This is a genomic window from Salinibacterium sp. 10G20-15 (assembly GCF_057365065.1).
In genome coordinates, this window is the sequence record NZ_CP195118.1 from 2514269 (window position 1) to 2627035 (window position 112767).

Sequence of the window (112767 nt, forward strand, 5' to 3'; positions counted from 1 at the left end):
TTGAGGCCCGCAAGGAGGCCGCCGGCCGACTGTACAACGTGAGCGAATTCGCCGCCGAAGTTGCCTCTGCCGCGGTCGAGCCCGTGCCGGAAAACAACACCCGCTACGTCGGCGACGTTTCAGACTTTCTCACCAAGTAACGGTCCCGGGATCCACGTGCACCGCTCAGAAACAGTTCGTGCTGTTCGAACGCGCTGTGGCCGGCTGCCGAGCGACGCTCTCCAGCCCGGGTCTGCTATTCGGAGGGTTTCCAATCAGCCTCAAGCTGATCTGCCCACCCGCTGAACGCCGGATCACCAGTGAGGCGCGAGAGCGTGTTGAGCTGCCAAGAGTGGATGACATGGTATTTCTCGTTCTGCCAGCGTTCGCGAGCACAGAAGTTCTCTTGCACGCAGTAGTACGAAATGTCTCCGGAGTTGCGGATCTGAGGCATGATGCTCAGCACCGTGGTTGCGCCACCGTCGACGTACTCCGCGACTTCAGGATCTTGAGTGAAACGCCAGTAATCATAAAGCCCGAAGATCGCGAATACTTGACCGTTCAGAACCATAAGGGGAGCCTGATCCCCAGCGTACTCTTCGAACCACAGGTGGTCGTCGTCAATGAACGTCGACCACGGTTGTGTCGCTGAAGGTTGCTGCTGGAAGCTCACCCACGTGTGATGCGCAGCAGCGGCCCAGCGCTCGTCTCCAGTGGCCTGAGCCAGTCGCGTGAACAAGCTCAAAGCTTGACCCTGTGCCATTCCAGACCACCACGGTGCCGTAAGGGTTCTGTCGTCGTAGGTCCAATCAAAGGAATACGGATACCACCAACCCTCTGCACGTTCCGTTCGCATGGTGAGCAGCTGTTCCGCCTGGCGCACAGCGCGGTCGAGCCATAGCTTCTCGCCCGTATGTTCGTACTCAATGAGCGCGGATAATCCATACTGCGCGTAGACGACGGGGTGATCCACTCGAACACTATTGGAGTTGCGTTCGTAGTACACAGCTAGTCCGGTGTCATCAAGCTCACGAGAGGCGACATCCGCTGGTGGCCGGTCACTGTATGGTTCAGCGACTTCTGAATTCAGAGTCCAACCCGATGTCTCCCAACTCCATTCCGCGCTGTGAGGCACTTCAGGCGACGAGGTCAGTGTCGGACGTGGTGTCGACGTGCACGCGGACATCGTAGCGAGTGCGAGGAATAGCAGGAGAGCACCGCGGACAATTCCGGGTCGACGACTGTGTTGCACTTGGCGAGCCTACTGCTTTCTTTATGCATCGCACAGTGAACAAAGAGCAAACATCACCTTTACACTGGTGGGATGACTCGCCCTGTGCCGAAGTACTCTGTCGCCGACCTCGAATATCTCAATACCGTCGACTGCGTTCGATTAACCAACGATGACGCGGTCGCGTTGGGTCTGATCGCCATTCAGCTCATTAGGGAGTGGGACCTCAATCTTGCAGTCGAAATCGCACTCGGTTTAGACGTGGTGTTCAAGGCAAAGCTCAAGGACACAAACGTCGAGAACGACCCCTGGCTTGCGGGCAAGGCTGCTGCCGCCATACGGTTCGAAGAGCCGTCGATGCTGATCAAACTCCGCCATCTTGCGGCTGGAGCACCGTTTGAGGATCGCACCGACGTGGATCACGACCACGTGAAAGCCCATGGTGGGTCCATACCCTTGCGAGTGGGCGGCAAGGTCGTCGGCACGCTCACCATGTCGGGGGAGCCGGACGCGCTCGATCATGAGGCAGCCGCGGAAGCCCTCGCTCGCTTTCTCGATAGCCGCAAAGGGTCTTTCTAGACAGCAGAAATTGACATATTCTCCAATTGTGGGTGTATTCTGGAGATTGCAGCCGCCGCGCACTGCTTCACTACCAACGCGAGCGAACACGACACCCAGACAGGGGAGAGGCATGGGTAGACCACCGACAGGGCCCGTCATCGCCGCGGCCACGATCAGCCTCGTCACTCTCGCAGGGTGCACTTCGGCAGCGATCAACAACGCGGCAAGCGACTCGACAGAGCAGGTAGCCGAGGTCAGCACGAGCGTCGGCGATAGCAGCAGTGAAGCTTACGTTATGTCAGAAAAACTGACGGTGTTCGAGTTCGACGTTCAGGATGAGAAAGTATTGGCTCACACCTCGTCCCTGAGCGAATCAATCGACACGTCTGCATTCACGCCGAAAACTGGCCGAGTCGCCATTTATTCAGACTGCATCGGACCGGGACGACTCACGATTGCACTCGGCGACGGCACTGAAACGTCGCGTGAGTGCCGCACGAGTGCCGAGGATCCCGTTCACAGAGACGACCTGGCGGTCGACGCATCGGGACGCTATTCAGTTTCCATTTCGACGACCAACGATCAGCCGTGGGCTGTGACAGTGACCGAGTTGCCGCCAGGGTAGCCAGCGGCGCTATTGAGGTCACCAGTCGCCATCAACCCCTCTCGGCGCCATGGTTGGTATCCGATAATGCACATTATGTCAGCTTGTAAATGAAATGGTCCCTCACCACAGATAATCCCGTAGTAATCACTGGAGGCTACGAATAATGGACTTCGTTATCGCCGTCGTTCTTGTCGGCATTTTTCTCTACATACTCCACGGCGTCATCCGCAGTGCCGTTCGTGATGGCATCCTGATGGCTGACAAAGAACGCGAGTCTGCCACGGCGCCTCACTCTGAATAATCCTCAGAGGCGTTAGTCAGAGCAGGCGGCCGATTCGACCGCCCACTCCCCTGCATCGTTATGAGAGCTCGAGCCTCAACGGCTTCCGGCGCTTTCAGGCAAGGCGCCGCTCAGTTACGACGCACCGACTGAGTAAGCAGGTCCTCATCGGGCGTTAGTCCGCGCTGGCGAAGAACGAGGAGCGCCACCCCCGCGATCACGAGCATGAGGGCCAGCTGCAGCGGTAGCGCGTTCGACGACCCCGTGAACGCGAGTGAGCCCTCCCCCGATGCCGCGATCGTGAGGGTGGTCCAGCCGATAAGCGAGCCGTCAGCCGCGGTAACCACCAGTCGGTGCACCCCCGGCGTGATGGTCGTGGGAATCGTCGCTGTCACAGCGCCAGCAGCAGACACCGTCGGAGAACCAAGCAACGTGGGCGTGGAGTAGATCCACGTGTTCACGACGTCTCCGGCCAATGCAGCACCAACGACGATCGTGATCGTGTCACCCGGCCGTGCGCTGGCGGGACCGGATACCGCACCGCGATTCGAGTCGAGCAGGTCAGCCGCGGGAATCGCAACCGGAGCGCTAGGGCCAGTCGCGTCAGTGGGGTCAGTGGGGTCGGTCGGGTCGGTCGGGTCCGTCGTTATCGTGCAGTCGATGGCGCCCGCCCGCAGCGCGAAACCGTCAGTGTTCGAGTCATCCGACCAGTACACGGGCTTCGAACCCGCCGCACACTCAGACTGCGCTGTCACCGCGAAGCCCTCGTTGTTGATGTTCGGCATGCCGCTCGGGCGCTCGAAAACGGTTGCGACCTCGAATGAGCCGTCAGCCGCGCCATCCTGAGCGATTTCGAGAAGGGCGCTGCGTCCGTTGCAGGTGTCATCGCAGACTGCCCAGAGCCCGCCGAGAGCAGGGTCAAACTCGAGTTCCATGACACTCGAGAAGCCGCTTTTGATAGTCGCGACGCGCTGGAATGCCCCGGAGTTCTGGTCGAGCGCATAGGCGTAAATTGTGCCGTTGGCTTCTAGCCCGACGAAGAAGAGCCCGTCGCCGTGACCGCTATACGTGCTGGGGTCGTAGAGGGCGTTAGTGCTCTCGTCGACGAACCCTTCCGCGACGAGGTAGCTGTCAGGAATCCACGCGATTCCTTCGAGTCCGGCGTTCGCAGCAACTACAGGTAGATCAGAAGTGAGGTTCCATTCGTGGCTGGCCGTCAATTCGGATGCTGCGCCAGAAACGTCATAGCGAAGAATCGTCGGGCGACTCACCCCGCCATTCGCGTTGTCGCGCTCACTCGCGATGAAGACTCCCCCGGAGGCGCCAGCTTCGGTCAGCGCAACTCCTTCGGCATCGACATCACCGGTTCCATCGGAGTAGTGCAGCAACTTGCCCGCGGTCCACGAGTCGCTCATGGCAGGCACCCAGTTCGCTCCGTCGAAGACCAGTTTGTAGAGTGCCCCGGGGCCGTTCTTGGCCGCCCAGAGAACGTCGCCCGAATCAGCAGCCTCAAAAGCAAGACCGCTCAGGTTGTCGCTGAACGCATCCTTTTCATTCACGGTCGACACTGACGTTGCCCCTGGCCAGGGCGCTGTTTCGAGCTCGCCGACACAGCTGTTGGCCGCGCCCTTAGTGGAAGATTTCGACGTCTCGAACTCGCCGGTTCCGTCGGGGCAGCGTGCATACGTTGTTGCGGCGTGCGAGGTCCAGCTGTGACCGTCGAGAAGCGTCACGCCGTCAGCCTCGAAGAGTCTTGCCGAGTCTCCCCCGCCGAGCCCAAAGTCAGGCTCGACAACGAGGTAGTCGCCCGCAGCGATAGTCGTGCCCGCAGCGAGCGTGAAGGCGTGGCTGTCGTCGTTGTCCTTGAGAATGAAGCCCGAAACATCCACGGAATCAGCGCCGTTGTTTTTCAGCTCGACCCAGTCCTTCGATTCACCACTGGATTCGATTTCGTTGATGCGGATGGGCGCGCTGCAATCGTTGACTGACCCCTTAGTGGAGCTCGTGGTGTCGACAAACTCTGAACCACACACCCCGAGGGTCGTTGGCGAGTGGCCGCTCCAGCTGCGGGAATCGATCGTAGTGAAACCGTCGGCGGCGAAGACGCGAACCGAGTCGGCTGTTCCGAGACCAAAGCTCAGGGCGGGCTGATCGAAGACAAAGTAGCCACCAGCGGCGAGCACCGTGTCAGCAGGGATTCGCGCAACGTGGCTGTCGTCGTTGTCTTGAATGACCCAGTTGGAAATGTCCACTGCACTACTGCCGCCGTTGAACAGTTCGATCCAGTCGGTGGCATCGCCATTCGACTCGATCTCGTTGATCCGCACATCCGGAATGACGGCCGCAACACAATCGTTCGCGGCGCCCTTGGTCGCAGTATTGGTCGTCGCGAAGTCGCCGATCCCGTCGGGGCAGCGACCGTAGCTTGTAGTGGCGTGCGCTTCCCACGAGTAGCCATCAATCAGGGTGGTACCGTCCGTGTCGAAGATGCGAGCGGAATCTCCCCCGCCTAGGCCGAAGGACGGCTCGACGGCAAGAAACGCACCGGGTTCGATCGTGGTCCCGTCAGCGATCGCGTCGGTGCGACTGTCGTTGTCGTCTTTGAGAACGAGGCCCGAGACATCCACGGTGAAGGCACTGATGTTGGTGAGTTCGATCCAGTCGTTTGCGTCGCCGTTTGATTCGATCTCGTTGATGCGCACGGCCGCCGCGGGGGTGATCTCGCACGCGTTCGCAGCACCCTTCGTTGACGCCACCGTGTCGCGGAACTCCCCTATGCCATCGGCACAGCGGCCGTAAGTGACGGCCGCGTGACCGTCCCAAGCGACAGCATCGATAGCCGTGACGCCGTCGGCCGCGAAAAGTCGGGCGGTGTCTGCTTTCCCGAGCCCGAAACCTTCCAGATTGGCGTCGTCGTTGACATCGATAACGAGATACTCGCCCGCAGCAATCGTTGAGCCGGCCGGCAAGGCAAGGTCGCGATCGTCTTTGTCGTCCTTCACGATCCAGCCCGACACATCCACAGTCTCGGTTCCTGTGTTCACGAGCTCCACCCAGTCGAATTCATCGCCGTTCGACTCGACCTCGTTGATACGAACCGGGGATACTTCAGCGGCACCCGCAGGAACTGACGAGACGGTCGCTGCGGTTGCGAACAACGGCACCGCTAACGCGAGGGAAGTGAGGATGGCGGCAAGGGACCGTCTGCGCATGGGAAATGCCCTTTCGAGGCTGCGAGGAGAGCGCCGGTTCGGGAGAGCTGGCGTGCGCAGTCTTGGGGAGGCATATGAACCAGCGGTGAACGCAAATCGACCGGATAGTGCGAACCGCGTAACGCCGGCGACCCCGCGCCTGCGCCGACGCACGAGCTCTGAGCATCGTTCTCGGTCGCTCGATGCGTCTGTGGATATAGTGTAGAAAACTCAGATACGTTACACTTTCCAGATGGAAAGTGATTCCGCGGACTCCCCCACCGCCCCACATCCCGCCCCACAAACCACGCGGGCTGAAGCCTCTCGGCAGCTCCAGCAGTATCAGGATGTGCGCGATTCGGTGAAGCAGCGGGGCCCGTCCCGCGGCTTTGCGTGGTTCAGCATCTGGAGCGCTCTCATGGGAGCCAGCTATGTTGGCGTGTTTCTTCTCGCGTTTTCCGGGAGCATTGGCACAGCCGGCGACAGCGACCCCGATAAGTTCTCGCAGACATCGCTACTCATCGTGCCAATACTGGCGTTCACCACGATGACCACGGGCACTCGAGAACGGTTCGGGATCCAAAGAGCGCTGCCACGAGCAGTGTGGATCCCGTTGGTCCTCGCGTTTATTGCAATGGCCGTTCTGTCAGGGCTGTCCGTGTTTGACGTACCCTACTCGCGTTCGCTCATCCCTCTGGTCGCCCTCGCCGTTTTCGTTCCTCTGGCCGCACCCGCCATAGCTCAACTGATCCAAGTGCCGCGTTCACGCAACCCGGCGCGCCGCAGTTCCGAGCCGCTCAGTGCACCCGTTCGGTGGAACACGGGGATCATGGGAGCGGTAGCAGGCCTACTCATCTCCTTCGGCACTATTCCGATCGTCTCGTCGCTGCTGATGATCGCTGCGCTCGCGGCCATCGCGTTCACATACGTGCTGGACGAATCCGCATGGACTCTGCCCCGAGTCGGTTTCGAATGGGGCTGGATGCAGTGGACTGCGTTCGGCACCACCACGAGCACGCTCTTCGCTTTCGCCGTTCTGGCTCCGCTGGCAAAGTCACCATCATTCGCGGCATCAGTAGCCGCTGGCGTCGCTGTATTTCTCATCATGCTCGTGGCTTCGGCGTTACCCGCACCCAGAGACACCCGTTCATGAAACAGCATCCACGTCACCAGCTCGATGATGCGTTTCTCACGCCGATACGGCTGTCCCTCATGGCCGCTCTCGGCGCCAGAAATGAGATCGATTTTGCGACGCTCAAACAACTCCTCGAGGCCGAAGACTCTGCACTTAGCAAGGCGATCAGCTATCTTGCGGATGCTGGCTACGCAAAAGTTATCAAAGGAACGGTCGGCAATCGTGCGCGCACGTGGGTGACCTCGACGGCATCCGGGTATCGCGCGTATCAGCAGCACCTGCTGGCGCTTAAGGCAATCATCGATCAGGGATAAGCACATGAAGTGCGCCCAATTAGGCTCCGTGGACCGGCAACCTCACTGCTCGGCCCAGCGCGCCCGCGGCTCGGAGGGCTTTCACAATCTTTGTCTAATAGTTTTAGTGAGCACATCTGTTCCCTGCCCAAGCACCCGATGACAGGACCACCTGAATGCCACCCCGCGACTCGCAATCCTCCGCCAACTCATCCGCCGGCAAAGATCTCACGGTGAAACAGCAGCGCGATGCGCGCCGGGCGGAAAAAGTCGCCGCGATGAAGAAAAAACACGCTGCGGAGAAACGCCACCGGATGATCGGGATCGTCCTTGGCATTGTTGCCGCGGTCGGGGCGCTGGCGCTCGTCATCGTGTTGGTCGTGACGAACGGAACCCCGCGCACGAGTCCCGAGGCAATTGAAATCGAGGGACTTCAGAATTATCCGAACATCACCGCCGGCCATGTCACCGGGGCGGTTGAATACGAACAGAGTCCCCCTGTCGGCGGTGAGCACGCCGCGGTCTGGCTGAATTGCGGCGTCTACACGGAGCCTGTTCCCAACGAAAATGCCGTGCACGCTCTTGAGCATGGAGCCGTCTGGGTTACGTACAACCCTGAGCTAGTGTCCGGCGACGAACTCGAAGAGTTGCAAGGCTCCGTGCCGTCGACGTACTCGGTACTGTCGCCGGTTGTTGATCTTCAAGCTCCCGTCATCATCTCCGCTTGGGGAAACCAGGTTGAACTTGATGGAGTGGACGATCCGCGGATGCAGGACTTCGTCGATAAGTTCTGGCAGGGCGGCGATGCACCAGAGATCGGCGCTTCGTGCTCCGGAGGTATCGACGGCGGCGGACGCATCGCATGACCGACGGCGACAGCGGTTCGCCACGCCACTCTTGGCTCCGTGTAAGCGCCATGGCGATCGCAGCGATTCTGCTGGTTGGAGTTGGTGTCCTCGTCGGGCAAAAGTTGCTACCGGCTGAATCCTCGGATCCCTTGACGACGAGTGCGGAAGCCGGCTTCGCGCGCGATATGCAGACGCACCATCTGCAGGCTGTCGACATGTCGATGATCATTCTGGAAAAGAGTGAGAATCAAGCCATACGCACCTTGGCCTATGACATCGCCACGGCGCAGGGCCAGCAAGCGGGACAAATGTTCGCGTGGCTCATCATGTGGAATTTGCCACAAGCGTCTAGCGAACCCCCAATGACCTGGATGATGGATGACGACGAACACGACTCGCACGGCACTTCGGATTCCGACTCCTCGACGGCGATGACAATGCCTGGGCTGGCTACCTACGATCAGATGGAAGCGCTCAGAGCGAGCACCACCGATGCTGACGCCATGTTTCTTGAGCTCATGATTGCCCACCATGCGGGCGGTCTTGATATGGCCGAAGGCCTTCTCGAGCGCTCCGCTAACGATGTCGTGACGTCGCTGGCCGAGGGAATGGTGGAGGTGCAAATGAGTGAGATTACCTACATGAACGAATTGCTCGAAGGTCTAAAGGAATAGAGCTCAGACTCCACGGCGACGAAACAGCACCCACGCGATCGCGAGGCTGCCGGCCGCCCACAGAATCAGCACTGCCATCTGCGCGCCGGGTGGAGGCTGCACAATGTTGCCAAACTGAAACCACGGGTGGAAGAAATTCGGGCCCAGCGTCTCTGCCGCTTCGCGCCCCGACGGAAATACTCGGCCAACGTTAGTGAGCCACACAAGCGGGGTGTCGACGGTGACGCGTTCCATTTGGCTCGTCAGGGTCGGCACGACGACGAAGATCGCCGCCAAGGCAAATAGTGCGGCGGACGGTGAACGAGCGATCACGCCCACACCGCTTCCGAGTGCCGCGACTAGCCCGAACGCGATCGTTCCTTTGGCAATCGATATCCACACGACGCTCGCGGTGAACATCGCGGGGATTCCTTGGTCCTGCTGAATGGGCGTTGCGACTATTGCGGCCAGCAGTAATCCGATTGCCCCTGCTGCCATCGCCGCGGCGACAGCAACCCCTGTTTTCGCAGTGAGCACCCATCCGCGCAGCGGAACCGCCGTGAGCGCCGGGCGGATGTTACCCGTAGCAAAATCTGAGGTGGCGATCGTGGCCCCCAGTGCTGCGATCAAGAACTGGCTCAAAGCTAACCCACCAGTTATTGCGGTCATTTGCTCGTCAAAGGTTTGCGAAGCTAAATCCCACGCAGTAATTGGCGCCACCAGAATGTCAGCAGCATTTCTGGTGCCAGCCCAGCGCCACGCCATGAAAACCATTGAACCCGCGCTCAACGCCAGCAGCCACCGCGATGACGGCAGAGTAAGCGCCTTCAGACCTTCGGATCGAACTACTCCCATGAAATTCAATCCACGGGCAGAGCTCTCTACTCCCATCGCCCGCCGCGAGACTCGTGACTGACGACCAATGCGCGAGACTTCCAGATGCACTGACCGTCGTACGAAATTTGCAACTGCGGCTGCTAGGAGGAGCACTGATCCGGAGGCGAGCACCGCGAATCCCGTCGACGGCTCCAGCGCCGACGCAGGAGTCCCTTCCAATACGAATGGCTCTGCCGGTGCTCGCGTAGTGAGCGCTTGGAGTGCGCTGGCCGGGAGCAACTCGACGAACCGCGGCACCCAATTCCCCCCGAGATAGAAAAGTGCGCTCGGCATCAACAAGATAATCCCGACAAAGACGATTGATGCAGAAACCACTGATCGCGCGAGCGCGCCAAACGCAAGGCCCAGCACCGCGAAGCATGCAGCGCCCGCGACGACGCTGAGCAACAACTCGGCCGAACGATCGAGGCTGGGCAGGGTGTAACCGCGCGACGTCAGCGTGATGGACGACATCCAACCAGCGACAGCCGTCCCCGCCGCCACGGTAAGCGCGGAGAGACCTATGGCCGGCAACGTCTTCGCCAAGAGGAGCGATACGCGCGAGGGCACGGCAGCCAACGACGCCGCCAAAGAATCGTCTGTGTACTCCGACGTTATGGCGATGAGACCCAGAGTCGCGGATAACACCGCCAGCGGTAACGCACTCACCGATATCGATTCGAACAGCGTTGAGGTGCCATCGGCGTCCAGATCGGTTCCCACAACCAGCGGCACGAAGAGCACGCGAACTGTCGCCAGCGCAACCGGGAGAAGGAACATCAGCACCACGATGAGACGCGGCGCGCGAAGAGACCAGAGCTTGAGTAACTCCGAACGAACAACACCCCAGGCTTGAGTGAGCCCCTTAGTCTCGACTCCGCGTGCAACAGCGGAACTCACTTCTCCGATCCCTGCCGGTATTCGATACTCGAATCGGTGAGCTGGCGATATGTTTCTTCGAGCGATTCCACGTGAGTGCGAAGCTCGGTAAGCGGAATGTTCAACCGAGCCGCCAGCAGCCCGACGTCTTCAGCAGTCGAACCCACGATGACCAACGTGTCGTGCTCCTCGGCAACGCTTGCGCCAGATACAACGAGCGGCTCGATCAGGTCGCGCGCGCGGAGGCTGCGCACCACCACGCGTTCAGCGCCCTGAAGGCGGGCGATGTCCGACAATGGAGAATCCGCGAGCACCTTCCCGCGCCCGACAATCACGACGTGGTCAGCGGTGCGTGCAACCTCGTTAATCAGATGGGACGAAAGCAGCACCGTGCGCCCCTCCGCCGCGAAGTCGCGCACTAACTCCCGAAACCACATCACGCCATCAGGATCTAGACCGTTGACGGGCTCATCAAACACAAAAACGTCGGGATCGCCCAGCATGGAGGCTGCGATTCCGAGGCGTTGCCGCATCCCTAACGAATAGCCTCCCACTCGACGAGAGGCCACACCGCTGAGCCCCACCTCTTCGAGAACGAACTCAACGCGATCGTTCGAAATCCCATGAGTGAGCGCTAGCGCCTTCAGGTGGTCGAAGCCGGTGCGGCCCGGATGCGCGTTTCGGGCATCCAACAGAGCCCCCACACGAAACAGCGGGTTTTTGATGCGCCGGTAGGGTTTGCCTCCCACGAGGGCCTCCCCCGAATCGGCAGTCTCGAGGCCGAGCAGGATGCGCATCGTCGTTGTCTTGCCCGAGCCGTTTGGCCCGAGGAAGCCAGTTACCCGTCCAGGCAGAGCCGTAAAGCTAAGGTCATCGACCGCTGGCGTGTCGCCGAAACGCTTCGAAAGGCTGCGGAACTCGATCAAATTTTCTCCTATGACACATTCAGTGACCCCGCTCAAGCGTAAGCGGCGAACCCAGCAACGCGAGCCTCATTCAACTACCCGAACTGAACCCACACAGTAGTTTGTGCGCCGCACCGTGCGTGAGAGTTCAGGATGTTCCCGCCGCCATTTACGTAAACCCAGCTTCCATAGTCCGTCCATGCGGGGAAGGGCCAAATTGCATTACAGCGGACGTTAACACGCACGTCACCCACACCGCTGCACGACGCGGTCGCAAGGGTGCCGCTAGTGCCAATGTTGGTACAACTGACTGCTGCATTAGCGGGTGCCACGATAAGAAGTGGACTGAGAAGCGCGAGACCAACCGCAGCGATGAGTCCCTTTGAACGTAGTTGTGAAGATTTCATAATAATTCCTCTCATTTCCGTTATTGGAAGAATACTCACACATTCAAAACGAGTTGTCTAACCTAACTTCCACAAACCTTTAGGGACTCTCGCAATAATGGTCACTAGCGTCCGCGATTTCGCAGAGCCGCGGCATCCGCACCACCAGGGAGGCACCCACCATGGCCAGCACGAGCAACCCCGACTCCCCCAACGCCCACATGGCGGATAGCCACGACCTCATACGGGTGCGCGGCGCTCGCGAGAACAACCTCACCGACGTGAGCGTCGACATTCCGAAGCGCCGGCTCACGGTCTTCACAGGTGTCTCGGGCTCAGGCAAGAGTTCCCTGGTCTTTGGCACCATCGCCGCCGAGTCGCAGCGGATGATCAACGAGACCTACAGTGCGTTCCTTCAGGGCTTCATGCCTTCGCTCGCTCGCCCCGACGTCGACGTGCTCGAGGGCCTCACGACTGCGATCATCGTCGACCAAGAACGCATGGGTTCCAACGCCCGCTCGACAGTCGGCACCGCCACCGATGCCAATGCCATGCTGCGTATCGTGTTTAGCCGTCTAGGTGACCCGCATGTGGGATCACCGCAAGCCTTCTCCTTCAACGTGGCCTCTATCTCCGGCGCCGGTGCGGTCACCTTTGAAAAGGCCGGCGTAACGACCAAGGAGCGTCGCGAGTTCAGCATCACCGGCGGCATGTGCCCCACGTGCGAAGGTCGTGGCACCGTCAACGACATCGATCTCACGCAGCTCTACGACGACAGCAAATCGCTCGCCGAGGGCGCGCTGACCATCCCCAACTACACCGCCGATGGCTGGATGGTGCGCATCTTTACCGAATCAGGCTTCCTCGACCCCAATAAGCCCATCAAGAAGTACACCAAGACTGAGCTGCATGACTTTCTCTACAAAGAGCCAGTCAAGGTCAAAATTCAGTCGATCAACATGACCTACGAGGGGTTGATCCCCAAGATCCAGAAGTCGATGCTGTCGAAAGACCGCGAGGCGATGCAGCCCCATATCCGCGCCTTTGTCGATCGGGCCGTCACGTTCACGGCCTGCGCCGATTGCGGAGGCACTCGACTCAACGAGGGTGCCCGAGCATCCAAAGTCGCGGGAATCAATATTGCGGATGCCTGCGCCATGCAGATCAGTGACCTCGCCGCGTGGGTGCGCGGGCTGAAAGAACCATCCGTCGCCCCGCTGCTCGAAGCACTTCAGCAAACCCTCGACTCGTTTGTCGAGATCGGGCTCGGCTACCTCTCGCTCGATCGCCCGGCCGGCACACTCTCCGGCGGTGAAGCGCAGCGCACCAAGATGATCCGTCACCTGAGTTCGTCTCTCACCGACATCACGTACGTTTTTGATGAGCCAACCATCGGCCTCCACCCGCACGATATCCAGCGGATGAACGAGCTGCTGTTCCGGCTGCGCGATAAGGGAAACACCGTTCTCGTGGTTGAGCACAAGCCCGAAACGATCTCGATTGCCGACCACATTGTCGACCTCGGGCCAGGGGCCGGAACTGACGGCGGTCAGATTTGCTTCGAGGGCAGTTTCGACGAGCTGCGCCAGAGCGACACGGTCACCGGCCACCACATTGACGACCGCGTCTCGACCAAAGACACCGTGCGCTCCCCCAGTGGTGTCATGGAAATTCGCGGCGCCGACACCCACAACCTCAAGAACGTCGACGTTGATATCCCGCTGGGCACTCTCGTGGTGGTGACGGGGGTCGCTGGTTCCGGCAAGAGCTCCCTCATTCACGGCTCGGTCGTCCCGCGTGAGGGCGTCGTGTCGGTGGATCAAGCCGCTATCAAAGGCTCACGGCGCAGCAATCCCGCCACCTACACCGGATTGCTCGAGCCCATTCGCAAGGCATTCGCCAAAGCCAACGGCGTCAAGCCCGCTCTGTTCAGCGCGAACTCCGAAGGCGCCTGCCCCAATTGCAACGGCGCCGGCGTGATTTACACCGACCTCGGCGTCATGGCCACCGTCTCCACGCCCTGCGAGGTCTGCGAGGGCAAACGCTTCATGGCCTCGGTCTTGGAATACACGCTTGGAGGAAAGGACATCAGCGAGGTTCTCGGCATGTCTGTTGCCGAGGCCGAAGCGTTCTTCGGCGAAGGCGAGGCACGCACTCCCGCGGCCCACGCCATCCTCGACCGGCTCGTTGATGTCGGGCTGGGCTACCTGCGTCTCGGCCAACCGCTCCCCACGCTCTCCGGCGGAGAACGGCAACGCCTCAAGCTTGCCACCCAGATGGCTGACAAGGGCGACGTTTATGTGTTGGATGAACCGACCACGGGTCTGCACTTGGCCGATGTTGAGCGCCTCCTCGGCCTACTCGATCGGCTCGTCGATTCGGGAAAATCCGTGATTGTCGTCGAGCACCATCAGGCAGTCATGGCCCATGCAGACTGGATCATCGATCTCGGTCCCGGTGCTGGAAACGACGGCGGCTCGATCGTCTTCGAAGGTACGCCAGCTGATCTCGTCGCGGCTAAGTCGACGCTCACGGGCTCGCATCTTGCGCAGTACATTGCGGCGGCGCGGTAGACCACCACAACCCCGTTCGAGCGCCCCGCACAACCACCCCGTAGGGTTGCACCAACCACTAGCGCGCTGGAGCACTCATGACTTTCTTCGAATCAATCACCACAGTCTTTCGCAAGTACGCAGATTTCACCGGTGTCGCAAGCCGCCCCGAGTACTGGTGGTTCGCGCTGTTCTCGTTCATCACGACGTCGATTGCTGCCTCGCTTGACCCCTCGGCGAGCAGCGAAATGGGCAACTTTGGATTCTCTGTCGGTCTGAGTAGTGCGTGGTCGCTCGCCCTGCTTGTTCCGCAGCTTGCCGTCGCAGTGCGTAGGTTGCGCGATACCGGCCGCCATTGGACCAACCTCTTCTGGATTCTCGTTCCGATCGCCGGTGTCATCGTTCTCATCGTGTTCCTGACCCAGCCGAGCATCCACCAGCAGCCGACCACTCCCCCTCAGCCCACAGCGACTCCATAAGGGTTTCATAGGAACCACCGCCACCATGGCTCTCATCACGATCAGGAGAGACCATGAAACGACGATTTTCCACGGTGGCTGCGACAAGCGTGCTGCTTCTTGCCCTTGCAGGCTGTACCGCAGCAGAGACCACGGATGCTGAAACCAGCACCCCCACGGTCGAGGCGACAGAAAGCGCTACGACCGCGACCACGGCATCTTTTGCCGCATCCAACGGAGACTGCGACGCTATGGCCGCAACGCTGCGTGACGTTGAAAGCGCGAACCCCGATCTTGTCGACCCCGAGTTATCAGCAGTGTGCGATGGCGACACCCTGACGATCACCAGCAACAGCATCCCTGACTACCTCTACATCGCCACGACGCCTGGTTCGCCCAAGGTTTCCGAGGTCACGATGACTATCCCCGTCGACCCCACCGTGGCGGATGAACCCACTGATGTTCCCCTACTCGGCGCTCTCGGAATCGCCGTGAACGGCGTCCCCATCTATGGCCCCACGGAAGGCACGGGCGGTGACGTGAAGTCGCTCGCGGGTGCGCTCTCGGAGTGCGGCAGCCACAGCGGCCCCACCGACTTCCATCTGCACTGGTTCGGTTACGCCGACGGCGTCGACTGCCTCTATGACGCGGATGAGATCGAAACCGGTGAGTCGCTCGTGATCGGCTGGGCCGCGGATGGCTACCCGATCATGTCTGGAGTCGTGTGCTCCGACGACGAATGCAGCGAAACAGTCCAGCTCACGAGTAGCTGGCAGCTCACCGACGAATCGCTCTTTGCCACGGACACCTGGGCTGCCCACAGCTACGTCGAAGGCTCGGGAGACCTCGACGAATGCAACGGCCGCGTCGATAGCGACGGCCAATACCGCTACTACTCCACGACCACATTCCCCTACTTCGTCGGTTGCTACTACGGCGATGTCGCAGACGACGCCCTCGGCGGCAACAATGCTGCCAATCCCGGCGGCGGCGCTGGCGGCATGCCCGGAGCAGGGGGCTAACGATGCGCCGCACAACACGCACCGATGACGGTGCCCCCAACACCGCTCGCCGCAGCTTCCTCGCTTTCGGGGCGCTTGCGGTGGCGGGCACGGCGCTCGCCGCGTGCACCGCCACAGACTCGGATGCCGCAGGCGAGAGCACAGAAACTCCCAACGACGCCGACATCGGTTTCTTCTCTGACATGGCCCTGCACCACGAGCAGGCTCTCGCCATGTGCCAGCGAGTAATCGGACGAGACAACGGAGATTCCGTGCAGTCGCTGGCCGCTGACATCCTGCAGAACCAGTCGTTCGAACGCGGGGTCATGCACACGTGGCTCACGGTCTGGGGCGAAAGTACCGCCCCGCCCGAAACCGTCATGGGGTGGATGGGCATGGAAATGCCCGCAGCCGAGATGATGGGCCTCGCCACTGACGAACAGATGAGTTCTCTCGCCACGGCCACGGGTATCGCCCAGGGACGGCTATTTCTCACCCTCATGCGCGCTCACCACGTGGGCGGCGTCCACATGGCCGAGATGGCGACTGAGAATGCGGCAATCGCAAACGTGCGCACCACGGCAGAACGGATGGCCACGATCCAGAACTATGAAATAGGGATCATCGACCAACTTGTGGCGACCACCTATGCGTAGCGAAGTGGCCGCGAGTAGCTAATCTGGGTAGATGAACGCGTGCCCGTGCCAATCGTCCGAGACCTACGACGAGTGTTGCGGCCGCTTCCATCGCGGTGAGGCACTCGCTCCCACGGCTGAACGCCTCATGCGCTCGCGGTACAGCGCCTACTCTGTCGGCGACACCGCCTATCTGCTGAAGACGTGGCATCCGTCTACCCGTCCCGCAGCGCTCGAACTTGATGCCGATGTGCGCTGGTTTCGACTCGACATTGTCTCGCGCACCGGTGGCAGCATGTTCGATACCACCGGCACCGTCGAGTTTCGCGCGCACTATCGGCACGATGGCGGAGCCGACCAGCAGCACGAGAACAGCAACTTTGTGCGCGAAAATGGCGCCTGGCTTTACGTTGACGCTATCTAATGAGTGAGAACCAAGGAGAACCGGTGAACTACATACTCTCGATCGATCAGGGCACCACCAGCACGCGCGCGATCATTTTTGATCACGACGGCAAACCGGTCACTTCGGGCCAGCTGGAGCACGATCAAATCTTCCCCAAGGCGGGCTGGGTCGAACACGACGCCACCCAAATTTGGAACAACACGCGCGAGGTCATCGGTCAAGCGCTCTCCAAGGCCAACATCACCCGCCACAGCATCGCCGCGGTCGGCATCACCAACCAGCGCGAAACGGCCATCATCTGGGACCGCGCCACCGGCAAGCCCGTCTACAACGCCATCGTCTGGCAAGACACCCGCACTCAGGCCATCATCGATCGCATCGCCGATGGCGACACCGACAAGTTCAAGACGATCACCGGACTGCCCCTGGCGACGTATTTCTCGGCGTCCAAAATTGTGTGGATGCTCGACAACGTCGACGGAGTTCGCGAGCGTGCCGAGGCGGGCGAGCTCGCCTTCGGAACCCCCGACACGTGGGTGCTATGGAACCTCACCGGCGGCCCCGACGGCGGAGTACACGCGACCGACGTCACCAACGCGAGTCGCACGCTGCTGATGGATCTCGAGTCGCGCACATGGAGCGAAGATATTCTCTCTGAACTGGGCATTCCGGCTTCGCTGATGCCCGACATCCGCAGCTCATCTGAGGTGTACGGCACCGTTTCGACCTCGAGTCTGCTGCGCGAAGTTCCCGTCGCGGGCATTCTGGGCGACCAGCAGGCAGCAACTTTTGGGCAGGCTGCCTTCGAAGCCGGCGAATCGAAGAATACCTATGGCACCGGAAACTTCCTCATCACGAACACCGGCACCGACATCGTGCACTCCGACAACGGACTCATCACGACGCTCGCCTACCAACTCGGTGACGACGCACCCCGTTACGCGATCGAGGGCTCGATTGCTGTAACCGGCTCACTCATCCAGTGGCTGCGTGACAACCTCGGCATCATCTCTCGTTCCGAAGAAGTCGAAACCCTGGCCGCGTCAGTCGACGACAATGGCGGCGTGTACTTCGTGCCGGCGTTCTCTGGTCTCTTTGCGCCTCACTGGCGTCCGGATGCCCGGGGAGCCATTCTCGGCCTCACTCGTTTTGCCAACAAGGGTCACATTGCTCGCGCCGCGCTCGAAGCCACCGCGTTCCAAACCAGCGACGTGATTGAAGCAGCCAATGCGGATGCCGACGTCGCGATGACAGAACTGCGCGTGGACGGCGGCATGGTCGCCAACTCCGCGCTCATGCAATTTCAGGCGGACATCCTCAACATGCCGGTCGTTCGCCCTGAAGTCGCCGAGACCACGGCACTCGGTGCTGCGTACGCAGCCGGCCTCGCCGTCGACTACTGGAGCGGGCTCGATGAGCTGCGCGATCGCTGGAATGAAGGCGAACGCTGGGAGCCTCAGATGGATGCAGCCGAGCGTGAGCGCCTCATCCGCAACTGGCAAAAGGCCATCACTAAGACGCTCGACTGGGTCAACGAAGACACCGACTAGGCAGCTGTCGGGCTTCTCCCGGGCCTCGCAGACGACGCGAGCCTGCGATTCTCGCTCGCCTAGCGATTAGTCGCGGCGACCCAGTCGTCGAGTTTGGCGCTGGCGCGACCAGAGTCGACAATGTCTTCCACACGATCGAGCTGTTCGCGCAGCCGCTGCACGAGCGGGCGCCGGCTCTGATCGGCATCCTTCGCCAGCTCGAATGAGGCGAGTCCAGCGGCTGCGTTGAGCAAGACAACGTCGCGCGCCGGCGACTTCTCCCCCGCCAGAATCGAGCGAATTACCTGAGCGTTGTACTCCGGGTCCTTACCCAAGAGTGCTTCGATCGGCGCGCGCGGGATGCCGAGCTCAAGCGGATCGAGGTCGTGCTCGGTCACAGAACCGCGGGACACTTCCCACACGTGGCTGTGTCCGGTCGTCGTCAGTTTGTCGATTCCATCGTCGCCGCGGTAGACGAGCGCAGTAGCGCCGCGCGTCTGGAACACGCCCACGAGCAGGCTCACTCGCTCACGGCTACCGACTCCGACGGCCGAGGCCTGCGGGCGAGCGGGATTGCAGAGCGGACCAAGAATGTTGAACAGAGTGGGGATGCCCATCTCACGTCGGGTTGGCCCCGCATGGGCAAAGCCGGGGTGGAATAGAGCGGCGTAGACGAACGTGATGCCCACTTCATCCAGCACGTCAGCAACGCGTTCCGCAGTGAGATCGAGCTTGAGCCCCAAAGCACTCAGAACATCGGATGCTCCGCTCTTGCTACTCGCACCACGATTGCCGTGCTTAATAACGGGCACGTCCCCCGCTGCCGCGATCACCGAGGCGGCGGAAGAAATGTTCAACACCGCGCCGTAGGGGTCACCTCCGGTGCCCACGATATCCAATGCCATGGGATCTACGGGAAGCGGCACCGCACTAGCCAGCGCAGCATCGCGGAATCCGACGATCTCGTCGACCGTTTCACCCTTGATGCGAAGCGCGATCAACATGGCGGCCAACTGAGCGGATGTCGCTTCACCGACCATCACGGAATTCATTGCCCAAGAGGCTTGGCTGATCGACAAATCCTTGCCGGACACGAGCGTTGAAAGGATTTCTGGCCAAGTTGGGGATGCAGACATGGGCTAAATCCTACCGATCCTGAGCCGACAGGCCGGAGATTGAAAAACGTACGTCGAGTTATCAGCCATAATAGATACGTGACCACAGCTGCCCTCAACCGCTCTCTTGGAGCCCAGTCTGTCCAGCGACCGAACACTGTTGCGGTCGGTACCATCGTTTGGCTTGGTAGCGAGGTGATGTTCTTCGCCGGCCTCTTCGCTATTTACTTCACGCTGAAGTCGACGTCCCCCGGATTGTGGGCGGAACAGACCGAGAAGCTCAATGTGCCATTCGCGACGACCATCACGATCATTCTGGTGCTCTCGTCCGTGACCTGCCAGTTCGGTGTCTTTGCCGCTGAACGTATGCAAGTGAGCCGCACAGGGTCACTATTCGACATGCGTAAGTGGGGCATGACCGAGTGGTTCTTCATGACTTATGCCATGGGAGCTGTGTTCGTCACCGGTCAGGTCTGGGAATACGCGACGCTCGTTTCCGAGCACGTCAGCCTGTCGAGCGATTCCTACGGCTCGGCTTTCTACATCACCACCGGGTTCCACGGACTCCACGTAGCTGGCGGCCTCATCGCCTTCCTGCTCGTGCTCGGTCGCGGCTTTGCCGTGAAGAAGTTCGGACACAAAGAGGCAACAACCGCCATCGTTGTTTCCTACTACTGGCACTTTGTCGACGTAGTGTGGATCGGCCTCTTCCTCATCATCTACGTGCTCAAATAAGAAACGGAATAGACGTAATGGCCTCAAAGGCAGCTCGCGCGTCAGGCGGATCTCGATCCGCTGGGCGACGCCATCCCCTTGCGACTGTAGCCCTCCTGCTCGTCGGCCTCTTGGGAACGGGCGGTGCATATGCGCTGTTCACCTCCAGTGCAACGGCAGAGACCAGCGCATCCGCTGAAGCTCTCGTAGAAGAAGGCGGAAAGCTCTTCGCCGCCAACTGTGCAACCTGTCACGGTCTCGACCTTCAGGGAACGACTCAGGGTCCCACCCTTATCGGTGTTGGTGCGGCAGCAACCGACTTCCAGGTCGGAACCGGTCGCATGCCCATGGCAATTACCGGCCCGCAGGCTGAAGTTAAGCCGGTTCAGTTCACGGAAGAGCAGATTCAAGCTCTCTCTGTCTTTGTCGCAGCACAAAGTCCCGGCCCCGCAATCCCCGCTGACATGTACCTCACCGGTAAAGACGACGTTTCTAACGGCGCCGAGCTTTTCCGCATCAACTGCGCAATGTGCCACAACGTTGCTGGTGCGGGTGGAGCGCTGACCGAGGGCAAGTATGCTCCGCACCTTTCCGGTGTCACGTCGAAGCACGTTTACGAGGCTATGCTCACTGGTCCGCAGAACATGCCTGTGTTCAACGACGCCAACCTCTCTCCGGAGGAAAAGGCAGACATCATCACGTACCTCAAGTACCTCGATGAGACACCTTCCGTTGGCGGATTCACGCTCGGATCACTCGGACCCGTCTCTGAGGGTCTGTTCATCTGGATCTTCGGCCTTGGCGCGATCGTGGCAATCACGGTCTGGCTCACGGCTAAGTCAAACTAGTTAGCGACCGCTTCACAGCGGACGGTTGAAGGGATAAGAATGGCAGACGACCACGGCGACACCGCCGGCAGCACGGCTGCGGGTAAGGACGTCGAGCAGCACGGCGCTCCTGCACACAGTGCAGGCACCGCCGTCGTCGCAAGCAACGAGGTACCCAACCCTGGGTTTCTCCCGCATCGCCCCCGTGTAACGGATCTCGATCCCAAGGTCGACAAGCAACAAGAGCGTCGAGTATCGATGCTGTTTGTGCTGTCGATTGTGGGTAGCGTGCTCGCAGTAGTCGCGTACTTCGCGTTCCCCATCGAGCCTGGAAACATGCAGTCGGTACGCAATAACACGCTCTTCCTTGGCTTGGGAATTACCCTCGGGTTGCTGGGAATCGGTGTCGGTGCCGTCCACTGGTCGAAGGCTCTCATGCAGGGCCACGACCTCGTAGAGCAGCGCCACAGCACCCGCGGCAGCGAAGAGACTCGCGCCAAGGCAATTGAAGTGTTCACGCTGGGCAATAAGGACTCCGGCTTCGGTCGTCGCACGCTATTGCGCAACACCCTCATCGGTGCTCTCGTGGTGACGCCTCTTCCTGCCGTCGTTCTCTTCCGCGACCTGGCCCCTGCCGACGATCCTGTAGGGCTGCTCAAGCACACCTTCTGGGAGAAGGGCATGCGCTTGACCCGCGACCCCAGCGGAACCCCGATCAAGGCCTCTGATCTCACGATCGGTTCTGCCTTCCAAGTTATTCCTGAAGGACTCAACGATTCTGAGCACCGCATCGAAGAGAAAGCTAAAGCAGCCGTTCTCCTCGTTCGCCTCAAGCCTGAGGACCTGCAGGTATCTGAGGGCCGCGAAGACTGGAACTATGACGGCATTGTCGCCTACTCCAAGATCTGCACCCACGTCGGATGCCCCGTAGCGCTGTACGAGCAGCAAACGCACCACCTGCTGTGCCCGTGCCACCAATCACAGTTCGACATCAAGCGCGAAGCAGCCGTAATTTTCGGCCCTGCGAAGCGTCCACTTCCGCAATTGCCGATCACGGTCGACTCAGAGGGCTACCTCATCGCTAAGAGCGACTTTGAAGAGCCCGTCGGTCCAAGCTTCTGGGAGCGCCAGCTATGACAACCACCTCCACCCAGGACGCACAGCCCAAGACGCGCGGACAGCGTTTCACCGGAGCTGCAGCGAATTACATCGACGAGCGCACCAGTATCTCTGGACTCGTTAAAGAGGTAGGTCGCAAGATCTTCCCCGACCACTGGTCGTTCATGCTCGGTGAAGTAGCGCTCTATAGCTTCGTCGTCATCCTGCTCTCGGGAACATTCTTGACGTTCTTCTTCGAGGCGTCGATGGTTGAAGTTCACTACGAGGGTTCCTACGCACCACTCAAGGGCATCGAGATGTCGGCGGCTATGGCCTCCACGCTCGATATCTCGTTTGACATCCGCGGTGGACTGCTCATGCGCCAGATTCACCACTGGGCAGCGTTGCTGTTCGTGGCCGCAATCGGTCTGCACATGCTCCGCGTGTACTTCACAGGAGCTTTCCGCAAGCCGCGTGAGATCAACTGGTTCATCGGGTTCGTTCTCTTCATTCTCGCCATGGCTGAGGGCTTCACCGGTTACTCGCTCCCCGATGACCTGCTTTCCGGCAACGGTCTGCGCATCATCGACGGAATGGTCAAGGGAATCCCCGTCATCGGAACATGGATCTCGTATCTCCTGTTCGGTGGAGAGTTCCCCGGCATCGACATCGTGAGCCGCCTCTACATCCTGCACATCATGCTGCTGCCGGCGCTCATCATCGCCGCTATCGGTGTTCACATGCTGCTGCTCGTGATCAACAAGCACACGCAGTTTGCTGGGCCCGGTCGCACCAACGACAACGTCGTGGGCTCCCCCGTCATGCCTGGCTTCGCTGCCAAGGCCGGTGGATTCTTCTTCATCATCTTCGGTGTCATCACGCTGATCGCGTCGACATTCTCCATCAACCCAGTGTGGAACTACGGACCATACGACCCCTCCCCCGTTTCTGCGGGTACTCAGCCTGACTGGTACATCGGATTCGCCGACGGCGCGCTCCGACTCGTGCCGCCAGGGTGGGAGACCGAGTGGTTCGGCTTCACGTGGTCCTTCAACATCATCGCTCCACTGGTGATCTTGGGTCTCTTCATCGCGATCGTTGCCTTCTACCCCTTCATTGAGGCGTGGATCACCGGCGACAAGCGTGAACACCACATTGCTGACCGCCCACGTAACGCTCCGACCCGTACCGCTATCGGTGCAGCCGGCGTCACGTTCTACGCAGTCCTGTGGGCCGCCGCAAGCTCCGACTTGATAGCAACGCACTTCAAGCTATCGATCGAGGGCGTTATTCACACTTGCCAGGCTCTGCTCATCTTCGGACCGATCATCGCGTACTTCATCACGAAGCGCGTCTGCCTCGGCCTGCAGAAGAAAGACCGCGAGATTGCTCTGCACGGCTATGAATCGGGCCGCATCGTGCGCCTGCCCCACGGTGAGTACATCGAAGTTCACGAACAGCTCTCAGAATACGAGCGCTGGAAGCTCGTGAGCTACACGGACTACAAGCCGCTCATGATTCGCCCCAACGATCAGGGTCGCATCACCTTCGGCCAGCGTCTGCGCGCCTCCGCTTCGCGTTGGTTCTTCGAAGACCGCATCGCTCCCGTCTCGCAACAGGAGCTCGAGCAGTCCAAGGACGAGCACCACTAAGGCTGCTCCCCCGTTCTATAACCCGTGTGGGCCTCACCGAATTTGTTCCGGTGAGGCCCACACGGCGTTAAGGGGATGATCTAGAGCCAAGCTAGCGGCTGCGCCAAACCCAGGTCGCCCTACGCCGAACCTACGGTCACAGCACCGTGGGGCGCCTCTCAACCCGAATCCGCGGTCTTGCGGACCACACGGCGGTTAATATTGCGATCCCGAAGACTACGAGGCCCCGGGCGGCCGCTTTCGCCGACCGCCCTATCGCCCTATCGCCCTCAAGACGCCAACAAGACAACACCGTGAACCCTCATTTGCACGACGCGCAAATTTGTCGTCTGCACGATAACAAACGCTGCGCGACGAACAACCCCCGGCTCAACCACCTTCGCGCACACAAGAGCGTCGACTGGTCTGCCCAGCTGGTTCCGGGTGATCCCGGCTGCCCGGCTATCCCAGCTCCCGGGTACACCAGGCTTCCGAAGCTTCCCTGAATAGCGCAGGCTTCCCGGGATAGCGCGGGCTTCCTAAACTTTCCCCGCAGCGCAGGCTACCCGGGCTGCGCAGGCCGCAGAGCCAGTCTCGCCTGCAGCTGCTAGTGCGTGGAGAGCATCGAACGAGGGCCAAACGGCGCCGACCCTCAGTCCGAGTTCGTGGTCGCACTGAGAACGGGCGTGAGCGTTATGCACTAGGAACACCGCGACTCGTGCCGGAGCGTCTGAAGAGTCTCGCGCAGGTGGCTAGCCCAGAGAACCTCGCGGAGGTTCCCAAGGACTGCTGACGTTGCTCAGCAACTCGGATTGGTCACGCGTCGGGACGCTCACGTCACGGGTGATGCACGACCTTATGGCGTGCAGATCTCCCGGGGAGATAGCAGAGGCGCAAACGGAGACTTCGGTCGCACACGGCCCAGAGACGGGACTCAGTCACAAAGCACGCAGCACGACCCGTGAAGATCAGAGTGGTTAGTCGAAAACGCGCTTCAAAAAGTCGGCGGTCGACATGTAGCCGATACGTTCGAAGAAATCGGCGGACCCGCGACTCGGAACGGTAAGCTGACGTACCCCGAGATCAAGGCAGGCCGCTTCTACGGCTTCGACGAGCTGAGTACCAATTCCATTGCTTTGCACGCTGCTGTCGACAACTAACTCTTGCAGCTGACCCGAGCAACCATTCGTGTGCAGCAAGTGCGCGATTGTTGCGAAGGCGTAGCCGACAACTACCCCTGTGGGCCGCTCAGCAACGAGCATAAGTGTTGTCGCACGATCATCGACCGCCTGGCTGAAGGCAGAATCGAACGCCGCGCGATCCGGAGCGTATTCAGTACCCAGCTGCTTGAGCAACTCGAACACCAAAGCCGCGTCCTGAACAGTCGCGGGCCGGATCTGCACCGCTTTAGTGGGAGAAGTATCCGCGGTAGTACTCATACGTCCACCCTACGAGGCTAACGACGAGAATACCTCCGCCGATGAAAGCAATCCAAGGACCAATCGCTACCCCCAAGAATACGAGCGAAGCCGCTCCTGCGAGCACAATGGGCCACCAACTCCAGGGGCTGAAGTGTCCCTGCTCGGCGTCACCGTCTTCGATATTAGCGTCCAGACGGTCTTCAGCGAGTTCAGCGCCCTGCGCCTTATGCACCTTACCGAGGTAGTAGGCAATCAAGGCCCAGAGCATACCGCTCAAAAGCAGCGCAATGGTACCCACCCACTCGATCTGCTGGTGAGCAGCGTCAAGGAGCGACCATGCCGTGTACAGGCCAGCCAGAATGAAGAAGAAGACCGTGAGAATCCAGTAAAGCTTGACGTTTGCATTCATCGGTTACTTCACCTTTTCATCTGCGAGGTCGTAGACCGGAGCTTCCGGAGCATCCTTGCCTGGACCGATTCCAACCGGGATTCCCGCTTCGGGGTGGTTCAAGTCAAATGCTGGGGACTCTGAACGAATGCGAGGAATAGACGTGAAGTTGTGGCGAGGCGGCGGGCAGCTCGTTGCCCACTCGAGCGAACGTCCGTAGCCCCACGGGTCATTGACCGTGACCTTGGGCGCCTTGCGGGCCGTCACGTAGACGTTGTAGAGGAACGGGATCATCGAGATCGCGAGAACAAAGGCACCGATCGTCGAAACCTGGTTCATCCACGTCACGCCATCTTCTTCGAGATAGGTGCGGTAACGACGCGGCAACGCGACGACGCCAGCCCAGTGCTGGATGAGGAACGTCATGTGGAAGCCGATAAACAGCAACCAGAAGTGGATCTTTCCCAGCTTCTCGTTGAGCATCTTGCCGGTCCACTTGGGCCACCAGAAGTAGAACCCACTGAACATTGCAAATACAACGGTTCCGAAGACTACGTAGTGGAAGTGCGCTACGACGAAGTACGTGTCAGACACGTGGAAGTCGAGCGGCGGGCTAGCAAGGATGACGCCCGTGAGACCACCGAAGGTGAAGGTGACGAGGAAGCCGATAGCCCACAGCATGGGAGTCTCGAAGGTGATCGAACCGCGCCACATGGTGCCGATCCAGTTGAAGATCTTCACTCCCGTTGGCACTGCGATGAGCATTGTCATGAGAGAGAAGAACGGGAGAAGTACAGAACCGGTGACGTACATGTGGTGAGCCCACACCGTGACCGAGAGCGCAGCAATGGCGATTGTCGCGTAGATAAGGGTGCTGTAACCAAAGATCGGCTTGCGGCTGAAGACCGGGAATACTTCAGAGACGATTCCGAAGAACGGAAGCGCGATGATGTACACCTCGGGGTGACCGAAGAACCAGAAGAGATGCTGCCAGAGCAGAACGCCGCCGTTCGCCGGGTCATAGATGTGAGCATCAAACACTCGGTCGGCGCCTAGTCCAAACAACGCAGCGGCGAGCACGGGGAACGCCATGAGCACCAGCAGCGACGTCACGAGAGTGTTCCACGTGAAGATCGGCATACGGAACATGGTCATACCCGGAGCACGCATCGTGATAATCGTGGTGATGAAGTTGACGGCACCAAGGATGGTTCCGAATCCACTCATCGCGAGGCCGAAGACCCAGAGGTTTCCACCAATTCCAGGAGAGAACGTGGTGCTCGACAGTGGTGCGTACGCGAACCAACCGAAGGATGCCGCACCCTGAGGGGTGAGGAATCCGGCGACGGCGATCAGCGAACCGAAGCTGTACAGCCAGTAGGCAAAAGCATTGAGTCGCGGGAAGGCGACGTCGGGAGCTCCGATCTGAAGCGGCATCAGCACGTTCGCGAAGCCAGCAAACAGTGGCGTTGCAAACATCAACAGCATGATCGTGCCGTGCATCGTGAACAACTGGTTGTACTGCTCACCAGTTGCCACGATCGAGAGGCCCGGCTCAAAGAGCTGAGCACGGATAACCAGCGCCATCACACCGCCAAGAAGGAAGTAGAAGAATGACGTGATCAGGTACATGTACCCAATAGTTTTGTGGTCCGTCGAGGTGATCCAGTTCACCACGACGTTGCCCTTACGTTCGACGCTCATGAGCCCTATTCCTCGTCGCTGCTGCCGTTGCCGGGCAAGTTCTGGTTGACGTTGTATTCGAGTCCGATTTGACCCTCGAAGCCGGCGTCGCGCTGGCCCTCGATGTAGTCGTCGTACTCAGCCTGAGAGACAACCTTGACCGTGAAGAGCATGAGCGAGTGATACTCGCCGCACAGCTCGGCACACTTGCCCTGGTACGTGCCTTCCTTAGTGGGGATGAAGTACATGTAATTGCTCTTACCGGGAATCATGTCCTTCTTGTAAAGGAAGTCCACCACCCAGAACGAGTGAATGACATCACGAGACTCAATTTTGATCTCGACCTTCTTGTCAACCGGAAGTACCAGCTCAGGAAGGTTGTCGACGTCTACGGTGCCGTCGGGGTTAAAGTCCGCCTGAACGCCGGCGCTGTAGACGTTGTCGTTAACGTAGTTGAAGTCCCAAGCCCAACGCTTACCGATGACCTCGATAGTGACATCTGGATTTACGTCTACCTGCTCGATGGCCGCCTGGTCACGCGCGGTGAACGCGAAGAATCCGATGACGAGAATAAGCGGCACGATCGTGTAGAACACTTCGATCGGCAAGTTATAGCGAAGCTGAACGGGGAGCCCGGTCTGTCCTCGGCGCCGGCGGTAAACAACCGCGGCCCAGATGATGAGGCCCCACGTGATGACACCCACCACAAGCAAGACGATCCACGAGGTGACCCACAGTCCGATGATGCGGCTTGTGTGATTGGTGGTTTCGGGATCTCCCGGGAGCCAGCCCTGCAACTGCTCTTGAGTACAGCCGGTCAGCACCAGCATCGTAACCAGAGCGAGTGGGATCGCTGCCCATCGAATTCGGCGGTTAGAGCGCACCTGTGACCTCTCGAAGAACACGGACTAATACCTTTCCAGTCTATATGCAGCGGGAGGGGGTATTGATTACCGCCTCGCCCCACACAAGCGAAAAGGTGCACCAAACCGGCGCACCTTCTCGCAAAATTGCTATGAAATTAGTGGAAACTGTCGCCACAGGCGCAGCTGCCTTCGGCATTGGGGTTATCGATTGTGAACCCCTGCTTTTCAATGGTGTCTTCGAAATCGATGCTGGCACCTTCGAGGTACGGCACGCTCATTTTGTCGACAACAACCTCGACGCCGTCGCCGAAGTCGCGGCTGACGTCTCCATCGAGGAAGCGCTCGTCGAAGTAGAGCTGATAGATGAGCCCTGAGCATCCGCCCGGCTGAACGGCCAAGCGAAGACGCAAGTCATCGCGGCCCTCTTGCGACATGAGGCTACGAACCTTGTTCGAGGCAGCCTCAGTCAGTGCAACACCGTGGGTGTCAGTTTCAACAGCGGAATCAGTCATGGGGTAATTCTACGCCCGCCGTTCCAACTTTGCGAGCAGCAACGCCTCCGTGAGGATGGCGCGCTTGAAAACCCCGAGGTGGAGCGACTCGTTCGGGCTGTGAGCGCGCGACTCGGGGTCTTCAACCCCGGTGACGAGAATCTGCGCCTCAGGAAAAACTTCGACGAGGTCCGAAATGAACGGGATTGACCCGCCGATCCCCGTCTCGAGAGGTTCGTTGCCCCAAGCCTCGTGCATTGCCGACTTGACGATTTCGACCGCCCACCCGCTCGTGTCAACCAAGAATGGGCTGCCCTTGTCGACATCCGAGATCTCGAGGTGGGCGCCAAAGGGTGCCTTCGATTCAAGATGGTCACGGAGCGCTACGAATGCCTCCTCGGGGTCTTGCCCGGGCGCGATTCGGGCGCTCACCTTGACGGTCACGCTCGGCGTAAGCGTGTTGGATGCGTTCATCACGGTGGGCGCGTCAATGCCTGTCACTGTGACCGAGGGTTTGTCCCACAGCCTGCTTAACACGGTTCCATCGCCAATTGACGAAACGCCATCGAGAAGTCCCGCTTCGTGGCGCAGCTTCTCTTCGCTGTACTCGGGGGTGAGCGACTCGCGACTGGTGAGCCCCTCCACTGCGACCGCGCCGTCTTCGTCATGAAGCGTCGCAAGCAGCTTGATCGCCGCGAGCATCGCATCCGGGACCGCTCCCCCAAACATGCCAGAGTGCGAGGCGTGCGCCAGAGTGGATACTGTGAGCTTAAACGTCACGTTACCGCGCAGTCCAACTGTCAGCGACGGGGTAGCGATATCCCAGTTGTCCGAGTCGGCAACGACGATAACATCGGCCGCAAGCTTCTCGCGGTTCTCCGTGATGAAGTTCGCGAACGAGCGAGAGCCAAACTCTTCTTCGCCTTCGAAGAACGCTACGAGACCGAGATCAAAGTTCTCTCCGACCGTTTCCACGAAAGCTCGGATCGCGGCAACGTGGGCCATAATTCCGGCTTTGTCGTCAGCCGCACCGCGGCCGTACAGTCGGTCACCGCGCACGGTGGGCTCGAAGGGAGGCGAATCCCAGTCTTCATCGTGGCCAGGAGGCTGGACATCATGGTGGGCGTAGAGCAAGATCGTTGGCTTGCCGTTTCTGGCCTTGCGCGTTGCCAAAACCGCGGGATGCCCCAGCGTGTCACCTTCGATCGGTGCTCGAGCAAGCTCGACAGTCTCGAAAACGCCAATGCCCTCGATCAATGCTTTGGCCGCCTCTGCGCTGCGCGAGACTTGGTCGGTGTCGAAGCCATCCCACGACACAGATGGAATACGAACGAGAGCCCCGAGCTCAGCCACGGTGGCCGGCAATGCCGCTTCCACCGCCTCAGTGAGGGGTGCGAGCGAAGGATCAGGGGTCGTCGACACTGACGTCGGCTGCGGCGTGTGAGTCATACGAGTAATCTTAGATCGACACCAACGCAAGGAACCCTGTGGCAAAAGCATCTTCGACTGAAAACACTCCCCACTCCGAGAACTCTGACGCCCACGACGTCGCGGTCTCGGGCAAAGGACGCCCTACACCGACTCGCAAAGAGCGTGAGGCTGCCAACGTGCGTCCTCTCGTTTCTAACGACCGCAAGGAGGCGCGTCGCACTGCGCGCGCGCAGCTGCAGGCTGAACGCGAACGCGCACGCATCGGTATGGCAAATGGCGAGGAGAAGTATCTCCCGCTTCGCGATCGCGGGCCGCAGAAGCGGTTCGTGCGCGACTACGTCGACGCCCGCTTCAACGTCGGCGAACTATTGGTACCGATGATGTTCGCCGTCATCATTATGACCTTCTTTCCGCAGCCAGAAGTGCAAGTCATCGGCCTCATGGCGTTGTGGGGCTTCTTCCTTGTCGCCACTCTCGATGCAGTACTGCTCGGCCTCCGACTGCGCAAAAAGGTCAGTGAGAAGTTCGGTGAGTCTCGCGCCGAGCGGGTTCGCTGGTATGCAGCGATGCGTTCGCTCCAGTTGCGGATCATGCGTTTGCCTAAGCCACAAGTGAAGCGCGGTGAGTTTCCCAGCTAGGTCGGAATTCGGTCGAGACGACCACCCAAATGGACGAATTCTCGCGCCCTCAATTGTGCGGTGTTGCAGACTTCTTACGGTAACGCCAACATTCTCACGGCACCGCAGACTTCCTACCGCGCAGCTTTCTTACGGAGTTTCTGCGGTCGCGCGGCAGCCTCCGGCTGCGCGGCTAGCGCTCTAACTTGCTCAGCAATGTGGGGAGCTGCGCGTTGATGGTACGCGCCCACAACGGGCCCCGGTAGATGAAACCGGTGTAGCCCTGGACTAGCGTGGCACCCTCGCGGAGGCGCTCAACGACGTCTTCCGCAGTTTCTACCCCACCAACCGAGATCACGCAAAATTCAGCAGGCACTGCCTCCCGGATAGTTCGGAGGAGTTCGAGTGAACGAGCAGACACTGGTTTACCCGACACTCCCCCGGCTCCGGCTGCCTCAACCGTTGCAGCCGGTGTGAGAAGTCCATCCCGAGAGAGAGTGGTGTTTGTCGCAATGATGCCGTCCAGTTCCTCGACGGCAAGGCGAGCAATTGCGCGTGCCTCATCATCCGTCACATCAGGGGCGATCTTGACCAAGACGGGGGTGTCACCGGCCGCGGACTTCACAGCAGCAAGCAAGGGTTTCAGTTTGTCAATTTCCTGCAGCCCACGAAGCCCCGGGGTGTTCGGCGAACTGACATTAACCACGAGGTAATCAGCGAGAGGAGCAAGCGCGCGAGCGCTCGTAAGGTAGTCAGCGACCGCATCCTCGACAGCGACCACTCGTGACTTGCCGATGTTAACGCCGATGATCGGACGATCGGTTCTACGACGAGCACGATCGATAACCTGGGCGGCGCGAATTGCGCCGGCGTTGTTAAATCCCATGCGATTGATCACTCCGCGATCCGCTATGAGACGGAACAGGCGCGGTTTGGGGTTTCCTGGCTGCGGCAACGCCGTGATCGTACCAACTTCCACGTGACTGAAGCCCAATTGCCCCAGCCCGCTAATGCCGGCGCCAGATTTATCAAATCCCGCAGCGACGCCGAAAGGCGAATCGAAAGTAAGCCCCAGAGTATGCACCCGAAGCGATGGATCGACCGGACGCTTCAGTAACTTGCCAACGCCGAGCGCAGGCAAAGCACGAATCACCGCAAAAGCAAGCGAATGCGCCAACTCGGGGTCGAGTCGTTTGAGAACAGTGCGGAAGAAGAAGTCGTACATGGCTAGCATTGCTCTCAGCGGTAGAAGGTGGCGAATATCGAGTATGGGTCTAGCGACTAGCTCGCGGTACCGTGGTCCAAACGAAGCTGGTTAATGGCCTCATCAAAGTCATCGAGCGAGTCAAATGCCTGGTAGACGCTAGCAAAACGGAGGTACGCGACCTCGTCGAGCTCGCGCAGTGGTGACAGAATAGCGAGTCCAATTTCGTTGGCGTCGATTTGGGCAGTGCCCGTCGCGCGAATCGCTTCTTCAACTTTTTGCGCCAGCACCGCCAAATCAGTGTCGGTGACGGGGCGCCCTTGGCACGCCTTGCGAACACCACTTACGATCTTCTCGCGGCTAAAAGATTCAACAACGCCATTGCGCTTAATGACGTTGAGCGATGCGGTCTCGGTGGTCGAAAAACGGCGCCCGCACTCGGGGCACTGTCGACGACGACGAATCGAGAGTCCGTCGTCACTGGTTCGTGAGTCGACAACCCTGCTGTCAGGATGCCGGCAAAAGGGGCAATACATAGTTCCTCAAGAGTACCCGCTTAGCGGTCCTCGAATCGCTTACTCACAGCGGCGCCATGCGCGGGAAGGTCCTCTGCGGTACTCAAGGCGACGATGTGAGGCTCCAAAGCGCGCAATGCGTCGTGGTTGTATCGGATCACCTGCTGTGGACGCAGGAACGTGTAAGAGCCCAGACCCGAAGAGAATCGGGATTGGCCACCGGTGGGCAGCACATGATTCGAACCGGCGAGGTAATCGCCCAGGCTAACGGGAGACTGGTCGCCGAGGAAGATTGCGCCGGCGTTATCGATCATGTCAAGCACGGAGCCAGACTCTTCGGCTTGGATCTCGAGGTGCTCAGGTCCATAGGCGTTGCTGAGCGCCGCCGCGGCGGCCATGTCGTTGACCAGCACGATCGCAGACTGTTGGCCGTCGAGAGCCACCGTCGCTCGTTGCGAGTGCGGCGTCGCAGCCAGCTGCTCAGTCAGGTGAGTTCGCACGGCATCTGCTAGTTCTTCTGAGTCGGTGACGAGCACCGCCGCCGCGAGCTCATCGTGTTCGGCTTGACTCAGCAAGTCCGCTGCAACGAGGCGCGGATCTGCGGTGCGGTCCGCAATGATCAAAATCTCTGTGGGGCCTGCTTCTGAATCGATCCCTACAACACCACGTACAGCGCGCTTCGCTGCGGCGACGTAGACGTTTCCCGGTCCGGTGATGATGTCGACCGGATCAAGGCCGAGATCCTGAACTCCATAAGCAAAAGCTCCGATGGCTCCAGCACCACCCATTGCGTATACCTCATCGACGCCGAGAAGACCTGCTGCGCCCAAAATCGTGGGATGCACCGCTCCACCGAAATTGCGTTGCGGCGGGGATGCCAAAGCCACCGATGAGACGCCGGCAACCTGGGCGGGGACGACGTTCATGATCACGCTCGAGGGATAGACGGCTTTTCCGCCAGGCACATAGAGCCCCACACGGTTAACAGGCTGCCAGCGCTGAACGATCTCAGCGCCTTGCTCGAGTTGCGTCATCACGGGCGGCGGAACTTGGGCTTTACTCGCTGTTTGGACGCGCTCAATCGCCAGTTCGAGCGCTTCACGCACAGCAGGGTTCAACGCACGAGTTGCTCGGGTGATCTCGTCCGCGTGAATGCGAACGCGCTCAGGAAGCACTCCGTCGAGTCGCTCTGCTTGATTCAAAAGAGCCTGTTCTCCACGCTCACGCACCTCGTCGATGAGCTGGATAGCAGCGGCGGAGGCCACCGACACGTCCGTCTGGGCACGCGGGATGACACGAGAAAGTTCCGCACGGCTCAACGCGGCGGACCGGAGATCAATAATATTCAGCGACATGGCTTGACCATGCTAGTTCGTTCTCCGCTTGGAATTCTCCTTGGCCGATTAGGGTTGGGGTGAGCATATGAATAATTCAGACATAGCAACCGGAATCGACGCGTTCAAGGCCGCCTTCAGACGCCACGCCGCAGGTGTCGCGGCGATCACCTCACTGGCGCCGGACGGGAGACCGGTGGGATTCACAGCAACCTCTCTCGCGTCACTCGCCGCTGTGCCGCCGCTCGCGACCTTCAACATGGCTCAGATTTCGAGCTCGTGGCCTGCTATTACCGTTGGCAATCAGATCGCGATTCATATGCTGGGTCCAAAGAGTCGACACTTGGCTGAGACCATGGCTGCTGACCACGATCTCCGATTCGTTGGAGGCCATTGGAGTGCCGCTGAGAATGGTCTCCCCCTCCTCAGCGGAGCCACCGCGGTGATGATCGGACACATTATCGACGTGCATCCAGTCCATAACAATGCCGTTGTCGTTGTCGAAATAGATCACGGAACTCTCGGTCCAGAGGACGAAGCGCTGCTTTACCACGAGCGCACGTACATGCGCCCGATTTCGCTTGAGCACAACTCTTCCAGCGCCTGAACTACGAACCACCCTGCGCCCGCGTTAGCGGGTTCCACTCAATCGCAGGTCCGCTAAGACACTCGAACTGGCCAGCGAAACTTGCCACTAGCCGAGCGATCCCGGCCCTAACAAGGTTTTGACCTCACCGTAAAGATCAGCGGAAACCTTGACGCGATAGGGCAGTTCGAATACCCGCGCAACGTCCCCCCTGACGAGGCGTAACCGCACCTCGACATCTCCCGCGTGCCGGATGAGAACTTCCCCCAAGCCCGACACCACATCGGTCGTTGCACGCTGCTCCTTTACGGTCAGCACGATAGGACCGGACCCCAAGCTGGGCCCAAGATCAGGCGAGAACATACTCACCGCATGAAGATTCATGCCGTCATCGCGGGCACTCGCACGACCACGTACAACCACGATCGAGTCGTTGACCAGTCCAGGCGCAAACTCCTGATACGTCTTGCCCAAGAACATGACGTCAATTTCGCCGGCAAAGTCCTCTACCGTGACGATGCCGTACTGGTTCCCGCTATTTCGGGCAACGCGATGCTGCACACTCGTTACGAGTCCAGCGATCGAAACGTGGTCACCATCGGCAACGGCATCCCCGGAAAGAACCTCGGTAATTGTAAAGTCTTGGTGCTTCGCGAGCTGCAGCTCGAGGCCCGACAGCGGGTGATCAGAGACATAGAGTCCCAACATCTCGCGTTCAAACGCAAGTTTGTCGCGTTTAGACCATTCGGGCCGATCGGGCACGCCCTCGTCATCCTCGTCGAAGTCGAATATTCCCCCGAAGAGGTCGACCTGACCGTTGGCTTCGTTGCGTTTGAGGCTGACCGCCGAGTCGCACGCACCCTCGTGAATTTCGAGGAGGCCACGCCTCGTAGCCCCAAGCGAGTCGAACGCTCCGGATTTGATCAAGGACTCCACGGTGCGCTTGTTGGCTACTTGAATCGAGACTTTTCGCAGGAAATCGTGGAAGGACTCAAACCGGCCCTTTTCGGTGCGCGCCCGCACGATCTGTTCCACGACGGCAGCACCGACGTTACGCACAGCGCCGAGGCCGAAACGGATGTCTCCCGCAACGGCCGTAAAGTTGACGGTCGACTCGTTGACGTCTGGCGCAAGCACCTTGATGCCCATTCGCCGACACTCACTCAAGTACATTCCGAGCTTGTCTTTCGAGTCACCGACACTGGTGAGGAGCGCAGCCATGTACTCAGCCGGGTAGTTGGCCTTGAGGTAGGCAGTCCAATAGCTCAACACTCCATAGCCGGCGCTGTGAGCCTTGTTAAAGGCGTAGTCGGCGAACGGCATGAGGGTTTCCCACAGAACCTTGACGGCCTCTTTGCTATAGCCGTTATTGAGCATGCCGGTTTCGAAGCCGATGAATTGCTTGTCGAGCTCTTCCTTCTTCTTCTTGCCCATTGCGCGACGAAGAACATCAGCTTGACCAAGGCTGAAGCCAGCCACCTTTTGAGCCACTGACATAACTTGTTCTTGGTACACAATGAGGCCGAACGTGGTACCGAGGATGTCGCGCAGAGGTTCCTCAAGCTCGGCGTGAATAGCATCAATGCCTTCGAGCCCATTCTTGCGAAGCGCGTACTTCGTGTGCGAGTTCATTCCCATCGGCCCTGGGCGATACAGGGCGATAACGGCGGAAATGTCCTCGAAGTTGGTGGGCTTCAGTTGCTTGAGCAAAGCGCGCATCGGGCCACCGTCAAGCTGGAAAACGCCGAGGGTGTCACCTCGCGCCAACAATTCGTAAGTCTTGGGGTCCGCATCGAGATCGAGGTCCTCGATGATGAGCGGCGAACCAGTGTTGGCTTCGATCATCCTCAGGGCGTCTTCAATTACCGTGAGATTTCGAAGCCCCAGGAAGTCCATCTTGATCAGCCCAAGGCTCTCTAGCGGGGGTTGATCAAATTGGGTAATGATGGCGCCATCGTCCTCACGACGCATAATCGGGAGAACATCGAGCAGCGGCTCCGCAGACAGAACGACACCGGCAGCGTGCACGCCCCACTGACGCTTCAATCCTTCGAGACCCACGGCGGTCTCGAACACCTTCGCAGCCTCATGATCGGTATCAACGATCCCCCGGATGTCGGCGGCTTCTTTGTACCGCGCCGCATCCTTGTTTCGCACGTCACCGAGCGAAATATCTTTACCCATGATGGCCGGAGGCATCGCCTTGGTGAGCTTCTCACCTACCGAATACGGCATCCCCAGAACTCGGGCGGAGTCTTTCAGTGCTTGCTTCGCCTTAATCGTTCCGTATGTCACGATCTGAGCCACTCGGTCGTCACCATACTTATCGGTAACGTAGCGGATTACCTCACCGCGTCGGCGATCGTCGAAGTCGACATCCACATCGGGCATCGATACTCGCTCGGGATTGAGAAATCGCTCAAAGATCAGGCCGTGCGCAAGCGGGTCAAGCTCGGTAATGCCGACGGCGTACGATGCCATCGACCCCGCGGCGGAACCACGGCCCGGCCCCACGCGGATACCTTGCGACTTAGCCCACTGAATGAAGTCGGCGACTACGAGAAAGTAGCCGGGAAAGCCCATCTGTTGAATAACGTCAACTTCATACTTGGCTTGGGCCAAGTGAGCGTCGGAAGGCGCGTTGTTGAAACGCTTGTTCATCCCTCGGGCTACTTCTTTTTCGAACCAGGTCGCTTCGGTTTCACCCTCCGGCACCGGAAACCGCGGCATGAGGTCGCGGCCTTCGAAGTTGATCTCGCTGCGTTCGGCGATCAGCAGCGTGTTATCGCACGCTTCGGGATGCTCCCGAAACAGCGAACGCATCTCGGCTGCCGACTTGAGATAGAACTCATTCGAGTCGAACTTGAAACGGTTGGGGTCGTCAAGTGTTGAGGCCGACTGAACGCACAACAAGGCGGCGTGCGCCGTGGCATCGTGCGCATGCGTGTAATGCAAGTCGTTTGTCGCCAGCAACGGCATATCGAGTTCTTTCGCGAGCCGAATGAGATCGACCATGGTGCGTCGCTCGATGTCGATACCGTGATCCATAACTTCGGCAAAGAAATTCTCCTTGCCGAAAATATCTTGAAACTCCGCCGCCGCCTCACGGGCTTCGTCATAGAGTCCGAGACGGAGTTTGGTCTGGACCTCGCCACCGACGCATCCGGTCGTCGCGATAACACCCTTTGAGTACTGACTCAGCAGCTCACGGTCCATTCTGGGCTTGAAATAAAAGCCCTCGATGGAAGCTAGTGACGAAAGGCGAAAGAGGTTATGCATTCCCTCGTTGTTTTGGGCAAGCAACGTCATGTGGGTATACGCGCCGCTGCCTCCGACGTCGTCCCGTGCTTGGTCGCTGCGGCCCCAACGTACGCGAGTTTTGTCCCCGCGCGGGGTTCCCGGCGTTATATAAGCTTCCGTGCCGATGATCGGCTTGATGCCCTTAGCCGTGGCCTGTTTCCAGAAGTCATACGCGCCGAACATGTTGCCATGGTCAGTAATCGCAATAGCAGGCATCCCCTGCTCTACAGCCGCATCTAACAGCGGCCCGACACGCGCCGCGCCATCGAGCATCGAGTACTCGCTGTGAACGTGCAAATGCACAAACGAATCGTTATTAGCAGCCACAGACACTCCGAATTCTTTCGAAATCTAGCCTAAGCCAGCACCCGAGAGGGACTCTAATTGACGCGCCCTAGTCGGCGCGAAGCACCTCAAGTGCTGACTGAAGGTCGGCCGGGTACGCAGACTCAAACGAGACATGTTCTCCGGTGGCCGGATGCACGAAGCCAAGCTGATGAGCGTGCAACCATTGCCGTGTCAACCCCAACCGAGCCGTGATGGTGGGATCTGCGCCATACATCGTGTCGCCAACACACGGATGCCGCTGAGCCGCCATGTGCACGCGAATCTGGTGGGTGCGCCCAGTCTCAAGATGCACCTCAACGAGGGCCGCGGACGGGAACGCTTCGATCGTTTCGTAATGAGTGATGGAGTCTTTGCCTCCCGCGACCACTGCAAACTTCCAACTCGATCCCGGATGACGACCGATAGGGGCGTCGATGGTGCCAGCAAGCGGATCGGGATGCCCCTGCACGATAGAGTGATAAATCTTCTCCACCTCTCGATCGTGAAAAGCCCGCTTGAGCGCCGTGTAAGCAAGCTCCGACTTTGCAACCACCATAAGACCGCTTGTTCCCGCATCGAGGCGGTGCACAATACCTGCGCGTTCAGCGGCGCCCGACGTCGAAATGCGGTAACCAGCACCAGCTAGGGCCCCGAGAACGGTCACGCCGTCCCACCCTACGGAGGGATGCGCTGCGACACCCGCAGGCTTATCAACGACAACAATATGTTCATCGTCGTAGATGATTCCTAGAGCATCGAGCACTACCGGCACGATCTGCGGCTCAGTTTTCGAAACCCACGTTACTTCGAGCCAGGAGCCCGCAAGGAGTCGATCAGACTTACCGACAGCCACGCCATCTACGAGGACTCCCCCACTGGCCGCAAGTTCGGCCGCGAAGGTGCGAGAGAATCCCAGAAGTTTGGCGAGTGCAGCGTCAACTCTGTGGCCCGCGAGACCTTCGGGTACCGGCAAGCTTCGAGTTTCCACTGGTGCTCCTTGAGAGAAGAGATGAACGATCGGTTTTCGCGCCGCCTCCGAGCACTGCCGAAGAGGGTGAAAACACAGCAAAGGCCGCCAGCGGCGGTGGAGCCTAAGCTCGTACCGACCGACTGACGGCCACTGCCGAAAAACTAGCTACCGGAGAAACCTGAAAAGCTGGCCGGCGGCTGCTGCGCGGACTGGGGCGCTGCAAAGTCCTCAGGAGTAAGGTGGCCCGACTGCTGAGAGGCTGGGGCCTGACCTTGCTGAGCTGATTCCTGAAGCGAAGGGCCACCAGCGGTGACAAGACTCGACGAGTCCAACTCGTGCAGTTGGTCTTCAATGTAGCTCTTGAGCTTCTCGCGGTATTCACGCTCGAAGTTACGTAGCGATTCGATACGCCCTTCAAGCGCTTCGCGCTGCTGCTCAAGAACGCCGAGCTGCTCGCGCTGCTGAGCTTCGGCCTGAGCCGCGATGTCTGCCGCGTTTGACTTGCTTTCGGCGACGATCTCAGCCGCGGAAGCGCGACCTTCAGCGACGATTTCCGCAGCAGATGCCTGACCTTCAGCGATTAGAGCGTCGCGCTTCTGAACTCCCTCGCGAACGTGCTCTTCGTGCAGACGGCGGGCAAGCTGGAGCAGGTTGTTCGTGCTGCTGGCATCATCGAGAACCGACGAGACAGGCTCGGGCGCGGGGGCCGCGGGTGCCGGCGCGCTCTCAATAGCGGCCGGAGCCGGTGCAGCAATCGCAGCGGGCGCGGGAGCCGCAGCAGCCGCGCTGCTAGCGGACTGCTGGAGCTCGGTTGCGCGCGCTTCAGCTGCAGTCAAACGCTGACGAAGCTCGTCGTTCTCTTGGTTAAGTCGGCGCAACTCAACAACGACCTCGTCGAGAAAATCATCGACATCATCTTGGTCGTATCCCTCGCGGAACTTCGTCGATTCAAACCGCTTGTTGACCACGTCTTCTGGAGTCAAAGCCATTGCCGCCACCTCTAAAACTTTCTTTCAACGTATACACAACGTTCAACGTTCACGTCAGATGCTACTGACGAAACCTGACTAGTTGCCGCATGCTCTCCGACAAGAGTACATCGCTAGCCGCTGGTTCTAAAAGCCCCGCAATATGGAGGTGAGGATAATGCACACCAGCATGACGAGCATCCACGAGAGATCGAGAGCACCGTTTCCGATTCTCACCATGGGCACAACTTTGCGAACAGCCTTAATTGGAGGATCAGTGATTGTGAAAACAAACTCCGAAAGTACAAGGCCAACCCCGGTCGGTCGCCAACCTCGCGCGAAGACCACGACAAGATCAAGAATAAACCGAGCCCACATCGTAAACATGAACAGGGTAATGGCGTAATACGCCACTAGGGCGAGAACAGAAACGGGATTCACCCCTCTAGGTTAGCGTCCAGCGAGGGGCGCGCCGTGCGTCGGGCTACTGCCCGAAAAAGGATGCGTCGACGTCTGACTCGACTTCAGCCTGCTCGCCGCTGACCGCGACGTGGGCGGGAGAAAGCAGGAAAACTTTGCTCGTCACACGCTCGATCTTGCCGTACAGCCCCAAAGAGAGCCCGCTCGCGAAGTCAACCAGGCGACGCGCATCCGGCTCACTCATCTGCGACAGATTGATGATGACGGGGATTCCCTCACGGAAGTTCTCTGCAATCAACTGGGCGTCTTTGTACTGGCGCGGGTGCACCGTCAAAATCTCGTTCATCTCTGCCTCCGCAGTGCTGGGTGCAGCCCGACGCAACGGCGTAACCGGCGCGCGGTTAGAGCTCGCTGGAGCCGGTGCTGCGGCGACAGGGGCGACAGGGGCCGCTGGCGTAGTCGCTTCCTGCTCGTACTCGTAGTCCTCGTCGGCGAGGCCGAGGTAAACCATTGTCTTGCGCAGTGGGTTGGCCATAATAATCCTCCGAATGGTGAAGCTTCTGCTTCGAGATTAACCATGGTCAGGTCGATTTCCCGTGATTGCCGTTCCAATACGTAGGTGTGTCGCACCTTCTGCGATCGCTTCGACGAAGTCGCCGGACATGCCCATCGAAAGCGCTGAGGCGTCCGGATGCTGGCGCTGCACGCGTTCGGAGAGAGACCGCAGCTCGGCAAAGGCAGGCCGCGGGTCTTCCCCTAAGGGCGCAACGCCCATGATCCCCCGCAAGCGGAGCCCCGGCGCCGCTGCAACGCGGTCGGCGAACGCATCTAGCTCGGTCGCGACGACCCCACCGCGACCGCGGTCATCTGTGAGATTAACCTGCACAAAGGCATCAATGAGTGTTTCGGCCTCGTCGGTCGCCAGCGCGGTAATGAGCGAATCACGATCGACAGAATGAACCGAGTGACAATAAGCACGAACGTGCCGTGCTTTCTTGCTCTGGAGCTGGCCAACAAAATTCCATCGAAGCTCAAGATCAGCGAGTTCGGCTGCTTTCGCTTGGGCTTCTTGGTGTCTGTTTTCGCCAACGTCACGCACGCCAAGGTCGTAAAGCTCGCGCACAAGGCTCGCCGGATGGAACTTAGTGATCACGATGCGCGTGATTGAAGACAGATCGCGGGATGCCGCGCGTGCCGCATCCGCGATCTTCTCGTCGACCGCTGCAAGTCGTTCACCCAACGGAGTGAGGTCGACCATGATTACTACTTCAGAAAGTCGGGAACGTCGAGATCGTTGTCGTTCTCATCGTCGTCGTCAAAGCTACGGTCTATTGGCGTTGCCGGAATGACACTGGGCTGAGACTTCCAGTCAGAATCCTTCGCCGCTGCAGAATCGTCCGCAGCGATGTGTTCGGCTGGCGGCTCCGGCACGACATAGTTCGTGCGACGACCCTCGAGAGGCTTCGGGGAAGGTTCTCCCCCGTCAAACCCGGCGGCGATAACCGTTACGCGCACTTCGTCACCGAGAGTGTCGTCAATAACGGCACCGAAGATGATGTTGGCTTCACGGTGGACGGCCTCTTGAACGAGACGCGCGGCATCGTTGATCTCAAAGATACCGAGGTTCGATCCGCCTTGAATGGAGAGCAGCACACCGTGCGCTCCATCGATGCTGGCTTCGAGCAACGGGGAGGCAACAGCCAACTCAGCCGCTTTTATGGCCCGGTCGGCCCCGCGTGATGAGCCAATGCCCATCAGCGCAGAACCAGCACCCTGCATAACCGACTTGACGTCGGCGAAGTCGAGGTTGATCAGACCCGGGGTCGTGATCAGGTCGGTGATGCCCTGAACGCCGGCGAGAAGCACCTGGTCAGCGGTCGAGAAAGCCTCGAGCATGCTGATGCCGCGGTCGCTGATCTCGAGAAGGCGATCGTTGGGAACGACGATGAGGGTGTCGACCTCGTTCTTGAGAGTCTCGACACCAATTTCGGCCTGAGATGAACGGCGCTTGCCCTCGAAACCGAAGGGCTTCGTAACGACACCGATTGTCAGTGCACCGATCGACTTAGCGATACGGGCGACCACGGGGGCGCCACCGGTACCGGTTCCGCCACCCTCTCCGGCCGTAACGAAGACCATGTCAGCACCCGCAAGCGCTTCTTCGATCTCTTCGGCGTGATCTTCAGCGGCACGACGGCCAACCTCGGGGTCGGCGCCGGCTCCAAGTCCGCGGGTGAGTTCGCGACCGACGTCAAGTTTCACGTCGGCATCGCTCATAAGCAGCGCTTGGGCGTCGGTATTGATCGCAATAAACTCGACGCCTCGCAGGCCGAGCTCGATCATTCGGTTGACGGCGTTCACGCCGCCGCCACCGATGCCGACTACCTTGATGACTGCGAGGTAGTTCTGGTTTGATGTCACTTTCGGCCTCCACTGGAAACTATCAACCTCGACTTGAGGTTTAAAGTTATGCTCAGTATGTATTTCTTTCGTTGAGAGTATGCGGATAGCACCCCACACGGATGCACCGTGAACCGCGTGTCGGAAAGTGTTCAGCGAAATCGGGGCACAGCAGCATTCTCGACGGTGCGCCGCGCGTTAGTGGGGACGGAAAATTCCGTTACTGGGAGCGGAGACATCGAACTCTCCGGCCTCATCAGGATCCCGCTGCGAGATGAGAGCTTCGAGCAGCGCAGCCTTACGTGCTGAGTCGCTAGCGCTACCCCACACCACGCGCTGCCCCACCCCAGAAAGCACGAACGACACATCGTCCTTCGTCGTCGCTGACACACTCTCTACGCGGGCTCGCAGGTCGTCGGGCAAAGCGAGCAACACTTCGGTGGCAGCGCTGAAGGCGGGACTCGAAACATCCGCTCCCCCAATATCGATGAGCGGAACACCAGCAATGCGCTCAGCCGACTCTTGAATGGTGATCCCGGCGGGATCAACCAGCGTAAACACGCCATCGATTGTGACAGAACCAATGGGCTCACGTTCGACGATGTGAACCAGAAGAGTATCTGGGGGCACGATTTCGGTCACGTAACTGCGGATCAAGGGAAATACCGACAATTCGGTATTGATCGCGCCGAAGTCGAGCAGCGCGAGCGGCGTGCCCTCTTGAGTCTCGACCGCTGCTTGGATTTCAGCAGGATCAATACGGTTCGTGCCGTCAACGATCACGGTGCGCAGAGCCAAAATCGGTGAGAAAACAGCGACCGCGATAAGCCCGAGGAGAACAGCGACAAGAGCTGCAATCGAGAGCAGCGTGTATTTGCGAGTGCGAGCTCGACGAGTGAATCGACGCAGCTCAGCCTTCTCCGCACGCCGTCGATCGCGCGCGGCACGACGAAGCTGTCGTTTGGCGACCACATCAGGGCTTGGTTCTGCGCGGCTGAGCCGAAGACGGCTGGGCTGCCGTGGAGTGCTCGGTGCTTTTTTCCCGGCGCTCGGAGCGCTCGCCTCGCGCGCGGCACTCGGCGCTGGAGCGCGCGTGGCGGTGGAAGAACTGACCTTCGGCGCACGCGACAGCCGCGATTTCTTCGAGGAAACCGCACTGTCACCACCGGTTGCGCCAGAATCGGCAGCACCGCGCTTACGACGTGGTTTTGCCGATGCGGGGTCGGGCTGTTGTGCAGCCTTATCGAATCCCTCAGGCCTCTTCACTCGACACCTGATCTGCCCCGGGCGCGGCGTGCCCAGTCCCGCCGGAACGGCGATCGATGGCGGAGATGAGCTGCGGAATGATGCGATACACATCGCCACAGCTCAACGTCATCACGATGTCGCCCTCTCGAGCGATCTCGGCGACGCGCTGCGCGGCCAATTCCCAATCAGGAACAAAATCAACGCGCGTCGAGTCAACAAAGCGCGATGACACGAGCTCACCAGTGACTCCCGGAATCGGGTCTTCGCGCGCCCCAAAAACATCGAGCACTACCGTGTGATCGGCAAGACGCTCATACACTTCAGCAAACTCGGATGCCATATCGCGCGTGCGACTGAACAAGTGCGGCTGGTGAACGGCGATCAATCGCCCCTCGCCGACAACGCTGCGAGCCCCACTCAGCGCGGCCTCCACCTCGGTGGGGTGGTGGGCGTAGTCGTCGTACACGCTGACGCCATCGACCACCGCGTGCAGCTCAAAGCGGCGCTGAGTACCCGCGAACGTGGAAACCGCATCGATAGCAGCGCCCAGCTCGTGGCCAAGCCCGATCAGCACGGCAATGGCGCCCGTGGCGTTTATGGCGTTGTGGCGGCCAGGAACGGCGAGTTGAACTCGCTCTTCGCGACCGTCGACAACGATCGTGAAGGCCACCGGCCCTCGAGACGTAATCGAGTGAAGGCGAACCATGGCATCCGCCGCTTCGCCGAACGTGACGACGTTGTGGTGTTCAAGGCGCTGAGTTACGCGCACCGCTCCAGCATCATCACTCGATACCACCACCGCTTCAGCCGCCTTGGCAGCGAACTCAACGAATGCGTCATCGAATGCGTCGTGCGAGCCATAGTGGTCAAGGTGATCGGCATCCACATTCGTAATGAGGGCGATCGCTGTGGAATACAGCAAAAACGAACCATCCGACTCGTCCGCCTCGACGACAAAGAGGTCGTCGGTACCCGAGCCGGAACTCGTGCCTAGTCCCTGGATAATGCCGCCGTTGACGAAACTCGGCGATGCGCCAAGTTCACGGAGCGCAGTGATGATCATTCCCGTGGATGTCGTCTTGCCGTGTGCCCCCGCAACAGCAATCAGTCGGTCGTTTCCGACCAACCACGCTAAAGCTTGGGAACGGTGCAGTACCGGGATGCCACGCTCAACCGCAGCGACGTACTCAGGGTTATCGGGCCAGAGCGCCCCCGTGTAGACGAGAGCCTCAGCATCACCGAGGTGTGCGGCGTCGTGCCCGATAGCAATTCTGGCGCCGGCGGCGCGCAGCGACTCGACGTTGGCGTTCGCAGCGCGGTCTGAGCCTGTCACCGTAATTCCGGCATCCAAGAACATACGGGCGATGCCGCTCATTCCCGAGCCGCCCACCCCGACGAAGTGCGCCGAGCGCAAGGGTCCGGGCAGCGGCATAGACAAATCGGGGAAGATCATGATGTCAATGGTAGATCGCGCGAGAGGGCCAGATCGACGAGCTCGAGCATCCGGTCGGTTCCGTCAAGAGAACCCACTGTGGATGCGCGGGCTGCCATGTCAGCGATGAGCGCCCGTTTACGCAGCATGGGCACGAGCTCGGAGCTCACCCACTGGGGAACAAACTGGCTGTCCGCTACAAGAATGGCGGCGCCAGCATCCACGGCGGTGCGAGCGTTGTACTTCTGCTCGCCGTTGCCGACCGGGTAAGGAACATAGATTGCCGGGATGCCGAGGCCAGTGAGCTCCGCCACCGTCGATGTTCCTGCGCGCGCGATTGCTAGGTCAGCAGCCGCGAGAGCCAGTTCCATTCGGTCGCAATATTTGACGACCACATACCCGGAGAGTTGAGGGTCCTCCACGGCATCGCGGTACTCCCCCGTGATGTGCAGCACTTGCCAGCCGGCGCCGAGAATGCGAGTGATTGACGACGCAATCGTGTCGTTGATTCGCTTGGCGCCAGAGGAGCCGCCCGTCACGAGCAGCGTCGGCTTCTGGGGGTCGAGCCCGAAGAACGAATCAGCTTCAGTGCGGGCGGCAAAACGATCGAGCGTCTCAATTTCTACGCGCAGCGGCATACCGACAACGACACCCCCGCGAATAGGTGTGCGGTCGAAAGCAGTACCAACGAACGGAGTGAAAAAAGATCCCAAGCGGTTGGCTATACCGGGACGGCTATTTGCCTCGTGGATTACGAGCGGAATCTTGGCCTTGCGCGCCCCCAGATAGGCGGGCGCAGCGACGTAGCCGCCAAAGCCAACGACAACATCCACCTGGCGTTCGGTGATGATTTCGACCACGTCGTCGATCGCTGCGCGAAGGCGAGCAGGAAACTTCAGTGCTGCACGATTGGGACGACGAGGAAACGGAAGCTTCGCGATCGTGAGCAGTTCGAAACCGCGTTCGGGCACCAAACGCGCCTCAAGTCCCTCTTCGGTGCCCAAGACCAGCACTTCAGCTTCGGGCTCACGCACACGAATGCGTTCAGCGACTGCGAGCAAGGGATTGACGTGGCCGGCTGTGCCGCCACCCGCCAGTAAATACGTGGTCATCGACGTCCTCGAGCTCGATTTGCGGCCAACATGCGTGAACGATCCGCGGGCGACTGTACAGGAGCTTCCTGCACCGCGGCAGTCCCCTTGCCTGCAGGCTTTGGCTTGCCAGAGGTTGCGGCCGGGCGTGGCGTCGAAGCCCCCGGCTTGTTGCCAGCGCGGGCGAAAGAGAGCACGACACCGATGGCGAGCAGCGTGGCGATGAGCGCCGATCCGCCTGTCGAAATTAGTGGTAGCGGTACTCCCAGAACGGGGAGAACACCGAGCACTACAGCGATGTTGACGAAGGCTTGACCAACAACCCACACCATCACGCCGGCTGTGGTGATGCGTACGAAACTATCGTTGGTCGAACGAATGATGCGCACGAACGCGACAGCCAAAGTGACAAACAAAAGCAGGACAACGACGGCACCGATGAGGCCAAGTTCTTCCCCGATAATGGCGAAGACGTAGTCGCTGTCGGCATGAGGCAGCCAGCCTCGCTTGGCAACCGAGTTGCCGAGACCACGCCCAAAGATGCCGCCACCCGCGAGGGCCCAATAAGCATGCTCGATTTGCCAACAGGTGGACTGATAGTCGAGCTCAGTGCATCCGTTGAGCCACACCCCAATGCGAGAAGTACGAGAGCCACTGGTGGTCGCGAACATTATCGCACTCAACACGACGACGACGACGCCCCCCGCGAGGTAGCGCAGCTTTACCCCCGCAAAGAAAAAGCAGGAGAAGATGATGAGCAGCATGATGGATGCTGTTCCCAGGTCGTTTCCGAACAGCACGAACAAGATAGCGGCGCCAGCCACCGGCCCGACCGGAAACAGGACCTGTCTCCAATCGGCGAGCTGATCTTGCTTTGTGGAGAGCACCCATGCCACCCACACGATGATGGCGACCTTCACGAACTCTGATGGCTGCGCGCTGAACGACCCGATCTGAATCCAGTTCTGGTTTCCGCCATAGCCCCAACCGATACCGGGAACGAAGACGAGAAGCTGCAGTACTCCGCCGAGGATGAGTCCGGGAAGAGCCCAGCGCTTCCAAAAGCGCACCGGGGCGCGCGAGGCAACGAGCATGAGCGGGATTCCGATGAGGGCGAATGCTGTCTGGCGCAAGAAGCTGCCGAAGAATCCTTGGTCGGCAGCGTACGACTCCACCGAGGACGACGAGAGCACCATGACGAGGCCGAAAATGACCAAGAACAACGTGGTGCCAAAGAGCAAGAAGAAATCACTCGACTGCGCCGAGAAGATCTTCCTGACGGGTACGCGAGCGGCGACCGGCTCATCGGAGGGTTCAGTTGACGCCGGCGGTTTCCCGGCGGGAGCCTGTCGAGGCTGAGGGGCTGAGCTAGTCGACCGCGGGGGCCGTTGTGGTCGCTGAGGAGGCGCCATCGTCGTTTCCTCCTACTCGTTCGAGCACTGCTGCTGCGAACTTTTCTCCGCGGTCCGAATAATTAGTGAACTGATCCATGGATGCCGCTGCCGGTGCCAATAAGACGGTGTCGCCCTCACTAGCGATCCCGTGCGCTAGCTCGACAGCGCGCGGCATCACGTGTTTAGTGTCAGTCGCTTCGACCTCGAAGACCGGAATCTGCGGCGCGTGTCGCTCGAATGCCGCCCGGATTGTCAGCCTGTCGTTACCAATTACGATCGCTGCTTTAAGCCGCGGCGCGTGCTTGGCCACGAGTGGCGCAACATCGACGCCTTTCAGCAGACCGCCCACAATCCACACCACAGGGTCTGCGGCAGACAACGAAGCGCTGGCGGCGTGCGAGTTGGTCGCTTTGGAATCGTTAATCCACGTCACTCCCCGGCTCACGACTACGACCTGGTTACGGTGAGCATCAATCTCGAAGCTCGCAACTCCAGCGCGCAGCGCCTCCACGCTGACTCCGGCCGCGCGCACGAGCGCGCTGGCCGCCAGGATGTTTGCCACCATGTGAGGGGCAGCGAGATGACGTTGCTTCAGTTCGTCGAGTGTGAAAAGTTCGAGCGCGGCGTTGTGACGGTCGTCTCCGAACGCGCGGTCAGCCAGAATGTCGCTCACGATTCCGAAGTCACTGGGCCCCGGAGTGTCGAGCCCAAAGCCAATCGCTCGGCATCCCTCAATGACATCGGCGTCTTCGACCATCGCCCGGGTCTCGGCAACCGCTCGGTTATAGACCGCCGCGACCTTGGTGTTGGCATAGACGGTCGCTTTGGCGTGCGCGTAGGCGTCGCGCGAGCCATGCCAGTCGAGGTGGTCGTCCGCAAAATTGAGGCACACGCTAGCCAGAGGCGAGATTGCGCCGACGCCGTCACGCGGCATCCCGTGCAATTGAAAGCTCGAGAGTTCCACCACGAGAAAGTCGAAGCCGTCGGGATAGCGGATGGCATCGAGAACGGGAATGCCGATGTTGCCGACCGCTCCCGCACGAAAACCGGCGGTTGTCAGGATGTGAGCGGTCAACTGCGCCGTAGTGGTCTTGCCGTTGGTTCCCGTGATCGCGATCCATTCGGCGGGAGTGCCCGTTTTGTCACGCAAGCGCCACGCGAGTTCGATCTCGGTCCACAGCGCAACATTATTCTCGCGGCACCAGGTCAGCAGAGCGTGGTCGAGAGGGTAGCCCGGTGAAACGATGACGACATCGGGGGTATGCGCTGCTAGCGCGGCGACTTGAGCCTCTGAACTACCGCCGAGCGCGAGCGTGGCACCAATGACCTGCGCCATTTCAATGCGGTTCTCGGATGCGGCATCCGCGATCACCAGTACGTCAGCTTTCAGCTCGGTGAGGGTGTCTGCCACAGAGAAGCCTGTGGCGCCCAGCCCGAGTACGGCAACGCGGAGCTCGCTCCACGCTGCGTTCCAACTGGTGAATGAAGTGAGGTCACGCACAGTTACTGGTTGATCCATTCAAGGTAGAAGGTTCCGACACCGGCGGCGACAAAGAGCGCCGCAATCAGCCAGAAGCGCACCACCACGGTGACTTCCGCCCAGCCCTTGAGCTCGAAGTGATGATGCAGCGGACTCATCAGGAAGATTCGTTTTCCGCCGGTGATCTTGAAGTAAGCCCGTTGCAGAATCACGGAACCGGTAACGATAAGGAAGAGGCCGCCGATGAGCACGAGGAGAAGTTCGGTGCGGCTCATGATGGCAAGAGCAGCAAGTGCACCGCCGAGACCGAGCGAGCCGGTGTCTCCCATGAAGACCTGAGCTGGCGACGTGTTCCACCAGAGGAAACCGATAAGCGCTCCGGCAATAGCGGCAGCGATGATCGCGAGGTCTAGCGGGTCACGCACTTCGTAGCACTTGTAAAGCACTTCGCGATCGATGCTGGGGTTGCTGCACGACTGATTGTTCTGCCAAAACCCGATCACGATGTAGGAGGCGATTGCGAAAATTGCTGACCCCGTCGCAAGACCGTCGAGCCCATCAGCGACGTTGACGCCGTTCGAGGTGCTCACGATGATGAGCGTCACCCAAATAGCGAACAGGATGGCGCCGGCGACAACGCCGAACGTCGCAAGGTCAAGCCACGGGATGTCGCGGATGCCCGAAATCATCGATGACGCCGGCGTCAAGCCACCCGGGTCCGGAAAGTTCAACGCAAGAGCGGCAAAACCCGCGGCCACGATGACCTGGCCGGCCACTTTCGACCAGCCACCCAGTCCGAGGCTGCGCTGCTTGCGGGTCTTCATGAAGTCATCGATGAAGCCGATAAGGCCGAGGCCCACCATGAGATAGATCACCAAAAGCCCCGACAGCGTCACTGGCTCGCTCGCGACCCAATGACCGACGAAGTAACCAATCGTCGCGCCCAAAATAAAGACGATTCCGCCCATTGTGGGCGTTCCACGTTTGGTGTGGTGACTCTCGGGGCCGTCGTCACGGATGAACTGGCCCCACTTCAAACGGACGAAGAGCCTGATGAACATCGGCGTGAGTAGAAGGGTAAAGACGAGAGAGAATCCCGCCGCAATGAGCAGAGCGATCATGCGGTCACCTCAGCAATCCGGTCACCGAGGTGCCGTAGGCCAGCAGAGTTCGACGATTTCACCAACACCACATCGCCCTCTCGCAGTTCTTCACGCAGCACAGCGTATGCCTCTTCGACACTATCGACGAGTACCGACTCTCCATCCCACGAACCTTCGAGACCTGCAGCGTTATGGATGTGACGGGCTGCGTGGCCCACGACGATCAGCTTCTGCACGTTCAACCGAACGATCAGGCGACCGATGCGGTCGTGCTCTTCGTTGGCATAGTCGCCCAGCTCAGCGATCTCTCCGAGAACAGCGACAGAACGATTGTGCGGCCCGACAACCTGAACAAGAGTCTTGAGCGCAGCCGCCATCGAGTCGGGGCTCGCGTTATAGGCGTCGTTAATGACCGTTACACCGCCCGGAGCTTGCAGAAGCTCCATACGCCAGCGCTCCGCGCGGTCAATCGACTCCAACGCGGCGACCGAATCGGTCGGCGAAATTCCCAAAGCGCGGGCCGCGGTGATCGCCGCTAGGGCATTGGTGACGTGATGCTCGCCCAAAATGCGCAACTGGACCGGCAGCACCGTATCGTCAACGTGCAGGTCAAAGGCGGTGCCCTTCGCGGTTGTTTGAATGTCGTCAGCCCAGACCTCAGCCGAGGAGTCGAGCCCGAAGAACGCCACCTTCGCCTCCGTCTGCTGCGCCATAGCCTTGACGCGACCGTCGTCGCTGTTCAATACGGCTGTCGCGGTAGCAGGGAGGCTAGAGACCATCTCGGACTTGGCACGGGCCGTGGCCGCGGCATCCCCAAACTTGCCGATGTGGGCGAGGCCAACCATGAGAACAATGCCGACATCGGGCATGACTACCGATTGCAAGCGAGCGATGTCGCCAATGCCGTCGGCACCCATTTCGACGACCAAGTACCGTGAGGACTCAGTCACTCGAAGCATCGTGATGGGTGCACCAACGTCATTATTGAACGAGCCCTGAGGCGCGACGGTCTCGCCACTGCGTTCAAGAATCGTGCGCAACATGTTCTTCGTTGTCGTTTTGCCGTTCGAACCGGTCACCGCGACGACTCGAAGGTCACCCTTGCTGCGCACTGAGGCGACAACAGAACGCGCCAGTGCCTGAAGAGCAGCGACACCGTCTCTCACAATAATCTGAGGCACCTCGAGGTCGAGTAGTCGCTCAGCGATCACGAGCGCTGCGCCGTTTTGCACGGCCTTAGCCGCGAAGAGGTGACCATCGGTCGTCTCACCGCGAAGCGCGAAAAAAATCGATCCTTCAGTGTTGAGCCGTGAATCTGTTTGGACGCTGCCGGCGGCTAGTCGCCGCTGACCGTCGCTACCGTCGCTCAGCTTTCCGCCGACGGCGGTGGCAATCTCGGCAAGACTCAGTTCAATCACGTGGGATGCTCCAAGGTTGATAAACGCGGGGAACTCACCAACGCAATGGCAGATCTGGTCCCGGCGTGCTTGAGGGGGTGACACGGTAGGTGGTGAGCGTTTGGGCCATAATGTCGCGGAACGTCGAGGCGATGGCGCCGGAATATATGCTATCCGGGATCCCAGCGGTCGCGATCACGATGTACTCAGGATCGTCTGCTGGGGCGAGGCCCGCATACGAAATGACGACGCTTTTGCCATATCCTCCGCTCTCCGCCACTTGCGCCGTTCCACTTTTCACCGCAACGCGGTAGCCAGGGATCGCCAAATTGGGGGCCGAGCCACTCGAGCTGTACACCATCTCCATCATCTGCAGAGTCTGATCGGCCGCCGTCTCGGAGATTACCCGCGATCCCTCGGTCGACGGCGTATCGGTCACCGTGCCATCGGGCCACGTGCAGCTTTCGACGAGAACAGGAGGCAGACGCACTCCCCCATTGCCGAGCGCCTGATACGCACTCGCCATCTGGATGGATGTCGTGCTCAGACCCTGACCGAATTGAACAGCATAGTTGGTGCGGGCGTCCCAGTCCGCAGCATCGTAGAGCGTTCCGCTCGATTCACCATTGAAGCCAATTCCTGTCGATTGGCCAAGGCCGAACTTCTCGAGGTAATCATGACGTGTCGCGGCGTCGAGAAGATCGGTGTATTGCGCGATCGCTGTGTTTGATGATTCGACGAGGGCGCCTGCAAGCGTGAGCCGCTGATCTTCGTGGTAGAACGAGTCACTGATGGTGCCGCCGCCGTTGGTAAGTTCCAGAGCATAGGGTGACACAACTTCAGAGCGCTGATTGGCTACCCCTGCATCGATGAGGGATGCTGCCGTCAGCGCTTTCACCGTAGACCCGGGCTCATACGGAGTGCTGAACGCTCGAGAGCCGAGCGCACCACGGTCGGCGAGGTCAACGTTGTTGGGATCCACCGTCGGCCAGTCGCTCACGGCGAGCAAATGGGCATCGCTGACTCGCATCACTACGCCCGTCGCCCACGTCGCACCGAGAGACTCGGCAGTCTGCGCCATACGTTGTTGCACATAGAACTGCAGGTCGCGATCAATCGAAAGTGAGAGAGTGCCACCGTCTTGAGGCTCTAGTGATTCAACTGCGCTCCCCGGAAGAGCAACTCCGTCTTCGCCTCGCGCGTAGCTTGCTTCCACGTCCGTGCCAGCGAGGCATTCGTTTTCGGTGAGCTCGACTCCTGCCTGAGGACCGTCAGTTCCAATGAAGCCGACCAGATTGCCGGCAATTTCGCCGTTGGGATAGCTGCGTTCGGGGTTGAGTTCGTAATAGAGCCACGATATGCCGAGGTCATCTACCGCTTGATACTGCTCCAGCGTGATGCTTTTGGCGAGATACTCGAAGTCAGACTCGGGATTTTCCAGAATCATGGTGAGCATCTCGTTGGGATCGCCTCCAATGATGTCGGTGATCCTTGTGAGGTCCTCAAGCACCACCACCGTCGCGTTTTCGCGCAACAGGGTTACGCGCGGAGAGATGACAATGTCGAAGCGCTCGACACTGTCGGCAAGCACGGCGCCGCGCGTGTCGACGATGTCGCCGCGGGTGCCATGCGTCACTCGAGTGAGGGTGCGTTTTGTGTCTGCTTCAGCATTGAGGGCTTCGGCCTGAACAACTTGGAGATCGATTAGTCGCACCAGGAAGATAGCGGTCAACGCCGCAACGGTGAGAATGACAAGCGATACTCTCGCGCGAGTAGAGCGTGGTTTCATCGGTCCTCCCCCAGAGAGTCGCTCTCCATCATCGCGTGACCGGGGCAGGAATCGCGTTATTGGCGGGCTCTGGCGCGGCGCCCTCTGCTGCGGCTGCTGCCGTGCCCGACGTCGCGACACCTGCGGCCGCTTCCGCAGGCTTTGCTGCAGCCTCTGCAGCCGCGGATGCTTCGGCACTCACCAAAGGCACGTCTGAGAGCAAGGTGTTCCCCACCAGGCCACAACTGCCACCGCAACCAGTCGGATCCGCGCTCCCCGGCAAGCGGAAAACGGAACCATCAGTGATATCGAGCGAGTATGGCGTTGCGTTAGGAACCATTCCGAGTCCCGCGGCCTGAGCGGCCAAGTTTTGCGACGAAGACTGCAACGACAACGACTCAAGCAAGCTCTGCTCGGTGCGGATGAGAACTTTCTGCTCGTACTGCAAAGAGTCGATCTGGTACGCACCCTGCGTTACGACAATGCTCAGCAACAGCTGAGCGGCGAGGATCACAAAGAAGCTGGCAACCGTGACGACGGCGTAGAGCATTTTCGGGCGTGCTTTTCGCTGAGCCTTCGTCGTTGTAACAATCTCGATGTGCGAGGGGCGCCCCGACGGGCGGTGCAGCGGTTGTGGCTGGGCATAAGCGAGGTTGGTGCTCATGAGGTGACTCGCATTCGTTCAATAGCTCGCAGTCGTACGGGCTTTGCTCTCGGGTTGAGGTCTTGCTCTTCTGGGCTGGCTTGTTCGGAGCCACGGACCAGGAGTTTCAGTTCTGCTTTGTGCTCAGGAAGCTCGACGGGCAATCCCGCTGGCGCCGTTGAGCGTGAGCGACGCTGCAATTCGCGCTTCACGATCCGGTCTTCTAGCGACTGATAAGCCAAGACGACCATTCGACCGTTCAGGGCCAAAGAACTGACCGCAGCGGGGATAGCGCGCTCCAGAACCGAAAGCTCTTGATTGACCTCGATACGGAGGGCTTGAAAGACTCGCTTAGCCGGGTGGCCGGCACGCTGTGCAGCGGCAGGAGTAGCCGCGATGATCAACTCGACTAACTGGGCAGACGTTGTCAGCGGCTGCTGTTCACGGAACTGAACGATCTTGCTCGCGAATCGAGGAGCGAGCTTCTCGTCCCCATACGCATAGAAGATGCGGCGCAATTCAAGTTCGCTGTAGGTCGCAAGGATGTGCTCGGCCGTTACCGGCGTCGAGGCATCCATTCGCATGTCTAACGGAGCGTCTTGAGAATACGAGAAGCCCCGCTCAACGCGATCGAGTTGGAGGGATGAGACGCCGAGGTCGAAGAAGATGCCTTCGACTGACGCGATTCCCAACGAATCGAGTGCCTGCGGAATCTCGTCGTAGACAGCATGAACAAAGTGCGTGCGGCCAGCGAAAGGCTCAAGCCTGCGTCGAGCGATAGCAAGAGCATCCTCATCTCTGTCGACTCCCACGAGCGTGAGGTCGGGGAATCGCTGGAGGAATGCCTCCGCGTGACCGGCCATGCCGAGGGTCCCGTCAACAAGAACTGCTCCGGGAGCCTTCAGCGCCGGCGCGAGCAGCTCAATCGAGCGCTCAAGGAGTACTGGGGTGTGGATGGTGTTGTCAGCCATGGCGTAAGGGCCTAGTTCTTGGATGCTGATCCCCATCCGATTCGACCTGATATCGGGGAAGAAAATCAGGGCGTTCGGCTGGGAGTCAGCGTCGAAGAGCTAGAAGAGTCCCGGAATCACCTCCTCGGTGGTGTTGGCGAAGTCGGCCTCGGTGGCCTCGTAGTAGTTGTTCCAGGCTTCGGAGTCCCAGATCTCAGCGCGATTACCCGCACCAATAACCGTTAGGTCGCGCCCCAGCCCGGCGTACTCGCGAAGCGAGGCAGGGATGGTGACGCGGTGTTGCTTGTCCGGCGTCTCTTGGTTTGCTCCGGAAAGAAACAGACGCAAGAAGTCGCGACCCTGCTTGCTCGTGACGGGAGCTTTGCGGATCGCTTCGTGCATCACTTCGAATTCGCGCTGACTAAAGACGTACAGGCACCGTTCCTGGCCACGAGTGACTACAACACCGGAGGCGAGTTCTTCACGAAACTTCGCCGGCAGGATAATGCGGCCCTTGTCATCGAGCTTGGGGGCGTAGGTGCCTAGAAACACGGCGCCCTCCCCTCAATCTCCGGCCCGGATTCTGGTTGCCTCCACTTTACTCCACTTTCAACCACATATCTAAGGTTTTCGATGAAATCACGTGAAAGTTATCCACAGAAGCCAGTAAATAAAAGGATTCTGCGGGTGGAGGGAAATGGAGCAGTTTTCCACGTTGGGGAGTGATTAGCCCTGTTCAGGGCACAAAAAAGGACCAGCCCGAAGGCTGGTCCTTGAAAGTGGAGTAAGTGGGAGTGTTAGCTGCGGCCGTCCTGGCGACGATCCCAACGCTCATTTATGGTGTCCATGAAAGAGCCCCCGCGCTTAGGCGAGCGGCCCGCTGAATTTCTCGAGCCCGGCGAATCGGCCGATACGTGCGCGGAAGAGTCGGTGCCAGCTGCGCGAGGAGGCGATACGAAGAGCAACACGCCTGCGAACATCACGACAAACCCGAGTACCCCCACGAGGGGCTGCTGGATGATGACGCCAGTAAGGAGCGCGATGATTCCTGCGACTCCCACAAGAACGCCAATAACCATCATTCGATAGTTGGGCTTACCTTTTCGGGGGCTGACTGCGCTGACGAAATCAGCATCGTTTTGATAGAGGCTGCGCTCCATCTCATCGAGGGCCCGCTGCTCTTGCTCTGAAAGCGGCATTCCGTTCCCCTCTCTCTGGGATTTACGGCTAGGTCTCCATAGTACGCCCCGATTCACTAGGTAGGCTAGACGAGTGCCTGAGAGTAACCAGTTAGTTGACCTTGTCCAACTGAAAATCGACGAGTTTTTGAATGAGAAGCGCAACGAACTCGAAAACATCGCCCCCGAGCTGGCGGCTCTCACCGATGTCGGCAGTTCTCTCCTTGCGGGAGGCAAGCGATTTCGAGCACTCTTCTGCTATTGGGGTTGGCAATCCGTGGCGGGATTAGCCTCATCCGACGCTCCCTTCGCGAGCGACTCGGAAAGCAAGGACCTCACTGGAGTACTACTTTCGGCTTCAGCTTTGGAACTTTTTCACGCCGCAGCGCTGGTTCACGACGACATCATGGATCGCTCCGACACTCGTCGCGGTTTCCCCTCGGCTCACCGCCGTTTTGAAACCATGCACCGTGACGGCGGGTGGCGAGGAAATGCCGAAGCGTACGGCGAAGCATCCGCGCTTCTTCTCGGGGACCTTCTGTTGGGCTGGAGCGACGAGCTGCTCGGCCGCGGCCTTGCTACGCTCCCCCGACCGTCAGCTCTTGCGGCACGCAAAGAGTTCATGACGATGCGCACCGAGGTGATGGCAGGGCAGTTCCTCGACATTCATGACGAGAGCGCGTGGGCGAGTTACCCCGAGTCTGAAGCGCTGGAACGAGCTCAGCGCGTGTTGATCTATAAGTCAGCGAAGTACAGCGTCGAGGCACCTCTTGCGCTTGGTGCAAGCCTTGGCGCCGGCAGTGACGAGCAGCTCGCTTCACTTCGCGCCTTCGGCTTACCGCTAGGAATTGCATTTCAACTGCGAGACGACGTACTCGGGGTCTTCGGCGACCCCGAGGTGACGGGGAAGCCTGCGGGTGATGATCTTCGCGAAGGAAAGCGCACAGCGATCATCGCAATTGCCCGCCAAAAACTGTCCCCCAGCGCAAACTCCATTCTTGACGAACTGCTTGGCGACCCTGAATTAGACGACGAGCAAGTCAGCATGATTCGCTCGACGCTTCAAGAATCCGGAGCAGTAGACCAGGTAGAGAAGGTTATTTCCCGAAATCTTGAGCGAGCGTGCGAAGCCATTGAAACCGCCAATCTCGCTCCGACTGCGCGTGCCCGTTTACTCGAACTCGCCACAGCCGCGACTACGCGCACCTTCTAAGCACGACCTCGCAAGTCGCACTCCGATGCGACTAAGGACGCACCGGCGCGTGTAAGAACGCCGCGATGCATCAACGGACGCTTCTGGGGGCAGCACGGTTGAAAACCGAGCGCTTGGGCGACTAAAAGCCGAGCGCTTGGGCGACGCGGCGCACTTCTGCTTTGCGCCCAGCCCGAAGTGCCTCAATAGGCGCAACCCCTAAGCTCGGCTCGCTGGAAAGCAACCAATTCATTGCTTCATCCGCAGAAAAACCTGCGTCGAACAGCACAATAACCGTTCCCTTTAGTTCACGCAGCGGCGCACGATCAACAATGAAGACGTCGGGAACTTGCCACACGCCATCGATCTTGCTGGCCAGAAGAGAGCCCTCTTCAATAAGGCGGCGCACCTGGCTCACCTTGAGCCCGAGGAGCTCCGTCAAGTCCGGAACAGTAAGCCAATTAGTGGTGGGTGATTCGTTCACCCCTTAAGACTGCCACGTTCGTGCACGAAAACCTGACAGTTCGCACGGCATCCGCAGAATATTCACGAGTGAACTTAGATAACACCAGTCACATCAATCACTCCTGCCACAATGGTTGACACTAGATCGCTTCTGTGACAACTTTGGAGCGGTGATCTCAGCGATCACGTACACCTTCTCGGGGCCGGGAGCAGGAAGAACGACATGACACACTTCACAATTGATGACACCGACAACGTCGCATCGAGCGTTTTCGCCGGACTAGTTCCCGCGAACTCCGTTCACGCCGACGTTCGCACGCGACGCTCAACGCAACAGCGGGCTCGCGCGAACCGCAGTGTTATGAATACCGTGCCAGTGTTGCTCGTGGGGTCTTTGGCCGCTGCAACTTTCAACCTGACGGGGCCCGTCGAGCCAGTCAATGCCAAGACCCCCGATGACCCCCGACTGTCTGCGGAACGCGCCAGCAAGCCCACGACGATCACCGCAAGCACCGTGAGCGAGGTGTCGGCGACCGTTATCGGCCCGGCGCCTGCTTCCTACCGTGTCGTCGAAGGTGACACCGTAAGCGATATCGCCTCGCGCTACGGACTCTCTACTGCTTCCGTGCTTGCGCTCAACGGACTCAGCTGGTCGTCGATGATCTTCCCTGGCCAAGAGCTCAAGCTCACCAAAGAGCACGTCGAGACACTCCCCAGCGTGAATCACGCCAAGACCACCAATGGTCAGTACACGATCGTTGCCGGTGACACCGTCAGTGGTATCGCGGGCAAGTTCGGCGTCTCCACGATCTCCGTGATGTCCGCGAACGGTTTGGGTTGGTCAAGCATCATCTACCCCGGTCAAACCCTCATCATTCCGGGAAATTTGAGCTCGCCCGTGCAGGAAACTGAAGAATACGACTTCACGCTCCACGATGACGGCGTCAGCGAAGCTCTCTCCGAGTCAACCACCGGCGACGCCACCGCGGAGGGTGATGCGCCTGCGGCAGATGAAGCTCCGGCCGACGAGGAAGTTGAAGCACCCGCAGCGGTCGCGGAGCCCGCGCCAGCGCCCGCCCCAGAGCCTGTTCCTGTTTCAGGCATTACCTACCTCGTCGTCTCGGGAGACACGGTCTCCGATATCGCATCTCGGGTCGGCGTGTCCACCCACGCGCTTCTCGAAGCTAACGGCCTGACGGCGTCGAGCATGATCTACATCGGTGACAAACTTACGATTCCGTCATCCGACGCCGTTCCTGCCAGCAGCGGTGACAGCGTCACCTTACTGACCGCCGAAATGCGAGCGAACGCCCAAGTAATCATTCAGGTCGGCCGGGACCTCGGCGTGTCTGATTACGGCATCACGATCGCCCTGGCAACGGCAATGCAGGAGTCGAGCCTTCGTAACCTCAATTGGGGAGACCGCGACTCTGTCGGTCTCTTCCAACAACGGCCGAGCTCCGGTTGGGGAACCGTGAGCGAGCTAACAACGCCCGCGCATGCCGCGCGATTGTTCTACGGCGGACCAACTAATCCCAACTCGGGAATCACTAACGGGCTGTTGGATATTTCTGGCTGGCAGGACATGACGGTAACTCGTGCGGCGCAGGCTGTGCAGATTTCCGCTCACCCAGACGCCTATGCAAAGTGGGAGACTTCCGCCCGATCATGGTTGCAGCAACTCGGCTAAGCGCGCGAATAGCCGTGTCTAGCGGCACTCTCGAAGCTCAAAACTTTAGACTCTCAGAGTGAATGCGAACTCTAGTGATCCGATGATCGGCCGCCTGCTCGACGGCCGCTATCAGATTCGTTCGCGGATCGCGCGTGGCGGCATGGCCACTGTCTACCTTGCAACGGACGTACGCCTCGAGCGCAAAGTTGCCATCAAGGTGATGCATGGCCACCTAGCTGACGATAGCAAGTTCAAGGAGCGCTTCGTTCAGGAGGCGCGATCGTCCGCACGCCTTGCCCATCCCAACGTTGTCAATGTCTTCGACCAGGGTCAAGATAGCGACATGGCCTACTTGGTCATGGAGTACCTGCCGGGCATTACGCTGCGCGATCTCTTGCAAGAGCACCGAATCCTCACCACCGAACAAACTCTTGACATCATGGAGGCAGTGCTCGCCGGTCTCGCCGCCGCACACAAAGCAGGGATCGTCCACCGCGACCTCAAGCCTGAAAATGTTCTGCTTGCTGATGACGGTCGAATTAAGATCGGAGACTTCGGTTTAGCGCGTGCTGCTAGCGCCAACACTGCCACAGGTGCCGCGCTCCTCGGCACCATTGCCTATCTCTCCCCCGAACTTGTCACGCGCGGACTTGCCGACACTCGCAGCGACATCTACGCCGTTGGCATCATGATGTACGAAATGCTGGTCGGTGAGCAGCCCTTTAAGGGCGATCAGCCCATGCAAATCGCCTACCAACATGCCAACGAAGTGGTGCCCAGCCCTAGCGCCGCCAACCACCTCGTTCCGGCTGAACTTGACGACCTCGTACTCTGGGCCACCGCTCGCGAGCCGGATGATCGTCCTAAAGATGCACGTGCCTTGCTAGACCAGCTCTACCAGACGCATAGCTCGCTCATGACAGCGCTCCCACCTACGGCATCCACAGCGGTGCAACGCACAATGGTACTTCCAAGCGCCCCGGCCGCCGAGCCTCACAACTCCACTGCAGACACGCAGGTGTTTGGAGCAGAGCTCCAGCAAGTCGCGTCGCCCGCGCCCACCCCAGTGTCAGAGAACACAACGACCCTCTCGACTCGCGCGACCAAACGCAAAGCCCGCGGCTGGTGGCTTGTTCTCCTGATAGTGCTACTAGTTGGCGGAGCAGCGGGTACCGGGTGGTACTTCGGTTCTGGGCCGGGTTCACAAGTGACGATCCCCGAGAGCATCGTGAGTGCGACGCCAGAGGAAGCGCAAGCCATACTCCAGGAGCTCGGACTAGTTGTGAGCGACGAACTCGGGGAAGTTTACGACCCTGTAGTCCCGGTCGACCTTGTCGCCGACACGACGCCTAAGGTCGGTACTGCTGTTCCCAATGGCTCTACAATTCAGTTATTGATCTCTCAGGGGCCACGCCCCATCGCCGTGCCAGACTTCCCGGGAATGACGGAAGAGGACGCTCGCACGGCAATTAGCGACGCACCCTTCACCCTTGTAGAGCCCACCATCAAACAGTTCGACGCGGAGATCGCGGCCGGCCTCGTTATAGATGCACTGGGCGCAGACGGCTCCTCCATCGTCGACGCCGATACCTACGGCGAACTCCAAGACGTCAGTCTCATTGTGTCTGCAGGGCCGCTACCCGACGTGAGCTGTTCCACGGTCGACGAAGCGACCCAGACCCTCGCTGAGTTAGGTCTCAATGCTCAGCTCGGCATCGAAGTCTTCAGCGATTGTGAAGAAGGCAGCGTTGTCGCCATCGATTCTGAAAAGAACGCTGACGGAGTTGCACGCACGTTCCGCGAAGGCGACACCGTTACGCTCATCACGTCGCGCGGACCTGACCTCGTACAGGTTCCCGATGTATCGGGGGAAACAATCAGCGATGCGGTCTCAGAGCTCGAATCTCTCGACTTTGTCGTCAACGTGCAAACTGACCTTCCTCCAGGCTTCTGGGGCTCGGGTTTCGCAATTGTGACGGGTACGGACCCTGATGCCGGAGAAGCAATCAAGCGGGGCTCAGAAGTGACGGTTTACGGACCCCAGCTTTAACTCGTGGGTCTCGCCGCCTGCACGATTCGCGAAAACGCCCGCCACCTGCGCACTCTTCAGTGCGTCTCGGCGACGGGCGTTTGTCGTTGTTAGAAGGCGCGAAGCTCTTCCGCCACCAAGAACGCGAGTTCGAGGGACTGCATGTGGTTGAGTCGAGGGTCGCAGAGCGACTCGTACCGTGTGGCGAGAGTAGCTTCGTCGATTTGCTCCGAACCACCCAAGCACTCCGTGACGTCGTCACCGGTGAGCTCGATGTGGATACCGCCAGGGTAGGTTCCTGCAGCGCGGTGCGCCTCGAAAAACCCTTTGACCTCATCCACAACGTCGTCGAAACGACGCGTCTTGTAGCCCGTGGGCGTGGTGAGACCATTGCCGTGCATCGGGTCAGTGACCCACAGCGGCGTGGCATCCATACCCTTGATGGCCTCAAGCAGGGGTGGAAGCGCTTCGCGCACCTTACCCGCCCCCATACGAGTGATAAAGGTCAGTCGGCCAGGCTCGCGCTCGGGATCGAGCTTGTCGATGAGTTGCTTCATCGTTTCAGGCGTCGTGGTCGGGCCTAACTTCACGCCAATTGGATTACGCAGTCGCGAGAAGTAATCGATGTGAGCGCCGTCGAGATCGCGGGTGCGCTCACCGATCCACAAGAAGTGGGCACTCGTGTTGTACGGGGTGCCGGTGCGCGAGTCGATGCGCGTCATGGGGCGCTCGTAGTCCATGAGCAAGCCTTCGTGGCTTGCGTAAAACTCGGTGCGCTTAAGCTCGTCGAAGTCGGCGCCCGCTGCCTCCATGAAACGCACGGCCTTGTCGATTTCTTTGGCGAGGCTCTCGTACTGGCGGTTCGCGGGGTTAGCCGCGAAACCTTTGTTCCACGAGTGAACTTGGCGCAGGTCAGCAAAGCCTCCTTGCGTGAAGGCACGAATGAGGTTCAACGTCGAGGCAGCCGTGTGATAGCCCTCGACGAGACGAGCAGGGTCCGCAGTGCGCGACTCTGGTGTGAAGTCATAACCGTTGACGATGTCGCCACGGTAGGCGGGGAGCGTCACGTCGCCCCGCGTTTCTGTATCGCTCGACCGCGGTTTGGCGAACTGGCCAGCCATGCGTCCCATCTTGACGATGGGCTTCGAGGCGCCATAGGTGAGAACGACGGCCATCTGCAAGATCGTCTTGACGCGGTCACTGATCTGCTGCGCGGTAGCGCCGGCGAATGTTTCCGCGCAGTCACCGCCCTGCAGCAAGAAAGCGTCGCCTTGAGCAGCGCGCGCAAGGCGTGTGCGGAGACGATCTACTTCGCCCGCGAACACAAGAGGAGGCAGTGAAGCAATCTTGCTGGATGCATCACCAACGGCGTCGGCATCCGGCCACTGAGGCTGCTGCTTGATAGGGAGAGTGCGCCAGTTGTCTAGACCGGCAATCACGGCGGGATCAGCGAGCACGACTGGTTCTGACGGGTCGACCACGAGGAGTTTCCTTCATACATTTACTACGAGAATGACTGGGTTTGTGACCCACTAAGAGCCTACGGCACCGCACGGCACTGAATGTCACCGTTACGCGGCTGCTGAGACCCACTTGCACGCTTTCTGGGCGGCGAAGAAGCTAGCGACGAGCTGCGCCGCGATCCTTGACGGATGTGGCATACACATCCACATACTCTTGCCCGCTGATGCGGTTGAGTTCATACATGATCTCGTCGGTGATCGAGCGAAGAATAAACCGATCGCCCTCCATGCCTTCAAAACGGCTGAAGTCGAGCGGTTCGCCAAAAACGATGCCGATTCGGCCCATGCGAGGGATCTTAGTGCCGATGGGCATGACTTTTTCGGTGTCGATCATCGCAACAGGAACGACCGGTACATGCCCTTCAAGAATCATGCGCGCCACGCCCGTGCGGCCGCGATACATCTTTCCGTCGGGGCTACGGGTGCCCTCGGGATAGATACCAAGCACCTCTCCGCGAGCGAGAACAGCAAGCCCGGTGTTGAGGGAAGCCTCGGATGCTTTGCCGCCGGAGCGGTCGATCGGGAGCATGCCCGTGCCGTTGAAGAATGCACGCGACAGGAACCCCTTGAATCCTTTGCCGGTGAAGTAGTCGCTCTTAGCGAGGAAGAAAATGCGACGGTCCATCACGAGCGGCAAGAAGACCGAGTCGATGAACGACAGGTGATTACTAGCCAGGATTACTCCGCCTTTACGCGGAATATTCTCCAAACCGGATACCCACGGACGGAAGACAGTCTTCAAAATGGGACCGGCAACCAGATTCTTCATAAACCAATAGAACATGGCACCTCTTTTCCTCGTCGCGGGAATCACCACTCTACCGTCCGTCGCCACTCACCCCACAAACGGGTGCAATTATTCTCATGCTCCAATTCGCACGTGGTTTGTGCCTGCAGACTAGCTAGAGTGGAGTAGACCACCTACCCGGTGCCAAAGGAGTTGCCGTGAAACAGTTTGATGTACCAGCCCTAGTTGAGGCTGACCCGGAAGCAAACGCTACCGATCTCTTGATGGATCGCGTTGCGGCCACACCGAACAATGCGTTGTTCTCGCTCCCTACAGCCAATGGTGGCTGGAGCGACGTCACCTCGACGGAGTTCCTCGCCCAAGTCAAGGCTCTCGCAAAGGGCTTTGTTGCCGCGGGGATTGAGCCTGGCGACAAGATCGGCTTGATGTGCAAAACCCGTTACGAGTGGACTCTGATCGACTTCGCAACGTGGTTTGCGGGAGCCGTGCTCGTGCCAATCTACGAAACAAGTTCGCCCAGCCAGATCCATTGGAACATTACGGATTCTGGCGCGACAGCGATGATCACCGAGACTCCCGATCACTTCGCTCGTCTCGACGAGATTCGCGCTGATGTTCCCGCCGTCACCAATGTGTGGCAGATCGACCTTGGAGACCTCGACAAGCTCGCACAGTCGGGTTCAGAGGTCAGCGACGAAGAGATCGAACGACGTCGCAACATCGCTAAAGGATCTGATCTTGCCACCCTGATCTACACGTCAGGAACCACAGGAAAGCCCAAGGGCTGCGTCATTACGCACTCGAACTTCGTCGAGTTGTGCCGCAACTCGCAGAAGGCTATCCCCGAGGTCGTCAATCCCGATTCGAGCACGCTGCTGTTCATCACGACGGCACATATTTTTGCTCGCTTCATTTCGATCCTCTGTATCCATGGCGGAGTGAAGGTCGGCCACCAGCCAGACACGAAGCTCCTCCTTCCGTCGATGGCATCGTTCAAGCCAACGTTCCTTTTGGCAGTTCCTCGCGTATTCGAGAAGGTCTACAACTCGTCAGAGCAGAAGGCTGAAGCGGGCGGCAAGGGCAAGATTTTCCGCAAGGCAGCAGACGTTGCGATCGCACACTCCAAAGCGATGGATGCCGGCCACGTGCCATTGAGCCTCAAGATTCAGTTTGCGGTGTTCGATCGCCTCGTACTCTCGAAGATTCGCACAGCTCTAGGTGGCCGCGTCAAGTACGCGGTTTCGGGCTCGGCACCCCTCGGGCTCCGCTTGGGGCACTTCTACCGAAGCCTTGGACTCACGATTCTGGAGGGCTACGGTCTCACCGAGACCACAGCCCCTATCTCGGTCAACAAGCCGTCGAACTTCAAAATCGGCAAGGTCGGTCCGCCACTTCCCGGAGTATCGGTCCGCATCGCTGAGGACGGCGAGATTCAAGCCAAGGGCGTTTGTGTATTCGACGGATACTGGAACAATCAAGCCGCGACAGACGAAGTGTTCGAAGACGGCTGGTTCAAGACCGGCGACATCGGACAAATCGATGAAGACGGCTACCTCGAGATCACCGGCCGCAAGAAGGAAATCATCGTGACCGCCGGAGGCAAGAACGTTGCGCCGGCCGCTCTCGAAGACCCAATTCGCGCTAACCCGATCATCGGACAAGTTGTCGTCGTTGGAGAACAGCGCCCCTTCATCTCGGCTCTCGTAACCCTCGATGAGGAAATGCTCCCGACCTGGCTTGGCAACAACGGTCTCGACGCCACGTGGACTGTCGAGCAGGCAGCAGCCCATCCGGCAGTCCTCGCTGAGGTTCAGAAGGCGATCGATGTTGGTAACTCTCGAGTTTCCCGCGCCGAATCGATTCGCAAGTTCCACATTCTGGACGCCGACCTGACTGAGGCTAGTGGTCACCTGACCCCGAAGCTCAGCATCAAACGAAACGTTATCTTGGCTGACTTTGCCGACGTCATCGACGGGCTCTACTCGAACTCGCCGGCGACGGAGGGAATTTCTCTCAAGTAGCTGACTACGCAGAAAACCCCCGTCGCGCCTGCGTGACGGGGGTTTTCTTGTGAATGCATTCGGTGGCGATCAACGCCGCGACACCGGTGACTGTGCGAACCACGTGACCGTCAGCGCCGAACAGCGGCTAGTACCAAGGCGCCTTACGGATTTCGCGCATCGCTTCGCGTTTGGTCTCAGCCTCGAGACCCTCGATGTAAAGGTGTCCGTCGAGGTGATCCGTCTCGTGCTGCAGTGCTTGAGCCATCAGGCCCTCACCACTGAGCTCTACAGGTTGCCCCTCGAGGTTCACTCCTGTAACCCGTGCGAACGGGTAACGCCGGCGCAAAAAGTAGAAGCCGGGCACCGAAAGACAGCCTTCGTCGACGAGCTCTGGCTCCCCCGAAACTTCCGCAAGCACTGGATTGATGATGTAGCCGATGTCTCCATCGATGTTGTAGCTAAATGCTCGAAGGCCAACCCCGATTTGATTGGCAGCAAGCCCCGCTCGACCCGGCAGCTTCACCGTTTCGATGAGGTCCTCTACGAGCGCCGCGGCGCGCGGGTCTCCGATTGTGATCGGATCGCACGCCGAGCGAAGAACAGGGTCGCCAAAAAGACGGATCTCACGAACAGCCATGGTGTCAGTTAACCCGAACCGCAGGAAGACCGTCCATGACGACGGCGGCGAGCTCGGTAGCCGCGGCCTTTGTCAGCTTGTTGAGGTCCCGGTAGTGCACGACCGAGCCAGTGGCCAAGCTGGGATCGTACGGAACGCGTACGATCTCGCGAACGCGCGACTTGAAGTGCGCCTCAATTTCCTCGAGCTTAACCAAATTGGTGCCCTGCGTCGCGGTGTTGATCGCAACGACGGCATTTTTGACGAGGTCTTCATGACCGTTGGATTCGAGCCAGGTTAACGTCTCAGAGGCGAGGCGAGCCTCGTCGACGCTGCCACCAGAAACAATGACGATAGAATCAGCGCGCTGCAATGTTGCGCGCATGACCGAGTGCACAATTCCTGTTCCGCAGTCAGTGATCGCAACCGAGTAGAACCGCTCAGCCATGTCGGCAACGACGTTGTAGTCATCTTCGTCGAACGCTTCGGAGACATGTGGGTCGGTGTCGGACGCCAAGACATCGAGACGTGTCTCGTCTCGAGAGACGACCGTCTGGAACTCACTGAAGGTGTGCAGCGATTCAGCGCGCATCACGACGTCGCGCACCGTGGCACGCGTCTGCTTGTCGATTCGCTCTGCAAGAGTGCCGCGGTCGGGGTTAGCGTCGATAGCGATGATGCGGTCTTCGCGGGTGTCGGCCAGCGCCATCCCCAGCAGTGCAGTGATGGTGGTCTTGCCCACTCCACCCTTACGGGTTAGAACCGGAACGAATCGTGTGCCGCCCACAAACGTCTTAGTAACTCGAGCTTCGAGCGCTTTGCGCTCACGTACACGGTAGGAGTCCCCCAGATTGACCAGATGGAACGTCGCAGCGTAGACAAGTTCTTGAAAGAACCCTTCGGGAGCAGGTCGACGAGTTTTCTTGCCCTGATTGATCAAGCGCTCCGCCGTGAGCATCGTCGCCGTCTCGGGCGTCGTACGCACTTCTGTGCGCTGACGGCCACGACGAGTCGTCGGGCGGTCTGCCGGAGGAAGCTCCGGAATCACAGCAGCCTCGGGTACCGACTCCGGTGGAATTGTCACAACGGACTCCGGCGCGAACGCGACGGTAGTCGTTGCCATCGCTGCAGGGTCAACGTGATGGGCCGTAACCGCAACATCATCGATAGCCACTGCGGCCTCATGCTCAGGTGTCTCGCGAACGGCGACAGGCAGCGACAGTGTGAAGGTCACGCTGTCAGAGCTCGGCACCTGCTCAACCGTCGAGTCTTTCGTGTCGTGATCGGTCGACGAATCTTGCTCGTCGACGGACGACTGCACATCAGGTTCATTGCGCTTTGTAGTCACGTGTCGATCCCCTCCAGAAAGCAAACACACTACTTTACCGCGTTAACGGGCGAGACGTGACCGCTGCTTGCACATCGGTCACGTCTCTACCCTACAAAATACTGTGCGTTAGCTGGGCTCGATCTCCACAAGCAGGTCGCCCGCATCCACCTGTTGCGTCTTCGGAATCGCCAAACGCTTGACCGTCCCGGCGACAGAAGCGGTGATCGCAGCCTCCATTTTCATGGCCTCGATCGAGGCAACAGCCTGACCCGCTTCGACCGTGGCGCCCTCGTCAACCTGCAGTGTGACAACGCCCGAGAACGGAGCGGCAACATGGCCAGGCTTCGACGTATCGGCCTTTTCGGCAGCAGTCGAATCAACCTGAATGCTCTTATCGCGAATGAAGACCGGGCGAAGCTGACCGTTCAACGTCGCCATCACCGTGCGAATACCCTTGTCGTCGGCCTCACCAATGGCTTCAAGACCGACGAACAGCTGAACGCCCTTCTCGATCTCGACCACATGCTCGTGACCCTGCTGGATCCCGTAGAGGTAGTCAGTGCTGTCAAGCTGCGAAAGGTCGCCGTAGGTTTCGCGAGCCGTCTCAAAGATCTGAGTCGGGCCAGCGAACAACAGGCGGTTGAGAGCCGAACGGCGATCCTGTGGTTCACCATCGAGCGCAGCTCGATCCTCAGCGCTGATCTCCTCGACACCCATCTTGACGTTGCGCCCCTTGAGCACTTTCGTGCGGAACGGTTCGGGCCAGCCACCGGGAAGCTCTCCCAGTTCGCCCGCCATGAAGCCGATAACGGAATCCGGAATGTCGTACTTGTCGGGGTTCTCCTCGAAGTCAGCAGGATCAGCGTTCGCGGCAGCCAAAGCCAACGCCAAGTCACCAACGACCTTAGATGATGGGGTCACCTTCGGCGGACGCCCGAGCATCGTGTTGGCGGCAGCATAGAGATCTTCGATCGTTTCAAACTGATCGGCGAGGCCGAGCGCAATCGCCTGCTGACGCAGGTTGGAAAGCTGACCACCGGGAATCTCGTGATGGTACACGCGCCCTGTGGGGCCGGGAAGTCCCGACTCGAACGGAGCGTAGGCGTGGCGCACGGCCTCCCAGTACGGCTCGAGATCCGAGACCGCGTCGAGCGAGATTCCGGTATCCCGTTCGGTGTGCGCGAGCGCGGCAACCAAAGCCGACATCGAGGGCTGGCTGGTTGTCCCCGCCATCGGAGCGCTGGCAACATCCACCGCATCCGCACCGGCACGCGACGCAGCCAAGAGCGTGGCTAGCTGGCCACCAGCCGTGTCGTGAGTGTGAACATGGACCGGAGCGTCGAAACGCTCGCGGAGGGCCGTCACGAGCGTCTCAGCGGCTTCTGCGCGCAAGAGGCCGGCCATGTCCTTGATCGCGAGCACGTGAGCGCCGCTCTCCATAATCTGGTCCGCGAGCTTGAGGTAGTAGTCGAGCGTGTAGAGATCTTCGTGGGGGTCGAGAAGATCTCCCGTGTAGCAGAGCGCAACTTCGGCAACAGCAGTTCCCGTGTTGAGGACTGCATCGATCGCCGGACGCATCTGCGAAACGTCGTTGAGCGCATCGAAAATACGGAAGATATCGACACCGGTGTCGGCGGCTTCGCGAACGAAGGCATCCGTCACCTCAGTGGGATACGGCGTGTAGCCCACGGTGTTGCGGCCGCGCAGCAGCATCTGGATCGCGACGTTGGGCAGAGCCTCACGCATCGACGCCAGTCGCTCCCATGGGTCTTCGGCCAAGAAGCGGAGCGCAACGTCGTACGTTGCACCGCCCCAGGCCTCGACAGACAGCAGTTCCGGCGTCAGACGCGCAACGTGCGGCATCACTGCTACCAAGTCACGAGTACGCACGCGAGTCGCTAAGAGCGACTGGTGGGCATCCCGGAACGTGGTTTCGGTGACGGCAAGCGACTTCTGCTCGCGCAGAGCGGAAGCAAAACCGGCTGGGCCGAGCTCGAGTAGCCGTTGACGCGAACCAGCTGGAGCATCAACAGTGAGATCAACCTCAGGCAGCTTCAGCTGCGGCTTGATGATTCCGGCGCCATCGCCGTTGGGCTGGTTGACGGTGACATCAGCGAGCCACGTCAGGATCTTGGTTCCGCGGTCCTTCGAACGGTGCGAGTTGACGAGCCACGGACGCTCATCGATGAACGATGTGCTGACATCCCCGGCAATGAACTCGGCGTCATCGAGAACTCCCTGCAAGAAAGGGATGTTGGTGGTGACGCCACGCAGACGAAACTCGGCGAGTCCGCGACGAGCGCGGCGCACAGCGGACTCGAAGTCGCGACCGCGGCACGTCATTTTCACGAGCATAGAGTCGAAGTGTGGCGAGATCTGAGCACCGGCGGAAACCGTTCCGCCATCGAGACGGACGCCAGCGCCACCGGGCGAACGATACGTCGTGATCTTGCCCGTATCCGGTCGGAACCCGCTGGCAGGGTCCTCGGTTGTGATGCGGCACTGGAGCGCAGCACCCCGTAGTTTGAGTTCGTCTTGACGAAGGCCGAGTTCTTCCAAGGACTGACCGTACGCAATCCGCATTTGCGACTGCACGAGGTCGACGTCTGTTACTTCTTCTGTAACGGTGTGCTCTACCTGGATGCGGGGGTTCATCTCGATGAAAACGTGCTCACCTTTGCGCTCCCCCGCCGTGTCGAGCAAAAACTCAACGGTTCCCGCATTGACGTAATCGATCGACTTTGCAAAGGCGATCGCATCGCGGTACATCGCTTGTCGAATGTCTTCATCGAGGTTGGGCGCCGGAGCGATCTCAACAACCTTCTGGTGACGGCGCTGAACCGAGCAGTCCCGTTCGAAGAGGTGGATCGTACCGCCGTGCGAATCCGCAAGGATCTGCACCTCGATATGACGCGGGCGAACTACCGCTTGCTCGATGAACATTGTCGGGTCACCGAAGGCGCTGTCAGCCTCGCGCATCGCCTCTTCGAGAGCCCCGCGCAGGTCTTCCTTCTTGTCTACCCGGCGCATACCGCGGCCACCACCGCCGGCGACGGCCTTAGCGAAAACGGGGAACCCAATTTCGTCGGCGCCCGCAAGAAGTGCCTCGAGGTCCGTGCTGGCCGGCGTCGACTTCAGAACCGGAACTCCGGCCGCAATAGCGTGGTCTTTGGCGGTGACCTTGTTGCCGGCCATCTCCAGCACCTTGGTGGGCGGGCCGATGAACGTGATTCCGGCATCCGCCGCTGCACGAGCGAGGTCAGGATTCTCCGAGAGGAAGCCGTAGCCGGGGTAAATCGCGTCTGCGCCCGACTCCTTCGCTACTCGAATGATCTCCGCCACATCGAGGTAGGCGCGAACAGGATGCCCCTCCTCACCGATCTGATAAGCCTCATCGGCTTTCAGACGATGAACCGAGTTACGGTCCTCGTAGGGAAAAACGGCCACGGTTCTTGCTCCGAGCTCGACAGCCGCGCGCATTGCGCGGATAGCGATTTCACCTCGGTTGGCAACGAGAATCTTCTTGAACATTCGGTCCTTCCTGACAAAAACCAAGCCTAGAGTGATTGAACTCTGGCAGTTTCCTCAAGGGTGCGCAAAAGTTGGCGGAGTTTTAGGTTTCTTAACTGTAGTGAAGGTATCGTCGTTACTCGTGCACGTACTTAGCGTTAGCTCCCTCAAGGGGGGCGTGGGAAAGACGACCGTTACGCTTGGGCTCGCTTCGGCGGCCTTCGCTCGCGGTCTTCGAACTCTCGTCGTCGACCTTGATCCCCAATCCGATGTGTCGACCGGAATGGACATTGATGTCGCCGGTCACCTCAACGTCGCTGACGTTCTCGCGTCTCCCAAGGAAAAGATTGTGCGCGCCGCGATCGCCCCGAGTGGCTGGACTAAAGGGCGTCCGGGGAAAGTCGATGTCCTTATCGGTTCGCCGTCGGCCATCAACTTCGATGGCCCGCACCCCAGCATCCGCGATATTTGGAAGCTTGAAGAGGCCCTCGCCAACGTTGAAGCGGACTACGACCTCGTTCTAATTGACTGCGCGCCGTCGCTCAACGCCCTCACGCGCACCGCTTGGGCAGCGAGCGATCGTGTGTCGATTGTTACAGAACCCGGACTATTTTCCGTCGCTGCGGCCGACCGCGCCCTTCGCGCCATCGAAGAGATTCGTCGGGGCCTCTCCCCACGCCTTCAGCCGCTCGGCATCATTGTGAACCGCTTGCGCTCCCAATCGCTCGAGCACCAGTTCCGCATCAAGGAACTGCGGGACATGTTCGGCCCCCTCGTACTCTCACCGCAGCTGCCCGAACGCACGTCCCTGCAACAAGCTCAAGGCGCCGCAAAGCCCCTACACGTGTGGCCGGGTGAAAGTGCTCAGGAAATGGCGCGTTACTTCGACCAAATTCTCGACCGCGTGATGCGGGCGGCGCGCATGGGCGAATACAACAGCGGCCACTAACAGTGTTCGCGGGTTACGCCTTTAGGTCAAAAGGCGAACCTGAGAAGGCCACAGAAAAGGACCGTCCCGTGATGGCGCGGTACAGCCGTACGGCACTTTCGCGAAGCTGGCACGACCCGAGGTCCGGCCCCGACCGGGCCGCCGGAATGAGCGCCGCTTAGGATGCGCGGGATGCGCGGCGTTTCGCCAGCTCATCCATGGGGTCTTCACCCTTGACCGTATCGAGATCGATCAGGCTGGTCTCGACCTCGCGGAGGACCTTGCCGACGGCGATGCCGAACACACCCTGGCCGCGGCTCACAAGATCGATGACCTCATCGTTCGAGGTGCAGAGGTAAACTCCAGCGCCATCGCTCATGAGTGTGGTCTGTGCAAGATCGTGAATGCCCGATTCGCGCAGTTGGTTGACCGCAATACGAATCTGTTGCAGCGAGATTCCAGTGTCGAGCAATCGCTTGACGAGTTTGAGCACGAGAATGTCGCGGAAGCCGTACAGCCGCTGCGAACCCGAACCGGCAGCGCCACGAATGGTGGGTTCAACGAGTTGAGTACGGGCCCAGTAGTCGAGTTGACGATAGCTGATACCGGCAGCACGTGCGGCGACTGCACCACGGTAGCCCGACGTGTCATCAAGGTCAGGCATTCCGTCGGTAAAGAGGAGGCCAAGGTCGTAGCGTGATTCTTCGCTACGGTTCACTTCACTCATGGCTTTGCCCCTTTAGTTCTGTTTGATCAGCACGAAAACAACGAACCTTCATGTTGAAGTTGACGCTTAATGTTTCGTGTTACCCCACGGTAGTCACGCCCACCGCCTCGATCAACGACATTCGCAAAAACTCGGCGGCGTGTCGGAATCAGTTGGAGAAAACTGGGCCAACCTCACTGAACGGTCATCGGCGCGGGCCGAAAAACGGTCAACAGATCGACCGTACTACGAATCGAGTCTGCTCAGGGCAGATCGAATGAGACTGCTGCGAACAATCTCCAACTGGCCCGCAATCTCGCGCGCCATTTCAGCCGCACGGGCACGGCTTGAAGCATCCTTGCGTCGAGCAACCGGCATCAAAGCGCTCTCGATGAGCCCCAGCTCGCGCTCTGCAGCCGCACGGAACCCCCGAAGGTGCCGCGGCTCGATACCGCTGCGCTGAAGCTCTACAAGAGACTTAAGCACGGCGAGAGAATCTTCACCAAAGACATCGGAGGCGACAATGAGCGACGATGAGATTGCGTCACCCAACAGCATGGGGCTCGCGCCCGCCTCGCGGATCAGTTCATCGCGCGTGAGCTTGCGCTCCGCCGAGAGCATGGAAGCCGCAGCAACAGCACCGCCCGGAAGCTCAGGGGTGCGCCCCGCATCCATCTCTTCCAAGTAGCCACGGATGACCTTGAGCGGAAGATAGTGATCGCGCTGCATTGTGAGCACGAAACGCAACCGCTCCATGTCGGCAGGCGAGAATTTGCGATACCCCGATGCGGTGCGAGCCGGAGCAACAAGCTTTCGTTCCTCGAGAAAGCGCAGCTTCGACGGAGTTAGATCGGGAAATTCAGGACTGAGCTTGGCTAGAACTTGGCCAATACTCAGCAGCGTGGGAGCTGGAGCAGACCGCGCCTGGCGCGCAACGCCAGCCACTAACTGCCAGCCGCCGACGAGAGATCACGACGCGACGCGTAAAAAGTGAGCTTGTACTTACCAATTTGCACCTCGGCCTGATCACGGAGCGTGGCGGACGTGGCGATGCGGTCGCCAGCGAGGTAGGTGCCATTGAGCGATCCGAGGTCCTTGACTTCAAAGGTCGTGCCGTCGCGCAAAAACTCGACGTGACGACGCGACACGGTAACGTCATCGAGAAAAATATCGGCCTCAGGATGACGGCCAACCGTAGTGAGGTTCGCATCTAGCAAAAACCGTGCGCCCACGTTGGGGCCGCGGCGAACGATCAGCAACGCTGACCCTGACGGCAGTGCGGAGATTGCAGCCTGCTCGTCTGCCGACACATCAGCTGCCATCGCAGCGACTTGTGCTGCGAACTCGTGACTGTACGTTGCCGTGGTGTCGATGCGCTCGACAATAGGCTGCGCGGACGTCTCGTTTGCCGACTGCACGTCGGCACCGTGACCATTATTCATTGACTCAACCATCGCAAACCTCCCTGACTAACAAGCGTATCGGATTGGAGCACTCCTCAGACCCTCGGAAGGCGAGAAATTCGAATGGATTGTGCAACATAAATGAATCCTGCCCACCAATAAAGGAACGCGCCCCAGAGGGCAAAGGCCCACCCCACAGGATCGGTGACACTCGCGATTACTGGAAATGCCTGCCCCAGCATGAGAACCGGGAGCGCATAGAAGAGAGCCGCAGTGGCAACCTTGCCTAAGTGGTGAACAGGAAGGGGCCCAAAACCGTAGTTGGCAGAAATAATCCCCAGAATCGCCAGCATCACTTCTCGTGCCACGATCACGAAAAACAGCCACCACGGAATCACATCACGAGCTGCGAGACCAATGAGTGCAGCAAAGATGAACAAGCGATCGGCGGCGGGATCGAGTAACTGCCCCAATCGTGACATTTGGTTAAAGCGCCGGGCAATAAAACCATCGAGATAATCGCTCACGCTCGAGAAAACCAGCACGAGGAGCGCCAACGCATCCTGAGCCGACACTATGAAGTAAAGAAATACCGGCACGAGCCCGAGCCTGACGAAGCTCAAGACATTGGGTACAGTCCACACACGATTACTGATCTCGGGTGAACTACTTCTGGCCACAGTCCGAGTCTAGCGAGCATCCGCATCCAAAATGCCGAGAATGCAGCGCTGCCTCGCAGGGGCTCACGAGTATCCTCAAGAACATGTCATGCATCCGGTTCAACACTCCTGCCCAACGGGCACAGATGCGAGCAATGGCCCCCTCGATGCTTAGCGCCGAGGAAGCTGCCGCGCTCCACCCCGCGCCCGAAGTTACTGACAGCAAGATTGCACGCCTGCGTCTTCTCGCGGCCGACCCCAATCCCAAAATTCGCGAGAGCGCTGCCAGCAGCCACCACACCCCGGTTGACGTATTCGAAGCTCTCGCTCGCGACAGCGATGCCGGCGTTCGCGCCTGTGTCGCCCGCAACGAACACGCGCCGTGCGATGTGCTGCGGATGCTCGTGGATGACCCCTCCGAGGTTGTGCGCGGCTTTCTCGCGATCAACTTCTTTGTGCCCGAGGATGCGATGAATACTCTCGCGGCAGATGACAGCGCCACAGTGCAGCGCCTCGTTCAGTGGAAAACTGAACTCGCAACGGTCTAATGGCCGCGGGAGCTGTTCGCGTCGACAGTTGGCTGTGGGCAGTACGCGTCTACAAAACTCGCTCGCAAGCAACGGCAGCCTGCCGTGCTGGCCATGTGAAGATCAGTGGCACAAGCGTGAAGGCTGCCCAACCGGTTCGCATCGGCGACCAAGTGCGCATTCGTATCGCTGGCTTCGATCGCATCCTGGTGGTCAAGCAGACCATCGTGAAGAGAGTGTCGGCGGTGACCGCCGCCGAAAGCTACATCGACGAGACTCCCCCGCCGCCCTCTCGCGAGGAACGGGCTTTCGCTCCTCTGCGCGACCGCGGTGCCGGGCGTCCGACCAAGCGCGAGCGTCGGGAGATCGACAAGCTGCGCGGCAGAGATCGCGACGAAGACTGGATGCCCGAACTCTAGTTGTGCCTAGGCTCGCGTCAACCTTCGAGCGAGCCCGATTCGGCAGGAACCTCGTCGAGCACCTGCGCCCGGGCCTGTGAGCGCCGCGATATGAGCCAGACCACACTCGCGACAGCCGCGGAGAGCGCGACTGCTGCACCCAAGAAGAGGGCGTTATCGATGCTCGCCCCGGTCGTTGCCGCCCAGGACTCAGCGCGGTATTGGAAGGTGATCGGGATGAGTCCCCCCAACGATGCAGTGCCGTCACTCACCAGCAAAAGGATGCCGATTCCGATAGTCAGCGCGCCCGACACGATCATCGTCCACGAGTGTGACCACCCACGGATAGTGAGCGTCCGTGGCCGCAGCCAGCGACGCCCCCGCGCACCAAGCCGCTTCCACACAACAGCAAGAACGAGCAATGGCACCGTCAGCCCGAGCGCATAAAGCGTGAGCATGATGGCACCGTAGACCGCGTTTCCACTGAGCGCCGCGACGGCGAGTACAGAGCCGAGGATCGGGCCCGCGCAGACGCCAGCGACGGCATACACCATGCCAAGTGCGAAGACCGAGACGGCAGAGGTGCGGTCGGTTGCAGCATCCGCACTCTCCGTTCTGGTCAGGCCGGGAACCGGAATGGCGAACAGCTGTACCGCACCCGCGGCGATGACAAGAACGGCAGCCCCGACAATCAGCGCGCCGCGGTTCTCGTTCACGAGAGAGCCCAGCGTTGCCGAAAAAACTCCCAGCGGAATGAGCGTCGTGATGAGGCCGCCAAAGAAAAGCGCCGTCCGCGCAACTAGAGCCGAAGCAGAACCAAAAGCGTAGGCAAAGAACGCCGGCAACAGCATGACCGAACACGGACTCAAGAGAGCAAAGAGCCCGCCGATGAAGGCCCCGGCGTAACCGATATCCACTGTTACTGGGCTGCCAGTCTCAACTGCTCGTCGATGACATCCTGGAACACCTGAAGCGGCTGGGCGCCGGCAATGGCGACATCATTGATCACGATGGACGGGACACTCGTTACACCGATTTGTTGAGCCTCCTGCGCGTTGATTTGCACCCGCTGCACTAGTGCGGGGTTCGCAAGGTCTGCCTCGAACTGCGCCATATCGGGCACACCGATGTCACGCGCGTAATCGAGAATCTTGTCGCGATCGATCTCGAGGTGCCCCGTCTCGGGCGCCGACGCGTAGACCGCCGTGTTGTATTCCCAGAACAGCCCCTGCTCACCGGCGGCGTGCGCAGCGACCGCGGCCAGCACAGACGTCTCGCCGAAGATGGGATTGTCGCGCCACTCGATGCGAAGCTGCCCCGATTCGACATACTCAGTAATCAGTTCGGGGAGAGTTTCGCGGGACAGCACACCACAGAACGGGCAACGGTAATCCGCATACTCGACAAGAACCACCGGAGCATCGACCGCTCCGAGAGCAGTCGGATCATCTGCAATCCGTCGCGCAAGTTCAACTGTGGGCTGCGCATCATCGGCATTCGTGGCCGAAGGAAGCGTTTGGGTCAGTGACGAGTCGGAGTTCGACTGCGCGCCTGCCACAAAGGCAACCACGAGAAGCCCGAGCACTACAACCCCGCCCAACAACAGCGGAAGCTGTCGACGAGGCCTGATCTGGCGACCTTGCGATGGGCGCTTCGATGATGTCGGGCGAGTTGTGTTCATGCTGACGATCTCCTTGGGACACTCAACTGCCCATATCCGTGACTCCAGAAGAGTCACCATCCACCCTACCTACTCGGGTGAATCGTCACCGCCACCGTGATCCCACCCTGATCATCGCACCGGTGCGTCGCTGCTCACTGCGGCTTCGACGCGCCACCGTGAAGCCATAGAACAGCGGACTCGTCACGGTGAGAGCCAGTCGAGTATTTGGCCAGCTTTCACAGCGTCACTATCGAAACCCTTCTCTTGAGCAATCGCGATGAGCTCACGAGGAGTGAGTCCCGCCTTCTTCTCAACAGTGTCGAGATACGCCTGGAAGGACATAGGTCAGTTGCTTGTTTCGTTCTCGCCCAAGATTGAGGCGATCTGGCCGACAGCGAGTCGCATTCCCTCTTCCATGCCCATTTCGAGCATCTCCTCGAGCTGCTCGAGCGACTCGTATTGCGAGAAGATTGTGAGTCGGGTTCCGTCGGCGGTGGGTTCGAACGTCAGCCGGGCCGTCGTTACTCCGAGATCCGCCGTAGGCTCGCCCTGATCATCCGCGAAGCCATCTTCGATAAAGAGCTCCGTTGGGGCCGAGATCGAGACGAATCTCCACCAGCCGTGGAGACGTTCGCCATCCGGCCCTTGCATGTAATAGTGCGCGCGTCCCTCTGGCTCGAACTCGAAACGAACGAAGGTAGCGGGCCACTCGGGCGGTCCCCACCAGCGCTCCAGTTGCCGGGGGTCGCTGACGAGCTGCCACGCTCGCTCGGCCGACGCGGTGAACTCCGCCGTCGTGGTCATCGAGAGTGCTTCGGCGTCGGTGTGTGTCGAGATGTTCATTTGGGTCTCCCATCCTGGTGGATCATCGTCGTTACTCTTCGTTGAGCACGGCTTCCATGCGCAGCACTCGCTGCGTCCAGACGTTCTCTACACGAGCGAGCAACTCTTGGGCACGCTGAATGGTCTGAAGATTGCCGCGAACGATTTGCTCGCGCCCGTGACGCTCTTTCGTCACCAAGCCTGCGGTATGCAGGATCGCGACGTGTTTCTGCACCGCCGCGAAACTCATCTCGTACTTGCGCGCGAGCTGCGAGACAGAAACTCCCTCGCTGAAAACGCGCGTAACAATGTCGCGGCGCGTGGCATCCGCCAGCGCTCGAAACATCGCGTCGACTTGAGAGTCGGACAACTCATCTACAACCATTTGGTTGTAGATTACTGACGTTGGCGTAAACGCGCAAGAGCCACACGGGCAGAGCGTTCCGTCCCCTAAAGCTTTCTCAGCGTGAGGATTTGTTCCGCTCGCCCAAATGGCCCTTGGCTGTCATGCAGCACCGTTGAGGTGAGACCAACACCGTCGGCGCCAAAACTCACCGCATTCTCGAGACCGAGCCACTCGCCAACAGGAACGCGATAAAGGTGGATTTGAAGGTCAACATTGGGGAAGGCATAGCCACCCTCCCCCGGCTTGACGCGCGTGGCGATTCCATTGCTCGTATCGACGAGGCCCATGAGCCGCACGAAGTCAGAGATGGGCTCGGAGGCGAGCAGCGGAACGGGAGTGCGCAGCCAGACTCGCCCGCGGCCTGCTTCGTGCTGGGGTAGCGCTCGTGCCTCGATAGAGCGGATGTAGCCACCGGGCCACTGCGTCAGGTTGACGGGCGCGCCCGCGCTCTCTGGGCCGAGCATCCGTTCGTCAACGATGCCCGCAATCTCCGCAGTGTCCGAAGTGTGCAAACGCCAGGCCGTCGCGCGCACAGCGACACGGCCGCCAGCGCTCAACTCTGCCTGGACAAGCTCGATCGTGCGGCCCGGTCTCAACATCGAGACGTGGATGTCGAACTCGCCATCCGGGATTAGCCCCAAAATTTCGTAGCTGATGCGCGCAATGCGTAGCTCTGGCCGCGCCTCGAAGCCCTCCAAGGCATGCGCCAAAATGCCGGCGACGGGAGCCATGTGCTGCTCGTGCGGATTCCAAGCGCCCTGAGCGTGAATGGTCGATTCGAAGCGAGTGTCGCCGTGCCTGAGGTAATACGAGGAGGGGGTTGAAGTCACCGCCCCAGCCTAATCAGCAGTGACCACCCGCCCCAAGGGTTCAGACTGAGGATGCTGCGTGCTCTCACAACTCCATACACATCAGCGCACGAGATGTGAGCGCTAGTGCGAACGAAGCTTGTCGATGAGCTCGCTCTTAGTCAATGCCGAATAGCCGTGAAGGTCTAGCTCCTTGGCGCGCTGTCTGAGCTCTTTTACCGTCCAGTCGTCGTACGAGCCCGACTCTCCACCCCGTCGCCCGATCTCGGAGCGACCCTGATTCGCTGCCGCGTTCGAGATGCGCGCGGCTTTCTCTTTCGACGCGCCGTCCTCACGAAGTTCTTCGTAGAGCTCGGGGTCCTTGAGGCTTGAATTCTGGCGAGAGGGCATGAGCGAACTCCTCAATCTGGTCGGCCTTGACGCTACGGGTATAGCGCCACCACCAGCCTAAGCAGAGGCGTGAAAGTTGCGACGAACTGTCTGGAACCCTCAAGGAGCCACGGAGGAAGCGTTCAGAAAAGCGTTAGAACAGCATCGGTTGAGGCATTGCTCGCGCTGCCAATTGCGGCGGCATCTCCTCCGCGATCAACGAAGGTGCCACCGAACCTGATCGTGAGCGCACCCCGGCATGGACCCGCGGCTGGGCCCGAGAGCCGACGATTCCGGTGGCAGGATCGAGAACGGTGCGCTGTAACCCATGACGCCGAATAATCGGCTGCAATTTAGCAGCAAGCCACTTGCGGTAGTCCTTGGGCGCGTAGTTTCCCGCCGAGTACATCGAACGATACTTACCCACAAGCTCCGGGTGCGCAGCCTCGAGCCACTCGAAGTACCACTCTTTAGTTCCCGGCTTGAGGTGCAGAGCCGAATACGTGATCGATGTACCGCCGGCCGCTTTGACCTGCTCCACGGCCCGCTCGAGATGATCGCGGGTATCCGTCAAAAACGGGAGAATCGGCATCAGGAACACGGCACAATCAAGACCAGCGTTGCGTGCCGCGGTTACCGTGGCCAACCGCGCCTTGGCAGTCGGGGTTCCGGGCTCGACCGACTGCTGAAGGTCATCGTCGTAGATAGCAATCGACATGCCAAGATCTACCGGTACATGTTCACTCGCCTCCACCAGAAGCGGCAGATCTCGGCGCAGCAACGTTCCCTTAGTGAGGATGGATAGCGGCGTGCCGGAACCAGCCAGCGCAGCGATAATGCCTGGCATGAGCCGATAGCGACCCTCAGCACGCTGGTAAGGGTCAGTATTGGTGCCCAACGCCACAGGGCTCCTCCCCCAACTGGGTTTACTGAGTTCCTTTGCGAGCACCTCAGCCACATTGACCTTGACGATGATCTGAGTATCGAAGTCTTTGCCCGCATCGAGATCGAGGAATTCGTGCGTGGGGCGAGCAAAGCAATAGGTGCACTGGTGGAGGCATCCGCGCATGGGATTGATCGTCCAGCCGAATGGCATATCACTGGCAGTGGGAACCTTATTGAGCGCGCTCTTGGCGAGAACCTCGTAGAAGGTGACGCCGTCGAACTCGGGGGTTCGCACCGTTCGCACAAGATTGTTGAGCTTCGCAAGGCCGGGCAGAGCATCAGGTGCCTCGTTGCTTACTTGCTGCCCACTCCATCGCATGATGTTATTCGAACATATGTTCGAATAGACCGCAAGCCGACGCGCGAGTGGCGTTAGGCCGCTGCGACCTCGTGGGCGAACTGGGCAATTTCTCGCACCTGGGCGGAGTCTCGAGTGAGCTTTGCCGCCGTGAGGGCACCGTCATAGAGCACGATGAGACGCGACACGAGCGCATCAGTTACATCCGCACCGACGATCTCTTTCACGTGCGCCCGAAGCACGCGCCGATAGCGGGCGATCGCGGCCTGCACATCGGGCATATCGGGGCATTCGATCGCGGCGTTCGTGAAAGGGCAACCATAGAAAGTGCCGCCATCGACTTGGTCAGCCACTGCCAAGAACAGTCGCTCGATGCGGACCGCTGGCGGGGCATCCGCGTCATCGAGCTCAGTCACTCGATCGAGCCACGCGTCGGCCTCCTCATCCAAGTACGCCGCGATCAACGCCTCCTTGCTCGGAAAGTGGTGATACATGCTGCCCTTTGCCACCCCAGCCTGAGCGATCACCGTGTCGATTCCCGTGGCATTGATTCCGTGCGCGTAGAAGAGATCTGCCGCGGTGGCGAGGAGTTTCATGCGCGAGGTGACGCGGATCTGCGGAGTTTCTGGAACCATATTGCAATTCTAGACGAACCCGTCTATATTTTCTAGACGGATCCGTCTAGAAACGCTGGATGGCCGACACAAGGAGTTTTTTTATGTCAGATCTCAAGATCGCCGTAGTCATCCTCGAAACCCTCGAGAACAACAACGCTCGCGTTTACCGTGGCCTCAAGACCGCCCTCGAGTTCAAGGCCGCGGGCGACGACGTCATCGTCATGTTCGACGGCTCGGGCGTGGAGACGCTCGCCAAGATCGCTGATGCTGGCCACCCGATGAACGGCCTCGTCACCGCCCTCGGCGACACCATCATCGGTGCCTGCGAATACTGCTCAAAGGCTCACAATGTATTCGAGGCTATCCGCGACGGTGGGTTCCCGCTGCTCTCCGACAATGGCGGCGAAGCCAGCGTTCGCAAGCTCGTTGTCGACGGCTACCAGATCATGAACTTCTAACAGCGTCACCCCCGGATAGCGGCAATGGCCCGGGCCCTCACCGCGGTGAGCGCTCGGGCCCTGCTCGTTTTCCGATACGGCGGCTGCGACCGAGACAGCGCGCCAGCGCTGCTATCGTCGTGGGAGTGTTTTCTAAAGTGACTGTTCCCACAACCCTGCAGACCCGCGACGGCGAAATGACTCTTCGCTACTCCGAACTCGGAGACATCGACACCATCCTGCAACTGCTCGCTGACGACCCCGTCAGCGCCCTACGCGGAGACACCGCTCGCCCCGAAGACCGCCCGGCCTACGAAAAGGCCTTTCACGCAATCGCCACGACTCCCGCAAACGCGCTGCTCGTTGTTGTCGCGCCATCGGGCGACGTCGTCGCAACAATGCAGCTCACCGCCATCCCCGGAATGGCACGTCGGGGATCGCACCGCCTCCAAGTCGAAGCCGTGCGCGTTGCGGCGAGCCAGCGTTCGAGCGGAATCGGCGGCGCCATGATGCGCTGGGTTATCGACACCGCGGCGCCCACGCTCGGCGCGTCCCTCATCCAACTCACCTCAGACGAGGCACGCACCGACGCGCACCGTTTCTACACCAAGCTGGGCTTCGAAGCCTCACACATCGGTTTCAAATACTCGGTCGAGCTCTAATCCACTCAGGGCGCTGCAACTGGGTATCGCCGATAGCTCGCGCCAGCGTGTTCAGCAGGCAAGCGATCGCCCCGGCCATGCAACTTCTGACGCAGCGTTCCCTCTACATACTCTTCGGGGTATGAACCACGAGCCCGCAACACCGGGATGACATGTTCGACTACGTCTTCGAAGGTGCCCGGCGTGATCGCGTAGGCGAGATTGAAGCCGTCGACGTCGGTCTCCGCCACCCACGACTCCAGTTCATCCGCAATTTCCTCGCCTGAGCCGATGATGAACGGGCCAAGGCCCCCAATGGCTCCCAAGCGTGCGATATCGCGCACTTTCCATTCGCTGCCGTCGCTGTTCGCCTTCTGAAAATTCGCCACCGTCGACTGGATGGCGTTGCTCTCTACGTTGCCGATCGGCTCGTCCAGGTCGTACTGCGAGAGGTCAATTCCCATCCATCCCGACATAAAGACGAGTGCCCCTTCCTCACTCGCGTAGCTGAGATAGTCGGCATATTTGGCGTGAGCCTTTTCAGAGGTCTCGTCGGTGATGATGGTCAGCAGCGTATAAATACGCGCCGAGTAGCGGTCGCGGCCTGCTTCTTCGAGAGCATCTCGGATGCGACTCACTGTTTCCTTGAGACCCGCTTTGGTCGAGGCGGCGACGAAAATTGCCTCGGCGTTGCCCGCGGCGAACTGGATCCCTCGTGGCGAGGCCCCGGCTTGATAGATCACCGGCGTGCGCTGCACCGAAGGCTCCGCCAGATGGATGCCGGGCACCGAGAAGTGCTTGCCGCTGTGTTCGATGTCGTGAACCTTGCTGGGGTCGGTGAAGACGCCCGATTCTCGGTCGCGGATCACCGCGTCATCTTCCCACGAGCCCTCCCACAACTTGTAGAGCACCTCGAGATACTCGTCGGCATGGTCGTAGCGGTCGTCGTGCTCGAGCTGATCGTCGTTCCCCATGTTGCGTGCCGCCGATGGCAAGTACCCCGTCACGACGTTCCAGCCGATGCGGCCCTTCGTGAGGTGGTCAAGCGTCGACATCCGTCGGGCGAAGGGATACGGATGCTCGTACGCGGTTCCCGCCGTAATGCCGAACCCCAAGTTATCGGTGACATGCGCCATCGCCGACACGAGCAACAGCGGATCATTCACGGGAACCTGAGCACCGTGGCGAATCGCGGCCTCGTTCGAGCCGGCGTACACGTCGTAGGTGCCAAGGACATCCGCAATAAAGATGCCGTCGAACGTTCCTTTTTCGAGCAGCTGAGCAAGTTCGGTCCAGTAGTCGAGGTCTTTGTAGCGCCACGATTGGTCACCGGGGTGGCGCCACATTCCCGAAGACTGGTGAGCGACGCAGTTCATATCAAAGGCATTGAAACGGATTTGTCTAGGCATGCCTTCATCGTGCGCCCGGACTCGATATTGCGCACCTGGCAGCGAAACAAAGGCGCAATAGTCAGACACATATCGACATATTCTCGCTTCGCGGCACGAGGGAGTGCACGCTAGTCCGCATCCCCCGAACCATTGGATGGACGAATGCACACGACAGCCGCCACCGCTCCCTTCACGGCAGAGCGTCCCCACCGCACCGATGACGATGCCCTGCCCGCTAACGGGCTGAGCGCAGCCGAATTCGCGGCGACGTTTCGCCGGTATCCGGGTGGCGTGGCGGTGGTGACCGCTGACTCTGCTCTCGGCCCTGTCGCTCTTACGGTCACGTCGATCGTGTCGGTGAGCGCGGATCCCCCGCTACTTGCGTTCTCGATTGGACATCAGGCATCCACCGCGACGGGGATTCGAAACGCAGACTCCTACGTCGTGCACTTTCTCGGCAGCGAACAATTGCCGATTGCCCAACTGTGCGCGACCAGTGGCGTCGACCGCTTCGCCGACCGTTCGCTGTGGTCGCGCCTGCCGAGCGGAGAGCCGTACTTTCCGAGCGCCCCCGTGCGCATCGTCGGCCAACGCATCGATCAACTCGACACGGCGTCAGCGTCGCTGATTCTGGTTCTCGCGCAGCAGTCTCATGCAGGAACCGAGACGGATGCTGGCCCACCGCTGGTTTACCACGACCGCGGCTGGCACGAGTTGAGCCCTCAGTCGCAGCTCGGGCGCCGCTAGCTACAAACTCGGGTTTGGGGAAGGCTCGGCGGCCTCGTCGTCATCCCAGCTCTCAACGAGCGTGATGCGACCGCGGGATTCCTTGACTGCGAGTACCAGCGCGATGATGGCGGTCGCAATGCCCACGACCCCCAAGGGGTTCGCGATTCCGATGGCGATCCCGAGGGCCGGCTCGTTCGGCCCGCTGACGATCGTTTGCAACCCTTCCGGGGTGTTATCGGGAATGGTGAGCCCCAACAAGAAAGCGCACAGCCCGGAGGAGATCAGCATCGCGTGGGTGATGGGGCGTGTAGCGAAGCCGCGCACGTCGCTGCGGCGCATTGCAAGCCCGACAAGCACCAACAGAACCGCAAAAACGACACCAAGTGTCGCCGCGTAAATGATCGTGAGATCACCGCCGAGACCAAAGAAATGACGGCCGAATGAGACCCAGCCCGCCACGGCAATGCCGAATACAACAACCGCGACACCAGTGCGGCCAGAGCCTGGCTCTCCGGGAGTCTCTCGAACTCGAACAGCGCTATACGTCACGGGCATTCCTTTACTCTGGCGGCGTCTCCTCAATCGTAGTGAGCATTCTGCGACACCTCCTCCCACGCCTGCGTCGGGGGCTGTGCCTGCGTCTGAGTCTGAGTCTGTGTCTGTTTCTGAGGTGACCGTTGTGAGCGCGTCACTACCCCACAACCGGGGATTGTTGTGAGAGACCCTCACAATGAGACTGGGTATAACTTTTCCCGAGGAGACCACATTGGCCATGCCAAACGACGGCCGAGTGGCCGTCTACATCGATTTCGACAACATCGTCATCTCGCGCTACAACCAAAGACACGGCAATGGGCAGTTTCAGAAGGACAAAGCTCGTTTCCATAACTCGAGTCGTTCATCAACGAGCGCGCTCAGCGTCAAACTTCACGAAGCGCAGGTGGATGTCGAAGCGATTCTCGACTACGCCTCATCGTTCGGAACAGTGGCTTTCAGTCGCGCCTACGCCGACTGGTCGGTGCCGGTGAACGCGTCCTATCAAAAGCAGGTCATCAACCGGGCGGTGGAGCTCGTTCAGCTCTTCCCGCTGACCGCGCAGATGAAGAACGGTGCGGACATCCGCCTGTCGGTGGACGCCATGGAGGACATGTTCAGGCTGCCGGATATCACTCACGTCGTCATCGTGGCCGGCGACTCGGACTATGTGGCACTCGCTCAGCGAGCCAAAACACTGGGGCGCTTCGTTGTGGGGGTGGGAGTTGCCGGCGGCACGAGTGACGCGCTCACGTCATCGTGCGATAAGTTCGCGGACTACGACTCACTGCCTGGCGTCGAGTTTGGAACGCCCCCAGCACCCCCGCAGCTAGGCACGGCGCCCAAAAACACAACCGTCACCGCAACGAAGACCGCTAAACCGGCCGCGGCGAAGGCCGTCAAGTCGGCCGCTGCGCAGAAAAGCCCTACGGGCCCTCAGCCGACAAAGACGACGGCTGTTGCCGCGAAAAGCGCTGGGACTCAACAACCGGCGGCGACCTCGAAGGCACCGTCGACGTCACCGGGTGGTGCAGCGGCGAGCGGAATGCGGCCATTCAAGATGCTCGTGCGGGCGATGCTGCTGGTGCAACAGAAGGAAGATTCAGAGTGGCTCAACAGTTCGGGCGTCAAGAATCAGATGCTTCGAATCGACCCTTCGTTCAACGAAGCATCATTGAAGTTCAAAACATTCAGCGAATTTGTTGCGTCGCATCATTCCCACGTTGAGGTTCGAGAGCGCAACGGTGTGCGTGAATTGCGCTTACGGGCCAACGCGACTCTTCCCAAGTAGTCGCGAAACTTCGCTACGACAGCGCAATCACGAGCGAACAGGCTGCCAGCACGAGAGTCACGGGCACCATCACTGTGCGCTCGATTGGACTGCGCGAAATGGCGTTCATCAGAATTCCGAGCGTGAAGTAGCCGAAGAGCACCCATGCTCCGACGATTCCGAAGGCACCTGCGCCGAGCGCCGGAGCCAGGCCCGAGCGGTCAACGAGAATGAGCACAAAGAAGGCGTAGAGCGCTACCGAAATAACACTCCCAATACGCAGCGACGTGGGCAACACTCGGTGCTGCCCGCCCCAGACCAGATTGCCGTACGGCAGCCCCGCAGCGACCGCCACCTGGAGCAGAGCGAGCGCAGCAAGAACAAACACGGCCACCGCAAGCGCAATCGCAACTAGTGCCATGTCATCCCATTCCCGCGCCATGGTTGGCTACGCGAGTGAGTGTAGCCATCAACAGCACTCCCGACTAGGGCGGGCTCAGGAAAATCCAAAGCGATCGGTGGCTAGGCGAGCAGTTGTTCGGCCAGTAGCTCAAGTGCGCGCACCCGCACGGGTGACGTGTTCGCGGCGTCCTCGGTGTGTGCCGAGAGGCCGGGCACGACCATGACTTCGTCCACTCCAAAGCGAGTTGCGAGCGAGCGAATGCGGTTTGCTGCAGCAACTGGCTCGTCGATCACCCAGCGCTCGGCCATGTCATCCACCATCTGCTGCTGGGGCGCAGCGAGTTCGGTAGCCGCTGCTTCTTCGATCGTGGCCAGTGGACCCAGCGGCATACCGCTGAGCAAGCGAGCCATTTGTTGCAATTGGGGCAGGGCTGCGGCGCGGGCGGACGCTGCCGCTTCAGCCACCGCAACGTTCAAAGTGAGGAACGTCTTGGGCGCCTTCAGCTGCTCTGACGGCACAAAGTTGTCGCGGTAGAGCCCTAGGATGCGGGCGGTTCCTTCGCCCGAGAAGTGGTGAGCGAAGACATACGGCATGCCCTGTGATGCGGCTAAGCGTGCCGAGTAGTCACTCGAGCCCAACAACCAGAGGTCAGCGACGGAGGCCGCATTCGGCGTCGCCGTGAGTTCGTAAGTGCGGCCCTGCTGCAGTTGAAGCGTGGCGCCCTCGGGGTTCATGAGGCTGCGGATGTCGGCCACGTTGCGCGGGAACGCATCGACATCGCTGGTCGTGCCCGTCATCCGCAAGTACGAGGTGATCACGGGGTCGCTGCCGGGAGCGCGACCGATGCCCAAGTCAATGCGACCGGGGAATGCAGCCTCGAGGATCGCGAATTGTTCAGCCACCACGAGAGGCGCGTGATTCGGTAGCATCACTCCCCCAGAACCGAGGCGAATGTTCTTGGTCTGCGCCGCCAAAATACCAATCAGAACGGCCGGGTTCGTCGATGCGACAGCCTTCATGTTGTGATGCTCGGCCACCCAGTAGCGCGAAAAACCCAGATCATCAGCGCGCTGAGCGAGCGCGGTGGTTGCTGCAAGGGCGTCAGCAGAAGTCTGGTTGCTGCGAACGGGAATGAGATCAAGAACGGAAAGGCGAAGTGGTGTAGTCATCACTGCTATTCAACGCCCCTGAGTCGTGGATATTCCTGAAAGCGCCGCATCCCGTCGCCGTGCACTGGCCCACCCGCGCGGTGGGACGTTCGCACTCAATAGACTGGGGCAATGCCCGCTGCCGAACCATCGCCCTCCGCCGCACACGACCCCACCGAGTCGAGCAAGGCGAGCGAGGCGAGCGAGACAACTGCTTTCGCTCCCGCGGCATCACGCTCTCGCACCCGCCGCGTAGTCCGCAACGTCTTTGTTTCATCCGCTGCCGTTATCGTTCTGGCAGTCGTTGGAATGCTCGTGTGGGCCAACGTCGGTGTGATGCAGGCCGAGCCGGACGCGCTCAAGAGCGTGCGCTCCAACCCCGCCGTGCACATCACCGAGAACTCGAACTCGTTCATCCTCACCCCCACCGGGGACGCCACCGGCGAAGGCCTGGTCTTCATCCCGGGCGCCAAAGTGAGCGCGGATGCCTACCTCTACAAGCTGTCGGGAGCGGTCGCCGAATCTGGGCTCACCGTGGTCGTGACCAAACCCATCCTGAATCTTGCGTTTTTCGATCAACGCTCGCTCGACACGTTCACGAGCGCTGTGCCGGATGTCGATTCCTGGTTCGTTGGCGGCCACTCGCTCGGCGGCGTGCGCGCCTGCCAATACGCGGAACAGCCCGACGTGAACGGCCTCGTACTCTTCGGCAGCTACTGCGCCAACGATCTCTCGGAGGTCGACACTCGTGTTCTCAGTCTCAGCGGCAGCAACGATCTCCTCAGCACTCCGGAGAAGATCATGAATGCCGCGCACCTATTGCCGACGTCGACCACGTTCTTTCCGATTGACGGTGCCAATCACGCGAGCTTCGGCGACTACGGGGTTCAGGCGGGAGACGGTGAAGCCACCCTCAACACCTCTGTTGTGCGCGATGTGATCGCCGCCGAGATCAACAGTTTCGTGCGCAATGGCTAACACCGGCGACGCCACGGGAGCGGCAAACTGGGGTCTCGTATTGATCCCCATTTTGGCTGTCCTAGCGCCACTGCTCGCGCGGGCGCTCTCCCCCGTCGTGCGCATTTCAATCGTCGTATTCGAGCTCATCCTCGGCATCCTGATCGGGCCGAGCGTTCTGGGCTGGGCCGGTGAATCCGAATTCGTCGAGCAGCTTTCGGACTTCGGTTTGGCGATGTTGTTCTTTATGGCCGGAAACGAGATTCGGCTGAGCGCCATTCGCGGCCGTAACGGGCGGCGAGCATCCCTCGGCTGGCTCGTGGGCTTGCTGGCCGGCGTCGCGATCGGCTTTCTTATCGAACCCGGCCTCGGCGCTGTCGTCATCGGCATCGCTCTCTGCTCAACTGCGCTCGGCGCGATTATGCCGATCTTGCGTGATGCTGGTGAACTCCCCACTCGCTTTGGCGGCTCCGCAATCGCCCTCGGCGCTGTCGGTGAGTTCGGCCCGCTGATCGCGATCTCGATCTTCCTCGGGGCGAGCTCTCTCGGCGCCTCCACAGTCGTGCTGGGCATCTTCATCCTGATTGCGATGACGCTACTGTTCCTTGCAGCCCGCATCGAACACAACTCGCTCCACCGCCTCGTCACCGCAACGCTGCACACGTCAGGCCAGTTCGCGATCCGCCTAGTCATCTTTATCGTTGCAGCGCTCGTGGTGTTGAGCATCGTCCTTGACCTCGACATGCTGCTCGGCGCTTTCGTCGCCGGACTGCTGTGGCAGATCATGATGCGCCAAGCTCCCGAGCGAGACCGGGCGATGGTCGACTCCAAGCTGGATGCGATCGCCTTCGGATTCCTCGTGCCCATCTTCTACATCAACACGGGAGTGTCCTTCGAGCTCAGTGCACTCACCTCCGACTGGAGTGTGGCCGCACTCGTGCCTGTCTTTCTGGTGCTCCTGCTCGTTGTGCGCGGCGTACCGTCGATGTTCGCCGCCCCGAAAGGGTCGAGCAAACGGGAACGTGCCGCACTCGGCCTTCTCGGGGCAACCGGATTGCCCATCATCGTGGCCGTAACAGCAATCGGCGTCGATAGTGACTACATCAGTTCAGGGATCGCTGCCGCCCTCGTCGGCGCCGGCCTGCTATCGGTGCTGATCTACCCGGTTATCGCGATGGCTCTGCGCGGCGATGCTGCCGAGCTGAAGCGGCACGCCGACGACACCGCCGACGATCTCCCTCACGAACCGCACATTGCCGAAGAGGCGTAGTGGGCGCTAACTACGCCAAGATCGGGATCGCGCCCGTGGCCGCATAACCGGCCGACTGGGGCAAAGGCTCACCCAACACATCCGACGGTGTGTGCGCACCGTCCGCTGCCTCGGCGGCAGTCTCGTGGTGCATCGAAATGATCGGGATCGACTCAGTGAGCGCCACCAACCCGTCGCTGATCGTGACGAGCGGATCGGCATCCGTGCTCGAGAAGATGGGGAACGAACGCCCCTCATCCGGCAGTCGACGGCCACGACGAATCACAACGATGGTTGCTGCAGCAAGAGGAATCGCGATCACGCTCGGAGCCGCCACCCACAGCGACGCGCTCAGAACGCCATAAGCACCCCACACGGTGTAGCCCATGACCAAGAGCCACTGCGTGGTCTCCGAGATTCCGGCAAGGCGAACCGCATCGTTACGGCTCTGCCAGGTGATGCGGGCCTGCGGCATCCACATGAGAAAAGAGAAAGCAGTGCCCACGAATCCAAGCGCGTTAACAGCGAAGTCGGTGATGTTCATCCCGTTTGATCTGATCTTTCTGACGGTCCAGGGAAGAACTCCCGAATGGACACGATTGCTAGGCATCACCACGATGTCTCGGTAATCATAAGCACAAAAACGTGCGGGTGCTAGTACCCCTTGGGCGCTGTAACGCCGGAGCACGAAGCTCAGCACGTTACCCTCAGTACATGGGTTTCAGAAGCACACGTCGCGAGGGCGCGCTAGCTTCATGGAACGACGAACGCGGCTTCGGATTCATCGATGTTGACGATGCCGCTGACTCAGCAGCTGCTGGCTCAGACGCCGCGAACTCCGCGGCCGCCAACGGCCAGAGTGAACGTGTTTTTGCGCACATCTCAGCATTTCCGCCGCGCGAGACGCGCCCGGCGCCCGGCGAGCGGGTCAGTTTCGCCATCGAACGCACGCGAGAAGGCAAAGTTCGCGCGCGCAACATCCGCTATCTTTCAGCCTCGGGCCGCCCGCTTCGTGTGAAGCGACGCAAACCCGGCACCATGAGCTACGTGGTCTTGGTAACCTTCGTGATTGCCATCAGCACCGTGACGGCGATTGGTGCCCTACCGTGGATCTTCGCCGCGCTGTATCTGGTGATGAGCATCATCACTTACGGCTCGTACGCGAGCGATAAGAAGGCTGCGCAAACACGACAGTGGCGAGTGTCAGAGGGTGCCCTTCTCGGACTCGGGCTCTTCGGCGGCTGGCCCGGAGCGATCTTGGCCCAGCAACGGCTGCGCCACAAAACGCAGAAGCAGATGTTCCGCCAGGCATTCTGGGGCACCGTCGTGCTCAACATACTGGTCTTCGCCATTCTGACTACCGCTTTGCGGGAACCGGTTGTGGAGCTCATTCGCCTCATTCTCGAGGCAACTGCTCTCTAGCCCTGCCGGGTTCGCCGCCCAGGTTCTAGGGTGGTTGCATGGAGACTTCGACCGAGTTCCACACTGTCCGCCGCTCTCGCACAGCGCCCGCGATCGTAGCGCTGCTTGCTGTTTCCGTTGCGGTCTCGGGATGCACGGCAGCGGCATCCAATGGTCTCGAGGTCGTTACGGGCGACTCGCCGGCCTCTGATGTAATTGCGCTCAGCGCGGGCAGCAGTGACGTAGAAGTTGCACGCGCAGTTGCTGCTGCGGTTGAGCAACTTCCTGAGCTGGCCGAGGGGGCGATGAATGAGTCGGGCACCCCGGGCATGGCAATCGGCGTCGTGCACAACGGCGACATGATCTTTGCTGAGGGGTTCGGGCTTCGCGAAGTCGGCACGAGCGACCGAGTGGATGCCGACACCGTCTTTCAGATTGCCTCTGTTTCGACGTCGCTCTCTGCCACAGTCGTGGCTCGCGCTATCACGCAAGGCGCCGTGGACTGGGACACCCCGGTGCGCACGCTGCTGCCCGACTTCTCTCTGGCAGAGTCGTACGTCACCGAGAACGCCACCATTGCGGACTACTTCAGCCACCGAACGGGGCTCGCCACCGGCGCCGGCGACGACCTCGAAGATGTGGGTTACGAGCGCGATTACATCCTCGATCACCTGCGTTATCAACCACTCGACGACTTTCGCAGCAGCTATCACTACTCCAATTACGGCATCACTGTGGGAGCCGAGGCCACAGCGGCGGCGCTCGGCCTGCGGTGGGAAGACGCCGTGCGGGAGCTCGTCTACGAGCCGCTCGACATGTCATCCTCGAGTTCTAGCTATGCGGAGTTCGTAGCGCAGCCCAACCGAGCAACGCTCCACACGCTTGTTGACGGCGAGTTTCAACCGCTCTTCGAGCGAAACCCTGACCCGCAGTCCCCCGCCGGCGGCGTCTCATCCACCGTTGGAGACCTGTCGAAGTGGATGACGATGGTGCTCTCCGACGGCGAATACGCCAGCCAACAGTTCGTCACCCCCGAATCGCTGACGCCTGCCATCACAGCGCAAAGCATTAGCGCGCGGGCTTCCGCCCCCGACCAGCGCAGCGGGAGTTATGGCTTCGGCTTCAATGTGGGGAGCCAAGCGAACGGTCGCACGACGGTGAGCCACTCGGGGGGTTTCGTTCTGGGTGCTGGAACCAACTACCAACTCGTACCGAGTCTCGATCTTGGAATTGTGACGCTGACCAACGCTGGCCCGATCGGCACTGCCGAAGCGCTTAACGCACAGTTCCTCGATCTGGTGCAGTACGGGGAGATCACTCGAGAGTGGATTGGCGACTACCGCGGTGCCCTCTCGGGCCTCAGGGCTCCGGCGGGCGATCTTGTTGACACTATTGCTCCCGGCACCGCGGGAGCATCCGTCTACCTCAGCGACTATACGGGCACCTATCGCAACAGCTACTTTGGCGACCTTGTCGTAACCGAAGTGGATGGCGCTCTGCAGGCAGCGCTTGGCCCCCGTGGCGGCTATCTGCTCGAGCTCGAACCGTGGGATTCCGACACCTTTGCGTTCGTTCCCACCGGTGAGAATGCGCCTGCTGGTTCGCTCTCGTCGGCCACTTTTGATCGCTCGGGCGGAGCAGTTGCCGGGGTCACTCTCGAGTTCTTCGACGCGCAGGGCCTTGGAACGTGGCGCCGCTAGTGTGCGATCGGATACCCCATGGGGTATAATTTTCAGATACCCCCTAGGGTATCCCGCTAATCCGCGATCAAAGGACCATTTATGTGTCGAGCCGTCACCTGCACCGTGTGCAACAAAACTACGTGGGCCGGATGTGGTGACCACATTCAGTCGGTGAAAAGCAGCGTTCCCGCGTCACAGTGGTGCAATGGAAAGCACTCGCAGGCAGACATCGCCGCCGCCAAAGCGAGCCAGGGTGGCTTCTTCGCCCGCCTATTCGGGCGTTGACCATGAAGCGTTCCTTCCTCGGCTCCCTCGGTGAGGCAGCAGCATCCACTCAGATCGAGGTTGTTCAGTAGCGCACCGCCACGAATTCGGCGCCGGGCATCCAGCCCATCGATAGCTGCGTCGGCTCCGAACCATTGAGGTGAACACGACACCCGCCACGAGCACGCAGTACAACGCCGAGAATCGGTTCGACCGCGCCACCGCCGGCATGACGCGCGTTGTGGTTCCGACGGATCTCGGTGATGTCGTCGCGCATGTTGATCCGAACGCCGCCGCGCTGTCGGACTCCGCAACTCTCCTTCTGCACGGCGCAGCGGGATCCTGGACGACCTGGCTCCCCCTTATTCGTGCATCGCACGCGACCGGTCGGCCGCTGACAAACGTGGTCGCCCTCGACTTACCGGGCTGGGGCGAGAGTGGCAGCATTGCCGCCAACGCCACAGTCGAAGACCTCGCGGATGCCGTAGCCCACGTAGCCAGAACGCTCGGCTACGCACAGTGGAGCATTTTCGGCCACTCGCTCGGCGGGCACCTCGCGCTCACCATTGCCGCCAGGCACCCGGAGCGCACCGTGAGCGTGACCGCCATCTCAGCTACGGGACCCGGCGCACTTTCGGTGCTGCGTCATCCACTTCGCCACTTCGGCGTCTTGCCTTTGCTGGGAGGGATGCTCGGAGCGATGCGCTTTCTGAGCGCGCTCGGGTCGGCAGGCACTGCGCTCGTTCGAACGATTCACCGCCTTCGACTGCTCGGTCCACTGAGCTCTCCCCTGTTCGCACACCGCGGCACGCTCGATAGCTCAGTGATCGATTCGCTGGCGTCAGAGGTTCGACCCACTGCATTCGTTCGCGCGGCAGTGGCTGCAGCACGATACGACGAAACGCAGTGGGCGAGCATCCAATGCCCCGTTACTCTCGTGCGCGGTGATCGCGACGTGTTCGTGAGTTCCGCGGATGATGACTGGTTCGCGTCGGTGCTCCCGCACGCGTCGCAGCAAGTTGCCTCAAATTCTGGACACTTCGCCCACATCGAATCGTTCGAGGCACCGCACTCGAACACCGACGGAACCCACCTCGCCGCCTAGCAACCCACCCCGTGCGCGGAACCACACTCTGGCAGCTCACACGCCGACAGCGCCCTAAAAGCGCCGCGCCAGCACGACCGAGTCTTCGATGGTGAAGGGATCAGCATCCGGTCGCGTGATCGTTCGCGGCCTCAGTTCCTTCAGCACGACTGTCCACTCAGCGGGATCGAGGTGGAGCTTTTCTAGTTCCTCATCCGGAGTGGGAAAGTCGGCCTCGAAGGAAGTCGGCCGAGCCTGATCGTGATCGTGAGCGTGAGCGTGGTCTTCGCCACCACTGCCAGAGAAGGGGGATGTGGCGTGAGCCGTGACCAACAAATGACCGCCAGGAGCAACCTTGCGTGTAGCCGCGCGGAGAATCTCTGCGCGGGCGAGACGCACCGGCGACTGTAAGAAGCTCGCGGTTACTAGGTCGAAACAGTCTTCTGGCTCGAACTCCGACAAGTCCGCGACGACAAAGCGAAGTTGGTCGCTGGAAAGCTTCGCCGCGTTAGCTGCGACTTGCGCACGCTCGAGGGCAGTCCGTGAGATGTCCACTCCTGTGGTCTTCCACCCCCGTCTGGCAAGCCACAGCGCGTCTCCGCCCTCTCCGCACCCTAAGTCGATTGCGGTGCGCTGACCAAGGGCGCCGTCAGGGGTTTCGGCAGCTAAACGTTGCTCGATTGACGCAACCACGTCAGCGAGAACCGCGTTGGCATGACCAGACCACACCTGAGCCTTCTGGGCATACCGTTGTTCCCAGAAATCAGTTGGCGTCAGTGTTTGTTCTGCCCGATCGAAGTCTTCCACCACGAGCATTCCGTTGACGGCGGCCCCTGCCATCGCTCCCGCCCCGATTGACATCGGAACGGTCAGCATCGGGTTCACCACGTTGCCCGCAGCCCAGATGCGATCGTGGCTCGTCTTGCCGGCGGCATCGACGGCGACCATCGAAACGCCCGCAATCTCAGCGCGCGCGAGCTGCAAATCGGTCAGGAACGAATCGTGGGGCCGCGGCGTTCCTGCGGTGAACAGGGCATCGATGGACGTCACGAGGCCGTCGGCAGTGTGCACTGCGATCGGCCCGTCTGCCTCACCCGCAAGCTCCACCACGGGAGAATCGATGAGCTTCACGCCTCGAGATCGCAAGCGCGCGACGGTCTCCGCCGGAACATCACCCACCCCGGCCGTAAAGACCGTGACGTTGTCGCTCCACTGGCGGGCAAGAAAAGCCTGATGGAGTCCGACGAATTCTGTCGCGAGAACCCCCAGGGCGGAGTCGCGAATCTCCCACCCGTGGCAGTAGGGGCAGTGAATCACGCTGCTGCCCCACCGCTCGGCAAGGCCCGGGATCTCAACGAGCACATCGGTGATTCCTGTTGCGACCACCACGGCGCGGGCAGTCATCACGCTGCCGTCCTGCAACGTAACGCGCACGCCATCACTCGCATCATCCACGCGATCGACCGCGCCGGCAACGACCTCGACACCGTACAACCCGAGCTCGGCTTCGCCTGAGTGGCGCAACTGCTGCGGAGAGGATCCCTCGTGCCCCAGCACCCCGTGCATATGAGCAGCGAAACGATTACGGGGCTCCCCCGCATCCACGACAAGCGTGCGGCGGCGTGCGCGACCGAGTAAAAGCGCAGCACTCAGGCCTGCGGGCCCGGCGCCGATGACAACAGCATCCCAGTGAGTATTTTCCATGTCAGCAGTGTGAGCGCGAGTGTATAGTTTCTGCAAGAAGATTTGCTGAATCGGCAAACTCCCGAAAATGCGCCAGCGCGGCTCTAAGCCGATGATGAAGGATCACCATGCTCGATGAACTAGACCACGTTGGCCCACGACTCCGTGCCGCCCGCCAACGGCTCGGCCTCACCCTCGAAGAGACTGCCAGCCGCGCATCAATGTCCGCGAGCACGCTGTCTCGCCTCGAGTCCGGCAAACGACAGGCATCGCTCGAACTGCTCGTGCCCCTGACCCGACACCTAGGGATCAGGATCGATGACCTCCTTCAGCCTGAGACCCGTGATCCGCGAGTGCACCGCCCCGTTGTCACTCGCGACGGGCTGACAATCGCGCCGCTTGCTCCCGATAGCTCTGCCATCCAGACCTACAAAATCACGTTCCCACCCACAGAAAAACTCCCTGAACTGCGCGTGCATGACGGCTTCGAGTGGGTCTACGTGCTCGCCGGAAAGCTCCGCCTGAGGCTCGGGGACCAAGATCTCGTTCTCACCCGAGGCGAAGCAGCCGAGTTCGACACCAGAACCCCGCACGCCGTGTGCGCTGCGGGATCCTCACCCGCTCAGGTGATCAGCATCTTCAACAGTGAGGGCGAACGGATGCACACGCACCTCTCCTAGCGTCAGATCTATCCGTTCTGGCGCTAAAGGAGTCCGGGCAATCCCATCTCCGCGCTTGTCTCGCTCGCATCTCTCACCTAGATTTCGGGGATGATCATTTGGCTTAATGGACCGTTCGGAGCGGGCAAGACCGCGACCACTCGGGAGATCGTGAAGCTGCTGCCCGCCATCGCAACGTTCGACCCGGAGGAAGTGGGTTTCATGCTGAAGAACGCTCTGGGCGCCGACTTTCCTGGCGGAGACTTTCAAAACTTACCCACCTGGCGTCGCCTCACAGTCGCAGCGCTTGCTGATCTTACTGATTACCTCGGTAAAGACATCTTGGTTCCACAGTCAGTGCTCGTCGAGTCGCACTGGGATCATATTCGCCACGGGCTCCGTGACGCCGGAGTCGAATTTGCGTCCTTCACGCTCCACGTGGAAACAGAAGAACTCACCCAGCGAATCGCAACCGACACGGTGCTGGAGAACGCCGCGGAGTGGCGCCTCGAGCACCGCGCCACTTACCTCTCAGCGCTGCCATGGCTGAGGACGACGACAACGGTGATCGACACGACCTCGTTGACGCCCATCGAAACTGCTCACCGGGTCATCGGCACGCTGAGTACTCACGAGGTCGCGCCAATTACCGCGTACTGAAAACAGCTTTCGTGGCGATCACCAGCGTGTCATGAAGCACTTCCGGAGACGCCAGCTCAGCTACCGGAAGATCGTCGATCTCTGCCACGTCTAGTCTTCGACGATCGGCTCGGGAGGCAGCTTGCGTACCTTCGCGCGGCGGCGACGACGAGCCGGAATCATGGCCCGCATTTCTTCGAGCTTGCCGAAGCAGAGCAGGCGGTCGTTCGCTTCGAGAACAGTGCTGCGGCGAGGGTTGGGTACCACGTTGGAGCCGCGGTGCAGGGTGAGCACCGTAATGTCCTTCTCGCCCAAACCGGATTCGCCCAGCTGTTTGCCTACGAAGTCCGCGTCGCTACCGACGACAATCTCAGCAACGCCGTACCCCGTCGACACGCTGAGGCGCTGGCGGACATCGATCTCGGGGAACGCCACTTGGTTGGCGATGTAGTCGATGATGGCGCCCGCGACATCCAACTCGGTGGCTCGCTCGATGCCTTCGAGACCGGGCGACGAGTTGACCTCCATCACGAGGGGGCCATCTTTGCCCTCAAGCATGTCGACACCGGCAACGCGCAAGCCCATGATCTGCGCGGCTTTCACCGCGGCGCGGTGGTATTCGGGCGAAAGCTCAACAGCTTCGACGTTGCCACCACGGTGCACGTTCGAGCGAAATTCGTCCCCCACCGCAACACGACGCATGGCAGCCACCACTCGGTCACCCACCACGAGGGCCCGGATGTCGCGGCCCTTGCTTTCGGAGATGAAGCTCTGAATCAGCACGTTCTGCTTCGTTGAGTGCAGAGTCTCGATGATCGCTTTGGCGACCTGGCCATCGGGAGCAAGGATTACGCCGATCCCCTGCGTACCTTCGAGCAGCTTGATCACGACGGGTGCGCCGCCGACGCGCTCGATAGCCATCTCGACATCCGCCCGGTTGTGCACGAAGGTGGTCGCCGGCATGGCGATATCGTGACGAGAAAGAATCTGGGTGGCACGCAACTTATCGCGTGAGTTCGTGATGCCGCTCGAGGTGTTGGGCGTGTAGACATCCATTTGCTCGAACTGGCGAACAACAGCCGTACCGAAGTAGGTGATCGAGTTGCCGATGCGGGGCAGGATGGCGTCGTAGTCCGAGAGCAGTTTGCCGCGGTACTGCAGATCAGGTTCGTCGCCCGTGAGATCAATCGCGAACCGCAAAGTGTTGAGCACTTTGACCGTGTGGCCTCGCTGCTCGGCAGCCGCGCGGAGTCGCTGCGTGGAATATGCATGCGGCGCACGGGAGAGGATAGCGAGTTTCATGGGGCGACCTGTCAAGATATGGGGGTGATAGAACCTACCCATTCAAACACGGTCGCGGGCTGGCGTGAGTGGGTCGCCCTACCCGAAATCGGCGTTTCGTGGATTAAAGCAAAACTCGATACGGGCGCGCACAGTTCAGCAATCCATGCGACAAAAATTGAAGAGTTTACCGGCGCCGATGGCAGCGATTGGGTTCGGTTCACGGTCGTGCCGTGGCAGAAGTCGGATGCTGACACGGTGGTGGTTGAACGCAAAGTGCATGACCGCCGCGCGGTTCGCAGTTCTTCCGGGCACAGCGAAGACCGCATCGCGGTACTGCTGCACGTCGATCTCTTCGGGCAGACAGTTACGGCGGAAACTACGCTGACCGACCGCAGTGACATGGGCTTTCGGATGCTCATCGGCCGCGAAGCTTTAGCGCAAGGGTTCCTCGTCGATTCGAGTGCATCGTTTCTAAACGGTCGTGCACCGCGCGCCATTCGTCGCCGCAATCAGGGTCGCCGCTAGCCGGGCCGAACGTAGCCCGCATCCGCCTCGCGCTGACGACAGCGGCGCGAAGTGGCCACACACGACCTCTCCAGTCAACCATAATGGCCTGATTGCGTTCCCAGTCGCTCTCGATATGGTGACGCCATGAGCATCGATATCCCCACTCATGAAGACCTTGTAGAACTCTCGCAGCAACGGAATGCGGCAAGCGTTTCCTTGTATGTGTCACCGGGATCCACCGATGGCGGTCCACCCATTGGCCGCGATACTGAGGCTGCACGCCTCGCCCTTCGCTCCTCCGCTACGGAAGCGATTGCCGAACTCGGCGTGCTCGGTGTCAAAAAGGCCGAGTTGGATGCGATCGGCCAGGCATTGGCCGCGCTCGATCACGACACCGACTTCTGGTCATCATCCGCACGCTCCGTGGCGGTCTTCAGTTCGCCTGAAGTCACGCGAGCGTTTCGTGTACGCAACGAACTTCCCTCTCATGTCGCCACCGGCGATCGGTTCGACCTCGGCCCACTACTGCGCGCCACGACTTTCGGGCACTCGGGCTATGTGCTCGCGCTGACTCAGGGCAGCGTGCGGCTGTTGGCTCTCAATGCTGACGATTCGAGCGTGGAACTCGCTCTGCCGGCCCTTCCCGACGACCTCGGGCGTTCCCTCGAAACCGCCGACAACGAGGGCAAGGCAGATATGCCCCGGGCCGATGGCGCCCTAGGACCCAAGGTCGAACTTCGACGCTACTGCTCTCGCGTGCAAGAAGCAGTACTTGACGTCATTGGCGCATCCGGACTGCCGCTCGTGCTCGCCGCATCCTCCGACCTGCAACCCGCCTATCGCGAAGTGTCCACGTACCGTGGACTTCTTTCCTCCTCGATCGATGCGAATCCCAGCTCACTGTCAATCGACGACTTGGAAGTTCGCGGCCGTGCGCTGTTGGCCGAAAGCCACTCAGCTGAGTTGGAATCGTGGCGATCAAGTTTCGGCAACAAACAAAGCAACGGTCTAGCTAGCTCTCAGCTGAGTGACGTCGCTCACGCGGCGACCGCTGGCCTCGTTGATACTTTGTTGTTCGACCTTACTTCAGTCGACGAAGGAACTATAGACGAGTATGGCAACACCACGTTCGCAAACGAACCTGGCCCCAGCACCTACGGTCTGGTCGACGAGATCGCTGCGCGAGTCTTGCGTACGGGTGGCACGGTGAAGGCGGTCCGCAGCGACGACCTTCCGGATGATTCTCCCGTTGCCGCCACGTTCCGCGGGCCGCTCTAAGCGGACTCGGCACGCACAGGCAACCGCTCGAGCGGTGGGTTTCTGCGCCTAGTCAACGACGGGAGCTACCAACCCATCGTTCCGGGTGCACCCTTGAAGGGGCCAACGAGGTTCTTGGTGATCCAGCCACCATAAAAATCGCCCGCCTGCGACGTCACTAATTCGCCGTCGATCTCGCACGAATCCATCTGGCCTGGGTATAGCGCCACCCGCGTCGCCAGCTCTTCGAAGCGGCGCATCGGCTCGGGGTAGATCCAGCCTGCGCGCTCGGCCACGACTCCCCCGGCGACCACGTCAAAGTAGTGCGCTTCTCCCTTGAACTCGCAGAAGCTGGTTCCCTGAAGCGGCACGAGCACGCCCTCAGGGAAGGCCGCGATCGGAACGTAATAGACCGGCGGATGACTCGTCTCGAGCACTCGCACGGCATCCGTAGTGTCGACGATCACCGAGCCGCCAAGCCGCACCACAACGCGCTGGGGCATGTGCTCCACGCGCGGAGGCCGCGGATAGTCCCATACCGATTCTTGCCCGGCCTTCGGCTTTACGGGCTTGGGGCGCGGGAGGGGGCGGGGGTAGCCGGCGGGAGTCATGAGCCCATCCTGCCTTCCGCTGCTGGGATGCGGCTGCACAACTCAACGTTCGTTCGAATCGTTCACCTACACTTGCTCGCATGAATGACGCTTCTGCATCACACGCCGCCCGCAGCGCCAAGAACAGCACCGCGTTGCGTGTTCTCGCGCGGTTTGGGTTCGCTGTCAACGGCCTCGTTCACTTCCTTATCGGCGCGCTAGCGATCGGTATCGCCACCGGCGGCGGCCAGACTGATGCTGATCAGTCGGGTGCCTTTCAACAGCTCGCATCGACCCCTGGCGGCGTTTTTCTGCTTTGGGCTGTCGTCATTGGTATGTTTGCGCTCGGACTCTGGCTTCTTATTTCGGCTTTCTTGATGCAACCGGAAGATTCGAAGCGCAAGTGGGCACGGCGCGGAGCTGAAACCGCGAAGGGCGTGACCTACCTTGCCCTCGGCTCAACAGCCCTACGATTTGCCCTAGGCGGGTCATCCAGTTCTTCGAACAGCACCAGCAGCATTAGTGCCGACTTCATGGCACACCCCATCGGGATCGCAGTGCTCGTAGTCGCAGGCCTCGTGGTTGTCGGCATCGGCGGCTTCTTCGTGTACAAAGGTGCGACCCGAAAATTCACAGAGGACATTTCGGTTCCTGCCGGAACGTGGCGCAAGGCGGCGCTGGGGCTTGGAGTGTTCGGTTACATTGCCAAGGGAGTCGCGATCGCCGTCGCAGGAGTTCTTGTGGTCGTTGCGGCGTTTACTCACGACCCCGAAAAGTCTGCAGGGCTGGATGCAGCACTCACCAGTTTGACTGACCTCCCTTTCGGCATCGTGGTGTTGCTTGTCGTCGCCGTCGGCCTCATCGCGTATAGCGTCTATTGCTTCGTCCGCGCTCGATTTGCGCGACTGTAAAACGTGACAAACTCCCGCGGCGATCACGTCTCAGTCCTCACCGAGACCCACGCGGCGGGATAGACCTTGGCAGAGCTGGCGCCTAACGTTGCTCAGCATCCTCGACCTGCTCGGCGTGCTCCAAGCGATTATGGAGGGCCGCGAGAATGCGGGCAATATCCATCGAGATCGCCGCTGAGGCGCCCATAGTTGTCGCATTGGCATCTGCTTTTCGGGCATCCAGTTCGGCGACCAAAGTCGCCAGCACGTCGGTGGCGGTGGCGTGTGCTTCTTCGCGGTTGTCAAGCGAGTCCCAATCGCGTAGGGCGTCTGCCACCGCGGCCAGTGCGGCACTCAATGCTGGGCGCAGTTCGGGGCGCAACTGTACTTTGATCGGAGTTCCCCACACAGCACCGGTGAGCACGTCCGTGATGTCTCGCACATGGAAGGTGACGTTTTCGAGAGCGGCGAGGTCTTCGTAGTCCGCTTTGAGGTCACGCCGGTATCGGCGCGCACGCGGGTTCGCTTTGCGGCTCTCATCCGCCAGTAGCACAGCCGCTCGCACCTCTCCAGAAACTGCGACGAGCGAGTCCTTGCCGGATGCCCAGCCGTCTCGTTCGGGCGGCCAACTCTCGGCAAGGGCCTCGGCAATCTCCGAGAGGTGGTCAGAGAGAACCGCGCGAAAGTTTGAGAGCTGCTGATCGACAGCGTTGTGGGTGAGCGCGGGGAAGATGAGGAAGTTGACGAGCAAGCCGACAACGATTCCGAGTGTCGCTTGCTCGAGATATCCCAGCGAATAGTCGTCGGCATCCGGCCCGCCAATGATGAGCACGAAGAGCACGGTGACGGGGATGTATTCGCGGTTCGCTCCGAACCAGCCGGTGGCGGCGATCAGTGCGCCGGCACCGACTGCGAGGGACATCGTGAGAACGCTCGGCGAGCTGAAAGTAATGACGGCCCCGGCCAGCAGGATTGCGACGGTGAGGCTGCCGAGCGTCTGGGCAGCGTTCTTCATCGATCCCATGAGCGTCGGATACATCGCAACGATGGCACCGAGGGGAGCGTAATAGGGGTAGTTGTCGGCCACGCCGGGCAGGTAGGGCGCAATGGTCCAAGCTATGGCGACCGCAACGCCCGTTTTCGCGGCCTGTAGCATGCGCGTGCGGGTGATGTCTGACCGCATCCGTCCGGCCGTCTTAGTCACGGGTTGCAGCTTTGCTTTCACGGGCAGCAGTCGGTCGTCATCGAGCCTGAGGCGTTTCACACGTTCACCGCAACGTCCGCTGTTCCGGGGGTGGGTTCCGGATGCTCGATGCGCACACGATCGGGGCGAAAGCCGTGCTCGATCCCCCACAACACCGCGTTGGTTCGGCTCGTGGCACCGATCGTGCGATAGCAGCTACGAATGTAGGTCTTGATCGAGTTGATCGACAAGTGAGTGCGTTCGGCAATTTCGATGTTGGAGAGGCCCTGCGTGATCAGCGCGAGCACTTCCGCTTCGCGTTCGGTGAGGCCCTCTTCGCGCCCTGGCCAGTCGCCGGCCATGACGCTGGGAATGGTTGGCCCACCGATGTGCACTCGCTCTCCGCCCGCATTGATCTCTTCGAGGGCGGTAGCGAGCTTGGCGGCGGGCAGGCCCTTAGAGACATAGCCCGCAGCGCCGTTAGCGAGAACCGCTGCGATGTGCACGGGATCGAGGTTCCACGAATACACAACTACCGCACTAACGGCAGGATTCGTCGCGAGCTGGCGCACCACAGCGCGGTCGCCTTGCGTGCCCGCAAAGGTGTCATAGAGCGCGATAGCGACGCGCTCGTCGACCCGCTTGTTGAGGTCAAGTTCGACCACCCGGATGCGGTTTGTATAGGAACGCAGCATGCTGGCGACGCCACGCGCCACCACCTCGTAGTCGTTGACGAGAGCAACGTTCAGAACAGTCATGCCTCAACGATAGGTCTCGCTGCCTGCGCGTGGGGAAAGTTCACCCCTAAGGGTGAAGTCGTGCAGGTACCGCCCAGAATATTCTCAGCTTGTGGCGTGCCCGCCGCTCTACGCCAGCGCTGGTGGGCACGCCACGCCAACCCCCACTCCCCCACTCCCCCACTCCCCCACTCCCCCACATGATTAGGAACTCTTATGAGCGCATCAGACAAGTTTGAGAACGCTGCCGAGGATCTCACTGGCAAGGCAAAAGAGGCCACCGGAAAGGTCACCGACAACGAAGAGCTCGAAGCCGAAGGCCGTGCCGATCAGGCCAAGGCTGACCTGAAAAAGGCCGGCGAAAACGTCAAAGACGCCGTTTCGGAATAGCACTTCCGCACGTCTCACACTCCCCCTCTAGCTTTTCCCGAAAGGTACATCATGAACACTCTTCTTATCGTCGTGGCAATCATCGCCGTCGCACTGCTCCTCACCGGCGGACTCGTTCAGTCGCTCAACTTCCTCCTCTGGGTAGGAATTGTGTTGGCCGTCATCGCCGTCATCGTCTTCCTCGCTCGCAAACTGACCGGTGGACGCGTCTAACCGCAGCATTTTGTAGAGCTAGCTGGAGCAGTTCTTCAGCCCTCCCCCCAGAGAACGAAGAAGTGAACGAGGTGCGCGCAACCCCCTGGTTGCGCGCACCTCTCTGTTAACCAAGCACAACCCGAGGATCCCGAATGTGTAAAAAGCTAACACTCGCTCTACGAACACCCCACAACTTCTGGGTGTGGCTGCTGACCCACCGTGTGACGGGGATTCGGATGTGATCGCGCCGCCGTTCCCTCCGCTCTCAGCGAGTGAGCACGCAGCACTTCACGCGAACGAAGACCCGATCGCCGAGTGGGTTGAAGAACTGGCCCCTACGACCGAGCCCCAACTAAGCGCGTTTCGTCCCGACATACACGGTGTTGGATGAGACCCCACCGGTCAACGCATTATCGAAGTCGACCGCGTGCGCGATGGGGTTCTCGAAGACCTGCCCCAGGCGCTCCATGAATTCATCGTCACTCGGGTCATCCGACCACAGTGCAAAGACTCCGCCGTCGGTGAGATGAGCGCGCACGCGCCGAAGACCGTCGACGGTGTAGAGATCGGCGTGGCTCGGGTCGAGCTGGTGACGGGGCGAGTGGTCGACATCCAGCAGGATTACGTCGTACGACTCTGTCGGCTCCGCTCGCATCACGGCAAAGAAGTCGGCGTGCGTGAGGGTGGTGCGGCTATCGCCGGTAAGTTCTGCGGATACCGGGAGCAGGCCGCGATTGTGCCAATCGATCACGGCGGGCAGGGCATCGATCACTTCGAGTGACCCGACGCGCGAATCGGCAAGCGCGGCAACCGCCGTGTACCCGAGACCGAGCCCGCCGTTGACGACGCGCAAGTTGTCGCCGCTGGCTGCCGCTAGCCCGAGATCAGAGAGAGCGATCTCGGCAACGGTGAAGAGGCTCGACATGAGGTACTCCTCGCCAAGCTTCACCTCGTACACGTCCACGCCGAGCGTGGGCTCTCGTCGGCGCCGCAGGTTGAGCTCCCCCATCGGGGTCTCTTGAAAGTCGAGCTCTTCGAAGCGGGAGATAGCCATGGGTTGAGCCTACGTGGCGTGCACGGTAACAGCCGCTGGCAGAGAGCTTCTCAACCTAGGAAATGTGGTGCGCCGATATCGCAGGGATCAGCCGACGAGCGGTCACCACCACGAAGACGATGAGCAGCACGAAGATGCTGCCGTCTGCGGCGATATAGAAGTAGTGCCATAGCGATCCGCCGGTATCTACGCCCGCGACTACGGCATCCGTGCGGGCATTGAGCGGTGGGCGGATCACCAGAATTTGAGTGAGCAACACCGCCCAGAGACCGATGAGCACACCCCACTGCGCGCGCGTCGCGCGGGGTCGGAGCATGGCCACGGTCAGAAGCGCAGCAAGTACCAGCGCGGTCGTGTTCATCGCGAAGAAGACCACCCGGCCGATGCCGAGTCCGAGCTCGAGGGTGATCCCCGGCGCTTGGAACTTCAGCGGAGTCTCGAGGAACGAGATGCCGATAATCAGCCCCAGCCAGATCGCGGGAATGACTAAGCGAAGGGCGAGACTGGTGCGGTGCATACTTCCAATTTATCGGACGCACGCGCCTGACTCCCGCGCCGGCCCCGGCATCCGCCTAGGACGCAACGAACTGCGGCGTTACGCTGCGGAGCGAGCGCGACCGATCAGACCGGCGCGCACGAGCAGCACGTAGAGCTGGCATCCGAGGCAGTAGTCGAAGACCGAGTTCAGGAACGCGGCAATGAATGCCATGCCAGCGAAGATCACGAGGGCGTAGGGAACGGCGGCGAGGTGCAGAACGACGCCGAGCACGGTGATGACAAAGCCGACGCCCTGCGAAAACGTGGGTGGGCGCGGGTCTTCGAGGTGGCTGGGTGCGCTCAAGCGCGGACGAATCGCTGCCTTGAAGAAGAGACCGTAGGGGTGTCGCTGGATGCCGGCGAAAGCGCCCCACGCGAAGAGTGCAGCAATCACGGCAAAGAGAATGAATGACGGCTGGCTGGCACGCTCGGCGAGAGCGGCCGGGAGCGCTGCTGCGGCATCCAACCCGAGGCCGATCACGGTGAGCAGGAGTACGGCGGTAATGCCAGCGCCGAAGCGGGGACCGCGCGGGTCGATTCCGGCCTGGCCGGGCTTGGCGGCGAGAGCTGCTTTGGAACCAGAGAGCTGAGCCGCTCCGGCGGCGGGAGTGTCATTCGTAGTCATGGGAGTCGCTATCTGTGATGCGCTGGGCGCGGGTGCGGGGTGCGGGCGCTGTCTCGGGGCGGACGGGTGCGAAAACTGGTCGCTAGACCAACGCGGGGGCGAGCATCCGCCCCAGTTCGGCACGGAGGTCGTTGATCTTGGGGGCTCCGCCGATGCGGGCCTGCAGCACACCGTTGCCATCGAGGATGAACGTGGTCGGAGACTGCAACAGGTTGAACTGGTTGGCGATTTCGGGGCGCGAGGTGACATCCACGTCGACGTGAACCACTGAGCCGGTTCCGTCATCAAATTCGTCGGCGAGGGCGCTCAACTGGGTGCGGACCATGGGGCAGATGGCGCAGGCTTCGGTGGAGAACTGGAGCAGAGTGACGCGACTGCCGAACGGCGCGGCTCCCGGAATCGAGATGCGATTCCCTTCGGATGTGGCGGTCGAGACGTCAGTTCGAGTGTGCTTGATGCGGCCGGTTCGGGCACGCCAGACCAGGCCCAGCACGGTGGCGAGTGCCACGAGGCCGAGAAGCACAGTCAGGGTTTCCACAGCGTTCACCTTTCGAGATTATTGCGAGTTTCGGAGCGCCATCGTTGTATGACGCGAGGTTACGGTGCCCCGCCGCTGGAGCAACGGGGTACTGAGATAACAAGCGTTGCGGGCCCGGAGATATTCCGCGGCACGGGTTCGCACAGTTCGATGGCCCGGTTTCCACATCCTCGCAACGCTATTCGCTGAGGGAGCAGCAGGCCCGACTGGCCCACACGCAACATTCTTACGCGTCCGGGCAAGTGAAATACGCATTACCCCATAGACGCAGCAATTAAGCAATTGCATAGTTCTAAGCGGGTGCCGCGATAGGCAGTCCGCGCGCCCAGAGTCACAGATCCCCTCTCCAACGACAACGCAGTCACTAGACAAGGACAAGACATGACCCAATCACCCAAACTCCCCCTGAGCAGACGGTCGTTCCTCTCAGGAACAGCTGCAGCCGCAGCGAGCGTCGGCCTCACCGCTGCGCTGGCGGGTTGCACTCCCGAGCAGGCGGCAGTCACCGCGACCGCTGGCGCGAGCAGCGCAGCAACCCCGAAGGGCGCGCACGTTGTCCTCCTGGGGATCAGCGGCGGGCCGGGGTATTACCCCTCCGTGCAACCGGCTGGGCCATCCACCGCCATTGTTGTTGGCGGGGCGACATACCTCGTCGACCTTGGGGACCGGGCACCGGGGCAATTCATGCTCGCCAACCCGAACCAACACGAGAACTATGCTGAGTTCTCCACGCTCAGGGCCGTGTTCTTAACCCATTTGCACTCTGATCACGTCATCGAGTACTTCAAGCTTTTCAATTTCGGATGGTGGAACGGCCTCGGTCTGACCGACCGCAAAGTGAAGGTTCTTGGACCTGGGCGCCGCAAGACTCTCACTCCCGCGCACTCAGCCTCGGATGTTCCGGATCCGGCGAGCCCTTCCAACCCCATGCCGGGCACCGTGGACTTGACCGATTCCGTATTCGACGCGTTCGCAACGGATATCAACGACCGTGTTCGCGACAATGGTTTCACTAATCTCCGAGACCTCATCGACGTCGAAGACATTGCGATTCCCGGTTATGAAGAATCACTTGAGACGCTCGAGAAAATGCCAGACATGGATCCGTTCGCAGTCTATGAGGACGAGTTAGTGAAGGTGTCCGCCACTCTGGTGAACCACTTCCCCATTTTCCCCGCCTTTGCCTACCGCTTTGACACCGCAGAAGGTTCGGTGGTCTTGTCGGGCGACACGGGACCGTCGGCCAACCTCATCCGTTTGGCTAAGGGCGCTGACATGCTCATTCACGAGGCCATCGACGATGCCTGGGTTGACACGGTGTACAAGGATCAGCCGGGCGTTCGCGATCACCTGTTCAGCGCTCACACCTCGGCATCCAAGTTGGGCGCTATCGCCGAAGAAGCAGGCGTCTCGCAACTAGTTCTCAATCATTTGGTGCCGTCGGAGCCTCCACTGTCGCGATTCGACAGCGCAGCAAACGGTTTTTCCGGCACGCTTCACATCGGCAAGGATCTCGACAAGATTCCGCTGCGGCGTGCCTAGCATCCGCAATCCCTGAGGTTCAGCGCGGGGGCGTCAATCTCGTGGCGCCCCCGCCAAACCACGTTCGCCGACTAGCGCGGCGTACGCGACCGCTTCAGCGCGAGTAGCGCGGCGCGGTCGAAGCCGAAGGTACGACGAGCAACGAAGCCGCCGATGGTCGTGCCGGCAGCCAAACCGAGCCCGGTGGCAAGGGCCATCACCATCGATGGCAGGGCTTCCGTTACCCCAAACTCGGAGTCCATAAGAGCGTAGATGCCGCGGTACAGGGCGAGACCAGGCAGCAGCGCGATGATGCCGACCATGTTGGTGGCGCCTTCTGGCACTTTTAGCCAGCGGTAGAGAAGGTAGCTCACGACGCCGGCGGCGGTTCCGGCAATGGCAGGCGCAAGCCCTGGCGATGCCGCAAACGGAAGTGCGAACCAGTAGACGGCGAACACGAGCGCAGCACCCATTGCCATGATCGGGAGCAACCGCATCCGCACATAGGAGGCAAGGGCGAAGCCGACAGCAATGATGGCCGAGCCGATCATCCCGGTGACAACACTGCGGCTGTCGCCGAGCGAGTCGCCGACCGCGACGGGGATTCCGAGGCGTAGCGAAATGCTCAGAACGATCGAGATGCCGACCGCGAGACCGAGCGTCATCATGATGACCTCCATGCCGCGGGCGGTGGCGGTGACGTAGTAGCCGCCGATCGCGTCGCTCGCCGCTGACGTGAGGCCGACACCGGAAAGCAGCATGATGATGCCGGAGATCACAATTACGGTCGGGCTGTTCGATCCGGGGATTTCGATGCCGATTGAGCGCAGCCAAAACATGAAGACCGCAATCACGCTGATAACGCCGGCAGCAGCCATCTGGGCGAAGAACGCGGGGACCGACAGTCGCTCCAGGCGCCGCGTCAGCACATCTGAGATGGCGGCGGATGCTGCAGCCACAAGCACGAGCACGAAGCTGGCCCCGAAGATCACAACGACACCTGCCGCGAGGATCGCCTTGCCTGCGGTCACGACCCAGCGACGGTAGGGATGCGGTGTGGTCAGAATCGCGCTCAGCTGCTCGCGGGCTTCATCTACATCGCCGGGGCCATCGGGGCCGGTGATCTGGTCGATGAGCCAGTACACGTTCTGCAGGCGCGTGTAGTCGATGGTGCGCACTTTCACGATGCGCATGATCGACATGGGGTCTTCGTTCATACCGCGATGCACCGAAACGGTGAGCGACGTGAAGGTGATGTCGATGTGCATCCCGCTGACGCCATAAGCGGTGCTGAGGCGCAGCACGGTTGCAACGACGTCGGCCGCGGATGCTCCGGTCGCCAACATCGCTTCGCCCGCGCGTAAACAGAGGTCGATTACCGAGCGCGCATGACGCTGCGACAACTGCTGCTCGTTGCCCGGCAAAGAGAGGAGCTGAGTGGGCGCATTGTTGGTGCGCAGCGCTCCCCCGGCCATAGTGATGAGAGATCGGCTCACTCGCTGTTGAAATGCCCGCAGTCGGTTGCCGTTGCCCTTAGTCACCCGTCAAGGCTACGGGCTATCGGGTGCCCGCCGATACCCGGCTGCACGTTCAGCCTTCGCCACCTAAACTAAATCGACCTCCCCGCGCTGGGGCAGCACGCTGCCTCGACTTGCGCGCGATGACTACGAGAAGAAAACGAGTTCGCGATGGCCCGTCTGCACCCCGTCATACGCACTGTTGGCGACGCCTTCCGAGGCTCACTGATTGGCTTCGCGGAAATCGTTCCCGGAGTCAGCGGTGGCACCATTGCCCTCCTGGTCGGCGTGTACGACACCCTCATCGACGGCGCCGGGCACCTCGCTCGCGGGGTTGCGCTAACTATTGCGGATGGCGTTCGCGGTCGCGGCTTCTCGCGGGCTGGTGCGCACTTCCGTTCGGTGCGCTGGAACGTCGTATTACCCATCGGCATCGGGATGCTCCTCGCCATCGTCGCCGGCGCAGCAGTGCTCGCTCCCCTGCTCGAGGCCTACCCCACCGGCACCCGCGCCGTCTCAGCTGGCCTCATTGCCGCATCCCTCATCGTTCCGGCCCGCATGGTTGGCGGACGCTGGACCTTCCTCGAAGTCATCGTCGGCTTGCTTGCCGCCGGCGTCGCCGTTGCCCTCACAAGCTTGCCTCGTGGCGGGGATGTCGAACCTGCGCTGATCGTAGTGTCGTTCGCAGCAGCGTTGGCGGTCTGCGCTCTCATCTTGCCCGGAGTATCGGGCTCCTACCTTCTGCTGATCCTCGGGATGTACGCCCCCACGCTCGCTGCCGTCAACGATCGCAACTTCGCCTATCTCGGCGCGTTCATCGTGGGCGCGATCGTCGGTCTGGGCCTCTTCGTCTCAGGCCTGCAGTGGCTGCTGAAGCACCGCCGCCGCATCACCCTCGTGATCATGACGGGCCTCATGCTCGGCTCACTGCGCGCCCTCTGGCCCTGGCAAACCGAGTCAGGCGAAGTGTTGGCTCCCGAAGGCGACCTCGGACTCGTACTGATCCTCATCGCCATCGGTGCCGCGGTCGTGCTCGGCATCTTGGCGGCAGAGGCTGCCCTCATGAAGCGGCGGATGCTCTCGCCGGAGATCGTCGCGGATCCTGAGCCGCACGACGCTTAGTCCTGCGACAAGCGCGACACCCGACAGATCAAGGTTCGACGCTCTCCGCGTCTGGTTTGGAAGATTCGATTTGTGCGTTCGCGTCGGGTTTACGCTTCCAAATCGCCCCGATCGCCCCGCTGACGCTGGAGGCGGCTCCTTTGACGGCATCACCGGCGTTCTCTGCCGCGGTTAGCGCGCGCGGTTTGTCAGGAACTCCATCGCCATCTAAATCAATCGATCGGAACACGCCTGTAGCTCGATCGAAAGTTTCCGCCCCAAGGCGTCCGGCAACAGCCACACCCTCAGATGCGGTGGCCAGCGCCTTATCCCGAACTTCAAACGCCGCCTGCCGCCAGCGCTTAGGTACGTTCTCCTGATGCTCGGAGTCGATCCCTAACCGGCTTCTAAAAGTAAGCACGCCAACTGCAACTTTGTCGCTTGATTTCACCGCTGCTGGTGCATCGAACGGATTGAATAGAACGGACTTGTTCGCGCGGTGAACCGTGTCGTTCATTTGGGCGAGAATGCCTGCGGTGCAGCCCGCAACCACTTCAACACGTTTCTTACGAGCATGTTTAAGACCGACTCGATGGCTTTCTAAGTCTTCAGGTGCGGCGTCCAGCACTCGATCCAG

Annotated in this window: 113 protein-coding genes (2 of these 113 only partly in view); 45 read left to right on the plus strand and 68 right to left on the minus strand. The window is 60.3% G+C overall.

Annotation, left to right across the window (positions count from 1 at the left end):
* A protein-coding gene (locus ACR3YK_RS12170; protein ID WP_486175107.1) for an SDR family oxidoreductase crosses the window boundary here: on the plus strand, positions 1-140 show its 3' portion. Its footprint begins 637 nt before the window's first position; only the last 140 of its 777 coding nucleotides appear in the window; its start codon lies beyond the left edge, outside the window; its stop codon occupies positions 138-140.
* Between the two features lie 95 nt (positions 141-235).
* Here the strand turns inward: ACR3YK_RS12170 and ACR3YK_RS12175 are convergent, their stop codons facing one another.
* The gene (locus tag ACR3YK_RS12175; RefSeq protein WP_486175108.1) at positions 236-952 is read right to left on the minus strand and encodes a D-glucuronyl C5-epimerase family protein; all 717 of its coding nucleotides are present in this window, start codon (positions 950-952) and stop codon (positions 236-238) included.
* A 351-nt stretch (positions 953-1303) separates the two neighbouring features.
* Between ACR3YK_RS12175 and ACR3YK_RS12180 the strand changes: the two genes are divergently transcribed.
* From ACR3YK_RS12180 to ACR3YK_RS12190, 3 genes are all read left to right on the plus strand, one after another.
* Positions 1304-1789, plus strand: a complete 486-nt coding sequence (locus tag ACR3YK_RS12180) for a heme-binding protein (protein ID WP_486175109.1) — start codon at positions 1304-1306, stop codon at positions 1787-1789.
* A 112-nt stretch (positions 1790-1901) separates the two neighbouring features.
* A complete protein-coding gene (locus ACR3YK_RS12185) occupies positions 1902-2396 on the plus strand; it encodes a hypothetical protein (protein ID WP_486175110.1) in 495 nt (164 codons plus the stop codon).
* A 145-nt stretch (positions 2397-2541) separates the two neighbouring features.
* Positions 2542-2679, plus strand: coding sequence for a hypothetical protein (locus tag ACR3YK_RS12190; RefSeq protein WP_486175111.1), 138 nt, complete (start codon positions 2542-2544; stop codon positions 2677-2679).
* 110 nt (positions 2680-2789) lie between these two features.
* Here ACR3YK_RS12190 and ACR3YK_RS12195 read toward each other — a convergent pair whose 3' ends face one another.
* On the minus strand, positions 2790-5870 hold the full coding sequence (locus ACR3YK_RS12195) for a lamin tail domain-containing protein (RefSeq protein ID WP_486175112.1): 3081 nt from the start codon (positions 5868-5870) through the stop codon (positions 2790-2792).
* A 232-nt stretch (positions 5871-6102) separates the two neighbouring features.
* Here ACR3YK_RS12195 and ACR3YK_RS12200 point away from each other — a divergent pair, with 232 nt between their 5' ends.
* From ACR3YK_RS12200 to ACR3YK_RS12215, 4 genes are all read left to right on the plus strand, one after another.
* Positions 6103-7002, plus strand: coding sequence for a hypothetical protein (locus tag ACR3YK_RS12200; protein WP_486175113.1), 900 nt, complete (start codon positions 6103-6105; stop codon positions 7000-7002).
* Complete coding sequence (locus ACR3YK_RS12205; RefSeq protein ID WP_486175114.1) at positions 6999-7298, plus strand: transcriptional regulator; 300 nt, start codon at positions 6999-7001, stop codon at positions 7296-7298. Before ACR3YK_RS12200 ends, ACR3YK_RS12205 begins: the two co-directional genes overlap by 4 nt.
* A 212-nt stretch (positions 7299-7510) precedes the next feature.
* On the plus strand, positions 7511-8143 hold the full coding sequence (locus ACR3YK_RS12210; RefSeq protein ID WP_486175115.1) for a thioredoxin-like domain-containing protein: 633 nt from the start codon (positions 7511-7513) through the stop codon (positions 8141-8143).
* Positions 8140-8799: a DUF305 domain-containing protein gene (locus ACR3YK_RS12215; protein ID WP_486175116.1), complete on the plus strand. Its 660-nt coding sequence runs from the start codon at positions 8140-8142 to the stop codon at positions 8797-8799. Before ACR3YK_RS12210 ends, ACR3YK_RS12215 begins: the two co-directional genes overlap by 4 nt.
* Before the next feature lie 3 nt (positions 8800-8802).
* Here the strand turns inward: ACR3YK_RS12215 and ACR3YK_RS12220 are convergent, their stop codons facing one another.
* Both ACR3YK_RS12220 and ACR3YK_RS12225 read right to left on the minus strand, forming a co-directional pair.
* Entirely contained in the window at positions 8803-10554 is a 1752-nt protein-coding gene (locus tag ACR3YK_RS12220; protein WP_486175117.1) for a hypothetical protein, read from the minus strand.
* On the minus strand, positions 10551-11459 hold the full coding sequence (locus tag ACR3YK_RS12225; protein ID WP_486175118.1) for an ATP-binding cassette domain-containing protein: 909 nt from the start codon (positions 11457-11459) through the stop codon (positions 10551-10553). Before ACR3YK_RS12225 ends, ACR3YK_RS12220 begins: the two co-directional genes overlap by 4 nt.
* A 547-nt stretch (positions 11460-12006) precedes the next feature.
* Here ACR3YK_RS12225 and ACR3YK_RS12230 point away from each other — a divergent pair.
* The 6 genes from ACR3YK_RS12230 (at position 12007) to glpK (ending at position 18426) form a co-directional block, all read left to right on the plus strand.
* Positions 12007-14397, plus strand: coding sequence for an ATP-binding cassette domain-containing protein (locus ACR3YK_RS12230; protein WP_486175119.1), 2391 nt, complete (start codon positions 12007-12009; stop codon positions 14395-14397).
* A 77-nt stretch (positions 14398-14474) separates the two neighbouring features.
* The gene (locus ACR3YK_RS12235) at positions 14475-14855 is read left to right on the plus strand and encodes a DUF805 domain-containing protein (protein WP_486175120.1); all 381 of its coding nucleotides are present in this window, start codon (positions 14475-14477) and stop codon (positions 14853-14855) included.
* 53 nt (positions 14856-14908) lie between these two features.
* Positions 14909-15856 carry a YHYH protein gene (locus tag ACR3YK_RS12240; RefSeq protein WP_486175121.1) on the plus strand — a complete coding sequence of 316 codons (948 nt, stop codon included), beginning with the start codon at positions 14909-14911 and terminating at the stop codon, positions 15854-15856.
* Between the two features lie 2 nt (positions 15857-15858).
* Positions 15859-16491, plus strand: coding sequence for a DUF305 domain-containing protein (locus tag ACR3YK_RS12245; RefSeq protein WP_486175122.1), 633 nt, complete (start codon positions 15859-15861; stop codon positions 16489-16491).
* Between the two features lie 31 nt (positions 16492-16522).
* On the plus strand, positions 16523-16894 hold the full coding sequence (locus ACR3YK_RS12250) for a YchJ family protein (RefSeq protein ID WP_100389059.1): 372 nt from the start codon (positions 16523-16525) through the stop codon (positions 16892-16894).
* Positions 16894-18426 carry a glycerol kinase GlpK gene (gene glpK, locus ACR3YK_RS12255; protein ID WP_486175123.1) on the plus strand — a complete coding sequence of 511 codons (1533 nt, stop codon included), beginning with the start codon at positions 16894-16896 and terminating at the stop codon, positions 18424-18426. The genes ACR3YK_RS12250 and glpK overlap by 1 nt, the downstream gene beginning before the upstream one ends.
* 59 nt (positions 18427-18485) lie before the next feature.
* On the opposite strand, the gene trpD is transcribed toward glpK, so the two are convergent.
* Positions 18486-19541, minus strand: coding sequence for an anthranilate phosphoribosyltransferase (gene trpD, locus ACR3YK_RS12260; protein ID WP_486175124.1), 1056 nt, complete (start codon positions 19539-19541; stop codon positions 18486-18488).
* A gap of 78 nt (positions 19542-19619) precedes the next feature.
* On the opposite strand from trpD, the gene ctaE reads away from it, so the two are divergent.
* From ctaE to qcrB, 4 genes are read left to right on the plus strand one after another with little or no spacing between them, the layout of a single operon-like run.
* On the plus strand, positions 19620-20255 hold the full coding sequence (ctaE, locus tag ACR3YK_RS12265; protein ID WP_100389062.1) for an aa3-type cytochrome oxidase subunit III: 636 nt from the start codon (positions 19620-19622) through the stop codon (positions 20253-20255).
* Positions 20256-20272: 17 nt separating this feature from the next.
* On the plus strand, positions 20273-21082 hold the full coding sequence (qcrC, locus tag ACR3YK_RS12270) for a cytochrome bc1 complex diheme cytochrome c subunit (protein WP_486175125.1): 810 nt from the start codon (positions 20273-20275) through the stop codon (positions 21080-21082).
* A gap of 39 nt (positions 21083-21121) precedes the next feature.
* Positions 21122-22198, plus strand: a complete 1077-nt coding sequence (qcrA, locus tag ACR3YK_RS12275; protein ID WP_486175126.1) for a cytochrome bc1 complex Rieske iron-sulfur subunit — start codon at positions 21122-21124, stop codon at positions 22196-22198.
* Complete coding sequence (gene qcrB / locus ACR3YK_RS12280) at positions 22195-23811, plus strand: cytochrome bc1 complex cytochrome b subunit (RefSeq protein WP_486175127.1); 1617 nt, start codon at positions 22195-22197, stop codon at positions 23809-23811. The genes qcrA and qcrB overlap by 4 nt, the downstream gene beginning before the upstream one ends.
* A 956-nt stretch (positions 23812-24767) precedes the next feature.
* On the opposite strand, the gene ACR3YK_RS12285 is transcribed toward qcrB, so the two are convergent.
* The 6 genes from ACR3YK_RS12285 to ACR3YK_RS12310 all read right to left on the minus strand — a co-directional run bounded on the left by ACR3YK_RS12285 (position 24768) and on the right by ACR3YK_RS12310 (position 30088).
* Positions 24768-25229: a GNAT family N-acetyltransferase gene (locus ACR3YK_RS12285; RefSeq protein ID WP_486175128.1), complete on the minus strand. Its 462-nt coding sequence runs from the start codon at positions 25227-25229 to the stop codon at positions 24768-24770.
* Positions 25198-25620, minus strand: a complete 423-nt coding sequence (locus tag ACR3YK_RS12290; RefSeq protein ID WP_486175129.1) for a cytochrome c oxidase subunit 4 — start codon at positions 25618-25620, stop codon at positions 25198-25200. Before ACR3YK_RS12290 ends, ACR3YK_RS12285 begins: the two co-directional genes overlap by 32 nt.
* Before the next feature lie 3 nt (positions 25621-25623).
* On the minus strand, positions 25624-27303 hold the full coding sequence (ctaD, locus tag ACR3YK_RS12295) for an aa3-type cytochrome oxidase subunit I (protein WP_486175130.1): 1680 nt from the start codon (positions 27301-27303) through the stop codon (positions 25624-25626).
* A gap of 5 nt (positions 27304-27308) precedes the next feature.
* A complete protein-coding gene (ctaC, locus tag ACR3YK_RS12300; RefSeq protein ID WP_486175131.1) occupies positions 27309-28166 on the minus strand; it encodes an aa3-type cytochrome oxidase subunit II in 858 nt (285 codons plus the stop codon).
* Positions 28167-28303: 137 nt separating this feature from the next.
* On the minus strand, positions 28304-28660 hold the full coding sequence (locus tag ACR3YK_RS12305; protein ID WP_339622020.1) for a HesB/IscA family protein: 357 nt from the start codon (positions 28658-28660) through the stop codon (positions 28304-28306).
* A 9-nt stretch (positions 28661-28669) separates the two neighbouring features.
* Positions 28670-30088, minus strand: coding sequence for a M20/M25/M40 family metallo-hydrolase (locus ACR3YK_RS12310; protein ID WP_486175132.1), 1419 nt, complete (start codon positions 30086-30088; stop codon positions 28670-28672).
* 38 nt (positions 30089-30126) lie between these two features.
* Here ACR3YK_RS12310 and ACR3YK_RS12315 point away from each other — a divergent pair, with 38 nt between their 5' ends.
* The gene (locus tag ACR3YK_RS12315; protein ID WP_486175133.1) at positions 30127-30708 is read left to right on the plus strand and encodes a DUF3043 domain-containing protein; all 582 of its coding nucleotides are present in this window, start codon (positions 30127-30129) and stop codon (positions 30706-30708) included.
* Between the two features lie 172 nt (positions 30709-30880).
* Here the strand turns inward: ACR3YK_RS12315 and ACR3YK_RS12320 are convergent, their stop codons facing one another.
* The 3 genes from ACR3YK_RS12320 to hisD are packed head-to-tail and all read right to left on the minus strand — an operon-like array spanning position 30881 to position 33761.
* Positions 30881-31912: a quinone-dependent dihydroorotate dehydrogenase gene (locus ACR3YK_RS12320; protein ID WP_486175134.1), complete on the minus strand. Its 1032-nt coding sequence runs from the start codon at positions 31910-31912 to the stop codon at positions 30881-30883.
* 56 nt (positions 31913-31968) lie between these two features.
* Positions 31969-32427, minus strand: a complete 459-nt coding sequence (nrdR, locus tag ACR3YK_RS12325; protein ID WP_486175135.1) for a transcriptional regulator NrdR — start codon at positions 32425-32427, stop codon at positions 31969-31971.
* A 20-nt stretch (positions 32428-32447) separates the two neighbouring features.
* A complete protein-coding gene (gene hisD / locus ACR3YK_RS12330; protein ID WP_486175136.1) occupies positions 32448-33761 on the minus strand; it encodes a histidinol dehydrogenase in 1314 nt (437 codons plus the stop codon).
* Positions 33762-33828: 67 nt separating this feature from the next.
* On the opposite strand from hisD, the gene ACR3YK_RS12335 reads away from it, so the two are divergent.
* Positions 33829-34347: a flavin reductase family protein gene (locus ACR3YK_RS12335; RefSeq protein WP_486175137.1), complete on the plus strand. Its 519-nt coding sequence runs from the start codon at positions 33829-33831 to the stop codon at positions 34345-34347.
* 87 nt (positions 34348-34434) lie between these two features.
* On the opposite strand, the gene dnaE is transcribed toward ACR3YK_RS12335, so the two are convergent.
* The 19 genes from dnaE to ACR3YK_RS12430 form a co-directional block, all read right to left on the minus strand.
* The gene (gene dnaE / locus ACR3YK_RS12340) at positions 34435-37899 is read right to left on the minus strand and encodes a DNA polymerase III subunit alpha (RefSeq protein WP_486176417.1); all 3465 of its coding nucleotides are present in this window, start codon (positions 37897-37899) and stop codon (positions 34435-34437) included.
* Positions 37900-38020: 121 nt separating this feature from the next.
* Positions 38021-38941, minus strand: a complete 921-nt coding sequence (locus ACR3YK_RS12345) for an RluA family pseudouridine synthase (protein ID WP_486175138.1) — start codon at positions 38939-38941, stop codon at positions 38021-38023.
* Between the two features lie 143 nt (positions 38942-39084).
* A complete protein-coding gene (locus tag ACR3YK_RS12350) occupies positions 39085-39912 on the minus strand; it encodes a DivIVA domain-containing protein (protein WP_486175139.1) in 828 nt (275 codons plus the stop codon).
* Between the two features lie 126 nt (positions 39913-40038).
* Positions 40039-40332, minus strand: a complete 294-nt coding sequence (locus tag ACR3YK_RS12355; protein WP_486175140.1) for a YggT family protein — start codon at positions 40330-40332, stop codon at positions 40039-40041.
* A gap of 43 nt (positions 40333-40375) precedes the next feature.
* Entirely contained in the window at positions 40376-40846 is a 471-nt protein-coding gene (locus ACR3YK_RS12360) for a cell division protein SepF (protein WP_486175141.1), read from the minus strand.
* Positions 40847-40882: 36 nt separating this feature from the next.
* A complete protein-coding gene (locus tag ACR3YK_RS12365; RefSeq protein ID WP_486175142.1) occupies positions 40883-41569 on the minus strand; it encodes a YggS family pyridoxal phosphate-dependent enzyme in 687 nt (228 codons plus the stop codon).
* Between the two features lie 5 nt (positions 41570-41574).
* Positions 41575-42732: a cell division protein FtsZ gene (gene ftsZ / locus ACR3YK_RS12370; protein WP_486175143.1), complete on the minus strand. Its 1158-nt coding sequence runs from the start codon at positions 42730-42732 to the stop codon at positions 41575-41577.
* A 177-nt stretch (positions 42733-42909) separates the two neighbouring features.
* Positions 42910-43683 carry an FtsQ-type POTRA domain-containing protein gene (locus tag ACR3YK_RS12375; protein ID WP_486175144.1) on the minus strand — a complete coding sequence of 258 codons (774 nt, stop codon included), beginning with the start codon at positions 43681-43683 and terminating at the stop codon, positions 42910-42912.
* 280 nt (positions 43684-43963) lie between these two features.
* Complete coding sequence (gene murC, locus ACR3YK_RS12380; protein ID WP_486175145.1) at positions 43964-45412, minus strand: UDP-N-acetylmuramate--L-alanine ligase; 1449 nt, start codon at positions 45410-45412, stop codon at positions 43964-43966.
* Entirely contained in the window at positions 45409-46503 is a 1095-nt protein-coding gene (locus ACR3YK_RS12385; protein WP_486175146.1) for a UDP-N-acetylglucosamine--N-acetylmuramyl-(pentapeptide) pyrophosphoryl-undecaprenol N-acetylglucosamine transferase, read from the minus strand. Before ACR3YK_RS12385 ends, murC begins: the two co-directional genes overlap by 4 nt.
* The gene (gene ftsW / locus ACR3YK_RS12390; RefSeq protein ID WP_486175147.1) at positions 46500-47723 is read right to left on the minus strand and encodes a putative lipid II flippase FtsW; all 1224 of its coding nucleotides are present in this window, start codon (positions 47721-47723) and stop codon (positions 46500-46502) included. The genes ACR3YK_RS12385 and ftsW overlap by 4 nt, the downstream gene beginning before the upstream one ends.
* 127 nt (positions 47724-47850) lie before the next feature.
* On the minus strand, positions 47851-49395 hold the full coding sequence (murD, locus tag ACR3YK_RS12395; protein ID WP_486175148.1) for a UDP-N-acetylmuramoyl-L-alanine--D-glutamate ligase: 1545 nt from the start codon (positions 49393-49395) through the stop codon (positions 47851-47853).
* Entirely contained in the window at positions 49380-50477 is a 1098-nt protein-coding gene (gene mraY, locus ACR3YK_RS12400; RefSeq protein ID WP_486175149.1) for a phospho-N-acetylmuramoyl-pentapeptide-transferase, read from the minus strand. Before mraY ends, murD begins: the two co-directional genes overlap by 16 nt.
* Complete coding sequence (locus ACR3YK_RS12405) at positions 50474-51877, minus strand: UDP-N-acetylmuramoyl-tripeptide--D-alanyl-D-alanine ligase (protein WP_486175150.1); 1404 nt, start codon at positions 51875-51877, stop codon at positions 50474-50476. The genes mraY and ACR3YK_RS12405 overlap by 4 nt, the downstream gene beginning before the upstream one ends.
* Before the next feature lie 34 nt (positions 51878-51911).
* Complete coding sequence (locus ACR3YK_RS12410; protein ID WP_486175151.1) at positions 51912-53645, minus strand: peptidoglycan D,D-transpeptidase FtsI family protein; 1734 nt, start codon at positions 53643-53645, stop codon at positions 51912-51914.
* Positions 53646-53673: 28 nt separating this feature from the next.
* Positions 53674-54288 carry a cell division protein FtsL gene (ftsL, locus tag ACR3YK_RS12415; protein WP_486175152.1) on the minus strand — a complete coding sequence of 205 codons (615 nt, stop codon included), beginning with the start codon at positions 54286-54288 and terminating at the stop codon, positions 53674-53676.
* Positions 54285-55238 carry a 16S rRNA (cytosine(1402)-N(4))-methyltransferase RsmH gene (gene rsmH, locus ACR3YK_RS12420; RefSeq protein WP_486175153.1) on the minus strand — a complete coding sequence of 318 codons (954 nt, stop codon included), beginning with the start codon at positions 55236-55238 and terminating at the stop codon, positions 54285-54287. The genes ftsL and rsmH overlap by 4 nt, the downstream gene beginning before the upstream one ends.
* 99 nt (positions 55239-55337) lie before the next feature.
* Positions 55338-55769: a division/cell wall cluster transcriptional repressor MraZ gene (gene mraZ, locus ACR3YK_RS12425; RefSeq protein ID WP_486175154.1), complete on the minus strand. Its 432-nt coding sequence runs from the start codon at positions 55767-55769 to the stop codon at positions 55338-55340.
* A 245-nt stretch (positions 55770-56014) separates the two neighbouring features.
* Positions 56015-56416, minus strand: a complete 402-nt coding sequence (locus ACR3YK_RS12430; protein WP_486175155.1) for a DUF3040 domain-containing protein — start codon at positions 56414-56416, stop codon at positions 56015-56017.
* A gap of 73 nt (positions 56417-56489) precedes the next feature.
* On the opposite strand from ACR3YK_RS12430, the gene ACR3YK_RS12435 reads away from it, so the two are divergent.
* Positions 56490-57608 (plus strand): polyprenyl synthetase family protein, encoded by a 1119-nt coding sequence (locus tag ACR3YK_RS12435; protein ID WP_486175156.1) that lies wholly within the window; start codon positions 56490-56492, stop codon positions 57606-57608.
* A 121-nt stretch (positions 57609-57729) separates the two neighbouring features.
* On the opposite strand, the gene ACR3YK_RS12440 is transcribed toward ACR3YK_RS12435, so the two are convergent.
* On the minus strand, positions 57730-58071 hold the full coding sequence (locus tag ACR3YK_RS12440) for an Rv2175c family DNA-binding protein (RefSeq protein WP_486175157.1): 342 nt from the start codon (positions 58069-58071) through the stop codon (positions 57730-57732).
* Between the two features lie 204 nt (positions 58072-58275).
* Between ACR3YK_RS12440 and ACR3YK_RS12445 the strand changes: the two genes are divergently transcribed.
* Both ACR3YK_RS12445 and pknB read left to right on the plus strand, forming a co-directional pair.
* A complete protein-coding gene (locus tag ACR3YK_RS12445) occupies positions 58276-59742 on the plus strand; it encodes a LysM peptidoglycan-binding domain-containing protein (protein ID WP_486175158.1) in 1467 nt (488 codons plus the stop codon).
* A 58-nt stretch (positions 59743-59800) separates the two neighbouring features.
* The gene (pknB, locus tag ACR3YK_RS12450) at positions 59801-61774 is read left to right on the plus strand and encodes a Stk1 family PASTA domain-containing Ser/Thr kinase (RefSeq protein WP_486175159.1); all 1974 of its coding nucleotides are present in this window, start codon (positions 59801-59803) and stop codon (positions 61772-61774) included.
* 89 nt (positions 61775-61863) lie between these two features.
* On the opposite strand, the gene ACR3YK_RS12455 is transcribed toward pknB, so the two are convergent.
* Both ACR3YK_RS12455 and ACR3YK_RS12460 read right to left on the minus strand, forming a co-directional pair.
* On the minus strand, positions 61864-63234 hold the full coding sequence (locus ACR3YK_RS12455) for a class II 3-deoxy-7-phosphoheptulonate synthase (protein WP_486175160.1): 1371 nt from the start codon (positions 63232-63234) through the stop codon (positions 61864-61866).
* A 139-nt stretch (positions 63235-63373) separates the two neighbouring features.
* On the minus strand, positions 63374-64060 hold the full coding sequence (locus ACR3YK_RS12460) for a lysophospholipid acyltransferase family protein (RefSeq protein WP_486175161.1): 687 nt from the start codon (positions 64058-64060) through the stop codon (positions 63374-63376).
* 161 nt (positions 64061-64221) lie between these two features.
* Here ACR3YK_RS12460 and ACR3YK_RS12465 point away from each other — a divergent pair, with 161 nt between their 5' ends.
* Positions 64222-66045: an AMP-dependent synthetase/ligase gene (locus ACR3YK_RS12465; protein WP_486175162.1), complete on the plus strand. Its 1824-nt coding sequence runs from the start codon at positions 64222-64224 to the stop codon at positions 66043-66045.
* 127 nt (positions 66046-66172) lie between these two features.
* Here the strand turns inward: ACR3YK_RS12465 and ACR3YK_RS12470 are convergent, their stop codons facing one another.
* The 3 genes from ACR3YK_RS12470 to ACR3YK_RS12480 all read right to left on the minus strand — a co-directional run bounded on the left by ACR3YK_RS12470 (position 66173) and on the right by ACR3YK_RS12480 (position 71504).
* Positions 66173-66664, minus strand: coding sequence for a peptide deformylase (locus ACR3YK_RS12470; protein ID WP_486175163.1), 492 nt, complete (start codon positions 66662-66664; stop codon positions 66173-66175).
* Positions 66665-66668: 4 nt separating this feature from the next.
* On the minus strand, positions 66669-67991 hold the full coding sequence (locus ACR3YK_RS12475; RefSeq protein WP_486175164.1) for a MinD/ParA family ATP-binding protein: 1323 nt from the start codon (positions 67989-67991) through the stop codon (positions 66669-66671).
* Positions 67992-68099: 108 nt separating this feature from the next.
* Positions 68100-71504: a pyruvate carboxylase gene (locus ACR3YK_RS12480; RefSeq protein ID WP_486175165.1), complete on the minus strand. Its 3405-nt coding sequence runs from the start codon at positions 71502-71504 to the stop codon at positions 68100-68102.
* Positions 71505-71625: 121 nt separating this feature from the next.
* Between ACR3YK_RS12480 and ACR3YK_RS12485 the strand changes: the two genes are divergently transcribed.
* Positions 71626-72432, plus strand: a complete 807-nt coding sequence (locus ACR3YK_RS12485; protein ID WP_486175166.1) for a ParA family protein — start codon at positions 71626-71628, stop codon at positions 72430-72432.
* Between the two features lie 157 nt (positions 72433-72589).
* Here the strand turns inward: ACR3YK_RS12485 and ACR3YK_RS12490 are convergent, their stop codons facing one another.
* From ACR3YK_RS12490 to ACR3YK_RS12505, 4 genes are all read right to left on the minus strand, one after another.
* Positions 72590-73138, minus strand: a complete 549-nt coding sequence (locus ACR3YK_RS12490; RefSeq protein WP_486175167.1) for a MerR family transcriptional regulator — start codon at positions 73136-73138, stop codon at positions 72590-72592.
* Between the two features lie 225 nt (positions 73139-73363).
* Positions 73364-74062 carry a transcriptional regulator FtsR gene (gene ftsR / locus ACR3YK_RS12495; protein ID WP_486175168.1) on the minus strand — a complete coding sequence of 233 codons (699 nt, stop codon included), beginning with the start codon at positions 74060-74062 and terminating at the stop codon, positions 73364-73366.
* Positions 74062-74571 carry an FHA domain-containing protein gene (locus ACR3YK_RS12500; RefSeq protein WP_486175169.1) on the minus strand — a complete coding sequence of 170 codons (510 nt, stop codon included), beginning with the start codon at positions 74569-74571 and terminating at the stop codon, positions 74062-74064. Before ACR3YK_RS12500 ends, ftsR begins: the two co-directional genes overlap by 1 nt.
* Positions 74572-74615: 44 nt before the next feature.
* Positions 74616-75200, minus strand: a complete 585-nt coding sequence (locus tag ACR3YK_RS12505) for a CDP-alcohol phosphatidyltransferase family protein (RefSeq protein ID WP_486175170.1) — start codon at positions 75198-75200, stop codon at positions 74616-74618.
* 134 nt (positions 75201-75334) lie between these two features.
* Here ACR3YK_RS12505 and ACR3YK_RS12510 point away from each other — a divergent pair, with 134 nt between their 5' ends.
* Both ACR3YK_RS12510 and ACR3YK_RS12515 read left to right on the plus strand, forming a co-directional pair.
* A complete protein-coding gene (locus tag ACR3YK_RS12510) occupies positions 75335-75727 on the plus strand; it encodes a hypothetical protein (RefSeq protein ID WP_486175171.1) in 393 nt (130 codons plus the stop codon).
* Positions 75727-76125, plus strand: coding sequence for an RNA-binding S4 domain-containing protein (locus ACR3YK_RS12515; RefSeq protein ID WP_486175172.1), 399 nt, complete (start codon positions 75727-75729; stop codon positions 76123-76125). The genes ACR3YK_RS12510 and ACR3YK_RS12515 overlap by 1 nt, the downstream gene beginning before the upstream one ends.
* A 17-nt stretch (positions 76126-76142) precedes the next feature.
* On the opposite strand, the gene ACR3YK_RS12520 is transcribed toward ACR3YK_RS12515, so the two are convergent.
* The 9 genes from ACR3YK_RS12520 to ACR3YK_RS12560 form a co-directional block, all read right to left on the minus strand.
* On the minus strand, positions 76143-77021 hold the full coding sequence (locus ACR3YK_RS12520; protein ID WP_486175173.1) for a cytochrome c biogenesis CcdA family protein: 879 nt from the start codon (positions 77019-77021) through the stop codon (positions 76143-76145).
* 2 nt (positions 77022-77023) lie between these two features.
* Entirely contained in the window at positions 77024-77785 is a 762-nt protein-coding gene (locus ACR3YK_RS12525) for a DsbA family protein (protein WP_486175174.1), read from the minus strand.
* A gap of 183 nt (positions 77786-77968) precedes the next feature.
* Entirely contained in the window at positions 77969-78109 is a 141-nt protein-coding gene (locus ACR3YK_RS12530; RefSeq protein WP_486175175.1) for a DUF4287 domain-containing protein, read from the minus strand.
* Positions 78110-78112: 3 nt separating this feature from the next.
* Positions 78113-78610, minus strand: a complete 498-nt coding sequence (locus tag ACR3YK_RS12535) for an SRPBCC family protein (RefSeq protein WP_486175176.1) — start codon at positions 78608-78610, stop codon at positions 78113-78115.
* A 31-nt stretch (positions 78611-78641) separates the two neighbouring features.
* The gene (locus ACR3YK_RS12540; protein WP_486175177.1) at positions 78642-78974 is read right to left on the minus strand and encodes an ArsR/SmtB family transcription factor; all 333 of its coding nucleotides are present in this window, start codon (positions 78972-78974) and stop codon (positions 78642-78644) included.
* A 65-nt stretch (positions 78975-79039) separates the two neighbouring features.
* On the minus strand, positions 79040-79825 hold the full coding sequence (locus ACR3YK_RS12545; RefSeq protein ID WP_486175178.1) for a thioesterase family protein: 786 nt from the start codon (positions 79823-79825) through the stop codon (positions 79040-79042).
* Positions 79826-79927: 102 nt separating this feature from the next.
* The gene (locus ACR3YK_RS12550; protein ID WP_486175179.1) at positions 79928-80194 is read right to left on the minus strand and encodes a DUF7218 family protein; all 267 of its coding nucleotides are present in this window, start codon (positions 80192-80194) and stop codon (positions 79928-79930) included.
* A 133-nt stretch (positions 80195-80327) separates the two neighbouring features.
* Complete coding sequence (locus ACR3YK_RS12555) at positions 80328-81437, minus strand: Rv2578c family radical SAM protein (RefSeq protein ID WP_486175180.1); 1110 nt, start codon at positions 81435-81437, stop codon at positions 80328-80330.
* A 53-nt stretch (positions 81438-81490) separates the two neighbouring features.
* Positions 81491-82051 carry a TetR/AcrR family transcriptional regulator gene (locus tag ACR3YK_RS12560; protein ID WP_486175181.1) on the minus strand — a complete coding sequence of 187 codons (561 nt, stop codon included), beginning with the start codon at positions 82049-82051 and terminating at the stop codon, positions 81491-81493.
* An 83-nt stretch (positions 82052-82134) separates the two neighbouring features.
* Here ACR3YK_RS12560 and ACR3YK_RS12565 point away from each other — a divergent pair, with 83 nt between their 5' ends.
* Both ACR3YK_RS12565 and ACR3YK_RS12570 read left to right on the plus strand, forming a co-directional pair.
* Positions 82135-82491: a sulfur reduction protein DsrE gene (locus tag ACR3YK_RS12565; protein WP_486175182.1), complete on the plus strand. Its 357-nt coding sequence runs from the start codon at positions 82135-82137 to the stop codon at positions 82489-82491.
* A 176-nt stretch (positions 82492-82667) separates the two neighbouring features.
* A complete protein-coding gene (locus ACR3YK_RS12570; protein ID WP_189621871.1) occupies positions 82668-83132 on the plus strand; it encodes a GNAT family N-acetyltransferase in 465 nt (154 codons plus the stop codon).
* A gap of 5 nt (positions 83133-83137) precedes the next feature.
* Here the strand turns inward: ACR3YK_RS12570 and ACR3YK_RS12575 are convergent, their stop codons facing one another.
* Complete coding sequence (locus ACR3YK_RS12575) at positions 83138-84520, minus strand: LLM class flavin-dependent oxidoreductase (protein ID WP_486175183.1); 1383 nt, start codon at positions 84518-84520, stop codon at positions 83138-83140.
* A 144-nt stretch (positions 84521-84664) separates the two neighbouring features.
* Here ACR3YK_RS12575 and ACR3YK_RS12580 point away from each other — a divergent pair, with 144 nt between their 5' ends.
* Entirely contained in the window at positions 84665-85249 is a 585-nt protein-coding gene (locus ACR3YK_RS12580) for a flavin reductase family protein (protein ID WP_486175184.1), read from the plus strand.
* On the opposite strand, the gene ACR3YK_RS12585 is transcribed toward ACR3YK_RS12580, so the two are convergent.
* Positions 85250-85780 carry a hypothetical protein gene (locus ACR3YK_RS12585; protein WP_486175185.1) on the minus strand — a complete coding sequence of 177 codons (531 nt, stop codon included), beginning with the start codon at positions 85778-85780 and terminating at the stop codon, positions 85250-85252.
* 223 nt (positions 85781-86003) lie between these two features.
* Here ACR3YK_RS12585 and ACR3YK_RS12590 point away from each other — a divergent pair, with 223 nt between their 5' ends.
* A complete protein-coding gene (locus ACR3YK_RS12590; RefSeq protein ID WP_486176418.1) occupies positions 86004-87056 on the plus strand; it encodes an NYN domain-containing protein in 1053 nt (350 codons plus the stop codon).
* A 13-nt stretch (positions 87057-87069) separates the two neighbouring features.
* On the opposite strand, the gene ACR3YK_RS12595 is transcribed toward ACR3YK_RS12590, so the two are convergent.
* Together ACR3YK_RS12595 and ACR3YK_RS12600 are read right to left on the minus strand one after the other, a co-directional pair.
* Positions 87070-87456, minus strand: coding sequence for a hypothetical protein (locus ACR3YK_RS12595; protein WP_486175186.1), 387 nt, complete (start codon positions 87454-87456; stop codon positions 87070-87072).
* Between the two features lie 101 nt (positions 87457-87557).
* Positions 87558-88607, minus strand: a complete 1050-nt coding sequence (locus ACR3YK_RS12600; RefSeq protein ID WP_486175187.1) for an MsnO8 family LLM class oxidoreductase — start codon at positions 88605-88607, stop codon at positions 87558-87560.
* Between the two features lie 111 nt (positions 88608-88718).
* Between ACR3YK_RS12600 and ACR3YK_RS12605 the strand changes: the two genes are divergently transcribed.
* Entirely contained in the window at positions 88719-89564 is an 846-nt protein-coding gene (locus ACR3YK_RS12605; protein ID WP_486175188.1) for an alpha/beta hydrolase, read from the plus strand.
* The gene (locus tag ACR3YK_RS12610; RefSeq protein WP_486175189.1) at positions 89557-90813 is read left to right on the plus strand and encodes a cation:proton antiporter; all 1257 of its coding nucleotides are present in this window, start codon (positions 89557-89559) and stop codon (positions 90811-90813) included. The genes ACR3YK_RS12605 and ACR3YK_RS12610 overlap by 8 nt, the downstream gene beginning before the upstream one ends.
* A gap of 10 nt (positions 90814-90823) precedes the next feature.
* On the opposite strand, the gene ACR3YK_RS12615 is transcribed toward ACR3YK_RS12610, so the two are convergent.
* Entirely contained in the window at positions 90824-91336 is a 513-nt protein-coding gene (locus ACR3YK_RS12615) for a hypothetical protein (RefSeq protein WP_486175190.1), read from the minus strand.
* A gap of 170 nt (positions 91337-91506) precedes the next feature.
* Here ACR3YK_RS12615 and ACR3YK_RS12620 point away from each other — a divergent pair, with 170 nt between their 5' ends.
* The 3 genes from ACR3YK_RS12620 to ACR3YK_RS12630 all read left to right on the plus strand — a co-directional run bounded on the left by ACR3YK_RS12620 (position 91507) and on the right by ACR3YK_RS12630 (position 95244).
* A complete protein-coding gene (locus ACR3YK_RS12620; protein WP_486175191.1) occupies positions 91507-92214 on the plus strand; it encodes a DUF1294 domain-containing protein in 708 nt (235 codons plus the stop codon).
* Positions 92215-92252: 38 nt separating this feature from the next.
* The gene (locus ACR3YK_RS12625) at positions 92253-93893 is read left to right on the plus strand and encodes a serine hydrolase (protein ID WP_486175192.1); all 1641 of its coding nucleotides are present in this window, start codon (positions 92253-92255) and stop codon (positions 93891-93893) included.
* A 406-nt stretch (positions 93894-94299) separates the two neighbouring features.
* A complete protein-coding gene (locus ACR3YK_RS12630; RefSeq protein WP_486175193.1) occupies positions 94300-95244 on the plus strand; it encodes an alpha/beta fold hydrolase in 945 nt (314 codons plus the stop codon).
* Positions 95245-95298: 54 nt separating this feature from the next.
* On the opposite strand, the gene ACR3YK_RS12635 is transcribed toward ACR3YK_RS12630, so the two are convergent.
* Complete coding sequence (locus ACR3YK_RS12635; protein ID WP_486175194.1) at positions 95299-96927, minus strand: FAD-dependent oxidoreductase; 1629 nt, start codon at positions 96925-96927, stop codon at positions 95299-95301.
* Between the two features lie 107 nt (positions 96928-97034).
* Here ACR3YK_RS12635 and ACR3YK_RS12640 point away from each other — a divergent pair, with 107 nt between their 5' ends.
* Both ACR3YK_RS12640 and ACR3YK_RS12645 read left to right on the plus strand, forming a co-directional pair.
* Positions 97035-97586, plus strand: coding sequence for a helix-turn-helix domain-containing protein (locus ACR3YK_RS12640; protein ID WP_341620108.1), 552 nt, complete (start codon positions 97035-97037; stop codon positions 97584-97586).
* Between the two features lie 90 nt (positions 97587-97676).
* Entirely contained in the window at positions 97677-98225 is a 549-nt protein-coding gene (locus ACR3YK_RS12645) for a DEAD/DEAH box helicase family protein (protein ID WP_486175195.1), read from the plus strand.
* Positions 98226-98315: 90 nt separating this feature from the next.
* On the opposite strand, the gene ACR3YK_RS12650 is transcribed toward ACR3YK_RS12645, so the two are convergent.
* Positions 98316-99506, minus strand: a complete 1191-nt coding sequence (locus ACR3YK_RS12650) for a RimK family alpha-L-glutamate ligase (RefSeq protein ID WP_486175196.1) — start codon at positions 99504-99506, stop codon at positions 98316-98318.
* Positions 99507-99524: 18 nt separating this feature from the next.
* Between ACR3YK_RS12650 and ACR3YK_RS12655 the strand changes: the two genes are divergently transcribed.
* Together ACR3YK_RS12655 and ACR3YK_RS12660 are read left to right on the plus strand one after the other, a co-directional pair.
* Positions 99525-100013: an ATP-dependent zinc protease family protein gene (locus ACR3YK_RS12655; protein ID WP_486175197.1), complete on the plus strand. Its 489-nt coding sequence runs from the start codon at positions 99525-99527 to the stop codon at positions 100011-100013.
* 126 nt (positions 100014-100139) lie between these two features.
* A complete protein-coding gene (locus ACR3YK_RS12660; RefSeq protein WP_486175198.1) occupies positions 100140-101273 on the plus strand; it encodes a baeRF11 domain-containing protein in 1134 nt (377 codons plus the stop codon).
* A gap of 65 nt (positions 101274-101338) precedes the next feature.
* Here the strand turns inward: ACR3YK_RS12660 and ACR3YK_RS12665 are convergent, their stop codons facing one another.
* A complete protein-coding gene (locus tag ACR3YK_RS12665) occupies positions 101339-101863 on the minus strand; it encodes a DUF427 domain-containing protein (RefSeq protein ID WP_486175199.1) in 525 nt (174 codons plus the stop codon).
* 80 nt (positions 101864-101943) lie between these two features.
* Between ACR3YK_RS12665 and ACR3YK_RS12670 the strand changes: the two genes are divergently transcribed.
* Positions 101944-102753 (plus strand): DUF1206 domain-containing protein, encoded by an 810-nt coding sequence (locus tag ACR3YK_RS12670; RefSeq protein WP_486175200.1) that lies wholly within the window; start codon positions 101944-101946, stop codon positions 102751-102753.
* A gap of 82 nt (positions 102754-102835) precedes the next feature.
* Here the strand turns inward: ACR3YK_RS12670 and ACR3YK_RS12675 are convergent, their stop codons facing one another.
* Positions 102836-103996, minus strand: coding sequence for an FUSC family protein (locus ACR3YK_RS12675; protein ID WP_486175201.1), 1161 nt, complete (start codon positions 103994-103996; stop codon positions 102836-102838).
* On the minus strand, positions 103993-104673 hold the full coding sequence (locus ACR3YK_RS12680) for a helix-turn-helix transcriptional regulator (protein ID WP_486175202.1): 681 nt from the start codon (positions 104671-104673) through the stop codon (positions 103993-103995). Before ACR3YK_RS12680 ends, ACR3YK_RS12675 begins: the two co-directional genes overlap by 4 nt.
* A 195-nt stretch (positions 104674-104868) precedes the next feature.
* Between ACR3YK_RS12680 and ACR3YK_RS12685 the strand changes: the two genes are divergently transcribed.
* Positions 104869-105042 carry a CsbD family protein gene (locus ACR3YK_RS12685; RefSeq protein ID WP_486175203.1) on the plus strand — a complete coding sequence of 58 codons (174 nt, stop codon included), beginning with the start codon at positions 104869-104871 and terminating at the stop codon, positions 105040-105042.
* Positions 105043-105093: 51 nt separating this feature from the next.
* Positions 105094-105255 carry a DUF2207 domain-containing protein gene (locus ACR3YK_RS12690; protein ID WP_147433359.1) on the plus strand — a complete coding sequence of 54 codons (162 nt, stop codon included), beginning with the start codon at positions 105094-105096 and terminating at the stop codon, positions 105253-105255.
* 334 nt (positions 105256-105589) lie between these two features.
* Here the strand turns inward: ACR3YK_RS12690 and ACR3YK_RS12695 are convergent, their stop codons facing one another.
* From ACR3YK_RS12695 to ACR3YK_RS12710, 4 genes are all read right to left on the minus strand, one after another.
* The gene (locus ACR3YK_RS12695) at positions 105590-106291 is read right to left on the minus strand and encodes a spermidine synthase (protein ID WP_486175204.1); all 702 of its coding nucleotides are present in this window, start codon (positions 106289-106291) and stop codon (positions 105590-105592) included.
* Positions 106292-106346: 55 nt separating this feature from the next.
* A complete protein-coding gene (locus ACR3YK_RS12700) occupies positions 106347-106808 on the minus strand; it encodes a hypothetical protein (RefSeq protein ID WP_486175205.1) in 462 nt (153 codons plus the stop codon).
* A gap of 78 nt (positions 106809-106886) precedes the next feature.
* Complete coding sequence (locus tag ACR3YK_RS12705; protein WP_486175206.1) at positions 106887-107453, minus strand: DUF4395 domain-containing protein; 567 nt, start codon at positions 107451-107453, stop codon at positions 106887-106889.
* Positions 107454-107535: 82 nt separating this feature from the next.
* Positions 107536-107991, minus strand: a complete 456-nt coding sequence (locus tag ACR3YK_RS12710) for a TlpA family protein disulfide reductase (protein WP_486175207.1) — start codon at positions 107989-107991, stop codon at positions 107536-107538.
* A 381-nt stretch (positions 107992-108372) separates the two neighbouring features.
* Between ACR3YK_RS12710 and ACR3YK_RS12715 the strand changes: the two genes are divergently transcribed.
* Complete coding sequence (locus ACR3YK_RS12715; RefSeq protein WP_486175208.1) at positions 108373-109533, plus strand: MBL fold metallo-hydrolase; 1161 nt, start codon at positions 108373-108375, stop codon at positions 109531-109533.
* Between the two features lie 71 nt (positions 109534-109604).
* On the opposite strand, the gene ACR3YK_RS12720 is transcribed toward ACR3YK_RS12715, so the two are convergent.
* Complete coding sequence (locus tag ACR3YK_RS12720; protein ID WP_486175209.1) at positions 109605-111053, minus strand: threonine/serine exporter family protein; 1449 nt, start codon at positions 111051-111053, stop codon at positions 109605-109607.
* Between the two features lie 147 nt (positions 111054-111200).
* Here ACR3YK_RS12720 and ACR3YK_RS12725 point away from each other — a divergent pair, with 147 nt between their 5' ends.
* Entirely contained in the window at positions 111201-112151 is a 951-nt protein-coding gene (locus ACR3YK_RS12725) for a DUF368 domain-containing protein (protein WP_486175210.1), read from the plus strand.
* Between the two features lie 28 nt (positions 112152-112179).
* On the opposite strand, the gene ACR3YK_RS12730 is transcribed toward ACR3YK_RS12725, so the two are convergent.
* Positions 112180-112767, minus strand: the end of a protein-coding gene (locus tag ACR3YK_RS12730) for a hypothetical protein (protein ID WP_486175211.1). 789 nt of this gene lie beyond the right edge of the window; 588 of the gene's 1377 nt are visible here — the last part of the coding sequence; its start codon lies beyond the right edge, outside the window — the gene reads right to left on this strand; it ends in the stop codon at positions 112180-112182.

Excerpts from the sequence above, each read along its gene's own strand:
- ACR3YK_RS12635 (WP_486175194.1), bottom strand. The coding sequence starts at position 96,927 with ATGGAAAATACTCACTGGGATGCTGTTGTCATCGGCGCCGGGCCCGCA.
- ACR3YK_RS12645 (WP_486175195.1), top strand. The coding sequence starts at position 97,677 with ATGATCATTTGGCTTAATGGACCGTTCGGAGCGGGCAAGACCGCGACC.
- ACR3YK_RS12665 (WP_486175199.1), bottom strand. The coding sequence starts at position 101,863 with ATGACTCCCGCCGGCTACCCCCGCCCCCTCCCGCGCCCCAAGCCCGTA.
- ACR3YK_RS12365 (WP_486175142.1), bottom strand. The coding sequence starts at position 41,569 with ATGGTCGACCTCACTCCGTTGGGTGAACGACTTGCAGCGGTCGACGAG.
- ACR3YK_RS12550 (WP_486175179.1), bottom strand. The coding sequence starts at position 80,194 with ATGCCCTCTCGCCAGAATTCAAGCCTCAAGGACCCCGAGCTCTACGAA.
- ctaD (WP_486175130.1), bottom strand. The coding sequence starts at position 27,303 with ATGAGCGTCGAACGTAAGGGCAACGTCGTGGTGAACTGGATCACCTCG.
- ACR3YK_RS12245 (WP_486175122.1), top strand. The coding sequence starts at position 15,859 with ATGCGCCGCACAACACGCACCGATGACGGTGCCCCCAACACCGCTCGC.
- ACR3YK_RS12560 (WP_486175181.1), bottom strand. The coding sequence starts at position 82,051 with ATGGTTCCAGAAACTCCGCAGATCCGCGTCACCTCGCGCATGAAACTC.
- ACR3YK_RS12350 (WP_486175139.1), bottom strand. The coding sequence starts at position 39,912 with ATGGCTTTGACTCCAGAAGACGTGGTCAACAAGCGGTTTGAATCGACG.
- ACR3YK_RS12205 (WP_486175114.1), top strand. The coding sequence starts at position 6,999 with ATGAAACAGCATCCACGTCACCAGCTCGATGATGCGTTTCTCACGCCG.
- ACR3YK_RS12335 (WP_486175137.1), top strand. The coding sequence starts at position 33,829 with ATGAATAATTCAGACATAGCAACCGGAATCGACGCGTTCAAGGCCGCC.
- ACR3YK_RS12310 (WP_486175132.1), bottom strand. The coding sequence starts at position 30,088 with ATGACTCACACGCCGCAGCCGACGTCAGTGTCGACGACCCCTGATCCT.
- ACR3YK_RS12690 (WP_147433359.1), top strand. The coding sequence starts at position 105,094 with ATGAACACTCTTCTTATCGTCGTGGCAATCATCGCCGTCGCACTGCTC.
- ACR3YK_RS12620 (WP_486175191.1), top strand. The coding sequence starts at position 91,507 with ATGGGTTTCAGAAGCACACGTCGCGAGGGCGCGCTAGCTTCATGGAAC.
- ACR3YK_RS12305 (WP_339622020.1), bottom strand. The coding sequence starts at position 28,660 with ATGACTGATTCCGCTGTTGAAACTGACACCCACGGTGTTGCACTGACT.
- ACR3YK_RS12515 (WP_486175172.1), top strand. The coding sequence starts at position 75,727 with ATGGCCGCGGGAGCTGTTCGCGTCGACAGTTGGCTGTGGGCAGTACGC.
- ACR3YK_RS12670 (WP_486175200.1), top strand. The coding sequence starts at position 101,944 with ATGAATGACGCTTCTGCATCACACGCCGCCCGCAGCGCCAAGAACAGC.
- ACR3YK_RS12655 (WP_486175197.1), top strand. The coding sequence starts at position 99,525 with ATGGGGGTGATAGAACCTACCCATTCAAACACGGTCGCGGGCTGGCGT.
- ACR3YK_RS12320 (WP_486175134.1), bottom strand. The coding sequence starts at position 31,912 with ATGTACGACTTCTTCTTCCGCACTGTTCTCAAACGACTCGACCCCGAG.
- ACR3YK_RS12695 (WP_486175204.1), bottom strand. The coding sequence starts at position 106,291 with ATGGCTATCTCCCGCTTCGAAGAGCTCGACTTTCAAGAGACCCCGATG.
- ACR3YK_RS12460 (WP_486175161.1), bottom strand. The coding sequence starts at position 64,060 with ATGTTCTATTGGTTTATGAAGAATCTGGTTGCCGGTCCCATTTTGAAG.
- qcrB (WP_486175127.1), top strand. The coding sequence starts at position 22,195 with ATGACAACCACCTCCACCCAGGACGCACAGCCCAAGACGCGCGGACAG.
- trpD (WP_486175124.1), bottom strand. The coding sequence starts at position 19,541 with ATGTCTGCATCCCCAACTTGGCCAGAAATCCTTTCAACGCTCGTGTCC.
- ACR3YK_RS12580 (WP_486175184.1), top strand. The coding sequence starts at position 84,665 with ATGCACACGACAGCCGCCACCGCTCCCTTCACGGCAGAGCGTCCCCAC.
- ACR3YK_RS12410 (WP_486175151.1), bottom strand. The coding sequence starts at position 53,645 with ATGAAACCACGCTCTACTCGCGCGAGAGTATCGCTTGTCATTCTCACC.
- ACR3YK_RS12430 (WP_486175155.1), bottom strand. The coding sequence starts at position 56,416 with ATGCCGCTTTCAGAGCAAGAGCAGCGGGCCCTCGATGAGATGGAGCGC.
- ACR3YK_RS12600 (WP_486175187.1), bottom strand. The coding sequence starts at position 88,607 with ATGACTACACCACTTCGCCTTTCCGTTCTTGATCTCATTCCCGTTCGC.
- ACR3YK_RS12190 (WP_486175111.1), top strand. The coding sequence starts at position 2,542 with ATGGACTTCGTTATCGCCGTCGTTCTTGTCGGCATTTTTCTCTACATA.
- ACR3YK_RS12565 (WP_486175182.1), top strand. The coding sequence starts at position 82,135 with ATGTCAGATCTCAAGATCGCCGTAGTCATCCTCGAAACCCTCGAGAAC.
- glpK (WP_486175123.1), top strand. The coding sequence starts at position 16,894 with ATGAGTGAGAACCAAGGAGAACCGGTGAACTACATACTCTCGATCGAT.
- dnaE (WP_486176417.1), bottom strand. The coding sequence starts at position 37,899 with ATGCTCGATGGCGCGGCGCGTGTCGGGCCGCTGTTAGATGCGGCTGTA.
- ACR3YK_RS12650 (WP_486175196.1), bottom strand. The coding sequence starts at position 99,506 with ATGAAACTCGCTATCCTCTCCCGTGCGCCGCATGCATATTCCACGCAG.
- nrdR (WP_486175135.1), bottom strand. The coding sequence starts at position 32,427 with ATGTATTGCCCCTTTTGCCGGCATCCTGACAGCAGGGTTGTCGACTCA.
- rsmH (WP_486175153.1), bottom strand. The coding sequence starts at position 55,238 with ATGGCTGACAACACCATCCACACCCCAGTACTCCTTGAGCGCTCGATT.
- ACR3YK_RS12530 (WP_486175175.1), bottom strand. The coding sequence starts at position 78,109 with ATGTCCTTCCAGGCGTATCTCGACACTGTTGAGAAGAAGGCGGGACTC.
- ACR3YK_RS12285 (WP_486175128.1), bottom strand. The coding sequence starts at position 25,229 with ATGAGTACTACCGCGGATACTTCTCCCACTAAAGCGGTGCAGATCCGG.
- ACR3YK_RS12680 (WP_486175202.1), bottom strand. The coding sequence starts at position 104,673 with ATGACTGTTCTGAACGTTGCTCTCGTCAACGACTACGAGGTGGTGGCG.
- ACR3YK_RS12700 (WP_486175205.1), bottom strand. The coding sequence starts at position 106,808 with ATGCACCGCACCAGTCTCGCCCTTCGCTTAGTCATTCCCGCGATCTGG.
- ACR3YK_RS12215 (WP_486175116.1), top strand. The coding sequence starts at position 8,140 with ATGACCGACGGCGACAGCGGTTCGCCACGCCACTCTTGGCTCCGTGTA.
- ACR3YK_RS12590 (WP_486176418.1), top strand. The coding sequence starts at position 86,004 with ATGCCAAACGACGGCCGAGTGGCCGTCTACATCGATTTCGACAACATC.
- ACR3YK_RS12480 (WP_486175165.1), bottom strand. The coding sequence starts at position 71,504 with ATGTTCAAGAAGATTCTCGTTGCCAACCGAGGTGAAATCGCTATCCGC.
- ACR3YK_RS12640 (WP_341620108.1), top strand. The coding sequence starts at position 97,035 with ATGCTCGATGAACTAGACCACGTTGGCCCACGACTCCGTGCCGCCCGC.
- ACR3YK_RS12230 (WP_486175119.1), top strand. The coding sequence starts at position 12,007 with ATGGCCAGCACGAGCAACCCCGACTCCCCCAACGCCCACATGGCGGAT.
- ACR3YK_RS12385 (WP_486175146.1), bottom strand. The coding sequence starts at position 46,503 with ATGACCACGTATTTACTGGCGGGTGGCGGCACAGCCGGCCACGTCAAT.
- ACR3YK_RS12360 (WP_486175141.1), bottom strand. The coding sequence starts at position 40,846 with ATGGCCAACCCACTGCGCAAGACAATGGTTTACCTCGGCCTCGCCGAC.
- ACR3YK_RS12615 (WP_486175190.1), bottom strand. The coding sequence starts at position 91,336 with ATGAACATCACCGACTTCGCTGTTAACGCGCTTGGATTCGTGGGCACT.
- ACR3YK_RS12705 (WP_486175206.1), bottom strand. The coding sequence starts at position 107,453 with ATGACTACGAATGACACTCCCGCCGCCGGAGCGGCTCAGCTCTCTGGT.
- ACR3YK_RS12180 (WP_486175109.1), top strand. The coding sequence starts at position 1,304 with ATGACTCGCCCTGTGCCGAAGTACTCTGTCGCCGACCTCGAATATCTC.
- ACR3YK_RS12685 (WP_486175203.1), top strand. The coding sequence starts at position 104,869 with ATGAGCGCATCAGACAAGTTTGAGAACGCTGCCGAGGATCTCACTGGC.
- ACR3YK_RS12510 (WP_486175171.1), top strand. The coding sequence starts at position 75,335 with ATGGCCCCCTCGATGCTTAGCGCCGAGGAAGCTGCCGCGCTCCACCCC.
- ACR3YK_RS12595 (WP_486175186.1), bottom strand. The coding sequence starts at position 87,456 with ATGGCACTAGTTGCGATTGCGCTTGCGGTGGCCGTGTTTGTTCTTGCT.
- ACR3YK_RS12535 (WP_486175176.1), bottom strand. The coding sequence starts at position 78,610 with ATGAACATCTCGACACACACCGACGCCGAAGCACTCTCGATGACCACG.
- ACR3YK_RS12240 (WP_486175121.1), top strand. The coding sequence starts at position 14,909 with ATGAAACGACGATTTTCCACGGTGGCTGCGACAAGCGTGCTGCTTCTT.
- ACR3YK_RS12715 (WP_486175208.1), top strand. The coding sequence starts at position 108,373 with ATGACCCAATCACCCAAACTCCCCCTGAGCAGACGGTCGTTCCTCTCA.
- qcrC (WP_486175125.1), top strand. The coding sequence starts at position 20,273 with ATGGCCTCAAAGGCAGCTCGCGCGTCAGGCGGATCTCGATCCGCTGGG.
- ACR3YK_RS12235 (WP_486175120.1), top strand. The coding sequence starts at position 14,475 with ATGACTTTCTTCGAATCAATCACCACAGTCTTTCGCAAGTACGCAGAT.
- ACR3YK_RS12470 (WP_486175163.1), bottom strand. The coding sequence starts at position 66,664 with ATGGCTGTTCGTGAGATCCGTCTTTTTGGCGACCCTGTTCTTCGCTCG.
- ACR3YK_RS12610 (WP_486175189.1), top strand. The coding sequence starts at position 89,557 with ATGGCTAACACCGGCGACGCCACGGGAGCGGCAAACTGGGGTCTCGTA.
- ACR3YK_RS12250 (WP_100389059.1), top strand. The coding sequence starts at position 16,523 with ATGAACGCGTGCCCGTGCCAATCGTCCGAGACCTACGACGAGTGTTGC.
- murD (WP_486175148.1), bottom strand. The coding sequence starts at position 49,395 with ATGGATCAACCAGTAACTGTGCGTGACCTCACTTCATTCACCAGTTGG.
- ACR3YK_RS12625 (WP_486175192.1), top strand. The coding sequence starts at position 92,253 with ATGGAGACTTCGACCGAGTTCCACACTGTCCGCCGCTCTCGCACAGCG.
- ACR3YK_RS12195 (WP_486175112.1), bottom strand. The coding sequence starts at position 5,870 with ATGCGCAGACGGTCCCTTGCCGCCATCCTCACTTCCCTCGCGTTAGCG.
- ACR3YK_RS12185 (WP_486175110.1), top strand. The coding sequence starts at position 1,902 with ATGGGTAGACCACCGACAGGGCCCGTCATCGCCGCGGCCACGATCAGC.
- murC (WP_486175145.1), bottom strand. The coding sequence starts at position 45,412 with ATGATCTTCCCCGATTTGTCTATGCCGCTGCCCGGACCCTTGCGCTCG.
- ACR3YK_RS12490 (WP_486175167.1), bottom strand. The coding sequence starts at position 73,138 with ATGAGTGAAGTGAACCGTAGCGAAGAATCACGCTACGACCTTGGCCTC.
- ftsL (WP_486175152.1), bottom strand. The coding sequence starts at position 54,288 with ATGAGCACCAACCTCGCTTATGCCCAGCCACAACCGCTGCACCGCCCG.
- ACR3YK_RS12500 (WP_486175169.1), bottom strand. The coding sequence starts at position 74,571 with ATGGTTGAGTCAATGAATAATGGTCACGGTGCCGACGTGCAGTCGGCA.
- ACR3YK_RS12725 (WP_486175210.1), top strand. The coding sequence starts at position 111,201 with ATGGCCCGTCTGCACCCCGTCATACGCACTGTTGGCGACGCCTTCCGA.
- ACR3YK_RS12575 (WP_486175183.1), bottom strand. The coding sequence starts at position 84,520 with ATGCCTAGACAAATCCGTTTCAATGCCTTTGATATGAACTGCGTCGCT.
- ACR3YK_RS12605 (WP_486175188.1), top strand. The coding sequence starts at position 88,719 with ATGCCCGCTGCCGAACCATCGCCCTCCGCCGCACACGACCCCACCGAG.
- qcrA (WP_486175126.1), top strand. The coding sequence starts at position 21,122 with ATGGCAGACGACCACGGCGACACCGCCGGCAGCACGGCTGCGGGTAAG.
- ACR3YK_RS12445 (WP_486175158.1), top strand. The coding sequence starts at position 58,276 with ATGACACACTTCACAATTGATGACACCGACAACGTCGCATCGAGCGTT.
- ACR3YK_RS12570 (WP_189621871.1), top strand. The coding sequence starts at position 82,668 with ATGACTCTTCGCTACTCCGAACTCGGAGACATCGACACCATCCTGCAA.
- ACR3YK_RS12525 (WP_486175174.1), bottom strand. The coding sequence starts at position 77,785 with ATGAACACAACTCGCCCGACATCATCGAAGCGCCCATCGCAAGGTCGC.
- ACR3YK_RS12540 (WP_486175177.1), bottom strand. The coding sequence starts at position 78,974 with ATGGTTGTAGATGAGTTGTCCGACTCTCAAGTCGACGCGATGTTTCGA.
- ACR3YK_RS12200 (WP_486175113.1), top strand. The coding sequence starts at position 6,103 with ATGGAAAGTGATTCCGCGGACTCCCCCACCGCCCCACATCCCGCCCCA.
- ACR3YK_RS12660 (WP_486175198.1), top strand. The coding sequence starts at position 100,140 with ATGAGCATCGATATCCCCACTCATGAAGACCTTGTAGAACTCTCGCAG.
- ACR3YK_RS12555 (WP_486175180.1), bottom strand. The coding sequence starts at position 81,437 with ATGCGATGGAGTGGGCAGCAAGTAAGCAACGAGGCACCTGATGCTCTG.
- ACR3YK_RS12290 (WP_486175129.1), bottom strand. The coding sequence starts at position 25,620 with ATGAATGCAAACGTCAAGCTTTACTGGATTCTCACGGTCTTCTTCTTC.
- hisD (WP_486175136.1), bottom strand. The coding sequence starts at position 33,761 with ATGTCGCTGAATATTATTGATCTCCGGTCCGCCGCGTTGAGCCGTGCG.
- mraY (WP_486175149.1), bottom strand. The coding sequence starts at position 50,477 with ATGATCGCTCTGCTCATTGCGGCGGGATTCTCTCTCGTCTTTACCCTT.